The 115,343-nt window shown below is 54.9% G+C and carries 111 protein-coding genes, 4 tRNA genes and 1 pseudogene (1 of these 116 only partly in view); 44 read left to right on the top strand and 72 right to left on the bottom strand.

What is annotated here, in order from left to right:
• Positions 1-336: 336 nt before the first annotated feature.
• A tRNA-Gln gene (locus IE102_RS14755) sits at positions 337-410 on the bottom strand.
• 202 nt (positions 411-612) lie between these two features.
• On the opposite strand from IE102_RS14755, the gene trhO reads away from it, so the two are divergent.
• Positions 613-1,485 carry an oxygen-dependent tRNA uridine(34) hydroxylase TrhO gene (gene trhO, locus IE102_RS14750; protein ID WP_189488006.1) on the top strand — a complete coding sequence of 291 codons (873 nt, stop codon included), beginning with the start codon at positions 613-615 and terminating at the stop codon, positions 1,483-1,485.
• A 119-nt stretch (positions 1,486-1,604) separates the two neighbouring features.
• Positions 1,605-3,383: a signal peptide peptidase SppA gene (sppA, locus tag IE102_RS14745; RefSeq protein ID WP_189488004.1), complete on the top strand. Its 1,779-nt coding sequence runs from the start codon at positions 1,605-1,607 to the stop codon at positions 3,381-3,383.
• Between the two features lie 349 nt (positions 3,384-3,732).
• Here sppA and IE102_RS14740 read toward each other — a convergent pair whose 3' ends face one another.
• The 4 genes from IE102_RS14740 to IE102_RS14725 form a co-directional block, all read right to left on the bottom strand.
• Complete coding sequence (locus IE102_RS14740; protein WP_189488002.1) at positions 3,733-6,618, bottom strand: TonB-dependent receptor plug domain-containing protein; 2,886 nt, start codon at positions 6,616-6,618, stop codon at positions 3,733-3,735.
• A gap of 446 nt (positions 6,619-7,064) precedes the next feature.
• Positions 7,065-7,214, bottom strand: coding sequence for a hypothetical protein (locus IE102_RS14735; RefSeq protein ID WP_189488000.1), 150 nt, complete (start codon positions 7,212-7,214; stop codon positions 7,065-7,067).
• Positions 7,215-7,271: 57 nt separating this feature from the next.
• Positions 7,272-8,045 (bottom strand): DUF1499 domain-containing protein, encoded by a 774-nt coding sequence (locus IE102_RS14730; protein ID WP_189487998.1) that lies wholly within the window; start codon positions 8,043-8,045, stop codon positions 7,272-7,274.
• 200 nt (positions 8,046-8,245) lie between these two features.
• The gene (locus IE102_RS14725; RefSeq protein ID WP_189487995.1) at positions 8,246-9,670 is read right to left on the bottom strand and encodes a bifunctional aminoglycoside phosphotransferase/ATP-binding protein; all 1,425 of its coding nucleotides are present in this window, start codon (positions 9,668-9,670) and stop codon (positions 8,246-8,248) included.
• Positions 9,671-9,726: 56 nt separating this feature from the next.
• On the opposite strand from IE102_RS14725, the gene IE102_RS14720 reads away from it, so the two are divergent.
• Entirely contained in the window at positions 9,727-10,341 is a 615-nt protein-coding gene (locus tag IE102_RS14720; protein WP_189487993.1) for an HAD family hydrolase, read from the top strand.
• Here IE102_RS14720 and pdxH read toward each other — a convergent pair whose 3' ends face one another.
• On the bottom strand, positions 10,342-11,010 hold the full coding sequence (pdxH, locus tag IE102_RS14715) for a pyridoxamine 5'-phosphate oxidase (RefSeq protein ID WP_189487991.1): 669 nt from the start codon (positions 11,008-11,010) through the stop codon (positions 10,342-10,344).
• Between the two features lie 114 nt (positions 11,011-11,124).
• Here pdxH and IE102_RS14710 point away from each other — a divergent pair, with 114 nt between their 5' ends.
• The 5 genes from IE102_RS14710 (at position 11,125) to IE102_RS14690 (ending at position 14,570) form a co-directional block, all read left to right on the top strand.
• Entirely contained in the window at positions 11,125-11,868 is a 744-nt protein-coding gene (locus IE102_RS14710; protein ID WP_189487989.1) for a DnaJ C-terminal domain-containing protein, read from the top strand.
• An 89-nt stretch (positions 11,869-11,957) separates the two neighbouring features.
• Positions 11,958-13,058 carry a chorismate synthase gene (gene aroC / locus IE102_RS14705; RefSeq protein ID WP_189487986.1) on the top strand — a complete coding sequence of 367 codons (1,101 nt, stop codon included), beginning with the start codon at positions 11,958-11,960 and terminating at the stop codon, positions 13,056-13,058.
• Between the two features lie 118 nt (positions 13,059-13,176).
• Complete coding sequence (locus IE102_RS14700) at positions 13,177-13,875, top strand: pirin family protein (protein ID WP_189487978.1); 699 nt, start codon at positions 13,177-13,179, stop codon at positions 13,873-13,875.
• Positions 13,872-14,108 (top strand): NF038104 family lipoprotein, encoded by a 237-nt coding sequence (locus IE102_RS14695; RefSeq protein ID WP_189487976.1) that lies wholly within the window; start codon positions 13,872-13,874, stop codon positions 14,106-14,108. Before IE102_RS14700 ends, IE102_RS14695 begins: the two co-directional genes overlap by 4 nt.
• Positions 14,109-14,111: 3 nt before the next feature.
• Positions 14,112-14,570, top strand: a complete 459-nt coding sequence (locus tag IE102_RS14690; protein ID WP_189487974.1) for a COG3650 family protein — start codon at positions 14,112-14,114, stop codon at positions 14,568-14,570.
• A 3-nt stretch (positions 14,571-14,573) separates the two neighbouring features.
• Here the strand turns inward: IE102_RS14690 and queE are convergent, their stop codons facing one another.
• Together queE and queC are read right to left on the bottom strand one after the other, a co-directional pair.
• Positions 14,574-15,221, bottom strand: a complete 648-nt coding sequence (queE, locus tag IE102_RS14685; RefSeq protein WP_189488064.1) for a 7-carboxy-7-deazaguanine synthase — start codon at positions 15,219-15,221, stop codon at positions 14,574-14,576.
• Positions 15,214-15,942, bottom strand: coding sequence for a 7-cyano-7-deazaguanine synthase QueC (gene queC / locus IE102_RS14680; RefSeq protein WP_189487972.1), 729 nt, complete (start codon positions 15,940-15,942; stop codon positions 15,214-15,216). The genes queE and queC overlap by 8 nt, the downstream gene beginning before the upstream one ends.
• Positions 15,943-16,107: 165 nt before the next feature.
• On the opposite strand from queC, the gene IE102_RS14675 reads away from it, so the two are divergent.
• From IE102_RS14675 to IE102_RS14660, 4 genes are all read left to right on the top strand, one after another.
• Complete coding sequence (locus IE102_RS14675) at positions 16,108-16,569, top strand: PaaI family thioesterase (protein ID WP_189487957.1); 462 nt, start codon at positions 16,108-16,110, stop codon at positions 16,567-16,569.
• Positions 16,566-16,973 carry a PaaI family thioesterase gene (locus IE102_RS14670; protein ID WP_189487954.1) on the top strand — a complete coding sequence of 136 codons (408 nt, stop codon included), beginning with the start codon at positions 16,566-16,568 and terminating at the stop codon, positions 16,971-16,973. The genes IE102_RS14675 and IE102_RS14670 overlap by 4 nt, the downstream gene beginning before the upstream one ends.
• Positions 16,974-17,041: 68 nt before the next feature.
• Positions 17,042-17,494: a hypothetical protein gene (locus IE102_RS14665; protein ID WP_189487952.1), complete on the top strand. Its 453-nt coding sequence runs from the start codon at positions 17,042-17,044 to the stop codon at positions 17,492-17,494.
• Positions 17,495-17,542: 48 nt separating this feature from the next.
• On the top strand, positions 17,543-18,178 hold the full coding sequence (locus tag IE102_RS14660) for a S24 family peptidase (RefSeq protein ID WP_189487950.1): 636 nt from the start codon (positions 17,543-17,545) through the stop codon (positions 18,176-18,178).
• Between the two features lie 91 nt (positions 18,179-18,269).
• Here the strand turns inward: IE102_RS14660 and IE102_RS14655 are convergent, their stop codons facing one another.
• Positions 18,270-19,937: a lysine--tRNA ligase gene (locus IE102_RS14655; RefSeq protein ID WP_189487949.1), complete on the bottom strand. Its 1,668-nt coding sequence runs from the start codon at positions 19,935-19,937 to the stop codon at positions 18,270-18,272.
• A gap of 147 nt (positions 19,938-20,084) precedes the next feature.
• Here IE102_RS14655 and IE102_RS14650 point away from each other — a divergent pair, with 147 nt between their 5' ends.
• From IE102_RS14650 to IE102_RS14640, 3 genes are all read left to right on the top strand, one after another.
• Positions 20,085-20,546, top strand: a complete 462-nt coding sequence (locus tag IE102_RS14650; protein ID WP_308429935.1) for a MerR family transcriptional regulator — start codon at positions 20,085-20,087, stop codon at positions 20,544-20,546.
• 44 nt (positions 20,547-20,590) lie between these two features.
• Positions 20,591-22,387 (top strand): acyl-CoA dehydrogenase C-terminal domain-containing protein, encoded by a 1,797-nt coding sequence (locus IE102_RS14645; RefSeq protein ID WP_189487948.1) that lies wholly within the window; start codon positions 20,591-20,593, stop codon positions 22,385-22,387.
• Positions 22,388-22,540: 153 nt separating this feature from the next.
• The gene (locus tag IE102_RS14640) at positions 22,541-23,389 is read left to right on the top strand and encodes a hypothetical protein (RefSeq protein ID WP_189487947.1); all 849 of its coding nucleotides are present in this window, start codon (positions 22,541-22,543) and stop codon (positions 23,387-23,389) included.
• Between the two features lie 51 nt (positions 23,390-23,440).
• On the opposite strand, the gene IE102_RS14635 is transcribed toward IE102_RS14640, so the two are convergent.
• From IE102_RS14635 to IE102_RS14605, 7 genes are all read right to left on the bottom strand, one after another.
• Positions 23,441-23,517: transfer RNA gene (locus IE102_RS14635), tRNA-Pro, on the bottom strand.
• Between the two features lie 71 nt (positions 23,518-23,588).
• Positions 23,589-24,050, bottom strand: coding sequence for a MerR family transcriptional regulator (locus IE102_RS14630; protein WP_189487945.1), 462 nt, complete (start codon positions 24,048-24,050; stop codon positions 23,589-23,591).
• Between the two features lie 6 nt (positions 24,051-24,056).
• Entirely contained in the window at positions 24,057-24,374 is a 318-nt protein-coding gene (locus IE102_RS14625) for an integration host factor subunit alpha (protein WP_189487943.1), read from the bottom strand.
• Positions 24,375-24,533: 159 nt separating this feature from the next.
• Positions 24,534-25,514: a beta-ketoacyl-ACP synthase III gene (locus tag IE102_RS14620; protein WP_189487942.1), complete on the bottom strand. Its 981-nt coding sequence runs from the start codon at positions 25,512-25,514 to the stop codon at positions 24,534-24,536.
• Positions 25,515-25,516: 2 nt separating this feature from the next.
• Positions 25,517-26,671: a phosphate acyltransferase PlsX gene (gene plsX / locus IE102_RS14615; protein WP_373295610.1), complete on the bottom strand. Its 1,155-nt coding sequence runs from the start codon at positions 26,669-26,671 to the stop codon at positions 25,517-25,519.
• Between the two features lie 113 nt (positions 26,672-26,784).
• Complete coding sequence (locus tag IE102_RS14610) at positions 26,785-27,336, bottom strand: YceD family protein (RefSeq protein WP_189487940.1); 552 nt, start codon at positions 27,334-27,336, stop codon at positions 26,785-26,787.
• Positions 27,337-27,418: 82 nt separating this feature from the next.
• Entirely contained in the window at positions 27,419-27,994 is a 576-nt protein-coding gene (locus IE102_RS14605; RefSeq protein WP_189487938.1) for a ubiquinol-cytochrome C chaperone family protein, read from the bottom strand.
• Positions 27,995-28,091: 97 nt separating this feature from the next.
• Here IE102_RS14605 and IE102_RS14600 point away from each other — a divergent pair, with 97 nt between their 5' ends.
• Positions 28,092-28,586 (top strand): outer membrane protein assembly factor BamE, encoded by a 495-nt coding sequence (locus IE102_RS14600; RefSeq protein WP_189487936.1) that lies wholly within the window; start codon positions 28,092-28,094, stop codon positions 28,584-28,586.
• 141 nt (positions 28,587-28,727) lie between these two features.
• Complete coding sequence (locus IE102_RS14595) at positions 28,728-29,117, top strand: winged helix-turn-helix transcriptional regulator (RefSeq protein ID WP_189487934.1); 390 nt, start codon at positions 28,728-28,730, stop codon at positions 29,115-29,117.
• Between the two features lie 33 nt (positions 29,118-29,150).
• Here IE102_RS14595 and IE102_RS14590 read toward each other — a convergent pair whose 3' ends face one another.
• From IE102_RS14590 to hemA, 12 genes and pseudogenes are all read right to left on the bottom strand, one after another.
• Positions 29,151-31,337: a sodium-translocating pyrophosphatase gene (locus tag IE102_RS14590; RefSeq protein ID WP_229807785.1), complete on the bottom strand. Its 2,187-nt coding sequence runs from the start codon at positions 31,335-31,337 to the stop codon at positions 29,151-29,153.
• Positions 31,338-31,616: 279 nt separating this feature from the next.
• The gene (locus IE102_RS14585; RefSeq protein WP_189487932.1) at positions 31,617-32,048 is read right to left on the bottom strand and encodes a hypothetical protein; all 432 of its coding nucleotides are present in this window, start codon (positions 32,046-32,048) and stop codon (positions 31,617-31,619) included.
• 37 nt (positions 32,049-32,085) lie between these two features.
• Positions 32,086-33,051 carry a thiamine-phosphate kinase gene (gene thiL / locus IE102_RS14580; RefSeq protein ID WP_189487930.1) on the bottom strand — a complete coding sequence of 322 codons (966 nt, stop codon included), beginning with the start codon at positions 33,049-33,051 and terminating at the stop codon, positions 32,086-32,088.
• Positions 33,048-33,572, bottom strand: coding sequence for a transcription antitermination factor NusB (gene nusB, locus IE102_RS14575; protein ID WP_189487928.1), 525 nt, complete (start codon positions 33,570-33,572; stop codon positions 33,048-33,050). The genes thiL and nusB overlap by 4 nt, the downstream gene beginning before the upstream one ends.
• Complete coding sequence (locus tag IE102_RS14570; RefSeq protein ID WP_189487926.1) at positions 33,565-34,038, bottom strand: 6,7-dimethyl-8-ribityllumazine synthase; 474 nt, start codon at positions 34,036-34,038, stop codon at positions 33,565-33,567. Before IE102_RS14570 ends, nusB begins: the two co-directional genes overlap by 8 nt.
• A gap of 44 nt (positions 34,039-34,082) precedes the next feature.
• Positions 34,083-35,228 carry a 3,4-dihydroxy-2-butanone-4-phosphate synthase gene (gene ribB, locus IE102_RS14565; RefSeq protein ID WP_189487923.1) on the bottom strand — a complete coding sequence of 382 codons (1,146 nt, stop codon included), beginning with the start codon at positions 35,226-35,228 and terminating at the stop codon, positions 34,083-34,085.
• Positions 35,229-35,256: 28 nt separating this feature from the next.
• A complete protein-coding gene (locus tag IE102_RS14560) occupies positions 35,257-35,847 on the bottom strand; it encodes a riboflavin synthase (protein ID WP_189487922.1) in 591 nt (196 codons plus the stop codon).
• Between the two features lie 11 nt (positions 35,848-35,858).
• Entirely contained in the window at positions 35,859-36,509 is a 651-nt protein-coding gene (gene ribD / locus IE102_RS14555; RefSeq protein ID WP_189487919.1) for a bifunctional diaminohydroxyphosphoribosylaminopyrimidine deaminase/5-amino-6-(5-phosphoribosylamino)uracil reductase RibD, read from the bottom strand.
• A 107-nt stretch (positions 36,510-36,616) separates the two neighbouring features.
• Positions 36,617-37,081 (bottom strand): annotated as a pseudogene (gene nrdR, locus IE102_RS14550) (transcriptional regulator NrdR); the annotation flags it as partial.
• Between the two features lie 9 nt (positions 37,082-37,090).
• Entirely contained in the window at positions 37,091-38,395 is a 1,305-nt protein-coding gene (gene glyA, locus IE102_RS14545) for a serine hydroxymethyltransferase (RefSeq protein WP_308429934.1), read from the bottom strand.
• Between the two features lie 200 nt (positions 38,396-38,595).
• Complete coding sequence (locus tag IE102_RS14540; protein WP_189487913.1) at positions 38,596-38,799, bottom strand: DUF6898 family protein; 204 nt, start codon at positions 38,797-38,799, stop codon at positions 38,596-38,598.
• Positions 38,800-38,863: 64 nt separating this feature from the next.
• The gene (gene hemA, locus IE102_RS14535) at positions 38,864-40,087 is read right to left on the bottom strand and encodes a 5-aminolevulinate synthase (RefSeq protein ID WP_189487911.1); all 1,224 of its coding nucleotides are present in this window, start codon (positions 40,085-40,087) and stop codon (positions 38,864-38,866) included.
• A gap of 218 nt (positions 40,088-40,305) precedes the next feature.
• Here hemA and IE102_RS14530 point away from each other — a divergent pair, with 218 nt between their 5' ends.
• The 3 genes from IE102_RS14530 (at position 40,306) to hemB (ending at position 42,555) form a co-directional block, all read left to right on the top strand.
• Positions 40,306-40,839 (top strand): DUF1697 domain-containing protein, encoded by a 534-nt coding sequence (locus IE102_RS14530; protein ID WP_189487909.1) that lies wholly within the window; start codon positions 40,306-40,308, stop codon positions 40,837-40,839.
• Positions 40,840-40,925: 86 nt separating this feature from the next.
• Positions 40,926-41,531 carry a hypothetical protein gene (locus tag IE102_RS14525; RefSeq protein WP_189487907.1) on the top strand — a complete coding sequence of 202 codons (606 nt, stop codon included), beginning with the start codon at positions 40,926-40,928 and terminating at the stop codon, positions 41,529-41,531.
• Between the two features lie 22 nt (positions 41,532-41,553).
• Entirely contained in the window at positions 41,554-42,555 is a 1,002-nt protein-coding gene (gene hemB / locus IE102_RS14520; protein ID WP_189487905.1) for a porphobilinogen synthase, read from the top strand.
• Positions 42,556-42,600: 45 nt separating this feature from the next.
• Here the strand turns inward: hemB and IE102_RS14515 are convergent, their stop codons facing one another.
• On the bottom strand, positions 42,601-43,470 hold the full coding sequence (locus tag IE102_RS14515; protein WP_189487903.1) for an NAD(P)-dependent oxidoreductase: 870 nt from the start codon (positions 43,468-43,470) through the stop codon (positions 42,601-42,603).
• Positions 43,471-43,479: 9 nt separating this feature from the next.
• Positions 43,480-43,953, bottom strand: coding sequence for a flavin reductase family protein (locus IE102_RS14510; RefSeq protein WP_308429933.1), 474 nt, complete (start codon positions 43,951-43,953; stop codon positions 43,480-43,482).
• A 155-nt stretch (positions 43,954-44,108) separates the two neighbouring features.
• Here IE102_RS14510 and IE102_RS14505 point away from each other — a divergent pair, with 155 nt between their 5' ends.
• Together IE102_RS14505 and IE102_RS14500 are read left to right on the top strand one after the other, a co-directional pair.
• Positions 44,109-45,008 (top strand): flagellar motor protein MotB, encoded by a 900-nt coding sequence (locus IE102_RS14505; protein ID WP_189487901.1) that lies wholly within the window; start codon positions 44,109-44,111, stop codon positions 45,006-45,008.
• Between the two features lie 60 nt (positions 45,009-45,068).
• Positions 45,069-45,788, top strand: coding sequence for an arginyltransferase (locus tag IE102_RS14500; RefSeq protein WP_189487899.1), 720 nt, complete (start codon positions 45,069-45,071; stop codon positions 45,786-45,788).
• Here the strand turns inward: IE102_RS14500 and IE102_RS14495 are convergent.
• From IE102_RS14495 to rpoZ, 13 genes are all read right to left on the bottom strand, one after another.
• Entirely contained in the window at positions 45,778-46,992 is a 1,215-nt protein-coding gene (locus IE102_RS14495) for an MFS transporter (RefSeq protein WP_229807784.1), read from the bottom strand. The two genes, IE102_RS14500 and IE102_RS14495, sit on opposite strands and share 11 nt — an antisense overlap.
• A 41-nt stretch (positions 46,993-47,033) precedes the next feature.
• Positions 47,034-47,675, bottom strand: a complete 642-nt coding sequence (locus IE102_RS14490) for an exopolysaccharide biosynthesis protein (RefSeq protein ID WP_189487891.1) — start codon at positions 47,673-47,675, stop codon at positions 47,034-47,036.
• Positions 47,676-47,783: 108 nt separating this feature from the next.
• Positions 47,784-50,006 carry a DNA topoisomerase IV subunit A gene (gene parC / locus IE102_RS14485; protein ID WP_189487889.1) on the bottom strand — a complete coding sequence of 741 codons (2,223 nt, stop codon included), beginning with the start codon at positions 50,004-50,006 and terminating at the stop codon, positions 47,784-47,786.
• Between the two features lie 69 nt (positions 50,007-50,075).
• Positions 50,076-50,537 (bottom strand): hypothetical protein, encoded by a 462-nt coding sequence (locus IE102_RS14480; RefSeq protein ID WP_229807783.1) that lies wholly within the window; start codon positions 50,535-50,537, stop codon positions 50,076-50,078.
• A 109-nt stretch (positions 50,538-50,646) separates the two neighbouring features.
• Complete coding sequence (recO, locus tag IE102_RS14475) at positions 50,647-51,378, bottom strand: DNA repair protein RecO (RefSeq protein WP_189487885.1); 732 nt, start codon at positions 51,376-51,378, stop codon at positions 50,647-50,649.
• Between the two features lie 11 nt (positions 51,379-51,389).
• On the bottom strand, positions 51,390-52,355 hold the full coding sequence (gene era / locus IE102_RS14470) for a GTPase Era (protein ID WP_189487883.1): 966 nt from the start codon (positions 52,353-52,355) through the stop codon (positions 51,390-51,392).
• Positions 52,352-53,047, bottom strand: coding sequence for a ribonuclease III (gene rnc / locus IE102_RS14465; protein ID WP_189487881.1), 696 nt, complete (start codon positions 53,045-53,047; stop codon positions 52,352-52,354). Before rnc ends, era begins: the two co-directional genes overlap by 4 nt.
• Before the next feature lie 49 nt (positions 53,048-53,096).
• Positions 53,097-53,906, bottom strand: coding sequence for a signal peptidase I (lepB, locus tag IE102_RS14460; protein WP_189487879.1), 810 nt, complete (start codon positions 53,904-53,906; stop codon positions 53,097-53,099).
• A 39-nt stretch (positions 53,907-53,945) separates the two neighbouring features.
• Positions 53,946-54,344, bottom strand: a complete 399-nt coding sequence (acpS, locus tag IE102_RS14455; protein ID WP_189487877.1) for a holo-ACP synthase — start codon at positions 54,342-54,344, stop codon at positions 53,946-53,948.
• Positions 54,341-55,105, bottom strand: a complete 765-nt coding sequence (locus IE102_RS14450; RefSeq protein ID WP_189487875.1) for a pyridoxine 5'-phosphate synthase — start codon at positions 55,103-55,105, stop codon at positions 54,341-54,343. The genes acpS and IE102_RS14450 overlap by 4 nt, the downstream gene beginning before the upstream one ends.
• A gap of 3 nt (positions 55,106-55,108) precedes the next feature.
• Complete coding sequence (gene pyrE / locus IE102_RS14445) at positions 55,109-55,696, bottom strand: orotate phosphoribosyltransferase (protein ID WP_189487874.1); 588 nt, start codon at positions 55,694-55,696, stop codon at positions 55,109-55,111.
• A 24-nt stretch (positions 55,697-55,720) separates the two neighbouring features.
• On the bottom strand, positions 55,721-57,916 hold the full coding sequence (locus IE102_RS14440; protein WP_373295613.1) for a RelA/SpoT family protein: 2,196 nt from the start codon (positions 57,914-57,916) through the stop codon (positions 55,721-55,723).
• A 396-nt stretch (positions 57,917-58,312) separates the two neighbouring features.
• Positions 58,313-58,672 carry a DNA-directed RNA polymerase subunit omega gene (rpoZ, locus tag IE102_RS14435; RefSeq protein ID WP_189487870.1) on the bottom strand — a complete coding sequence of 120 codons (360 nt, stop codon included), beginning with the start codon at positions 58,670-58,672 and terminating at the stop codon, positions 58,313-58,315.
• A gap of 417 nt (positions 58,673-59,089) precedes the next feature.
• Between rpoZ and IE102_RS14430 the strand changes: the two genes are divergently transcribed.
• Entirely contained in the window at positions 59,090-60,046 is a 957-nt protein-coding gene (locus IE102_RS14430) for a DMT family transporter (RefSeq protein WP_229807782.1), read from the top strand.
• On the opposite strand, the gene folK is transcribed toward IE102_RS14430, so the two are convergent.
• On the bottom strand, positions 60,028-60,549 hold the full coding sequence (gene folK, locus IE102_RS14425; protein ID WP_189487868.1) for a 2-amino-4-hydroxy-6-hydroxymethyldihydropteridine diphosphokinase: 522 nt from the start codon (positions 60,547-60,549) through the stop codon (positions 60,028-60,030). The two genes, IE102_RS14430 and folK, sit on opposite strands and share 19 nt — an antisense overlap.
• Before the next feature lie 33 nt (positions 60,550-60,582).
• Here folK and IE102_RS14420 point away from each other — a divergent pair, with 33 nt between their 5' ends.
• A complete protein-coding gene (locus IE102_RS14420; protein WP_189487866.1) occupies positions 60,583-61,167 on the top strand; it encodes a LabA-like NYN domain-containing protein in 585 nt (194 codons plus the stop codon).
• 10 nt (positions 61,168-61,177) lie between these two features.
• On the opposite strand, the gene smpB is transcribed toward IE102_RS14420, so the two are convergent.
• Together smpB and dapA are read right to left on the bottom strand one after the other, a co-directional pair.
• On the bottom strand, positions 61,178-61,645 hold the full coding sequence (gene smpB, locus IE102_RS14415; protein ID WP_189487864.1) for an SsrA-binding protein SmpB: 468 nt from the start codon (positions 61,643-61,645) through the stop codon (positions 61,178-61,180).
• A 1-nt stretch (position 61,646) separates the two neighbouring features.
• The gene (gene dapA, locus IE102_RS14410) at positions 61,647-62,543 is read right to left on the bottom strand and encodes a 4-hydroxy-tetrahydrodipicolinate synthase (protein WP_373295609.1); all 897 of its coding nucleotides are present in this window, start codon (positions 62,541-62,543) and stop codon (positions 61,647-61,649) included.
• Between the two features lie 174 nt (positions 62,544-62,717).
• Here dapA and IE102_RS14405 point away from each other — a divergent pair, with 174 nt between their 5' ends.
• Positions 62,718-64,886, top strand: coding sequence for a lytic transglycosylase domain-containing protein (locus IE102_RS14405; protein ID WP_189487854.1), 2,169 nt, complete (start codon positions 62,718-62,720; stop codon positions 64,884-64,886).
• Here IE102_RS14405 and IE102_RS14400 read toward each other — a convergent pair.
• From IE102_RS14400 to IE102_RS14390, 3 genes are read right to left on the bottom strand one after another with little or no spacing between them, the layout of a single operon-like run.
• Entirely contained in the window at positions 64,883-65,641 is a 759-nt protein-coding gene (locus IE102_RS14400; protein WP_189487852.1) for an ABC transporter ATP-binding protein, read from the bottom strand. The two genes, IE102_RS14405 and IE102_RS14400, sit on opposite strands and share 4 nt — an antisense overlap.
• Before the next feature lie 4 nt (positions 65,642-65,645).
• On the bottom strand, positions 65,646-66,599 hold the full coding sequence (locus IE102_RS14395) for a FecCD family ABC transporter permease (RefSeq protein WP_308429932.1): 954 nt from the start codon (positions 66,597-66,599) through the stop codon (positions 65,646-65,648).
• Positions 66,600-66,631: 32 nt separating this feature from the next.
• A complete protein-coding gene (locus tag IE102_RS14390; protein ID WP_189487849.1) occupies positions 66,632-67,459 on the bottom strand; it encodes an ABC transporter substrate-binding protein in 828 nt (275 codons plus the stop codon).
• A 64-nt stretch (positions 67,460-67,523) separates the two neighbouring features.
• Between IE102_RS14390 and IE102_RS14385 the strand changes: the two genes are divergently transcribed.
• Genes IE102_RS14385 through IE102_RS14375 form a run of 3 tightly spaced genes read left to right on the top strand, consistent with a single transcriptional unit; the run spans position 67,524 to position 70,762 of the window.
• Positions 67,524-68,984: a glycosyltransferase family 2 protein gene (locus IE102_RS14385; RefSeq protein WP_189487847.1), complete on the top strand. Its 1,461-nt coding sequence runs from the start codon at positions 67,524-67,526 to the stop codon at positions 68,982-68,984.
• Positions 68,985-69,027: 43 nt separating this feature from the next.
• Positions 69,028-69,966 carry a class I SAM-dependent methyltransferase gene (locus tag IE102_RS14380; RefSeq protein WP_189487845.1) on the top strand — a complete coding sequence of 313 codons (939 nt, stop codon included), beginning with the start codon at positions 69,028-69,030 and terminating at the stop codon, positions 69,964-69,966.
• Between the two features lie 4 nt (positions 69,967-69,970).
• Positions 69,971-70,762: a TrmH family RNA methyltransferase gene (locus IE102_RS14375; RefSeq protein WP_189487843.1), complete on the top strand. Its 792-nt coding sequence runs from the start codon at positions 69,971-69,973 to the stop codon at positions 70,760-70,762.
• On the opposite strand, the gene hrpB is transcribed toward IE102_RS14375, so the two are convergent.
• Entirely contained in the window at positions 70,759-73,227 is a 2,469-nt protein-coding gene (gene hrpB, locus IE102_RS14370; RefSeq protein WP_189487841.1) for an ATP-dependent helicase HrpB, read from the bottom strand. The genes IE102_RS14375 and hrpB overlap by 4 nt on opposite strands.
• 186 nt (positions 73,228-73,413) lie before the next feature.
• On the opposite strand from hrpB, the gene IE102_RS14365 reads away from it, so the two are divergent.
• Together IE102_RS14365 and IE102_RS14360 are read left to right on the top strand one after the other, a co-directional pair.
• Positions 73,414-75,051 carry an amino acid permease gene (locus tag IE102_RS14365; RefSeq protein WP_189487838.1) on the top strand — a complete coding sequence of 546 codons (1,638 nt, stop codon included), beginning with the start codon at positions 73,414-73,416 and terminating at the stop codon, positions 75,049-75,051.
• Between the two features lie 72 nt (positions 75,052-75,123).
• Positions 75,124-75,810 (top strand): MBL fold metallo-hydrolase, encoded by a 687-nt coding sequence (locus tag IE102_RS14360; RefSeq protein ID WP_189487836.1) that lies wholly within the window; start codon positions 75,124-75,126, stop codon positions 75,808-75,810.
• A gap of 52 nt (positions 75,811-75,862) precedes the next feature.
• On the opposite strand, the gene IE102_RS14355 is transcribed toward IE102_RS14360, so the two are convergent.
• Positions 75,863-76,168 (bottom strand): SCP2 sterol-binding domain-containing protein, encoded by a 306-nt coding sequence (locus tag IE102_RS14355; protein WP_189487834.1) that lies wholly within the window; start codon positions 76,166-76,168, stop codon positions 75,863-75,865.
• A 104-nt stretch (positions 76,169-76,272) separates the two neighbouring features.
• Here IE102_RS14355 and IE102_RS14350 point away from each other — a divergent pair, with 104 nt between their 5' ends.
• Positions 76,273-77,466, top strand: a complete 1,194-nt coding sequence (locus IE102_RS14350; protein ID WP_189487831.1) for a BaiN/RdsA family NAD(P)/FAD-dependent oxidoreductase — start codon at positions 76,273-76,275, stop codon at positions 77,464-77,466.
• Positions 77,463-78,170, top strand: coding sequence for a ubiquinone/menaquinone biosynthesis methyltransferase (locus IE102_RS14345; protein ID WP_189487829.1), 708 nt, complete (start codon positions 77,463-77,465; stop codon positions 78,168-78,170). Before IE102_RS14350 ends, IE102_RS14345 begins: the two co-directional genes overlap by 4 nt.
• Before the next feature lie 129 nt (positions 78,171-78,299).
• On the opposite strand, the gene rpoC is transcribed toward IE102_RS14345, so the two are convergent.
• From rpoC to IE102_RS17900, 9 genes are all read right to left on the bottom strand, one after another.
• Positions 78,300-82,484 (bottom strand): DNA-directed RNA polymerase subunit beta', encoded by a 4,185-nt coding sequence (gene rpoC, locus IE102_RS14340; RefSeq protein ID WP_189487827.1) that lies wholly within the window; start codon positions 82,482-82,484, stop codon positions 78,300-78,302.
• A gap of 105 nt (positions 82,485-82,589) precedes the next feature.
• Positions 82,590-86,666 carry a DNA-directed RNA polymerase subunit beta gene (rpoB, locus tag IE102_RS14335; protein ID WP_189487825.1) on the bottom strand — a complete coding sequence of 1,359 codons (4,077 nt, stop codon included), beginning with the start codon at positions 86,664-86,666 and terminating at the stop codon, positions 82,590-82,592.
• Between the two features lie 352 nt (positions 86,667-87,018).
• Positions 87,019-87,648, bottom strand: a complete 630-nt coding sequence (locus IE102_RS14330) for a hypothetical protein (protein WP_189487823.1) — start codon at positions 87,646-87,648, stop codon at positions 87,019-87,021.
• A 116-nt stretch (positions 87,649-87,764) separates the two neighbouring features.
• Positions 87,765-88,229 carry a nucleotidyltransferase family protein gene (locus IE102_RS14325; protein WP_189487821.1) on the bottom strand — a complete coding sequence of 155 codons (465 nt, stop codon included), beginning with the start codon at positions 88,227-88,229 and terminating at the stop codon, positions 87,765-87,767.
• An 83-nt stretch (positions 88,230-88,312) separates the two neighbouring features.
• Positions 88,313-88,696, bottom strand: coding sequence for a 50S ribosomal protein L7/L12 (gene rplL / locus IE102_RS14320; protein WP_189487820.1), 384 nt, complete (start codon positions 88,694-88,696; stop codon positions 88,313-88,315).
• 45 nt (positions 88,697-88,741) lie between these two features.
• A complete protein-coding gene (gene rplJ / locus IE102_RS14315) occupies positions 88,742-89,257 on the bottom strand; it encodes a 50S ribosomal protein L10 (RefSeq protein WP_189487818.1) in 516 nt (171 codons plus the stop codon).
• Positions 89,258-89,600: 343 nt separating this feature from the next.
• The gene (locus IE102_RS14310) at positions 89,601-90,437 is read right to left on the bottom strand and encodes a flagellin (RefSeq protein ID WP_308429931.1); all 837 of its coding nucleotides are present in this window, start codon (positions 90,435-90,437) and stop codon (positions 89,601-89,603) included.
• A gap of 105 nt (positions 90,438-90,542) precedes the next feature.
• Entirely contained in the window at positions 90,543-91,391 is an 849-nt protein-coding gene (locus IE102_RS14305) for a flagellin (protein ID WP_189487814.1), read from the bottom strand.
• 170 nt (positions 91,392-91,561) lie between these two features.
• Complete coding sequence (locus IE102_RS17900) at positions 91,562-91,954, bottom strand: Lrp/AsnC family transcriptional regulator (RefSeq protein WP_229807780.1); 393 nt, start codon at positions 91,952-91,954, stop codon at positions 91,562-91,564.
• 14 nt (positions 91,955-91,968) lie between these two features.
• Between IE102_RS17900 and IE102_RS14295 the strand changes: the two genes are divergently transcribed.
• Positions 91,969-92,568, top strand: coding sequence for a MiaE family protein (locus IE102_RS14295; protein WP_189487812.1), 600 nt, complete (start codon positions 91,969-91,971; stop codon positions 92,566-92,568).
• Between the two features lie 115 nt (positions 92,569-92,683).
• Here the strand turns inward: IE102_RS14295 and IE102_RS14290 are convergent.
• The 3 genes from IE102_RS14290 to lon all read right to left on the bottom strand — a co-directional run bounded on the left by IE102_RS14290 (position 92,684) and on the right by lon (position 95,888).
• A tRNA-Val gene (locus IE102_RS14290) sits at positions 92,684-92,759 on the bottom strand.
• Between the two features lie 154 nt (positions 92,760-92,913).
• Positions 92,914-93,192: an HU family DNA-binding protein gene (locus tag IE102_RS14285; protein WP_189487810.1), complete on the bottom strand. Its 279-nt coding sequence runs from the start codon at positions 93,190-93,192 to the stop codon at positions 92,914-92,916.
• A 299-nt stretch (positions 93,193-93,491) separates the two neighbouring features.
• Positions 93,492-95,888 (bottom strand): endopeptidase La, encoded by a 2,397-nt coding sequence (lon, locus tag IE102_RS14280; protein WP_189487808.1) that lies wholly within the window; start codon positions 95,886-95,888, stop codon positions 93,492-93,494.
• Between the two features lie 248 nt (positions 95,889-96,136).
• Here lon and IE102_RS14275 point away from each other — a divergent pair, with 248 nt between their 5' ends.
• Together IE102_RS14275 and IE102_RS14270 are read left to right on the top strand one after the other, a co-directional pair.
• Positions 96,137-96,595, top strand: a complete 459-nt coding sequence (locus IE102_RS14275; protein ID WP_189487806.1) for a YaiI/YqxD family protein — start codon at positions 96,137-96,139, stop codon at positions 96,593-96,595.
• Between the two features lie 73 nt (positions 96,596-96,668).
• On the top strand, positions 96,669-97,829 hold the full coding sequence (locus tag IE102_RS14270; protein ID WP_189487804.1) for a Gfo/Idh/MocA family protein: 1,161 nt from the start codon (positions 96,669-96,671) through the stop codon (positions 97,827-97,829).
• On the opposite strand, the gene IE102_RS14265 is transcribed toward IE102_RS14270, so the two are convergent.
• Together IE102_RS14265 and clpX are read right to left on the bottom strand one after the other, a co-directional pair.
• Positions 97,826-98,938 (bottom strand): PA0069 family radical SAM protein, encoded by a 1,113-nt coding sequence (locus IE102_RS14265; RefSeq protein WP_268247486.1) that lies wholly within the window; start codon positions 98,936-98,938, stop codon positions 97,826-97,828. The genes IE102_RS14270 and IE102_RS14265 overlap by 4 nt on opposite strands.
• Before the next feature lie 130 nt (positions 98,939-99,068).
• A complete protein-coding gene (gene clpX, locus IE102_RS14260; protein ID WP_189487802.1) occupies positions 99,069-100,328 on the bottom strand; it encodes an ATP-dependent Clp protease ATP-binding subunit ClpX in 1,260 nt (419 codons plus the stop codon).
• A 275-nt stretch (positions 100,329-100,603) separates the two neighbouring features.
• On the opposite strand from clpX, the gene IE102_RS14255 reads away from it, so the two are divergent.
• Positions 100,604-101,230, top strand: a complete 627-nt coding sequence (locus IE102_RS14255; protein ID WP_189487800.1) for an HAD-IB family phosphatase — start codon at positions 100,604-100,606, stop codon at positions 101,228-101,230.
• Here the strand turns inward: IE102_RS14255 and IE102_RS14250 are convergent.
• Together IE102_RS14250 and tig are read right to left on the bottom strand one after the other, a co-directional pair.
• Positions 101,223-101,855: an ATP-dependent Clp protease proteolytic subunit gene (locus tag IE102_RS14250; RefSeq protein ID WP_189487798.1), complete on the bottom strand. Its 633-nt coding sequence runs from the start codon at positions 101,853-101,855 to the stop codon at positions 101,223-101,225. The genes IE102_RS14255 and IE102_RS14250 overlap by 8 nt on opposite strands.
• Positions 101,856-102,042: 187 nt before the next feature.
• Complete coding sequence (tig, locus tag IE102_RS14245) at positions 102,043-103,383, bottom strand: trigger factor (protein WP_189487796.1); 1,341 nt, start codon at positions 103,381-103,383, stop codon at positions 102,043-102,045.
• Between the two features lie 276 nt (positions 103,384-103,659).
• Between tig and IE102_RS14240 the strand changes: the two genes are divergently transcribed.
• Complete coding sequence (locus IE102_RS14240) at positions 103,660-105,018, top strand: dicarboxylate/amino acid:cation symporter (RefSeq protein WP_189487794.1); 1,359 nt, start codon at positions 103,660-103,662, stop codon at positions 105,016-105,018.
• Here IE102_RS14240 and IE102_RS14235 read toward each other — a convergent pair.
• Genes IE102_RS14235 through IE102_RS14225 form a run of 3 tightly spaced genes read right to left on the bottom strand, consistent with a single transcriptional unit; the run spans position 105,015 to position 107,150 of the window.
• Positions 105,015-106,133, bottom strand: a complete 1,119-nt coding sequence (locus tag IE102_RS14235; protein WP_229807778.1) for a saccharopine dehydrogenase family protein — start codon at positions 106,131-106,133, stop codon at positions 105,015-105,017. The two genes, IE102_RS14240 and IE102_RS14235, sit on opposite strands and share 4 nt — an antisense overlap.
• Entirely contained in the window at positions 106,133-106,744 is a 612-nt protein-coding gene (locus IE102_RS14230; RefSeq protein WP_229807777.1) for a DUF4166 domain-containing protein, read from the bottom strand. Before IE102_RS14230 ends, IE102_RS14235 begins: the two co-directional genes overlap by 1 nt.
• Positions 106,734-107,150, bottom strand: coding sequence for a DCC1-like thiol-disulfide oxidoreductase family protein (locus IE102_RS14225; RefSeq protein ID WP_189487792.1), 417 nt, complete (start codon positions 107,148-107,150; stop codon positions 106,734-106,736). The genes IE102_RS14230 and IE102_RS14225 overlap by 11 nt, the downstream gene beginning before the upstream one ends.
• A gap of 85 nt (positions 107,151-107,235) precedes the next feature.
• On the opposite strand from IE102_RS14225, the gene IE102_RS14220 reads away from it, so the two are divergent.
• On the top strand, positions 107,236-107,700 hold the full coding sequence (locus IE102_RS14220) for a DUF2269 family protein (protein ID WP_189487790.1): 465 nt from the start codon (positions 107,236-107,238) through the stop codon (positions 107,698-107,700).
• Positions 107,701-107,729: 29 nt separating this feature from the next.
• Here IE102_RS14220 and IE102_RS14215 read toward each other — a convergent pair.
• Positions 107,730-107,814, bottom strand: a tRNA-Leu gene (locus IE102_RS14215).
• Positions 107,815-108,238: 424 nt separating this feature from the next.
• Here IE102_RS14215 and IE102_RS14210 point away from each other — a divergent pair.
• Positions 108,239-108,577, top strand: a complete 339-nt coding sequence (locus IE102_RS14210; protein ID WP_107872337.1) for a P-II family nitrogen regulator — start codon at positions 108,239-108,241, stop codon at positions 108,575-108,577.
• A gap of 42 nt (positions 108,578-108,619) precedes the next feature.
• Positions 108,620-110,026, top strand: coding sequence for a type I glutamate--ammonia ligase (glnA, locus tag IE102_RS14205; protein ID WP_189487788.1), 1,407 nt, complete (start codon positions 108,620-108,622; stop codon positions 110,024-110,026).
• Between the two features lie 200 nt (positions 110,027-110,226).
• On the opposite strand, the gene IE102_RS14200 is transcribed toward glnA, so the two are convergent.
• Entirely contained in the window at positions 110,227-110,454 is a 228-nt protein-coding gene (locus tag IE102_RS14200) for a hypothetical protein (protein ID WP_189488066.1), read from the bottom strand.
• Here IE102_RS14200 and IE102_RS14195 point away from each other — a divergent pair.
• From IE102_RS14195 to parE, 4 genes are all read left to right on the top strand, one after another.
• Positions 110,453-111,784 (top strand): ammonium transporter, encoded by a 1,332-nt coding sequence (locus IE102_RS14195; RefSeq protein ID WP_229807776.1) that lies wholly within the window; start codon positions 110,453-110,455, stop codon positions 111,782-111,784. The two genes, IE102_RS14200 and IE102_RS14195, sit on opposite strands and share 2 nt — an antisense overlap.
• Before the next feature lie 301 nt (positions 111,785-112,085).
• Positions 112,086-112,721, top strand: coding sequence for a TorF family putative porin (locus IE102_RS14190; RefSeq protein WP_189487786.1), 636 nt, complete (start codon positions 112,086-112,088; stop codon positions 112,719-112,721).
• A 403-nt stretch (positions 112,722-113,124) separates the two neighbouring features.
• Positions 113,125-113,802 (top strand): TorF family putative porin, encoded by a 678-nt coding sequence (locus IE102_RS14185; protein WP_189487784.1) that lies wholly within the window; start codon positions 113,125-113,127, stop codon positions 113,800-113,802.
• Positions 113,803-113,897: 95 nt separating this feature from the next.
• On the top strand, positions 113,898-115,343 hold the 5' portion of the coding sequence (gene parE / locus IE102_RS14180; RefSeq protein WP_189487782.1) for a DNA topoisomerase IV subunit B. It continues 663 nt past the right edge of the window; only the first 1,446 of its 2,109 coding nucleotides appear in the window; its start codon is at positions 113,898-113,900; its stop codon lies off the right edge, out of view.

The following is a 115,343-nucleotide window of genomic DNA, read 5'->3' as shown; positions in this document are numbered from 1 at the left end:
AACTTGGGGAAAGTGCCTTGGCACCCAATCTATTTTATGGTGCGGGTACGCGCCTCTATAGCCTCGATCTCCGACAGGAACCGTCTTTTGGCGGGCTTCTCATCCTTGCCAAGGGAAACGACCTTGATACGCGCCTTCCCCTTGAGTTGGGAAACTCAGTCCAAGCGTATTCGGGTATCGGGCGCTTTATCTTATAAGCTGATCCGACCTCGACCATATATTCAGGAAGATTTGGATTTGCCTTGGGCCTGCCATATGTATCACCGTATGTATCGACCACGGTCTACAATACCTATTTTTCTTAATGTTTTTGAAAAATATAGAGAAAAAAGAAAGTGGCTGGGGAACTAGGACTCGAACCTAGAACGACGGTACCAAAAACCGCTGTGTTACCATTACACCATTCCCCAACACGGCTGCGGTTTGTTGCAAAACCGGCTGGTCTTCGTATATTGCCCGAAGAGGGGCTGGAGATAGCGCAAGCCCTTGCGACTTGCAATCCCTAGGCTGAATTTTTCTTGAACGTTCTGGACAGTTTTCCCCAAGCTTGTCAAACAACGGCTCTTTTGCCTGCCCCCTTTTCGCCTAAAGCCGCCTGTGCTATGGGGCGCCATGTCCTACGTTATCGTCGCTTTTTATCATTTTTTTGATTTTCCAAACTTTGAGGCCATGCAGGCACCCCTGCTGGAGCGGCTGCATAGCCTTGGCATCAAAGGCTCTGTCCTCATAACGCGCGAAGGCGTGAACTCCACGATGTCCGGTACGCGTGAGTCGATTAACAGCTTTTTGGACTACCTCCAAAACGACCTGATTGGCGCAAAGATCACCTATAAAGAATCTTATGCGGAGTTTCAGCCCTTTGGCAAAACGCGGGTGCGTTTGAAAAAGGAGACCATATCTCTGGGCGAGCCCGTATCGATGAAACGGTTCGGGCAATATGTCGAACCAAAGGACTGGAATAATCTCATTCGCGGCAATGACGTTGTCATCTTAGATACCCGGAATGATTATGAGGTCAATCTGGGCACCTTCAAGGGGGCTGTCGATCCGTCCATCCCGACTTTTAAATACCTGCCGCAATGGGTGCGCGACAACGCCGATAGCCTCAAAGACAAGAAAATCGCGACCTTCTGTACTGGCGGCATCCGTTGTGAGAAGTTTACTTCATGGATGATCGATAACGGTTTCGATGATGTCTACCACCTTAAAGGCGGTATATTGCAGTATTTCGAGGATGTTCCGGCTGAGGAGACCCTATGGGACGGCGAATGTTTTGTATTTGATGAGCGTATTGCCGTCGATCATAACCTGCAACCGTCGCAGTCAGCAGCGCTTTGTCTTTACTGTGATCATGCCCTGACCGTCGAAGATCAGGCGCATCCTCATTATGTCAAAGGCGTCTCCTGCCCCCACTGTCACGGTGACCCGGCCTATCAGTACGACCGCCCATCCACTAACCCCAGACGCGGCCGCACCAAGTTCTGATTTTTCACGGATTCAATTATTACGCTGTCTTCATTTGACCTGTTACCATAACCGTCTATGTTTGGCGGGATTTGCGCGTGTGGGGCGGGCATGAATATGAGCAGGACAACGATCTTCGCATGAAACAGTTTTTGATTACGGTCGCCGCCGTTGTAACCGCCTTTGTGCTGTTCTTTATCGGTCTGCCGTTCCTGCTTTTGGTCACTCTGGCGGCGTCAACCAAGCCGCAGACACCTTCAGAAGTTGCGCTGAGCATCGACCTACGTGAAGGCCTGACGGATCAGTCCCTGGATGACCCGCTGGCATTTATCACCGGCGAAGGCTTATCGACACTGGAGATCGTTACCACGCTTCACAATGCCGCCAGCGATCCCAAGGTAAAGTCCCTGCTCATTCGCCTGCCTGAAGGCGGCATGTCACCGGCGGCGGCTGAGGAAATCCGCAACGCTCTCAGAGAATTCCGCGCAGCCAACAAAACCGTCATTGCCCATTCTCAGGGCCTCTACCCCGATACGCTGGTCGCCGCCTCCTACATGGTCGGCAGCGCGGCCTCGGAATTGTGGATGCAGCCCAATGCCTCACTTCAGGTAACGGGGATTGCGTCAGAGAGTATGTTCTTCAAGCGGGCTTTTGAGAAATACGGCATCACGCCTCAGTTCGAGCAACGCTACGAATTCAAGAACGCTGTGAACCCTTACCTCTACAGCGATTACACACCGGCACACCGCGAAGCGACCCTGTCGTGGATGGGCAGCATCTATAACTCAGTGCTTACCAATATCGCCAGCGACCGCAAGATTGAGGTCGGCAAACTTAGAGGTCTGTTGGAAAGCGGCGTTTATAGCGCCGGCGCAGCCCAGAAAGCCGGCCTGATCGATAAGCAGGGGCAGGTTCATGATGCCGAAGAGGCCGTGCTCAAAAAAGGTGGCAACCAGATTGAACTGGTCGATATTCGCGATTACGCCAAGACCATGCCGCGCTCTTCCGGAAAATCCACCATCGCGGTGATCGGTGGCGAAGGTGCCATCATGACCGGCACCAATGGCTCCAGCTTCAACAGCGACCCGATGATGATGTCTGATGATGTCGCAAATGCATTCTTCGACGCCATCAATGACAAGGACGTCAAGGCCATTGTGTTTCGCGTGTCGTCACCTGGCGGATCGGATACGGCATCGGAGCAGATTTTGTCGGCGCTACAGGCCGCTAAAAAGGCCAATAAACCGGTCGTCGTATCCATGGGCGAATATGCAGCGTCCGGCGGTTACTGGGTGTCATCAGACGCGTCGGCAATCATTGCCAACCCGACCACCCTCACCGGCTCGATTGGTGTATATGGCGGTAAGTTTGCCATCGGCGACGGCCTCGGGCGTTTTGGGGTTGACCTGAAAAGCGTCCACGTCGGCAGCGATCTCAGCCAGATGTATAATGTGGGCACGGAGTTTACCCCTGAGCAGCGCGCCAGCTTCTCAAAGCAGATTGATGAGACTTATAATGAATTCGTCGCGCGTGTCTCAAAAGGCCGCAAACTGCCCGAAGACAAGGTGCGTGAAATCGCCAAGGGTCACGTCTGGACGGGTGAACAGGCTAAGAAGCTGGGGCTGGTCGACGATTTAGGCGGGTTTTATGTCGCACTAGCCAAGGCAAAATCCTTGGCGAAAATTCCGTCGGATGAGCATGTAAAACTGATCAAGTACCCCAACAATCGCTCCCCCTTCTCGATGTTCAACAAGAGCGTAGAGAGCGCCAATAGCGGTCTGAAAGCTTTGTCGTTAATCAATTGGGCTATGAGCGATCCACAGGCCAAGGCGGCCTTAAGGGAAATGTCTCAAGCCCGCCTGCGTGCCCAAGGCGCTAATGTTCTGGCCAATGAGCCTCTGCAATCCAGCAGCAGATAAGCTCAGATCGTTTTACAGTAGATGGCGACACGCCCCGACCAGAAATGATCGGGGCGTTTTGTTGTGTGTGATAGGGCGCGGAGCTCCACATGCCCACGCTGACTCTTCATACTGCGCCTACGCTACCCAAAACTTACGCACAGAGGCCAGCAACTGCGAACATGTTCTTGTTGTCGATGATCTGGGCTGTGGTCCAACACAACACCTGCTCGGAGATGGACAGAAGACTTTCGTTCCTCCTGCCGATTCGTCTCTGTGGGCATCCACATGCGATTCACCTGCCCTTTGCAGGACAACAAAAAAGGCGGAAGGTTTCCCTTCCGCCTTAATTCATATGAAATTCGGTGCCTTACAGCTTGAACTTCATACCAACATAGTAATAACGACCGATAACATCGAAGGCGTTAGGGTCGGTATTGCCGTCTGGTGAGTTATCAAACACGGGCGGATCTTCATCCGTCAGGTTCTTGATACCCGCCGTCAGATCAACATTGCTATTGACGCCCCAACGCGCCTGGACATCGTGCACCCAGTAGTTTGGAACTGTGCTGTAGCCACCATCTTCAAAGATCGCCAGGTTACCTTGGTTTTCCATTTCGCTGTAGAAGGTGCTGCTCCAGTTAATCAAGACCGGGCCAATGTTATAAGCCAGACGGATATTAGACTTCCACTCCGGCAGAGTAGCCGAAATATTGTAAGCGCCTGCGGTACCGGCATATTCGATATCATCCAGCTTCCAGCTTTCCAGCTTGGTCACCAAGACATTGATATCAAGCTTGTCGGAGAATAGCGTGCTGTCTTTAACCAACCAGCCCAAAGGTGCCTTATAATCAACGGCCAGATCGATGCCCTTGGTTTCAAGTGCCGACACGTTACCCTGGCTGGTGCGGATCTTGAGTTCGCCAGTGGTGTCACGGTAAATAGCCGATTGACCAATATCGCTGTTAAAGCAAGCGGTTGAGTTCAGGTCGAGCGTTGCGAAACACGCAGCAACCGTGCCAGCCGCACCGCCGTAAAGCGTGTTGATATAATCATCAACCTTGATGTCGTAGTAATCAAGCGTAACACTCAGACCTTCGATATATGATGGGCGCCAAACAGCACCAACCGTAATGGTTTCTGATTGTTCAGCCTTGAGGTTAGCATTACCGAACGAGAAGCTTTCCAACTGAGAGTTCGGCTGAATATAACCAAGCGTTACAGGATCGCCGCCGAGTTGAAGGGCGCAGAAATCACGAACTTCTTGGCTAATTGTGCGATCAGCACCGCTGGTTGGTGACTTGGTAGAGCAAGGATCGGTGAATTGCGGGAAACCCTGGTCACCGGCTTGATAGAGTTCAAACACTGACGGCGCACGGCTTGCTTTTTGATACATGCCGCGGAAGCGGAAATCATCATCAATTTTCCATTCCAGACCAGCTTTGTAAGCTTCGGTTTTGCCTACAGAGGAATAGTCAGAGAAACGAGCACCAAGTTCAAGGCCAAGATACTTAACAAATGGAACTTCGGCAACCAGAGGTACGGTTGCTTCACCGTAAACTTCTTTGACGTTATAGCCGCCAGATACAGGACGTTCAGCGTTGAAGCCATAAATGTCACCCGAACCATGCGCGGCATCCGGTGCAAACGAGAAGGTATCTTCGCGATATTCGAAACCAGCCGCCACACCAACAGCCCCAGCGGGTAGCACAAATGCATCACCCGCGATATTGCCGCCAACGACAAAACGCTCAAATGTCGTCGTGTCACTGAAATCCAAGCGGACGAAATCAAGTGCTTCCTGAGATGCCGAGCCTGCGCCAAAGAGGTTGAAAGGTTTACAAGCTGGCATGATCGCCAGTTGAGCTGCCCCACACGACGTCGTCGTTGCACCGTCTGATGCCCCGCGAGTGGCGGCAATCATGCGTGAACGGGAAACGTCATTGAAGGTTGAGTCTTTAAACTCGGTGCGACCATAGCTGAAGGTCGAGTCCCACTTCCAATCCGAGAAGACAGTACCATCTAAGCCCGTCACAAACTGGAACATCTTGTTGTTGTGGTCTTGCTGGCGCACGCCGACTTCAAGCATCCGCTTTCTGAACACGAAATTGGCCGTAGGATCAGTACGTCCGGCCAGTAGTGAAGCAAAGCTTGCCGAAATGAACGGATTGTCAATCGGAACGCTCAGACCCGTCATTGGCGTCGGTGCCAATTGGCTGGAGGTGCGGTTATCCGTGAAGAAAACTTCCAGTTTACCGCGAAGATTTTCGGTAAAGTCATAATGGCCAAGCAAAGACAAGCTGATACGCTCAGACGGCGACATCAGGTTATTTACCGGAGAGAAATTATATTGATCCGTTACAGGATTAGTCAGATCAAAGTCATTACAAAAACCATGGGCCTCACCGGTCGGGGTGAAGGAAATTTGTCTGTTTGTGACCGTAGGGCATCCTGTTTGCGTTGGCGTTAGCGCATAAGGATTCAAAGCCACATTGTCTGCACGACCTGATAGACCCGTCGCCGAACCACCTGCGTTTGAGTAAAATGCCCAGTCGCGTTCGGCACCCAGAACCTGATCACGATCGTAATAGGATACGAATGCTGTCAGGTTCCCCTTACCGCCATCGAAGTTGGTGCCCATGATCAAAGATGTGTCGAATTGCTCAGCATCACCCTCGGCGCTCAGACCGTACTGGCTGGACAGTTCAATGCCTTCAAAATCGTCTTTTAGGACAAAGTTCACAACACCGGCCAAAGCGTCCGAACCGTAGGTCGCCGAAGCACCACCGGTCATGACTTCAACGCGCTTAATCAGTCGCGCTGGGATGGTGTTAAGATCGGTTGCCGATGATGCCTTAGTGGCAGGCGTCATGCGGTGACCATTGACGAGCACCAAGGTACGCGAAGCACCAAGCCCTCTCAGGTCAACCGTTGCCGTACCATCGGACGGGTTGTTGGAAGCGGCCGAGAAGCCAGGAACCACTTGGGGGAGCGTATTCAAAATTTGCTCAACCGCGAGGCTACCCGATGCTTCGATCTGAGCCGACGACACGGTCGTGATCGGGCTGGGCGATACAAAGTCCTTACGCGCAATACGGGAGCCGGTAACGACAACTTCCGTAACGGGTGCGTCTTCGCTGGACGTTGCGGCATCCTGTGCAATCGCAACTGATGGCAGTGTGACTATAGAAGCCAGTACCGCCGAGCAGATGGTCGTGGTAACCATCAGGCCCGATTTGATAGATTTGTTTTTCACTCTTAGTCTCCGGATTATTTTTATAGGGTATTTTTATACCCACCGCAGTTTCCAACATTAACTGTTGTTAATTCCAGTAAGACACTCGCGTCACAAATCCGTCAATCGCCTGACACGACTTTGCCAATTTCAAATGAAACCTGTTTCAATAAAGTCACACCAGAAACAGTTGCGCTGTAGTGATCACAAAAACACCCCTAAATCCTTATGACCATCATCAATGTCATATTATTTTTATAATAATTTTCAGATAGATAATAATCTTTGGCAAAATTAGATATTACTGAATAATCAGATTAAGGCTGCTCAAATCCGACTAAAGCCGCCCCATCTCAAATAGTTTCAGTGAAAATAAATTGTGGATAATGCCACACATGCGAGGCTGATATGGCCGCAAGGTACAGGCTCTAACCGCCTGGACATAGATTCATCAGTGTCAATAACGGCTATCGGTCAATGATAGCATGAACCGCATAGGGCATAACGGGTTCTGGCGTGCAACTGGCCACAGCGATCTGCGTCACTGAAAGCACCAGAAAAGCCGCCACAATGCGCTGGGCTCGTTTTGAGACAAATATTGCAATATTAACAGCCATAGCGACACCCTTAAGATTTCCTTAAGGATGAAAAGCAATTTTCAGACCAGAAATCAGCTACATGGCTTTCAGAATTTCAACCACACGCATTACCCGCGTACAATTTCCACCTAGGTCGGATAACTCATGCCGGCTGACCGAACGCACATCGGTTTTATCCGGATCAATACGAACCACTATATCAGACTTAAAACCATAGATGGGATCGCGGTAAACCGCCTCAATCCGCCAGGGTGAGCGGCCAAAAATCATGTAACCTTCGTGCATCAGGCTAGCGGCTACCTTATCGGCAGTGATGTTCGCATTTCTCACGGGTTGCGCGCCAGAACAGGTCGCAGCATTCACATCGGCAACCGGTTTCAGATCCCATTCAAACGAACTGCCTTTTGCGACACGCGGATTATCTTCGATCGGATGAGCATCAGGCCCGCGATCCTTAATCAGCTTTTCGGAAAAAGTCAGCGGACGCTGCCAGTCAGTTGCGACATCGTATATGGGTGGGGCCGATTTCAGCTTGCGTTCATAGACATAAAATCCGCCCAGAACACTGCCTGATATGATGACCGCAGCCAAAGCAAAAGGCCCGGTTCGCTTCGGGGCCATAAACAATGATACCAGCAAGGCAATCAGAGCAAAAACCAGACTTATCGTCGCCAGCTTAGGCGCCCAGTTTAAGGTCAGGAGGGTAAAGCTTGTGTCGTAATCAAGATATTCGACCTTACTTCCAAATATGGCCGCACCCAGAACAAGCGGCGCAGACAAGCTCACCAGCAAAGCCACAAAGGCCAGACTGAGGCCACGCTTGCGCTTTTGCGAATTGGTTTCCAACACGATTACGCACCCTACCCTTTTAAATTGCCGCGCTTCAAAGGCACAGCCTTGACCTTATTGGGACGCGCTGTGACGTCATTGCCATACATCGTGACGGCGAATCCAACAGGGCGCGAATAGATATAATTTCACCAGAACAGTACTTTAACGCTTTGAACCAAAATAGAAATTGAACTTTTTGTGTCTAAGCTCCCACCAAGTCAAATCGCCTCAATACGCGTCCATTTCGATGACAAATCCTTCACCTCAGCTTGGGAATCAGCCACCGCTTCTGTGGCGTCAGACGCATCATTTGATCGAACCGCGACCCGCCGCACCCGTTCTTCGCGCGACAAATCCAACCATATGCCTTCAAAGTGAACACTCGTTGTCTCGGCCAGTGCCTCCATAGCCTCCCGCGGCGACAGATCTCTGAACGTTGCATCTAAGATTACAGATTGCCCGGACGCCAGTACAATACCGGCAAGGCGCTTTATGTGACTATAAACCTTGTCAGTTTCCTCATGCGTGTAAGCCTCAGCAGGCAAGCGTTCAAAGGACGGCCAGTCCCACAAACGCTTGCGAATCTCGTCGCTGCGTAGAATGACGGCACCGGGTGATCGCCCCTTACTGTCCGCGATACGTCGGGCATAGGTCGTTTTTCCCGAACCCGATAAGCCACCAACGGCCATTAGACCGGCCTTGTCCATTTCCAGGAACGCCATCGCCGCGTCAAGATAGACCGAAGCTTGCTCAAGATCGCCGTAATGCGCATTGACATGACAACGCACCCCCGCCCGTACCGACATATAGAGTGGCAATAACTTTAAGCCGCTATACAGGCGGCCATCATCCGCTTCATTTCGCGCGGCCTTATCCATGTAAGCATTCATGACGCGGTTCGCGGCCTGTTTATGGCCCCTCACCCACAGATCCATCAACAAAAACGCCAGATCGTACAGCACATCAATCTGGCTCAACCGCTCATTAAATTCGATGCAGTCAAACAGAACCGGCCGATCCATCTCAACGAATATGTTGCCCAGATGCAGATCACCGTGGCAGCGACGCACAAAACCCTCATCGAAACGGTCCTGAACAACCGATTTTACCTGCTCATAGGCTTGCGATATGCGCTGATCGTAATCCTCAACCCGCGCCGCGCCTAAATGCTGGCGAAATACGTCAATATTGCTGCGGTTTGAGTCGATCACATATTTGATGTTGGCCGCGTGGGACGGGTCACGGCAGACCTCGGAGCCCGCATGAAAGTCGGCAATCACCTCACCAAGCGTCTGCATCAGATCGATATTCGGCGACCAGTCAGGATCGCTCAGGCTTTGCTCAGCCAGCACCATAGACTGATCAAAGCGGCGCATGACCAGAACCGCTTCGCCATCCACCTCAATCACCTCACGATAAACATCCGCGGCCGTGCGCTGATTAAACTTAAGCTCTCGCTCCAAAGCCTCACGCCGTCGGGGTTGTGAAGTGAAATTCAAAAAACCATAGTCTACGGATTTTTTGATTTTAAACGCCTGATCGTCCTTTAAAACCACCACAGCACAGGATGTCGCTATAACCTTGTCAGCTCCGGCAGACAGCTTGGCGATCACGGCGTCCGGTGAAGAATTGGCATCTGTCATATCTTTTTACCCACAGCCGAATTGACCCAGAGCAGGCCTGAATTCATATAGAACACATGCATAAAGCGCTTCAGTTTCACCCCGACGCCGGGATCAAAGCCCTGATTTTTGATTGTGACGGTACTTTGGCCGACACCTTCCCCGCTCATTACCGCGCTTTTAAAGAGGCGCTTGAGATTTACAATATAAATTTTGAAACCGGTTTTTACGGCGCCAGACTGGGCTTGTCGCGGTATCAACTCGTGACTGAATTAGAAGCTCATTACAAAATGCGTCTGGATGATGCTTATATCGCCAAACGCACCGCCGAATTGTTCCTGACGCACATTGACTCTGTTCGGCCGATTACAGTTACAACCGAACTCGTCCACCGCTTTCATGGCACATATCCGCTGGGCGTCGCATCCGGTGGCCAGAGGTCTATGGTGACAGCCTCCCTTAAGGCCATAGGACTGTTAGACCGGTTCGAAACCGTCGTCACCATAGAGGATACGGGCAAGGGCAAACCCCATCCCGACCTATACCTGGCCGCTGCCGAAAACCTCAAAATCCGCCCGGAACATATTCAGGCCTTCGAAGATACTGACGAAGGCATAGAGGCCGCCCGAAGCGCCACAATGAAGGTCATCGATATCAGACCCTATTACCAGCCAGACCCCACAACCTGGTGATCAGGGGAAAAGCCGCGCCTTATCCCAGCTATCCGAGACTGTCTGACGATTAAACTGAACACGTTCATGCAGACGAAAGGGCTTATCGCGCCAGAACTCCATGGTCAAAGGCGCCACGCGGTAGCCGGTCCAGTGCGGTGGCCGTGGAATGGGCCCGACACCAAACTTCAGCGTCAGTTCCGCAACTCGTTTTTCGAGCGCAAACCGATCCGCCATAGGGCGGGATTGGTCCGACGCCCAGGCACCAATCTGAGACGCCCGCGCCCGACTGTGGAAATAGGCGTCAGCTTCGGCATCCGATACGCGGCTAACCAGCCCGCGAATCCGCACCTGTCGGCGTAGGGATTTCCAGTGAAACAGCAAGGCTGCCTTGCCCGCCTGATCAAGCTGCTGCCCCTTGGCGCTATGGGTGTTGGTGTAGAAAACAAAACCTTGGGCGTCAAAATCTTTGAGCAGCACCATGCGCACGTCCGGCAAGCCATCTTCATCAACGGTTGCGACCGCTACGGCGTTGGGATCGTTCGGTTCCTTTTTACCCGCTTCTTTGAGCCACTCGGCAAACAGATCAAAGGGCTCGGCCACATTGAGATCGATCTCAACCGCATTGGCTTCGTGGGCGGCTTTATATTCGTCTTCCGTAGGACTATGTGGAATCAGCTCAGATGCCATGACCATCTCCATTACATATAGCTAACGGTGCATTAACCGCATTTTGACGCTTTTGGTGTGTCTTAGACCCGTTGCCTAAAACTGGCTAATCCAAATTTAGTGGCTCTTTTCAGAATGAACAGAACCGATGCGCTCAAAATTCTGGGGCTTTGCGATCCCATCGATGAGGCCCGCATCAAAGCGGCGTTTCGCGGTCGTGTAAAAGATGTTCACCCGGATATCAATCCGACATCGGATGCTCTGCTGCGCCTGATGATCATGGCGCGCGACATATTGCTTCAGCAGTCTGCGCCCGCATCAGTCGCCCACCATAGCCCCGCTATAACAGATTTAGTTATCACACCCCATCAAGCTATCCATGGTGGTGAGATCGTTTGCGAAATTCCGGTTACCCTTGACATCATCGAACAGGATCAGACCGTTCAGTCCCTAAGCCACCTGCGGCACGTATCCTTATGCCTGCCCAAAGGCCTGCGACACGATGAGGTTTTAGAACTTAAGGATGGCCAATTGTGTCCGGCTCAGAGTCAGCCCGCCCATACACATAACTTTCAAATTAAAATCATTCTGGATGAGCGCATTACTATCGCCGGTAATGACATATGGATGACGGTTGATGTCACGCCTGATATTTTGAAAAATGGCGGTCAAACTATGGTTGAAACGCCGGACGGCACGCGGTCCATAACCCTTCAAGGCCCGGTTAAGAGCGGCTCCAGTCTAAAACTGGCAGGTGCGGGACTTCCCGCCAGAGCGGATTTCAAAGCCGGAGACCTGCATTTACGGCTCACCGAAAAAGAGGTTCCGGGCTTTAATGCGGCCAACCTTTTGACCCGTTTCAACGCGCAGTGGGGTTAACCCTCACGATTAAAATTTGCACGTCAAATCAATCTGGTTTAAGCGAAAGCCACCTTATCGTGCCACCTTTATCGTGAGCCCCGGATACCATGTCGCACAATAGCTTTGGCCACCTTTACCGTGTCACTACCTGGGGCGAAAGCCATGGTCCGGCCTTGGGCTGTGTCATCGACGGATGCCCTCCCGGCGTCTCACTCACCGAGGCTGACCTGCAATGGGCACTGGATCGACGCAAACCCGGCGGGTCGCGCTTTGTGACCCAGCGTCGCGAAGCTGACGAAGCCAAAATCCTGTCAGGCGTGTTTGAAGGCAAGACTACAGGCACACCGATTTCGATCATGATCGAAAACACTGATCAGCGCTCAAAAGATTATGGCGACATCGCTAAGCAGTTCCGGCCCGGTCATGCTGATTATACCTATTTTGCCAAATACGGCATCCGCGACTACCGTGGCGGCGGCCGGTCGTCAGCCCGCGAAACCGCCGCCCGCGTTGCCGCTGGTGCGGTTGCCCTTAAGGTCTTGCAAACTCAATTTGCTGACATAAAAATCCGCGCCGCTCTGGTGCAGTTGGGCGTCCATAAGATCAACCGCGACCAGTGGGACTGGGCTCAGGTCGATCAAAACCCGTTCTTTTCCCCCGATCCCTCAACGGTCAAAGCGTTCGAGGATTACCTCGATGACATCCGTAAAGCTGGCTCCAGCATCGGCGCGGTGGTCGAAGTTCAGGCCGAGGGCGTACCCGCCGGCTGGGGCGCACCTATTTACGGCAAACTCGACTCCGATCTGGCGGCCAATCTGATGTCAATCAACGCCGTCAAAGGGGTGGAAATCGGCGAAGGCTTTAACGCAGCCACGCTTTCGGGCGAAGACAATGCTGATGAGATGCGTATCCATGACGGGCAGCCGGAGTTTCTATCCAACCACGCGGGCGGCATACTGGGCGGCATATCTTCGGGTCAGACCATCATTGCCCGCATAGCCCTTAAGCCGACCTCCTCGATCCTGACCGAACGCAAATCAATCGACATAGACGGGCATGAGGTCGATATCCGCACCAAGGGCCGCCACGACCCCTGCGTCGGCATCCGCGCCGTGCCGGTGGCCGAGGCCATGATGGCCTGTACACTGCTGGATGCCTGGCTTCGGCACCGCGGGCAAACCGGCGGTGGTGTTTTTAGCGTTGGCTAGAGTTGCATATTTTGCAACACGGCATACGAAATTGCATGTCTTTTAGGGACGAACGATATCGCTATATTGGTGACAACTTCAATCGATGAAGGGCTCCAAAGCCCTTAAGGAGATTACCATGATACAGCACCGCCCCTTTGAAAAACTCTTTCAAGAAAACCACGGCTGGCTCGATACGCGCCATCACTTTTCATTCGCAAGCTATCATGATCCGAATAATATGGGTTGGGGGTCAATCCGTGTCTGGAATGATGATGTCATTGATTCCAAATCAGGTTTCCCGCCTCATCCCCATAGTGATATGGAAATCATCACCTATGTCCGAAAGGGCGCTATTACCCATCAGGACAATCTTGGCAACACCGGCCGCACCGAAGCTGGCGATGTGCAAGTAATGTCGGCCGGCACGGGTATTCGTCATGCGGAGTACAATCTGGAGCCGGAAACCACTGAGATTTTCCAGATCTGGGTCATGCCGGATAAACGCGGCATTGCCCCGCGCTGGGGTGCCAAGCCGTTCCCCAAAGGCGACCGGTCGGGTAAGTTCGTAACTCTGGCGTCTGGTTTTGACACTGATACCGATACGTTGAAAATTCAAACCCCAGCCCGCTTGCTGGGGGCCACCCTGCTCAAAGGTCAAACCGAAACCTACGCGACCGAAGCCGGGCGACATATCTATCTGGTATTGGCACACGGACGTGTTAAGTTAAACGGACTTGAACTTGGCCCGCGTGATGGCGCTGCAATCAAGGATGAAGCCATTCTTACGATTGAAGCTCTGGAGGATGCGGAAATCCTTTTGATGGACGCTCAATGATAGAACTTGGGATTAAACCAGTCCTGAAACCTGCGGGTTTCATTCTCTTAGTTGGCACAGCCCTGTCGCTTCAGGGCTGTGTCGCCGTTGCGGTAACGGGCGCTGTGGTCGGCACGGCGGTAGGGGTTACGGGCGCTGCCGTCAAAACCACCGGCGCGGTCGTTGGTGCCGCTATCCCTGATGGCGACGACGAGAAAAAAGACAAAAAGAAAAAAGACAAAGACGAGGATTAGGCCATGCAGCATATGGGTTACTTAGCCATCGCACTCATATGTTTGACCGCCTGCTCGCCCGCCAGTACCGACACCGCGCCTGCGGAAGACAATTCCGAACCGGCCTCAGCACCCGCTAAGGTCAGCGCGCTGCCGGCCCATAGCCTTAATGGCGTCGACCTTGATCAGCCATTGACCCTTCTCGGTACCGAACCGTTTTGGAGCGTCACAGCCTCCCCTTCGGGTATTGTTTTTAAACGTCCCGATGAAGCCGACATCACTCTATCCGCCGCCCCCTTCACGGCCATGGCGGACACGGCCGAACTGCGCCATGATGAACTGACGATGACCTTGACCGCAACAACCTGCTCGGATGGCATGAGCGACCGCGCCTACCCTTTGACCGCTCAGGTCACCTATAAGGGCAAGATCATGCAGGGTTGTGCGGCACCAACGTCTGACCTGCAAGCAGATCGGCCTTAAAAACTACCTGATACCCGTCATTTTATGGGTTTGAAGGCTAAGCCGCCACTGGGGATGTTTCAGACAGTACTCGATCACAGCCTGCGTATTGGCCATTTGCTCAGTCTTATCGGCCCCAAGATTATCCTTGGGTTGCAGGTAAAAGCGCTCAAAATCTAACCCCGAAAAATCTTCCGGATCGACGCCCGCCTGCGGGTAAACCAGTTTCAGTTCCTGCCCTGACGTTTGCTTCAGGGCATTTTGCGCCTTGGGACTTATGCACAGCCAGTCGATGCCAGTTGGTGCGGCGATCGTACCGTTAGATTCCACCGCAATAAAATATCCTGCGGATTTTACAGCCGAAATCAAGGCCGCATCCATTTGCAGCAGCGGCTCCCCGCCCGTGAAAACCACGGACTTCTCCAACCGTGGCAAATCCCCCCAAAACCGGTCCAGCGCCTCGACAACATCAGCCGCGGTTGTAAATTTACCGCCGCCCTCGCCATCAGTACCTATGAAATCGGTATCGCAAAAATTGCACAACGCCTTATGGCGATCCTCTTCACGGCCGCTCCACAGGTTGCAGCCAGCAAAGCGCGCAAACACCGCCACCCGCCCAGCCTGACCGCCCTCGCCCTGTAGCGTCAGGAATATTTCCTTGAAACTATACATGTTCGCCGGATCGCCATTGCTCAAAGCCCGTCGCCCGCAATTCACACGCTGGACAGGTGCCGCAACCATAGCCCCAAGCGTGACGCTCACCACGCTCCCCCAGATAGCAGGTATGAGTTTCTTCCAGCACCAGATCGACAAGAACATCCCCGCCCAGATCATGCGTCATGGCCCAGGTCTGCGCCTTGGTGAGGTACATCAGCGGCGTATCAATCCGGTAAGGCCGCTCAATCCCAAGGTTGAGCACATTTTCCATAGCCTCCAGCGTATCCTTGCGGCAATCCGGATAACCTGAAAAATCCGTCTCACACATGCCCCCGACCAGATGGTCAATCCCGCGTCGGTCCGCCACAGCGGCGGCATAGACAAAGAACACCAGATTGCGTCCCGGTACGAATGAATTGGGCAAGCCGCGCGCAGACATCTTGATTTCCTGTACCCGCGTCAGCGATGATTCCGCCACGGCTCCGAAGCCTTTCAGGTCGACCACATGGTCTTCCCCCAAACGACTGGCCGCCGGGAAAACATCACGGATTTTATTAAGAACATTCAGCCGGGTCGTCATTTCGATGTCGTGACGCTGCCCGTAATCGAAACCGATCGTCTCAACCCGCTCGAAATGAGTGAGCGCCCACGCCAGACAGGCCGTTGAGTCCTGACCGCCGGAAAACAGGACTAAGGCCGATTGATCAGCGGCAATGCTTTCCAGTTCCTGAGACATACCCTTTTTACCTTCATGGATACATATGACACGATCGGCCTTTAACAGCCGCCAGATCGGGTTTGGCAAGTCTTTTTATCAAATCAAGCGCGCTTATGTTTGACCTTAACGTCAACATCGCTCAGAATTCATATAAACGCCTATTGGCTCATTCCAGGTCAGCCCATGCCCCCACAGGAAGATCAACCCTCATCATTTTCAGATATGTTCGCCAGCATAGTGGATAGCACGCCCTATATGCGGGCTTTGGGCGCTTATTATGCTGGTAAATCGTCCGATGGGGTCAGTATGGGCCTGCCCTATCGTGCTGATCTCATCGGTGATCCCGAATCGGGCGTTCTGGCCGGTGGTGCCTTAACGGCCATACTGGATCATGGCTGCGGCATGGCCGTCTGGGACAGCCTCAATGAATTTAAACCCATAGCCACGCTGGACCTGCGCATCGACTACATGCGTTCAGCCAAACCGGGTAAGGATATGATCGTAACCGCTAAGTGCTACAAACTGACGCGCACCATGGGGTTCGTGCGCGCCTTTGCCTATGATGAGACCATAGATGATCCGGTGGCCGCCGCTCAGGCTGCCTTTGTCATCACGTCTAACTCCCCTAATGGGCAGAGATCATGAGCCATCGCGAACTGCCTGAAAACATACTGGAACAGATACCTTTCGCCCGATTTTTAGGCGTTAAGATGGAACTGGCCGGAAACGAGCTGACGCTAAAACTGCCCTATGAAGATCGGCTGATTGGCAATCCTGTTTTACCCGCCCTGCACGGCGGTGTGATTGGTGCCTTCATGGAAATTACGGCAATGGCGCAACTGGCGTTCAGCGAAAACTTCACGCACATGCCAAAGCCCATCAATGTCAGCGTGCAGTATCTGCGCAGCGGCAAGGCTATGGATACGTTTGCCCGTGCGCGACTGAACCGGGTGGGCCGCACCATTGCCAATGTCGACGTCATTGCCTGGCAAGACAATAAGGAGATGCCTATCGCCACTCTGCAAAGTCATTTTTTATTAAAGGGGTAAATCACGCCTGAATATGGCGCTTATGCCCAGAATCGGGATGAACTTAGCCATTCGTGAAGGGGGACACGATGCCGGAAACTTTTTCAGCACGTTTAGGAACGATTATCATCTTGGCGGTATGCTGTCTGGCGATTGGTTTTGGCTCAAACAAAGAGCGAACCGGAGGCGCCATATATCTTCCGGCTTGCGGTCTGGTTCTGGTCACACAGCAGTTTTTTCCTGCGGGATTAAGTTACACGCTCATCACACTGGACGTTATATGTCTGATAGCCTTTATAATGTTGTCCTGGAAATCTGCGCACCCCTGGCCCGTCTGGGCCTGCTTTTGCCAGGCCATCATCGTGACCCTGCATATCGCCTACGCCAACCCATCGGCACCAGCCAATTCCGCGGCCAGTCAATGGGCTTATTACACCGTCAGGGCCGCTTCGGGGTACGGTGTGCTTACGGCCTTACTGATAGGAACTTTGTCCGCCATTCGCATCAAAATCGCGATTAAGAGACAAAATTCCCATATTTAGGTTGACATTCCTAACCTCAAAACTAAAATCGGCATATTGAGGTTACCGATGTCATTGTCACACGCACATATCTGGGCGGCCATTGACGCCCTCGCCGAAAGGATGATGACAACACCCTCTGGCCTTGCGCGCATGGCCGGTCTTGACCCAACCAGCTTCAATAAATCCAAACGCCTGTCGACCGAGCAACCGCCGCGACCGCGCTGGCCATCTACCGAGAGCCTGTCGAAGCTCCTGAGCGCCACAGGTATTAAGTTCTCGGAATTTGCGCTATTGGCCGAAGGGCGCTCCAAAGGTCAGGGCATCCCGCTCATTGGCATGGCACAGGCCGGAAGCGACGGCCTGTTTGATGATCTGGGCTACCCCTTGGGTCAGGGCTGGGATGAAATCAATTTTCCAGAAGACCACACCGGCCTTTATGCGCTCGAAATCTCAGGCGATTCCATGCTGCCGCTATATCGTGACGGGGATCGTATTCTGGTCGACCCTCATGCCGGTTCATCCTTGCGGCGCGGCGACCGGGTCGTCGTGAAAACCATTGAGGGCGAAGTTATGGCCAAGGAACTGGTCAGAGAAACCAGCCTGTCCGTAGAACTCCGCTCCCTGAACCCAAGCTTCCCCAACCGGACGATCGAGCGATCCCAAATCATCTGGATCGCCCGCATCGTCTGGGCCAGCCAGTAAGGGGGGAGCGCTCAAATAGCAAGGCGGTAGCGCAAAAATATGCCTTAACCCTGAACCTGGGGCCCGCGGACACGACGCAAACACCCTGCCTCTATACCAACTCGCCGTTAATGCCCTGATCCAGCAAGGCGATGGTGCGCTCTAACCCGAAAATAGCGACAAACGACCCAAAGCGCGGCCCTTGGGATTGCCCCAAAAGTACTTCATACAACGCCTGAAACCATGCCCGCAAAGGCTCGAATTCGTGCGCTTTTCCGACTTCGAAGACGAGGCCTTGAATGATCTCCGCGTCGCGAGTTTCAGGATCAAGGGCCGCAAACCGCGCCCGCAAATCCTTCAAGGCCGCCAGCTCTTTTTCATCCGGCAAACGGAAAGTTTTGGCTGGCTTTACGAAGTCCTCAAAATAGTTGAGCGCATAGCCCGCCAGACGATCCAGCAACGGCTCAGATTCCGGTGTCGCACCGGGGATATAGGCCCGCAGGAACCCCCACAGCGTTTCCTTGTCTGACGCATTGGCCGCCGACACCAGATTGAGCATCAGCCCAAAGGTCACCGGCATGGCCTTTTGCGGCACTTCACGGCGATGAACAAACCAGACCGGATTTTCAATCTGCTTTTCGGCCTCTTGCTTTGGGTAGGCTTCTAGCTGCTGCAAATACTCGTCCGTCGCGCGTGGAATGACGTCAAAATAAAGCTTCTTGGCCGACTTGGGCGACTGGAACATGTAATAGGCCAGAGATTCCGGCGCGCCATAACGCAACCAGTCTTCCATGGTCAGACCGTTGCCTTTGGACTTGGAAATCTTCTGGCCGGCCTCATCCAAAAACAGTTCGTAATTGAACCCTTCGGGCGGCACACCGTCCAGAACCTTGCATATCTGCGATGAGACCTTAACCGAGTCGATCAGGTCTTTACCGGCCATTTCGTAGTCGACCCCAAGAGCAGCCCAGCGCATGGCCCAGTCGGGCTTCCACTGCATTTTGACATGGCCGCCGGTGACCGGAATTTCAAACCGCTCACCATCTTCTTCAAACACAATCGTACCCTTGGACACATTGCGCTCTAAGGTTGGCACTTGCAGCACATTGCCGGTCTTAGGCGACACAGGCAGGAAACAGCTATAGGTCGCCCGACGATCAGGGCCAAGCGTCGGCAGCATGACCGCCTGAATCCGGTCAAAACGCTCCAGCGCCAGCAGCAGCTTTTCGTCGAACATCCCGCCTTTATAGCAGTCGGTTGAGGACATAAACTCGTACTCAAAACCGAAGCCGTCAAGGAAGGCGCGCAAACGGGCATTGTTATGCGCCCCAAAGCTGGGGTGAGTGCCGAACGGATCACGCACCACGGTCAGGGGCTTATTGAGGTCTTCGCGCAAAATCTCAGGGTTCGGGATACCGTCCGGCACCTTACGCAGGCCATCCATATCGTCTGAGAATGCAATCAGCCGCGTGTGCCATGCGCCATCGGTCAGGGCTTCAAAGGCCTGACGCACCATGGTCGTGCGCGCCACTTCGCCAAAGGTGCCAATATGCGGCAACCCCGATGGCCCGTAACCCGTTTCAAATATGACCGCACGCCCCAAGCCCTCATAGGCTTTGAGGGCTTCATCGGTTTTACCCGCCTGAATGAGTTCCAGCGCCCGTTTCTGATCCCCGGCATCCTTCAGACGCATCTTAAGAACACGCATCAGGGTGGCCCTGGCTTGTTCAAAGGGCCATGCGCGGCCCGCGTGTGCGAGGATCGATAACGGTTGGGACATAATCTTAAGTTTATTCCATAAACAAAAACGGGTCTTGGCTTTAAGCCGCCCGCACACAGGCGTCAAATACTAATGACGCAATCCCGTTTGCCCCGCCATTGACCCGGCGGCAACAAAGCTTTGTGATCATCTTGACGGCTCTGAAAAATGGGCATACATCTTGACGTTAACGTCAATGTAAACAAAAGACCGATGGAAACGCCGCATACCCTTGATACCGGTGAAAAGCCCCGCACCTATTCCATTCGCCAGTTGTCGAAGGAATTTGATGTCACCGCCCGCGCCCTTAGATTTTATGAGGACAAAGGCCTGATCTCGCCTGAGCGCAAAGGCCAGACCCGCATATATTCCGCGCGTGACCGGGCCCGCCTTCAGCTCATCCTGCGCGGCAAGAGACTGGGCTTTTCCCTTGTTGAAATTCATGAAATTCTCGATCTCTACACGCCCAAGGATCGCGGCGCCCAGCAGATCAGAGCGACCCTTTCCAAATATCGCACCCAGATCGAAAACCTCAAGCGCCAGCGCGAAGATCTGGAAGGCGCCATTCACGATATGCAAAACGGCTGTGCGTGGATGGAAGATGAATTGAAAAAACTCGAAAACAAATAACTCCGCGGCCGACACAAGGTCCGCGCTACGACAGGCAGGCGATCATGGCTTACACAGCACCCGTACGCGACTATCAGTTTCTGTTCGATAAGGTCTTCAAAATTGATGGCCTCACTAATCTGGCGGGATTTGGGGACGCCAGCCTTGATACCGTTATGCAAATCCTCGATGAGGCGGCCAAGTTCGCGCAGGATGTGATTGCCCCGCTCAATGGCCCCGGCGATAAACAAGGCTGCGTCCTCAATGCCGATCACAGCGTCACTGCCCCTGATGGCTATAAGGAAGCTTATCAGGCCCTGATCGAAGCCGGCTGGACATCGCTTTCCGGATCGCCCGACTATGGCGGTCAAGGCTTGCCCCATTTCGTCAACATGGCTTTTTCGGAGTTTCTTACGGGCGCCAGTTCGGCCTTTGCCATGTATCCCGGCCTGACCGAAGGTGCTATTGCCGCCCTTACCGCCGGTGGCACGGACGCGCAGAAAGCCCTTTACCTGCCCAAGTTGATCTCCGGCGAATGGTCAGGCACCATGAACCTGACCGAACCCCATTGCGGCACGGATCTGGGCCTTTTGCGCACGAAGGCCAAGGACAAGGGCGATGGCTCCTACGCCATCACCGGCCAGAAAATCTGGATCAGCGCCGGTGAACATGATTTCACGGGTAATATTTGCCATCTGGTATTGGCCCGCGCCGAAGGCGCCCCCGAAGGCGTCAAGGGTATCTCGCTGTTTCTGGTGCCCAAGTTTATCCCCGATGCGGACGGCAATCCGGGTGAACGCAATAGCCTGCACTGCGCCGGGTTAGAGCATAAGATGGGCATTCACGGTAACTCGACCTGCGTGATGGTCTATGAAGAGGCGACGGGCTGGTTGCTTGGCAACCTGCATGAGGGCCTGAAAATCATGTTCTACATGATGAACAACGCCCGTTTAGGCGTGGGCCTGCAGGGGCTGGCTATCGGTCATGCATCTTACGTCGCCGCCGCTGAATTCGCCAAGGATCGTCTGCAAGGCCGCGCCCTGACCGGGCCGAAATCGCCGGACAAACCGGCTGACAGCATATTGGTTCACCCGGATGTGCGGCGGATGCTGCTGGAAAGCCGCAGTATTCTTGAATCGGGTCGCGCCTTTATCGCCTGGGTGGCTTTGCAGGCTGATCTGGCTCACGCCGCCGAGGATGAAAAAACCCGTGAAAAAGCCAGCGACTACATGGCACTACTCACACCGGTGGTTAAGGGCTATCTGACCGAAAAAGGCCTGAAGGTTACGCAAGATTCCATGCAGGTACACGGCGGGTCCGGCTTTACGGAGCACTTCCCGGCCTCACAATATATGCGCGATGTCCGCATCACCCTGATCTACGAAGGCACCAACGGTATTCAGGCGCTTGATCTGGTCGGACGCAAACTGCCGTCCAAAGGCGGACGCTCTATAATGAGTTTCTTTGCCGAAATCGACGCCTATGTCGCCGAGCATGAAAACGGCCCAAAAACCGGCAAAGCCCCCGAATTTGTCACCGCCCTGAAAACCACCAAGGCTAAGCTACAGGACGCCACCATGTGGCTGATGCAAAACGGCATGACCAATCCTGATAAAGCCGCGGCCGCCTCAATGGATTATCTGTGCCTGTTCGGCCTGACCTGCCTCAACTACATGTGGGCCATGATGGCTGAGGCCGCCCAAATAGAGATCGATGCGGGCTCTGATGATCCCTATTATGACACCAAACTCAAGGTCGGACGTGTCTTCCTTGAGCGCGTCTTGCCCGAAGCCGATTCGCATCTGTTGAAACTGAAAAGCGGTTCAGAGGCCCTGATGGCCTTGGCTGATGATCAGTTTTAGCCGATTTAGGGACATTTACGCATCACAAACCCGTAAACCGGGTATCACCACCTGAAAAAAGGGTTAACAAACCCGAACACCCTGCGTTAACTATTGCAACGCACGAAATAGTCCCGCCTTAAGCGGCTATAGGGTGTTTTTCAGGAGGGCATTATGAAGTTACCGGTTAAAACCGGCGTTGGTGTATGTGTGGCTTTATGTCTTGGGGCATCAACGCACGCGCTGGCTCAGACCGCAGCGGATGCTCGTCAGTTTCTGGCGTCGCCTGAATACCGGTTGCATAATAACCCTTCGATTACCTACGACGATGTTCTGGTCAAAAAAGCGCGCACCCTGATCAGTCAGCGCCAGTATAAGGCTGCGCTGAAGATCGTTGATGAACTCGATACTTTTGATGGCTTTGATACGGCCCGTATCAACTATGTGCCTGATATCGCGATCCTGGCCTTAGCGTCTGACAATGTTGATCAGTATAATTTTTTCCGCATTCTGGCATTGGATGCCGCCCGCGTCTCCACCAGCAAAACGGTGTGTAAGCAGGACCCGTACTACCATCTGCAATCGGAAACTGACGTCGCGTTTGAACGTCCCGAAGACATCACGACGCGCATCTGCTCCAGCAGCCTGACCGCCAATAAGATTGTCTCTCTGACGCCTGAGTTTGAAGCCAAGATGGCCTTTATAACGCAAACGCCGTCAGGTCCGCGCCCCTATATCGCCGAAGCCTCACCGGCACCTACGGAAGCCACCGGCCCGCAAATCATGGTGATGTCCGTCACCGCTCTGGAGCCCGCGCCACAGCCAACTCAGAAAGCCACGGCTGAGGCGTCCACCAGCCCTGAAGTAGTCGCCCTGCCTGCGGCACCACAACCCTACACCGTGCTTTATACAGCGCCAGCCATGGATACGCCCCCGACTAACGAAGCCAACCCTAAGCGGAAAACGCAGTGGGTTATTCCAGCTAAAGACGGTGAAGCCGAAAAGCCCTATCGGCCACGATAATATTACCCATAAACAGTAAAAGGCCGCTCTTGATAGAGCGGCCTTTTAAAATGGTCGGAGCGACAGGATTCGAACCTGCGACCCCTTGACCCCCAGTCAAGTGCGCTACCAGGCTGCGCCACGCTCCGAAGACTGCGGCTTATAGAGAGACAAACCCGATACCGCAATCCCTTTAATAACAATTTCTGTGGGTGCGGAATTATTTCCCCAGCACAGCCGCAAGACCCGCCTTCGCCGCCTCAAGCCCTGCTAAAACCCGGCTTAGCTCGGCGCGCGACGCCTCGGTCAGCAGGCCTTGCGCATGCATTTCGTGCCCGACAGGGCCTGCCGACGAAACAGCACCTGATTCAGTTTCGGAGTGATCCACCGGATAATCGGCGAAATCGTCGCCAGCCGCGGCCAGAATCGCTTTTTGCCCTTGATCCTTATAGAGCTTTTGCACCCCACGAATGGTGTAACCCCGATCATGCAGCAGCGCCTTAATACCTTGAAGCAGCACTATATCCTGTGGACGATAGAACCGACGGCCACCGGCACGTTTGGTCGGGCGCACAAAGGTAAACTTCGTCTCCCAAAACCGCAGAACATGCTGCTGCACCCCAAGGGCGTCAGCCGTCTCAGAGATGGTGCGAAATGCGTGAGGGCCTTTAGTCGTCGACACTGTGGCTTATTTCCCCGACAGGGCTTTCGCGGCCCCGGCGTCCACACGCGCCTTCATGATTTGCGATGCCCGAAAGCTGATCACCCGGCGCGGATCGATAGGTGCCGATTTGCCAGTCTTTGGGTTACGCCCAACGCGCGCATTTTTGTCGCGAACCTGAAACACGCCAAAGCCGGACAATTTGACGGTTTCGCCCTTTTCAAGAGACTCAATCACCAGATCGAGTGTGCGTTCAACTATCGAAGCACATTCCTGACGCGGAAGGCCAAGTTCGTTATGTACGTCTTCAAAAAGTTCTGCGCGTGTCAGAGTTTGATTTTTCATGCGTTTAAATCCCGCCAGAGGGTGAGCATAGAGCGAACCCGAATGTCAGTCGATAACCATAAAGGCTCAAGACCTTACATTACGCAAATTCTGCATGCCGTCAAAGGCTTATAAAGGACGGATGATCAAAAACATGAGAGAAGCACGATTTTACCGGTCTCAGAGCCGGATCGCCGCCGCCGCCCACGTCAATCCACCGCCCAAGGCCTCGATCAGCACCAGATCACCGGGCTTCACGCGGCCATCGCGTACACCTTCCCACCACGCCAGCGGAATAGACGCGGCTGAGGTATTGGCATGGGTGGCCACCGTCGAAATCACCTTATGCTCATCAAGACCAAGCCGATCCGCCACGCCCTTGAGGATGCGCTGATTGGCCTGATGGGGGATGAACCAGTCAATTTCGGCTATGGAGATATTCGATTTTTGAACCGCAGATTCTACGGCCTGAGAGATTTTATGGACCGCGTGCTTAAAGACCTGATTGCCCTGCATACGGATCTTGCCCGCCCGGAAGTCAGAATCGAAAACCCCGCCATCGACATATAGCAAATCCGTTTTCGTACCGTCGCATTGCAAATCGAAGCCCAAAATTCCGCGATCCTGCGGCGTCCCCTCGCCTTCGACCGGCTCCAGTATCACCGCGCCAGCACCATCTCCAAACAGAATACAGGTGCCACGATCGGTATAGTCAATAATACGGCTCATGACTTCGGCACCGATGACCAGCGCACACTTAGACAGGCCACGCGCCACAAAACCATCGGCGACACTTAAGGCGTAGACAAATCCAGAACATACGGCCTGCACGTCAAATGCCGCCCCTGCAGGCACGCCTAGTTTACGCTGAACCACCGATGCCGTTGATGGAAATGTCATGTCGGGTGTCGTGGTCGCAACGATGATCAGGTCAATCTGATCCGCAGACCTACCCGCAGCTTCTAACGCGACCTTCGCCGCTTCGACGGCCAGATCGCTGGTGACCTGATTCTCGGCAGCCTTATGGCGCTGGGTAATGCCGGTACGCTCACGTATCCACGCATCGGACGTATCAACCATGCGGGCGAAATCGTTATTGGTCAGGATATGTTCCGGCAGATAGCCGCCAACGCCAGTGACGGCCGTTCTCAAAATACGCATATTCACGAAACTTTTGTCCCTTCAACCGCCAGACCGGCTTCCGGTGCGACGACCTTGTGTTTGCCCGTTGCCGACGCTGGGTCGGGTACAGGTGGCATGGCCTCAGACAGATGAGCCAGAGCCGTCTTGATATCATCTTCATAGGATGAGGCCGCCAAAGACACAGCAACGCTTACCGCATTTGAAAATGCCCAGGCCTCCGCCCCGCCATGGCTTTTGATCACGATCCCTTTCAGGCCCAGCAACGGCCCGCCGTTGGATGCGCCCGGATCGACCCGCTTGGCCATGACCTTAAGTGCGGATGATGCCAGCAGCGCCCCAAACATGGCAAAAGGTGATGACTTAAACGCATCCCGTAACAGGCTTTTGATAAACCGCGCCGCACCTTCGGCGGTTTTCAGAGCAATATTGCCGGTAAAGCCGTCAGTTACGACCACATCAACCTTACCGCTAAACAGGTCATCGCCTTCGACAAAGCCATAATAGTTCAGACCAAAACCGCCTTCACGCAAAAGGCGGTGGGCTTCGCGTACCTCTTCGTGGCCCTTCACGTCTTCTGAGCCGACGTTGAGAATGCCAATTTTCGGGTTTTGCACGCCTCGAACCGCCCGGTGAAAGGCCGCACCCATGATGGCAAACTCAATAAGCTGGTGCGCGTCAGAGGTGACATTGGCCCCGACATCCAGAACCGTGCCCATGCCGCCGCTGTTGGGCCACCCGCAGGCAATGGCGGGACGCTCCAAATCTTCGGCCACCATCTTTAGAATCATGCGCGACATGGCCATCAGGGCACCGGTATTACCGGCCGAGACTATGGCGCGCGCCTCTTTGGTTTTAACCGAGGTGATGGCGTTAAACAGGCTCGTGCCTTTGCGACGGATAGCCTGAGCGGGCTTTTCATCCATGGCAATGGATTGGTCCGTGTGAACGATGGTGGCCACGGCCTTAAGCTCAGGGTGACGCTCCAACTCAGGTCGGATTTGCGCTTCATCGCCGTGCAGCAGAAAGTGGAGATTATGCGTTCCAGCTTCGCGTTTCAGGGCTTGTGCCACCCCCGGAACCGTGACACGCGGGCCATGATCCCCCCCCATCGCGTCAATGGCAATGACCAGTTTCTCGTTTGAGGTGGTCGCTATTGTGTCAGACTTGCTTGTCAAAGGACCAGAGACCCCATCAGTATGGTGCGAACACGCATATGCGCGTTCAAAAATCGGTGCAAACTAGCGTGCATACAAAACTATGCAAGCGCAACTTCACTCATCAGATTCGCTTAATCGAACTTGAGGCGCGACAAGGCGGCAAAAGGCGAGGGTTCGGCCTCGACTTCAGGCTCTTCAAATACCGCGCCCGGCTTGCGGGCAAACGGATCATAAGCTTCACCCAGCGCCTCAATGATATAAAGTCCGAGGTCTATACGGCCATTTCCGATAAGATCAGGCTCATCCAGATCATCGGCGGACAATTCCTGCTCGCCGGTTGCCTGCGCAGACTTGGAATAGGTTTCAGCCTTGACACAATCGACCTCAAGTCTGGACGAAATCGCATGAGTAAAGGGCTCAAGCGTCGCCCCGCACTCCTGCGTCACCTCACCGGACAGCTCGACACGGATGTGCACAGTTTCGGTCTGGTCATGTGATGGCTTACCATGCGTGTGCGCATTGACCGTAAGGCTGATCAGCTCAATCATACCGAAAGCCGCCTGTATGCGGGCCCGCCGCGCTTCATCAGCCTCAAGACTAAGATCTAACCCTGCGAATGCCTTGTCAAAGGCAACCGGGTGGCTCCATAAAAGATCATCATTTTCAGGGTGGACATCCGCCATATTCATACTCCACGCACCTGGCTTATTGGAAATCATCCCCAGGGTTTATACAGGTTCGTTATTCGTCTCAGCTTAAGTATGGTCAGCTTAAGGCTGGCCACACACTTTTACCATGCAACAGGTCTGATAACGACAGGGTTTTTCGAGCCCTATCGACATATTCGGCCAAATCTTCAGCCTTTGCAGCAGGAGCCGTGCCCGCGACCGCCTCATCATCCGCATAGACTGTACGTAAAATATAATCAGTCATGTGCTCCAAAGAAGCCCCCGACTCTAGCAGATCATCCCACCCCTTGATGCGGGCATAAACAACCTTGCCCAATGCCTTCATCTTTTTAGCCACGCTAAGGTCACCGACGCCCTGCTCGCGCATGGTATCATCAAGTCCGCGCAGCAGAGAATCAAACAGCGCCTGAGCGGTTTCTTTAGCCTGTTCATGGTGGGGATCGGATACAGGCAGCTTCAGTGTTTGCAAAGCTAGAATCACATGCAGGCACAACAGCTCAAACCGGGCGCTGATTTCGTCCTTAACGCCGTATTCAACATAAAAAGGCACCTGCCTTGATTGCGACACACATTGCCCATACAGAATCTGACCGACGACGACGGCAGGCCGGGGCTTGAAATTTGCGAACACTGCCAAAAGTTTTTGCAACATGAGTATGGTTTGCCGTAAGATTTCGATATAAGGACTGGTGGTCGAAAGACCTAAACTTTAAGCGCCGCAAGGTCAAACAGGTTCAACACGGGTATCCATGATTACGTTCAAACGCCTCATTCCTTTTGTTGCCCTTGCCGGAATTATGGCCGGTACATTGACGGCCTGCGCGCCTACGATATCCCGTCAGGGGTATCTGGTGTCCGATGTTGACCCCTCTAAGGACATCAAGGTCGGCGAAGATACCCAAACCTCAGTGCGCACTAAACTGGGGTCGCCATCTCTGACAGCATCGTTTGAACCCGGCATCTGGTACTATATCGACCAGACCTCGCGCAAAATGACCTACAAAAAGTCGGAAGTGACCAACCGTAAGGTAACGGTTATTGAATTCGACAAATCCTCGCAGGTCGTCAAGGAAGTCAAAACCCTGACGCTGGCTGATGGACGCGCCGTCGATTTCAATCAGGCCAAGACCCCTACCCGTGGCCGCGAACTGACGGCGCTTGAGCAAATCCTCGGCAACGTCGGTCGTCAGACCATTACGAACGAGGAAGATTCCAATCCCGGCGGTCAGCGTCGTCGCGAATAGGTCGCGTTTCCGCCTGAAACGGGTCTGCTTCCGACGAATAGGCAATAAAAACAACTTACAAGCAATCCAGCTTTACGTCCTCAACGTATGAGAACATAGCTGTGCGCCTTATTGTTGCGTACCGAGTAGGAGGCCGCATAGATGGCGCGATTGACTGAGATGCCGGAAACCCACGATTGTGTGGCATTGCGAGACCTGCTTGACCGACTGGGCGATCGCTGGAGCCTCCATATAATCCTGACACTCAAAGATCGTCCCAAACGCTTCAGCGAGCTTAAGCGCGAAGTCGAGGGGATATCTCAACGTATGCTGTCACTAGTGCTGCGCGCCCTGGAACGCGATGGCTTTATCGTCCACAACAGTCACCGCCATGGCTTTGCCGATTACGAACTTACGCCATTAGGCCTGTCGCTGATCCAGCCCGTGAATACGTTATGGGCCTGGGCTATCAATACGCGCAACGAAGTCCTGAACGCGCGCAAGCGTTTCGATAATGTTGCCGAGGACCAGCCGACTGAATCAGCCAAGTAAAAAAGGCCCCGCCAAAGCGGAGCCTTTTCAATTTCAGCCTGCGTGCGCCAAAACCGCCAGCATGAGCAAGGCCACAATATTGGTGATCTTGATCATCGGGTTAATGGCCGGGCCGGACGTATCCTTATAAGGGTCACCGACCGTATCGCCGGTTACCGATGCCTTATGGGCCTCGGAGCCCTTGAAATGCTTCACACCGTCCTTATCTGTAAAGCCATCTTCAAACGATTTCTTAGCATTGTCCCAGGCACCGCCGCCCGACGTCATCGAAATGGCCACAAATATGCCCGTAACGATAACCCCAAGCAGCATGGCACCTAACGCTTCGAAAGCCGGAACCGCTCCACCGATGTGATAAACCACGAAGAACAGGACGATCGGCGACAACACCGGCAGAAGCGACGGGATCACCATTTCCCGAATCGCGGCCTTGGTCAGCATATCCACGGCCCGGCCGTAGTCGGGCTTAACCGTGCCCTGCATGATGCCCGGATTTTCCCTGAACTGACGCCGCACCTCTTCTACGACGCTTTGCGCCGCACGACCGACCGCCGTCATGCCCATACCAGCAAACAGGTACGGCAAAAGCCCACCGATCAGCAAACCGATCACCACCCAGGGACTGGACAGAGAGAATGTCAGTTCACCAAGCCCTTCAAAGAATGATCCCGGCGCCGCATTGGCGCTGAAATATTGCAGATCGGACGTGTAAGCCGCAAAGAGAACCAGCGCCCCCAACCCGGCTGAGCCGATAGCATAGCCCTTGGTGACAGCCTTGGTCGTATTGCCAACCGCATCCAGAGCATCGGTCGTGTGGCGCACATCCTTATCAAGCCCTGCCATCTCCGCGATTCCGCCCGCATTATCCGTGACCGGCCCAAAGGCATCGAGCGCCACGATCATGCCCGCTAAGGCCAGCATAGTGGTCGTGGCAATGGCAATGCCGAACAGTCCGGCCAGCAGATAACAACTGATAATCCCAAAGACGATGATGAGCGCCGGTATCGCCGTTGATTCCATCGACACCGCCAGCCCCTGAATGACATTGGTGCCATGCCCGGTGACCGAAGCCTGAGCAATGGACACCACAGGCCGCTTACCGGTGCCGGTATAATACTCTGTCACCACAATGAAACCCGCCGTAACCGCAAGCCCAACAAGCCCGCAATAAAATAGCGTCATTCCGGTAAAGGCTTGAGGGGCGCCTGCATAATTAATGGGCGTATCAAAGCCGATAAAATAATGCACAACCGCGGCCAGTGCCGCTACCGACAGCACGCCGGTCACGATCAAGCCCTTATAAAGGGCATTCATAATATTGTTGTCTTTGCCTAATTTCACAAAGAAGGTTCCGGCAATCGACGTCAGTATACAGGCCCCGCAGATGACCAGCGGAAGCACCATCATGCGATCAACCCACGGCGTACCCGCAAAGAATATGGCCGCCAGCACCATCGTTGCCACGACGGTAACGGCATAGGTTTCAAACAGATCCGCCGCCATACCCGCGCAGTCGCCGACATTATCGCCAACATTATCCGCAATGGTGGCCGGATTTCTGGGGTCATCTTCGGGAATACCGGCCTCGACCTTACCGACCATATCACCGCCGACATCCGCGCCCTTGGTGAAGATGCCACCGCCCAGCCGCGCAAAGATCGAAATCAGCGACGCCCCAAATCCAAGGGCGACCAGAGCATCGATGACATCGCGACTGGTGCCGTCAAGCCCGATACCAAGGGTCAACACGGCATAGTATCCGGTCACCGCCAAAAGGGCACCGCCCGCCACGAACAGTCCCGTAATAGCCCCGGCACTAAAGGCCAGATCGAGCCCCTTTTGCAGGCTTTGCGACGCAGCCTGAGCGGTGCGGACATTGGCGCGCACCGATATTAACATGCCAGCAAAGCCTGCCGCACCGGACAGAACCGCACCAACCAGAAACCCTATGGCCGCCAGATCGCTTAAAAACACCCACGCCAAAACAAAAATGACCACGCCGACTAAGGCAATGGTCGTATATTGACGCTTGAGATAGGCCTGAGCCCCTTCCTGAATGGCGGCCGCGATAGCCCTCATCGCGGGCGATCCCTGATCGGCTTTCATCAGCCCAAAGGTCTGCACCACACCGAACAGCAACGCCACAACACCTGTTGCCAGCACCAGACCAATAGTGGCGCCTATGTCTGGCCCAGCCACGCTTACCAACTCTGTTGTCATTGATAACCCCTGTATTGCACTTGTTTTAATTATGAGCGGCAAACGGATCGGGATTCGCTTGCCTTTATTGGCATTTGATAGTGTTCAGATAACGTGAAACGCCCCCAACACCTTTCAAAGTGTGCCAAAACTTAACAATACATGCAAGATCAAGGGATTAATTATGCCATTTAAGTGATATGACACCTGATCACTTAGACGAATATTGTGCGACGCACACACAACAACCGAGGCACAAGACATAGATAAAATATTCAGACAACTGGCGTCTTATAGCTTTCAGCGACGACGGCGTTTTGGGTTTTGATCCAAGATTTCAATACTCTGGATCATGCCCGGCCCTGATACACGACTGAATTCCCCAATCATGACCTTTTTGAAGCGCGCCTCATCCAGAGTATCGCTTTTATCTGGCAGTGCAAAAGAGGTCTTATAGGCCGCCTGCATGAGTTGATTACGGAAATAGGGCTCTTTTTCGCGCAGCTTGTTGACATCAGCCTTGGCAGTCAGATTCAACCTTACCGTCAGAAAAATGTAGTTCACCACTGACTGATTTTCAAAAACCGGTATGGCTACCGAAGATAGACGTACATATGGCGGCCCGGCCTCGGCTTCTTCCTTTTTAGGCGCACCCGATGCATGGGCCACCGAGAGCGGCAGAAAAATGGAGACCAAAAACGAAATCAGCAGAGTTATAAATGAAATGCGCATACCACTATTCAACCCGAAATAGGTTGAAATTTGGTGATCAGCTATGCACCCAGCCGGTATTTTCTATCTCAACGGGCTTACCATCTGACAGTACAATGACCTGTCCCTGACTTTTGGCCGGGAAACACTCACCAATATCGACAAAACCCGCTTCACACAGGGCTTTGGCGCGCTCCCCTGACGCTGTGCACAAAATCTGATAGTCATCGCCGCCACTGATCAGATCCAGCACGCTGGCACCTAATGCCATGGCCGCCCGCGCCGCCCGTGACGTCGGCACCCGGTTAAGGTCAATATCTATATCCACCCGCGATGCCTGAGCGATATGGCCAGTATCAGCCACCAAACCATCTGAAATATCCATTGAAGCGTGTGCATTGGCCCTTACCACGTCCGCCATATCAAGACGCGGCTGAGGCAATTGATAAGTATCAACCAATTCAGCTTTAAATTCAGCCGCAAGCTCCGGATATTCCCCCTGCAAGACTTTCAGACCGAGATAGCCCTGACCGATAGGGCCACTAACCAGCACCCGATCACCGGCTTTCGCGCCTGCGCGCGCCACAGTCTGCCCCTTCGCTACGCGACCGAACAGCGTTACACTGACCATCAACGGCCCCGGCGTCGACACCGTATCCCCGCCGAAAAGTGCTACATTGAACCGCGCCTGATCAGCCTTAAGCCCTTTGGCAAAGGTTTGTTTGGCTTCAAACGGCAATCCGTGCGGCCAGGCTGTCAATAATTGATAACCATAAGGCACCGCGCCCTTGGCGGCCAGATCAGACAGGTTTACCCGCAGCAGTTTTTGCGCGACCTTATCGAGCGGGTCCGTGCTTAAAAAATGCACACCTTCGACCATAGCATCGGTCGTAACCACCAGATCGTGTGTATTGTCGGAGGGTAAAACCGCCACGTCATCCCGTAATCCGCGTGCCTCAGACGTCAGGCCCGCAAGGGGCCTGAACAATCTATCGATCACGCTGAATTCGGAATTATCCGTCATCTTACATCGCGCGCAATGCCATCAAGCGCGCCATTGACGAATTTCGCTTCGGTTTCCCCGAAAAATGCCTTGGCGATTTCCACATATTCGTTGATCACGACTTCCTTGCCTATATCCTTGCGGAAACCAAGTTCCCACGCCCCGGAGCGCAGAATGGCCCGCAGAGTCGTGTCGATACGATCCAGCCGCCACCCCGCCGCCAGACGCTCCGCGATATTACGATCAATAGTTGATTGCTCTTTGACGACCGTGCGTAGACCATCGGAGAAAAAATCGATATCGCCTTCCCCCAGAGGTTCACCTTCCAGATCGCCGTCAAAGCGGAAATCAGAGAACTCACGAACTATGGTCTCAACACCCTGCCCGGTCAGCTCCATCTGGTAGAGCGCCTGCACCAGAACCAGTCGCGCTACGGTACGCGCCTGCTTGTCGCGGGCACTTAGGGTTTTGCCCTTAACTTCGGGTGTATTGAGGTGCTCCATGACCTCCTTAAGGCTTTGTGGCTTAGGGGACTCAGTCATGAACGCCACCACCCAGCAAGGATTTGCGCAGCGAAATCATATCAAGACAAACCTTGGCCACCGTGCCGCCCTTGTCGCCTTCGGAGCGTCGTGCCCGCACCCAGGCCTGATCTTCGTCTTCGACCGTCAGAATACCGTAACCGATCGCCAGACGCTGGTTCATCGACAGATCCATCAGGCCGCGGGCCGATTCCGTACAGACATAATCATAGTGGGTGGTATCCCCGCGAATGACGCAGCCTAGAGCCACATAACCATCGTAATAACGGCCCGTTGGACGATGCGCCGCATCTTCGGCCATGGCGATCGCCGCCGGCACCTCAAACGCCCCCGGCACCGTCACCACGTCGTACTCAGCCCCGTAGGCTTCGAGCGCAGATTTGGCTCCGGCCAGAAGCTCGTCAGAAATATCATCATAAAACCGGCTTTCGACGATCAGGATGCGCAAGGGTTGTTCTTGTGACAATAGATATTCCTCAAACTAAATTTCAAAGGCGGCCGGTTAGACAATCAAGCCAGATTTTGCCAGTCAACGATTGATAAGCCGTAACCTTCCAGAGCTGCCGGTTTGGGTTTTGACGACGACAAGGCAATCATATCACGAACGCCAAGATCTAAAAGAATTTGCGCACCCACGCCGTAATCACGAAGACCGCGCGCACCGAGCCCTACCGGGTCCTCAGAGGCAAACCGGGATGACAGAACCTTGGGGTCCGGATCGCGAAGCATGACCATTACGGACGGGCCATCAAACTCCGACAACGCCTTCATGGCCGCTTCGATCAGGTTTGCCCGGGAGGCACCACCGATCCCTCCCAATACATCTGAGGCGACATCAAGCTGATGCATACGCACCAGGGCTGCCTGATGCGGCACAGGCTGGTGCTTGACCAAGGCAATATGTTCGGACTGATCAATCCGATTGCGATAGACAAAAAGACGGAAATTACCGCCCCACTGACTCTGGAATGGTTTTTCGAGCACACGCTCAACGAAACGCTCAGTCCGGCGACGATACGCGATCAGATCGGCAATCGTACCAATTTTCAGGCCATGAAGCTGGGCAAACTTCACCAGATCCGGCAAGCGTGCCATCGTGCCGTCATCGTTCATGACTTCGCAAATGACACCGGCCGGGTTAAGTCCGGCCATGCGTGAAATATCGACCGCCGCTTCGGTATGACCCGCGCGCACCAAAACCCCGCCATCACGCGCGACCAGCGGAAACACATGGCCGGGACTGACGATATCTTGGGAATCCTTTGTGGGATCAACGGCCACCGCGATGGTACGGGCGCGATCATGGGCCGATATACCGGTTGTGACCCCCTCTTTGGCCTCGATAGCCACGGTAAAGGCTGTGCCGTTGCGCGCGCCGTTATCATGGGCCATCGGCGGCAGGCGCAATTGTCTGGCCCGCTCAGGCGTAATCGCCAGGCAAATAAGACCGCGCGCGTGCCGAGCCATGAAGTTGACCATATCAGGGGTCGCCATCTGGGCCGGTATGATCACATCGCCTTCATTTTCACGATCTTCGGCATCGACCAGAATATAGGGCCTGCCGTTACGCGCATCCTCAAGGATATCCTCGATCGGCGAGATGGGGCTTTCGTGATCTATGTTCGTCAGATCCGTTTGCGCACTGTGCAGGGTCATAATGTCAAAGTCCTTCTACGCAAAACCGTTACACAGTCTCACGCCATCTGGCGGCATAACGCGCCATGAGATCAATCTCAAGGTTTAGTTTACCCCCCTCACCGATTTGCGACAATGTCGTATGGGTCCAGGTATGGGGAATGATATTGACACCAAAGACATCATCTTCGACTTCGTTGACTGTCAGCGATATGCCGTCCAGCGCAATTGAGCCTTTCGGGGCTATATAGCGATGCAAGGGGCGCGGCACACGAATTTTCAGCCGATAGCTGTCACCGTCTGATTTGACGCTAACTAACTCACCCACGCCGTCGACATGACCGGCGACAATGTGGCCGCCCAGTTCATCACCGACCTTAAGTGCGCGCTCAAGATTGATTTTTTGCCCCAGTTCCCATTGCTTCAAGGTCGTCAAAGATAGGGTTTCATTGGAGACATCAACTGTAAAACGGTCATCCGTTTTACTCACCACGGTCAGGCAGCATCCGGAATGGGCAATCGACGCCCCCAGATCAACACCGCCTAGATCATAGGCCGTTCTGATTTCAAAGCGTGCGCCGCCGTCATGGCGATCCACGCCGACGACTTCGCCCATATCGGTGATAATACCCGTAAACATAAACTCTTGCCTTAGCTTAACTCGTAACTTTCCCAGAGATCATCGCCAACGGCCTGAACCCCAAGACGATTAAACCGGATCATGCCATTGATATCATCAATGTTGAGAAAACCGATCACGGATCTCGCATCCCCGCCTAAGATGGTGGCGGAGCGAAACCATTCAAGCCGATCAACCAGTCCCGCCTTAATGAAAGCGGTGGCAATCAATCCACCGCCTTCGATAAACAACCGCTCAATACCCGCGCGCGATAGAGCCTCCATGGCCAGAAGAATATCGACACGCTGATGAAAGGAAGCGACCTTGATGGCCTTGACCCCGGCCGCCTGAATTTCAGGATTTAGGTCGTGTGTAGTAACCACCCACGTCGGGATCACACGCGCCGTCTGCACCAGTTTGGAATGTAGCGGGATGCGGCCTTTGGAATCAAACACGATGCGCGTCGGCTGAAAGCCTTCATAGCCTTGCAGACGCACTGTAAGTTCCGGGTCATCCTTGATAACGGTTTCTATACCCACCAGTACGGCATCATGCCCCGCTCTCAGTTCATGGACACACCGGCGCGCCTCTTCACCCGTAATCCAGCGGCTCTGGCCAGATGCCGTCGCAATGCGGCCATCCAGAGTCGTCGCCAGCTTAAGGGTGATAAAGGGGCGATCCATCAGGCATCATCGGTCGGCGACAGATCCTGCTCGCCTAAGCCCCGCTTAATCTCAACCGGGTCTTTCAGAGTCGGATTTCCCGGCGGGCTGGTGGTCGGCACACTGACCTCAAACCCATCGTGATCAAGGCCTTCGTCCCCAAGGAATCGCGCAAAATCAGAGGTTTCCTTGAAGTCGCGATAGACCGACGCATAACGGACATAGGCTACGACATCGAGCGAGCGTAAGGCCTTCATCACCAACTCACCCACCACATCGGAGTTGATGTCAGTTTCGCCCATGCTTTCCAACTGACGCACAATGCCGGACACCATACGGTCCAGACGCTCCTGATCCACAGGTCGCTTGCGAAGCGCCAGTGAAATTGAGCGCTCCAGCTTAGCCCGGTCAAACGGTGTGCGCCGACCGGAACGCTTGACGATCATCAGGTCGCGCAGTTGCACCCGCTCAAAGGTCGTGAATCGACCGCCACATTCATTACATGACCGGCGGCGGCGGATGGCTGCCCCATCCTCACTGGGACGGGAATCTTTGACCTGGGTTTCGGGATTACCGCAGAAGGGGCAGCGCATGACTAGCCTTTATTCATAAATAGGAAAGCGAGCCGTCAGGGCCTTAACTTTTTCGAGCACGACCGACTGAACTGCCGGATCGGGCTGGCCATCGTTTGCAGCCATACCGTCAACCACATCCGCAATCAGGTGACCGATTTCACGGAACTCAGCTTCACGGAAGCCACGCGTTGTCCCGGCCGGCGTCCCCAAACGCACACCTGATGTAATGGTGAACGGCTGCGGATCGAACGGAATACCGTTCTTGTTGCAGGTAATGCCCGCGGCTTCGAGTGCAGCCTCGGTCGCCTTACCCGTCTGGCCCTTGGGGCGCAGATCGACGGACATGACATGGCTGTCGGTGCCGCCGGACACAATGGCCAGACCACGCTCGACCAAAACTTCGGCCAGCACACGGGCATTGGCCACGACCTGAGCGGCATAGGCTTTAAATTCCGGCTGCAATGCTTCACCGAAGGCGACCGCCTTACCGGCAATAACGTGCATCAGAGGCCCGCCTTGCAGACCGGGGAATACCGCCGAATTGATCTTTTTGCCCAGAGCTTCGTCATTAGACAAAATCATACCGCCGCGCGGTCCGCGCAGGGTTTTGTGCGTCGTCGTCGTTACCACATGGGCATGAGGTAATGGATCGGGGTATTGGCCACCCGCCACCAAACCGGCATAGTGCGCCATATCCACAAACAGATAGGCCCCAATGCTGTCGGCGATCTCACGGAAACGCTTAAAGTCGATGTGGCGGCTGTAGTTCGACGCCCCGGCGATAATCAGCTTGGGCTTGTGTTCCTTGGCCAGCGCTTCGACCTGATCCATATCAATCAGGTGATTATCCTCACGCACCCCGTATGGGATAACCTTAAACCACTTCCCCGACTGGTTGGCCGGAGAACCGTGGGTCAGGTGCCCACCGCAGGCCAGATCCATGCCCATGTAGGTGTCGCCCGGCTGAAGCAGGGTAAAGAACACCGCCTGGTTGGCCTGAGCCCCGGAGTGCGGTTGCACATTGGCATAGGCGCAGTTGAACAGTGTCTTGGCGCGCTCAATGGCCAGCTTTTCGACTTCATCGACATACTCGCAGCCACCATAATATCTGCGGCCGGGGTAGCCTTCGGCATATTTGTTGGTCAGAACCGAGCCCTGCGCCTCTAGTACCGCCTTTGAGACGATATTTTCCGACGCGATCAGTTCAATCTCATGCTGCTGGCGGTGAAGCTCACCCTTGATCGCCTCAAGAACCGCCGTATCCGACTGTTCGAGCGAATGGTTAAAGTATCCTTGCGGGATAAACGATGCGGCCTGGGCGGGAGCGTTCACGGGCATGATCCTGTCATCTGAAGCAGCCGTATGTCAGTTGTGCGACATGCGGCCTGAAACCCGGAGCAATATGCCGAAAAGTGTAAGGCGGTTTTCGGCTATAATATTGCGACCAGGCAAAAACTTAGAGCGTCTGTTAAACCTTTAACACCGCGATTCCAAGACAAAAAACCACCTATGCGGCGTTGCAGCACAAAGCTTTAAATGAATTTTCCGGGCTTGGCGGGCGGGGTTTGGCGAAGGGCGGCCAGTTTGTTCTGCAATTTCGTAATCGCCAGACTTTTGACAGCCGTTGGATTACTGGCAGGCCCCATGGCGCTGACTTCCTCACCCGTCGCCGGATCGACAGCCGTGACCTTGAGATAGGCGCCGTTGCGATGATATTCCAGCAGCACTTCGGACATGGGCGAACTCTGATTCAGCGTACGCGTTTATTTAAAAGCGAATCAGGCCCAAGTTCAAGCCGCCTTACGCCACGGCGGGCATACGCGCCACATTGCAGTGGCTCCACAGCTTATCCATGGCTGATACCAGTTCATCCATCATCTTATCGTCATGATCCGGAGACGGCGTAAAGCGTAGGCGCTCCGTCCCCTTGGGCACGGTCGGGTAGTTGATAGGCTGCACATAGATCGAAAAGTCATTGAGCAGCATATCCGAAATCATCTTGCAGTGATGGGCATGGCCGACCAGAACCGGCACGATATGACTGACTGACGGCAAAACCGGAATCCCGGCTTCACGGAAGCGGCACATCAGGGTTTGTGCCCGCTCCTGATGCGCGTCGCGGCGCTCATTGTGTTCTTTAAGCCAACGCACCGAAGCCGTGGCGCCGGCCATAACGGCGGGCGGCAAAGAGGTCGTGAAGATAAAGCCCGACGCCCACAGGCGGATGGCGTCCACCATAGCCGCAGATCCGGCGATATAGCCGCCCATCATGCCAAAGGCCTTACCCAGCGTACCTTCGATGATATCGATCTGATCCATGATGCCGTCGCGCTCGGCCACACCGGCCCCGCGCTGACCATAAAGACCGACCGCGTGCACTTCATCAATATAGGTGAGCGCCCCGTATTTTTTGGCCAGAGCGACCGTGCCGTGGATATCGGCAATATCACCATCCATCGAATAGACCGACTCAAAGGCGATGAGTTTCGGCGCATTGACAGGGGCCGCCTTCAGCAGCGCTTCCAGATGCTCAAGATCATTATGACGGAAGACATGCCGCTCACCGCCGCCGTTACGGATACCGGCGATCATCGACGCATGATTAAGCGCATCGGAAAAGATGATCAGGCCTGGCAAAATTTTATAAAGCGTCGTCAGCGTGGCTTCGTTAGCGACATAGCCGGACGTAAACACCAGCGCCGCCTGCTTTTGATGCAGATCAGCCAACTCGGCTTCAAGTGCATTATGATACCAGGTCGTGCCGGAAATATTGCGTGTGCCGCCCGAACCCGAACCTGCTTCATCTATGGCCTTATGCATGGCCTCAAGCACAACCGGATTTTGGCCCATGCCGAGATAATCGTTGGAACACCAGACCGTTACGTCCTGATGCGTGCCATCAGGTCGCTCCCAGGTCGCGCGCGGAAACTGACCATTATGACGCTTGAGATTGGCGAACACGCGGTAGCGACCTTCCGAACGGACGGTTTCGACAGCGGCCTCAAAAGCGGCATTATAGTCCATTATATCAATCTCCGGCGCTGCACACAGCGCTTACGCCTTGCATTTGTGGCGCGCATATAAGGGTATAATCCGCGCCTGACCAGCCCCAGCACTAAGAGACTGGGCTGAAACATTTCTCTTTGACCATAATATTAGGTTAAATTCCACGATTTATGTAGGGCTAAATGCCGCACCCTTAAAATAAACCCCTCATTTTATTGAACTTGAGAACCATTATCATGCAGACGTTCGTCATTCTTTTTCGAGGCATTAATGTCGGCGGCCACAAAAAAATGCCAATGAAAACGCTAAAAACAGCACTCGAATCCCTTGGCTACACAGACGTCGAAACCTACATCCAAAGTGGCAATGTGGTTCTCAAAAGTTCCGACCGCCTCGCTAAAATTGAAACTGATGTTACGGATGTAGTGAAAGAAACTTTTGGATTTGAATGTGGCATCCACGTTTTAAGTCGTGATGATTTTAGCGCGATCATAACCGCCAATCCGTTCAAAGAGGCTACGCAGATACCGAAATCACTCCACGTTTATTGCCTGAAAAGCCCTGCGATTAACCCTGATCACGAAGTTTTGGGCGCGTTTAAAAAAGAGGACGAAGCCTATGCGCTTACGGATTTGGCCTTTTATTTACACACGCCATCGGGCTTGGGCACGTCAAAACTTGCTGAAAAGATTGAGAAAGCTCTAAAAGTCACAGCGACCGCGCGCAATTGGAACACCGTTATGGCCCTATCACGATTAAGCTTAAAATAAGGGTGCGATGCATCACGGTTTGCATTTTCATCAATTATTTGCCATGATGCCCGCTTATTCCTGCGTGTCGTGGAAGGAAATCAAGAATGATAACCGATCACCATCGTCCAGAAGCCTCCGGCATTTTGACGCATCTCGGTATTCAGTCCACGTTGGGGGGCCGCATCAGCGCGTCGCCAAAGGCGACATCTGAGGCCGATGAACGCAATCTGGCATTTCTGGTATACGGGCTATTATTCGTTAGTCCGTTTTCGCTTGGCCTCACCGCGTTGATCGCCGCCGTTATAGCCTATATGCGAAAATCGCAGATCAAGAATTATATTACCAGCCACTACGCCTATCAAATTCGCAACTTCTGGGTCGTCTTCGTTCTCTGGTCCATGGCCACCTTCATCGCTCTGATTTGCACGGTGTTTCTGACCTACACCATCATCCAGATTTTCATGACCCAATATGATGTGACGGACTGGCGAACCTTAGATATAAATCTCAACGACCTTGATACCTCCAAAATTCCCGTTGTTTCCATTATTACCGCCGCTTCCGGATTTATTGTTTCTGCCTTTTTTACCTTGATTGCGACCCTGTGGATTTTGACCACCTCGACGGTCGGCTTTCTTCGCCTCATCAAGCACAAATGTATTGGCAAGGACATTTTTCAGGCCTATGCCGACTGCAAAACCGGCAACTGATTTTCCAATTTTGAGTTTTTAAATGACCTTCGTTCCTGTTACGGGAGCCTACCCGTTTGTACGCCCCCGTCGCCTGCGTCAAAATGGCTGGATCAGGGACCTGGTTCAGGAACACACGCTCTTAGCCTCTGATCTTATCTGGCCCATATTCGTCCACGACCGCGACATTGCCCGCGATCCGATCGGATCACTTAAGGGCATTGATCGCCTCAGCATTGATGAGGCCGTACGTGAGGCCAAAGCCGCCCGCGATCTTGGCATAAAGGCACTGGCGCTATTTCCTCACATTGATGAACGTAAGCGCTTCAGCGATGGACGGGCCGCACTTGACCCCCAAGGCATAATTCCACTGGCCTGCCGCGCCATTAAGTCCGCAGTACCGGATATCGGTCTGATCGTCGATGTCGCGCTTGATCCCTATACCGATCATGGTCACGACGGGCTTCTGATCAACGATAGGATCGACAATGATGCGACCATTGACGCCCTCATTGAACAGGCCGTCATCCAATATGAAGCAGGCGCCGATATTGTTGCGCCCTCGGATATGATGGATGGCCGTATCGGCGCGATCCGTCAGGCTCTGGAGGCGCGCGGGCATAAGGACGCGCTGATCATGTCCTATGCCGCCAAATATGCCTCAGCCTTTTACGGCCCTTATCGCGATGCCATCGGCGTTAAGGCTTTGAAAGGCGATAAGAAAACCTATCAGATGAATTCGGCAAATACCGACGAAGCCCTGCGCGAAGTCGCCCTTGATATTCAGGAAGGCGCTGACATGGTTATGGTCAAACCGGGCCTGCCTTATCTCGATATCGTCTGGCGCGTGGCCGATACATTTAAGGTGCCGACCTTCGCCTATCAGGTGTCCGGCGAATATGCGATGATCAAGGCCGCATCCGATCAGGGCTTACTCGATCACGACCGCGCCGTGCTGGAAAGCCTTACGGCCTTTAAGCGGGCGGGCGCATCGGGCATTTTGACTTACTTTGCTAAAGAAGTGGCTGAGAAACTTAATAAGTGAAGACTTGGGGACGCAATACATTTCCAGGGCCCCAAACCCCGGAAATCAAAGCTTTTTGCGACGATCTTCTAACCGCGCATGAAGCGATGAGGTATCCCAGCGCTTGCCGCCCATAGTTTGCACTTCCGAATAGAACTGATCGACCAGAGCCGCGACCGACAGATGCGCCCCGTTCGAGCGCGCTTCATCCAGCGCGATACCCAAATCTTTGCGCATCCAATCAACGGCAAACCCGAAATCATATGTATCCGCCGCCATGGTCGCCCAGCGGTTTTCCATCTGCCATGATCCGGCAGCCCCCTTGGAAATCGCGTCAAACACCAACGCCGGATCAAGACCGGCCGATTTGGTAAAATGCAGGGCCTCAGCCACCCCTTGAACCGCCCCGGTAATAGCGATTTGGTTGGCCATCTTGGCCAGTTGTCCGGCACCAGCTTCACCAATATGGGTGACACTTTTGGCATAGGGGGCTAAAATAGTCTGCGCGCGTTCTACGGCGTTAGCACTCCCGCCCACCATAATCGATAGCTGGCCATTGACGGCCCCCGCTTGCCCACCCGACACAGGCGCATCAACAAATTCTATGCCTTTTGATGCACATACATCAAAAAGTTCCCGCGCCAGTTTAGCCGATGTGGTCGTGTGGTCGATGATCAGGCTGCCTGACCGCATGGCGTTCATTGCGCGCGATACCAGTCCGCGCACATCAGTGTCATTACCTACGCACAAAACCAGAATATCCGCAGTGCTGACTGCACGCTCAAAGTCCGCCTCGACCGGCGCACCGTGCGTTTCAGCCCAAACCTGCGCCTTATCATGGCTGCGGTTATAGCCCGTGACCGACAGCCCAGCCTTAACCAAATGCCCGGCCATTGGCGCGCCCATTACCCCCAGACCTGCGAATACTATTTTCATAATTCTACCTTAACCGAACATATGGGTTTGGCCGTAACGGCCACGAAAAAACGTCAACCCCTCGCCCGCCCCGTAATCGTAGGCCTCGACCCTGCCCACAATAAGGAGGTGATCACCAACGACCCGTGTGTCATGCGTAACGCACGATAGCCAGCCGATGACCTTCTTAAGTCGCAAAGGATGATCAAGCGTCAACAAGCCCTCATGATCCCCGATCACCGCATCACCGCGCGCAAACCGGTCAGACAAAGGACTTTGTTCACTGCTGAGGATATTGATGTCAAAAGCCTCGGCTCCGGCGAAAACACCATACCGCTCACAGCGGTTATCCAGACACCAAAGCACCAGCGGCGGGTCAAGGGATACCGACGTAAACGAATTGGCCGTTAGTCCAATAATTTGCCCATTAGCCTGAGCCGTAATAACGCACACCCCGGTGGCAAATGCACCAAGCACATGGCGCAACGGCGGTTTTTGAGTCACGGGAATCTCCGGTTCACGGTCTAAATCATACACACCCTCTATGGACTGAGACAGGGCATAAGGTCAAACCAAAGCTTGAAGGCCTCGCCCTTCAACCACCTGTTAACTATAAAAGCGTTAAACATCATGAAACCCTTTGCCTACAAGGATTCTTCATGGCCAGCCGCGACGCCCCCGTCGTTATCAAAAAAGTCAAAAAAGTGGTCGGTGGCGGCCACCACGGTGGCGCGTGGAAAGTCGCCTATGCGGACTTCGTGACCGCCATGATGGCCTTCTTTCTATTGATGTGGCTGATCAATACCACCAGTCCGGAACAGAAACGCGGCGTTGCCGACTATTTCGCGCCCGCCAGCGTGTCTTCGTCGTCCAGTGGCTCCGGCGGGATTCTGGGTGGAACGGCCGTCGGCGATGAAGGTGCGCAAAGTGCCGGCGCCATGGCATTTATTGAGCAACTGGCCCCCGAAGCGCCCAATATGCAGGACCGTGATGGCCAGTCGACCACCTCCGGCGACTTGTCGAAATCCAGCGAGGACGAACTGCGCGAGGAACTTCTGAAGCGCGAAGAAGAATCGTTCCGAAGTGCGGCCGAATCCTTGCGTCAGGCCTTACAGGACATGCCCGAACTGGCGGAATTATCTAAAAACATTCTGATCGACCAGACCCCGGAAGGCCTGCGCGTTCAGTTGATCGATCAGGAAGGCCGCTCGATGTTTGATGCCGGTTCTGCCCGTCCGAATGAGCGGGCGCGTACGCTGCTTAGGGCTATCGCCAAGATTATCAATCAATTACCGAACCGTATTTCAATCACCGGCCATACGTCAGCCAGCGCTGCGGGCGGTGCCGAAAAGGATTGGGCGCTGTCGGCGCAACGGGCAGATGCATCACGATCGATTTTACAAGGCGCAGGCGTTGATCAGGATCGAATCGCTCAGGTCTCCGGCAAGGCCGCTAAGGAGCCACTGTATCCGGATGATCCCACCCTTGCCGGAAATCGTCGCATCGCTATAATTTTACTGCGTGAAGCCCCTGTTTTACCAGATAGCCCTTCACTTTAAGGCATTTTTGGGGTCTGATAAGGCTCCAGCTATTTTAAATCAGGCCGTCAGTAACGCGCTATGAGCGAGCATTTTCCGGGACGAAAACTAAGGTACTATCTGACCATCCCCGGTCCCTGCCCCTACTTGCCCAATCTGGAAGAGCGTAAGGTGTTCGTACACCTGCCGCCGCTGGAGGCCATTAGCGTCAACGATCAACTCTCGGCCATAGGCTTCCGGCGCTCTCAGAACATCGCCTACCGTCCCGCCTGCCATAACTGTAATGCCTGCCAGTCGGTGCGCATCCCGGTCAATGAATACGTCCTGTCCAAAAGTGATCGGCGGATACTTAAGCGTAATATCGACCTTACGAAATCGTTTGTCGAAGCCGAAGCCAGCCGGGAACAATACGAACTACTGCAACGCTATCTTCGGTCACGTCACCCTGATGGCGGCATGATGGACATGACCTGGCCTGACCTTGTGGCCATGATCGAAGACACGCTGGTGCGCACACATATCATTGAATATCGGCTGGACGGGCGTTTAATTGGTTGCGTTCTGGTCGATGCGCTCAACGACGGATTGTCACTGGTCTACAGCTTTTATGATCCGGATCTGATGAGCCGATCGCTGGGCCGATACGTTATTCTTGACCACATCGCTCAGGCTCAAAAAGTCGGCTACCCTTATGTCTATCTGGGCTATTGGGTGAAGGGGAGCCCCAAGATGGACTACAAGTCCCGCTATCGCCCCCTCGAAGGCTTAACCGACGGCGGCTGGCAGCGCATCAAGCCTTAAGCTTTATATGGCTATGACATTTGCGCGCCAGATAAACGGCCACAAGCAAGCATAAGACTGAGAGCGCTCCAATAAAGCTCAACAGAGCATTCATGCCCGCTTGTGTCAGGAGCCAGGCACCTATGGCCGGGGCAATCGCCTGCATGACCAGACTGATCCGGCGCAGGCGTCCCATAAGCAGCGGATAGCGCATCGGCCCAAAAACCGCCAAAGGCACGGTGCCTGTCGTAATTGAAACTACGCCAAGCCCCGCCCCATAAATAATCAGCGCCGGCGTATTCAAATCGGTGCCAAAGATAATCAGCCCAAGGGCTGCCGCCACACCGGCAACCCCAAGCGCCATAGAGACATAAGGCGGCCATTTCTTACCGATAGTTAACTCCATCAGGCGTGACGCCACCTGCGATGGTCCAATTAACGCACTCAGCGCTACCGCAGCGGTCGCAGACAAACCACGGCTTTGCAAAATGGTATGCATATGCACCGACATCATCGCGACAATCGCCATTTCACAGGTAATCACTAAACCCAGCGTCCAATATATGACCTGTTCATCTGGCTCAGGCCTGATCTTGCTGAGGTCTTTTATCTGCTTAGGTGCCGTTGCATCCGTAGGCCTTGGCACCAACCACACATATATCGGCAGACATATGACCAGATGTATCCCGGCAAATACTAGGCAGGTTATTCGCCATCCATAGGCGGTCTGTAAATACTCGCTCATCGGCCAGAAAACCGTCGACGCAAAGCCTCCCCACAGAGCGATCTGTATTATCAAAGACCGTGCCGATTGCCCGAAAATGCGACCTACCGTCCCAAAGGCGGCATCATACAAACCGCACCCCATGGCCGCGCCCACAACGATCCAGGCTACGCAATAAACAAGCAGGCTACCGGATTGTGACACGCCGACCAATCCAGCCGCAAACAACACCGCACTTGCGGCAAGAACAAAATGGCCGTACCCGGCACTGATGTATCGCCCCGCCAAAGGTGAGATCGCCGCAGAAGTCAAAACGCCGATTGAGTACCCACCAACAACCCATGCCAGCGGCCAGCCCGTATCTGCGGCAATCGGGACAGCCAGCGTCGTCAATAAATAAAGCGAGGTTCCAAAAGCTATGAGCTGGCAAAGGCCAACGCCCGATACAGTGATCAGTCGACTAAGGCCGTCAGGATCGGAAAAGGGGAGCGGCACACGCATCGCGTGGACATAGGCAAATGATCAGAGCCTGTAAATGCCCCTTACGAAATTAGCGATGACAAACCTTGTCCAGCACTCAGCGCGGCATAGGCCAGAACGCCAAAGTAAACCAAAGTAGCTATCACAAAGCTGTAGCCCGCAACCACCAAAGCGCCATCACGCTGAACCATGCCTATCGACATCAATAAAATGGCGACGCCGGGCAGGGTATTGGAGAAGGGAATGAAGCCCAAAGGCAGCATCAGCAGCAGTGCCGAAAACATCAGCACGGCCCCGTTGAACCTGTTGATGACAGTGCCCGTGGAAAACATCAGAAGGCGCGGCTGCACATAGGGATCAATGCGGGAGACAATCTTCACGCCTCTTTCCAGAACCGGAATCAGCTTGTCCGCCTCAAGTTCGCGGTCAAGAATCTGGCTGGGTAGCCAAGGCAAACGATTGAGCGTAATCGCCAGACTGATTAGCAATATGGCCACCCCAAACACGGTACTGACGCCGGGAATGGATACCGGCAGCAGAAACGGCAGGGTCAGAAGCGCACACAACAGCAGGAACCCCTGCTCCCCGATGCGCCCGATAAGATCGCGCAGGGTGACCGACTTACCGTCGATCAGAGTAATCGTGTGCGTCAGCATATCGCTGATTTTTTCAGACGTGTCGTTAATACCGGCTAAGTCGCGCATAAAGCACCCCATATTGATGATGCACTGCAACATAAAAGCGCAGCGCCATCAATATGAAATTACCTTATCGTTTGGAAGGGACTCATTAAGAGTGATTTAAGCCACACCCTATCCGTTTGGTCGCAGCTTTCTCAGGCCACGCGGCGCAATGCGTCCGACCGATGCCCGCCTACCGACATAGTCCTTAAAGTCCTTGAAATCACGCGCCTTACCGGAACCGTCATACCACACGACCGGGCTTGCGGAATCGAAAAGCGTAATGTCCCTGACGCCACCGTCCTTATACCCCTGAAGTTTGACGCCCTTGCCACGCGCCATTTCGGGCAGTTCTGACACAGGATAAATCAGGAGCTTATTATTTTCACCCAGGATCATGATCTGGTCACCCGTCACAGGCAGGGTCGCAAACGCTTCAGTCCCATCGACGTTCAGCACTTGCTTACCGGCCTTTTTGTTGGCCAGAGCATCTTCTTCATTCATGACAAAGCCATAGCCATTCTTTGACACCATCAGACGCTTTTGGCCCGGAGTGAAGGTGAAGATGGTCATGATCTTGGCCGACTCTTCGATATCCAGCATTAACCGAAGTGGCTCACCATGCCCACGGGCAGAAGGTAGCTTATCGCAGCCCAGGGTGAGGAACCGTCCGTCTGACGTCATGATCAGCAGCTTATCGGTCGTATAGGCCGGGATCAGGAAGGCGTGCTGATCACCTTCTTTGAACTTCAGTTCGGATGGATCTTCGACACGGCCCTTGGCCGCCCGAATCCAGCCGCGCTCTGACAGGATGACGGTAATCGGCTCTTTTGGCAGGTAAGATTCGATTGAGGCGACTTCAATGCCCTGCGGCGCCTCAGCATAGGTCGTGCGGCGCGGCGACAAAAGCTGTTTGCGGACTTCGCTTAACTGCTCATCAATCCGCTTCCACTGCTTCTTTTCGGAACCCAGCAGAGCCAGCAGACCATCGCGCTCTTTGGCCAATTTGTCATGCTCGCTCTGGATCGCCATTTCCTCAAGCCGCGCCAACTGACGCAGACGCGTATCAAGGATGTAATCGACCTGGGGTTCACTCAGAGAAAAGCGCGCCATCAAAGTATCACGCGGCTTTTCATCCTCACGGATTATACGAATGACCTCATCCAGATTGAGGAAAGCGATCATCAAACCATCAAGGACGTGCAGGCGCTTTACGATGCGCTCCAGACGCCAGTTTGACTGGCGCACCAAAACTATCCGCCGGTGATCAAGGAAAGCCACCAAACATGGCTTAAGTCCCATAACCCGCGGCGCACCGGATGCATCCAGCACATTGATATTGATGGCAAAGCGCGTTTCCAGATCGGAAACCTTGAACAGGCTTTCCATCAGGACTTCGGGTTCGATATTGCGCGTCTTAGGCTCAAGAATCAGGCGAATTTCTTCGTCTGATTCGTCACGGACATCGCCCAACAGCGGTGCCTTCTTGGCTTCGATCAGATCGGCCAATTGTTCGATCAGGCGCGACTTTTGCACCATGTAAGGTATTTCAGTGACCTTGATACGCCAGTTGCCGCGCCCCAGATCCTCAACCTCATAGCGTGCCCGCGTCCGCAGGGAACCACGTCCCGTTTCATAAGCTTCCTGAATAGTCTCCGGGCGTTCAACACATATCCCGCCGGTGGGGAAGTCCGGGCCCTGCACGAATTGCATCAGGGCCGCCGTATCCGAATGAGGACTCTCAATCAGCAACTTACAGGCGTCAATCAGTTCAGACACATTGTGCGGCGGGATCGAGGTCGCCATACCCACTGCGATACCGGTCGCGCCATTGGCCAGAAGGTTCGGAAACCCTGCCGGCAGGATAATCGGTTCTTCGTCCTGATTGTCATAGGTCGGGCGAAAATCGACGGCGTTTTCATCAATGCCGTCCAGCAACAGCATGGCCGCCGCCGTCATCTTGCACTCAGTGTAACGCATGGCGGCGGCTGAATCGCCGTCGATATTGCCGAAATTACCCTGACCATCGACCATCGGATAACGCTGGGCAAACCACTGCGCCATCCGCACCAGCGCGTCATAGATCGACTGATCGCCATGCGGGTGGAAGTTACCCATGACTTCCCCGACCACCTTGGCGCACTTACGCGCCGCCGATTGCGGGTTCAGGCGCATGTTGTGCATGGCATAGAGCACACGCCGGTGCACAGGCTTCAGACCATCGCGCACGTCCGGTAAGGCCCGGTGCATGATGGTAGATAAGGCATAGGCCAGATAACGGCGCGACAGGGCTTCGCCCAGATCTTCGTTAAGTATTCGCCCACCGGCGTTTTCGGGAATCACTACATCACTCATAACCACACAGATTAATGCGCTGCGCCCTTATAAGCAAAGGTATCCTGTTAAATTATGGGGATTGTGGACCTAAAACAGTGCGTCAACCGCACTCTGGGCGTCGGTTTCAGAAGGCTTGACCCGGCCATGGATATGCGAATCCATCTCGGTGACCAGTTCCTTCATCTCCGCCAGACGGGTTTCAAGCTCTTCATGGGCCACAGGCGTTTCAAGCGACGACAGCAATATCTGGATAGACGACTCAAACGTATCCAATGCCTTGTCACAGCAGTCATCGAAGGCCGCACGAACCTCATCCGGTGCCGTTTGATAGGCCCGCACTACCACGTCTTTTTGCTCAAAGCCTGATTTTTCAAAGTGACTGACATAGTCCCGGCGCTGCCAGTCCATTAGCTCCTCAGCCATGTCAGGCATATCCATGCCCATTTCAAACAGCATAATGGCCTCGTTGAACAGGTTGAGGTAATCCGTAGCCAAACCCGTCGCCGGATTGACATTTGCCTCACGCAATTGCTGTTCGCTGTAAGTCATCAAGATTTAGACATTCCGCCGTCAGATTATAATTAACGGGACTATGACATGTGAGTGGTTACCAAAGGGTGGATTTCACAAAGCAACCAACTTTGTGCCGCCCGAATGCTCACATATAGCCTGAATCACTCAGGGTTTGCATAAGGCGCACACGGATTTCCGGCAAGGGTTTATTGAGCGGATGAAACACGTTCCGCTCCAGAAAGTGCCCGGTAAGCTCAAGCCCAAGACCTATATCACCAGCCTGCACACCGCCTTGCGACGACAACATAAACATAGGTAATTTCAATAATTTGTCTTTATAGGCTTCACCGGCACTTCGGCTCACCGCCCGGCCGGAACGGGGACTGACATAGATAAGATCATCCCGGTCCCCCGTGACCGCGCAGGCTGATAAATCAAGGCCAAACCCTAACGCCTCAAGCAGACCCGCCTCGAATCGCACATAGACCGCAGGCCATATCTCAGGGTGCGGCAGAATCATCATCAATGCCGACAAGGCATGATAGGCGCCGACATGCACCTCACGCTCAGGCAAACAATATTGCGTCATAAGGCAGGCGGTTTGAAGCCCTGTAAGCGCTAGGGGATCATCCAGCAAATCAGACGCCCCCTCGCCCACAGGCTCAATCGTAGCACTGCCTAACTGGTCGGAACTGCGCGCCCGATAGCTGAATTCAACATGCGCCCCCGCCTGAAGATACGGCTTCATGCGGCGCGACGCGCCCCCCGCGATATGGGCAGCGATATGACCATGTTCATGGGTCAGCACATGGATAATGGCGCCAGTCTCACCGTGACCGCGCGCGCTTAACACAATGGCTTCATCCACAAATTGCACAGACACGGTTCTTAGGACTCAAACTCCAGACCGAACTGGGTGTAAAGCGCGCGGTCATCGGTCCAGCGCTCATTGACCTTAACATGCAGGAACAGATGCACCGGACGATCGAGCAGTTTCGACAGTTCTTCACGCGATTTCTGGCCGATCCATTTCAGGGTCTGACCATTTTTACCCAGCACAATGGCGCGCTGACCGTCGCGTTCAACAAAAATGACTTGTTCGATCCGCGCCGAACCATCAGGCAGGTCCTTAAACTCGGTCGTCGATACCGCGGCTGAATAAGGCAGTTCTTCATGAACCCGCAGGAACAGTTTTTCGCGGGTAATTTCCGCCGCCAGAATACGGGCGGGTGCATCGGCGGCTTGGTCTTCGGGGTACAGCCAATGCCCTAGCGGCATCTTATTGGCCAGCGACTCTTTCAGATCCGCAACACCTAAGCCCTTTTCGGCGGAAATCATAAAGACCTCATCGAAAATGTCGGCCTTATAAAGTGTGTCGACCAGCGCCAGCAGATTATCGCGCTTGAGCATATCGATCTTATTGACCACCAGCGTGGCGCGGGTGTTCGATTGTTTAAGGCCTTCAATAATCGCCGCCACATCTTCGACGGCGCGGTGATCAGCGGCGGTGGCTTTGGGCGTATCAGCGGACGGATGCTCGACCGCGATCTGAGCCGGTGCATCGATCAACAACACGACATGATCGGCGTCTTCCGCCCCGCCCCAGGCCGATTTAACCATGGCACGGTCCAGCCTGCGGCGCGGTTTAAAGATACCCGGTGTGTCAACGAGTACGATCTGAGCATCCCCGTGCATGGCAATGCCGCGCACTGGAAAGCGCGTCGTCTGCACCTTTTGGGTGACGATCGATACTTTTGAGCCCACCAGTTGATTGACCAGTGTTGATTTGCCGGCATTAGGTGCGCCGATAATGGCCACAAAACCGGCACGATGAGAGGAGTTATGTTCGGTCACGCTAAGCCTTCACGTTCGATAAAGCCAAGGGCGGCCGCTTTTTCAGCATCTTGCCGCGATCGCCCGGTGGCGGATTGAGAGGGGTGCCCGTCGACAGTCACTTCGATGGTAAAGACCGGAGCGTGGTCGGGGCCGGATCGGTTAATGATAGAATATTTCGGCAGGGCCTTTTGCTTTGAGGCGGCCCATTCCTGTAGATAAGATTTCGGGTTGATGCGCACGCTGTTGCCGGACGCCTGCATCCGCTCAGTCCATAACGGCTTGAACAAACGCACCACGCCCTCGAACCCGGCCTCGATATAGATGGCGGCAATCAGGGCTTCGCACGCATCGCCAAGAATAGTCAGGTTCTCGCGCCCGCCGCTTTTGGTTTCCCCCGCCGCCAACCGCAGCGCTGGGCCGACACCCAAATTTTTGGCGACATCGGCGCAGGTTTCGCGACTGACCAGACTGTGGAATCGCCGCGACAACTCCCCTTCGCTGGCGTCAGGAAAGGCCTCCATCAGGGCTTCGGACACCATCAGCGCCAGAACCCGATCGCCCAAAAACTCAAGGCGTTCATTGTCAGCGATCTTACGCGCGCCCTCGGCTACGCTGGCGTGGGTAAGCGCCAGATCGAGCAAGGCCTTGTCCTTAAATTCGTAACCCAGTTGCGCCTCAAGGGCGCTGAGGGCGGATCGTCTCAGGTTCATAGGGCGTCAGATACACCAATCCCGCGCCAAAGAAAACAAAACCCGCAATTTACTTAAGGGATTTAAACAGGCGGTCCCAACGCAGGTTCAACCATGTCCACGGTTTCCAGATCGAGGAACCTTCGTTCCATGACACCAGTACCATGGTCGCGCGCCCTTCGAGGTTTTCGGCCGGCACAAAATCAACACCCGGCTGGATCGGATCGTCCATAGCGTAGCGGCTGTCGATCGAATTGTCGCGATTGTCGCCCATCATGAAATAATGATCGGCAGGCACGATATATTCAGGCGTGTCATCCGCCGGGCCATCGGTACGCAGATCCTGCATAAAGTGGGTAGACCCGTCCGGCAAGCTTTCCTCATACTTGGTGGCGTACTGGCTGTCGTAGCTAATTTGCGGCGTCACCGCCCCAAGGTTTTTGGCAGCCACCGGGATATCATTGATATATAGCTGATTGTGGCGCATCTGTATCCGGTCACCCGGCACACCGACGACACGCTTAATGTAATCAACCTTGGGATTACGCGGCAGCTTGAAGACGACAATATCGCCACGCTTGGCCGCTTTTTCCATGATCCGGCCCTTAATGAACGGCAACGGCCACTGGAACGAATATTTGGAATAGCCGTAATCCCACTTGGAGACCACGATGTAGTCACCTTCGTAAAGGTTAGGCTCCATCGACGCTGACGGGATCGTAAACGGTTGGAAAAACAGAGTGCGGAACACGAGCGTGATCAGCAACGCATAGATGACCGTCTTGATGATCTCACTGGTTTCTTCTTTGGCGCCGCCGGTGGCACTGCTCCCCTTGCTCGTTGCCATATCGTCCTCGACCACCTTGTCTTCCGCGCTCATAGTATTGCCCCGTTACCTTGCGCCTCACCTAACCACAGATTATGGCAAGGGCAAGGCTTCAATCACCGCATAGGCGCTGGCATAGGGCCATTCGTCGCTCAATGACAGGTGGATGTGATAATTATGATCGGGCTTGACCAGCGCCTTCATGCGCTCCAGCGCCCCCCGATGCAAAATGATTTCGGGCTTTCCCGCGGCATTGTTAAACACCTCGATATCGATAAATCGAAACCCGCTGATGCCGGTGCCGAGCGCCTTAGCCACGGCCTCCTTGGCCGCAAAGCGCTTGGCGTAAGATAAGACCGGTTTAACATGCGCCTGCGCGCGAGCCTGTTCGTCAGCCGTGAATATTCGGTTGAGGAATTTCTCCCCGAAGTTTTCAATTGAACTTTCGATCCGGCGCGCATCAACCAGGTCATTGCCGATGCCGACGATCATCTGGAAGTCAGGCCTCTGGCCGCATCCATCAGCAAGCGCATCTTGTGGATCGAAGTCTCAAGGCCGGTAAAGATCGCCTCACCAATCAGGAAGTGGCCGATGTTCAGTTCCTTTACCTGCGGAATTTGCGCGATAGCCGTCACCGTATCATAATCAATGCCGTGGCCCGCATGAACCTCGATACCGGCCTTATGCGCCATCTCAGCCGCCAGCCTTAAGGCTTTCAATTCCTTTTCATAAAGCGCCATATCGCCTTCACGGAACGCGTCGCACAAGGCACCTGTGTGGAACTCGACTACTGGCGCTTTGACGACTTCGGCGGCTGAAACCTGAGCCGGATCGGTGGCGATAAACAGTGACGACCTGACCCCCGCCTTGGTCAAGCGCGCTACGGCCGCACCGATCTCATCGACCCGCCCGGCGACATCCAGACCGCCTTCGGTCGTGCGCTCCTGCCGGCGCTCCGGCACCAGACAGGCCGCATGGGGTCGCAGATTTTCGGCCAGAGACAGCATCTCTTCGGTCACCGCCATTTCAAAATTGAGCGGTTTATTCAGTTCGTCACACAAATTAGCTAAGGCCGTAATATCACCGTCACGGACATGTCGGCGATCCTCACGCAAATGGGCCGTGATCCCGTCTACGCCTGCCGCAATCGCCAGACGTGCGCCCCGAACCGGATCAGGACTATGGCCACCACGGGCATTCCGCACCGTCGCGATATGGTCGATATTTAACCCTAAGCGAATACGCTGCGACATGGCTCAGGCTTTCGCCAGACGACGGCTGCCGGGGTCTTCGACGGGGATAGCGGCAAGGTCCGCGGGCAATTGATCGGCCGGATATGCCGGAACCTTAAGGCTGGCCAGCGAGATCAGCGGCACGCCGACATCGGCTTCCCCGCCGGAACGATCAACAATGCAGGCTGCCGCCACCACCTCACCGCCCAGATCCTGAATGGCCTTGATGCACTCGCGCGATGACAGGCCCGTCGTGACAATATCTTCGACCATAACGATCTTAGCGCCCGGCTCAAAATAAAAGCCGCGGCGCAGTTTAAACGCCCCACCTTCGCGTTCAACATACATCGAGTTGACCTTCAGATGGCGCGCCGTCTCATAGCCCGGAATGATACCCCCAACTGCGGGGGAAATCGCCAGATCGACCGGCCCGACCGTGGCGATGATTTTTTCAGCCAGCGCCTTACACAGCCGCTCACAACGGGCCGCATCCATGAACACCAGATTTTTTTGCAAAAACATCGGGCTGTGTAGGCCAGACGACAGCACAAAGTGGCCTTCGCGCAAGGCATTCGCGGCGCGGAATTCATTGATAACGTCTTCGGAAGTCATAAACAGGCCCGTACTCTTGAAAAGTTAGGCGTTGCCCCGGATTCGCTCCACACTCTCGACCGAGGGGCAAGTGCGCAGGGCCGCGCTGATATTGGTCAGGTGTTTAGCATCAATGACTTCGATTTCAAATTCTACGTCAAGGAAATCGACCTGATTATTCGTCAAATGCATATTGATAATGTTGCCCTTGGCTTCACCGATTAATGTGCAGGTGATACCCAGCACGCCCGGCTTATTTTCCATATTGGCGCGAATACGCGCGACACTGATGGTGTTTTTCTCGGCATTCAGTGTCCATTGCAGGTCAACCCAGACATCCTTATTGTCTTCAAATTGCTCCAGAGTATCGCATTCAATCGAATGGACATGGACATCGACATCCTCAACAATGCCGACGATTCGCTCCCCCGGCACCGGACAGCAGCAGCGCGAAAAGCGGATACGGTGATGCTCACGCAAAGCCGAACCCCGAACAAACGCCCGTGCGCCTTCACCGTCTTTGATTCGCGTCAGGCCATCAGTCGCCATCAACGCGGGTATGGTAAGACCTGGGAAGACCGCCTCTAGAATCTTGACCGGTGTGATTTTGCCGCGTCCGCACAGTTCGTAAAGTTCGTCCTGATTGGGCACCTGAAAGCGCTCAAACGCCGTGCGCCAGCTTATGTCATTGAGTGATTTATCAACCTGAGCTGCCGCCCGCTCAATCGCCGCCCGCCCCAGTTTGATGAAGTCTTCGCGCTCGGTCTGGCGGATGTTACGCCTGATCGCTGAGCGTGCGCGTCCCGTAATCGTCAAAGACTGCCAGTCGGGATTAATGCGCGATTCGACCCCGGTCAGAATATCAACCTGATCACCGTTTTGCAGAACCGTACGCAGAGGACGGTGTTCGCCGTTAATGAGCGCACCGATGGCGGTTTCGCCAACTTCGGTATGCACAGCAAAGGCGAAATCAAGCGGCATGGCGCCGCGTGGCAAGGTGATCAGGCGGCCCTTGGGGGTAAAACAGAACACCTGATCGAGGAACATTTCCATCTTGGCATGTTCAACCCAGTCTTCGGAATCTCCCCCATTTTCAACAATCTGGACGATATTCCTAAGACTATTGATTGGGTTGCGGCCACCGCGTTTGGTCGCCGCTTCTTCGTCAAAACCGTAGGCGTGGTTTTTATAGTTCCAGTGCGCCGCCACACCTTCTTCGGCAACGCGGTCCATTTCTTCCGTGCGAATCTGAAGCTCAATCCGCGTGCCCTTATGCCCCACCACCGTCGTGTGGAGGGACTGGTAGTTGTTGCTTTTAGGGGTTGAGATAAAATCCTTGAAGCGGTCGCCCACACAACTCCATGTGCGGTGGATCAATCCCAAAGCGCGGTAGCAGTCATCTTCTGAGTCCACAATAACGCGGAAGGCAAAGATATCCGACAATTGCGAAAAGCCGATCGATTTGCGCTGAAGCTTGCGCCAGATCGAATAAGGCGATTTCTCACGACCATAGACTTCGGCCTTGATGCCGTATTTGTAGAGCCGTTCCTTAACGTCCTTGGCGATCTGGGAAACCACAGCACCTTTCTTGGCGCGCATGTCCTCAAGCCGGCGACCAATGGCGGCCTTGGCGGTCGGATTGATGTAGGTGAAGGCCAGATCCTCCAACTCCGTCGCAAACCGGTTGCAGCCGATGGAGCGCGCCAAAGGCGCATAGACCTCAAGCGTTTCGCGCGAAATACGTTCCCGTTTGGATTCAGGCACATATTGCAGGGTGCGCATGTTGTGGGTGCGATCCGCCAGCTTGATCAGCAGCACCCGGATATCGCGCGAAATCGCCAGAATGAACTTGCGCAGGTTTTCCGACTGCTTGGTATATTCCGATTGAAGCTCAAGGCGGGTGAGCTTGGTCACACCTTCGACCAGTTGCGCCACATCTTCTGAAAACTTAGCGGCGATTTCTTCACGAGTCGCGGGCGTATCCTCGATCGTATCGTGCAGCAAGGCAGCCGCAATCGCTGAGCCATCAAGCTTGTAATCGGTCAGAATCCCCGCCACTTCGATCGGGTGAGCGAAATAGGGATCGCCTGACGCCCGAAGCTGCGCCCCATGCATCCGCATGGCGTAGACATAGGCGCGGTTGAGCATGGCTTCATCCACCGTCGGATCATAGGCGGCTACGCGCTCAATCAGCTCGACCTGACGCAGAAATTTGGGCCGCACTTGAACGGGCGGCGGCAGTTCAGTAGGCGGCGATACCGGCGGCGTTTCAACCGGCGGATCAAGAGGTGGTGTCTCTGGCGGTGGATCGAGCGGTGGCGTTTCCGGTGGCCGGTCAGCCGGAAATCCCGGCGGGACATTAGGTTCAGGCACATCCGAAGCCACGGAAGATTTTCCCGCTGCGCTCCGCTCAAAAACCTGATGACCTTCTGCCGACATAGTCGTTATCAAACCCTTGTGGTACATAAGAAATCCTTAATGTTTAAGGACCTCAACCCCCATATAATAACCATACGCCCGCTTTTTCAGCATATCCAGAAAAAATATAGTCAAAACAGAGACACACACGAAACGCGCGCACGAAAAAGCCGCCCCCTTTCGGGTGCGGCTATGTTGGTCTGAAAAGGACGCAAATAGTTAGTAGCGCTCTTCCTGACCACCATCGCGATCAGATTGAAGGGCGCGGATCAGTTCGCTTTCCGACATTTGCATGTGCTGCGGATCAGCCAGCAGAGCCAGGGTTTCGGCCTCTTCCTCAGCCTCAGTGCGCTCATCGACGCGTTGCAGGCTGGCGATCAGGCTTTCGGTCAGGGTTTCCGGCTGCAGAACCTCTTCGGCGATTTCGCGCAGAGCCACGACCGGGTTCTTGTCATTGTCGCGATCCAGCAGGATTGCCGAACCCGACGAAATGGCACGGGCACGATGAGCGGCCAGAAGAACCAGATTGAAGCGGTTATCGACCTTTTCGATGCAATCTTCGACAGTGACGCGAGCCATGAAATCCTCAAATTCTATATGCGCATTAAAGGGCAGCCCTGCCACAATAGCGTATATGTACCGGTTGAACCGCGCTGTTTAGCGCTGTTGGTTCAAAAACACAACCGGGTGCGTATAAATTCTTTGGGGGCCGCAACCCATGTTGCATTAGAAACCATACCCCTGTATAGCCGCCGCCATGATTACGCACCTTGCCAATCGCCTGAACACCCTTGCGCCCGCGGCGCCCCGCCCGGTCGCTGTTGATGCACGCCGGGACCGCAAGAGCGTCGAGAAAACTGAAAAACCGCTCTGGGCGCTTAAGCTTGCGCGCCGCGCGCGTCGCTTTAAAACAGGTGCCTGAGTTACCGGCACCTTACGTCATCAGGGTGCTGCCTATTTACATGATATCATGGCCCGCAGTATCAGGCCCTCACCATGTCAGAGACAATATCCACCGACAGTTCAGAAAAACCAAATCCGCTCATGACATGGGGCGGCTACGGACTGGCGCTGCTGGGCTCATTTCTGTTTGCCACCAAAGGCATCTATATCAAGCTGGCCTATGACTATGATGTTGATGCCACGACCCTGTTAGCCCTGCGCCTGCTGATGGCCACACCCTTTTTCCTGCTGGTGGGACTAATCACCTGGTGGAAGCATCGGGCCACTATCGATATTTCGCGCAAAACCTATTTGCAGGCAATCGCTGTTGGCGTACTGGGCTACTGGTTTGCCAGCTATACGGATTTTGAGGGGTTGGTTCATCTGACGCCACAGTTTGAGCGGTTGATCCTGTTCACCTACCCTTTGTTTGTCATTTTACTGGGCGCATTGTTTTTCGGCCACAAGATTAAACCGTGGGCGTTATCTGCCTTCGCCATTTCCTATGCCGGTCTGGGGCTGGTGTTCATAACCGATATGCATACCAAAGGCGGTAATATTACCGCCGGCGCCTTATGGGTTACCGCCTCATCGGTGGCGTTTGCGCTTTATCTATTGCTGGCCAAACCGGTGATCAAAAAGATGGGCCCTTCTCTGTTCACCTCATGGGCGATGACCGGAGCGGCGACGGCCTCCTTCATCCACTTCGGAGTGACCCATAAGGTATCGGACATCCCGGTATCCGCGCCTTTGTTGTGGCTGTGCCTGGGTCTGGCCATCGGGGCCACAGTCCTGCCCAGCTATCTGATCAATTTCGCCCTGTCGCGCATCTCGGCTCAGGCCAATGCGGTGATTGGCTTCATCAACCCCGTTATCACGCTTATCTTAAGCGGGCTAATCCTGCGCGAGGTCATAACCCCGTCTGACATTGCCGGTACGATTTTAGTATTGATCGGGGTGGCGCTCTATAGCTGGCTGGACCAGCGCAAACCTCAGCCCGCCAAAGGGTAAGCATCAGCCCCGACCGTAACCTTTGCGGCCAATGCGCGCGCGGTCTGCTTAAGAACCGGATGCATCCACTCAGGATCAATCTCGGCCAGCGGCCCCATAACAAATCCCCGCTCATGAGCCCGCGGATGCGGCAACTGCATGCCGCCGTCTTCGCTAACGACCTCATCACCATAGGCGATAAGATCAAGATCAAGTACACGCGGTGTGTTTTTCATGCCACTAAGATTAAGATTACGAATACGTCCGGCCTCAACTTCCAACTGATGCAAAATTTGCAATAAATCATAGGGTAAGTGGCCGGTGGATACTCGAAAAACAGCGTTATGAAATGGCGGGTCATCAGGATTGGGCCACGCTTTTGATCGCCAAAGCTTAGATGCGTGCTCAACATTGACGCTTAATGCGCGCAATCTCTTGACAACATAGGCTAAATCCTGCGAAGGATTCCCGTGACGGCCGGGTAGATTAGCCCCATATGCAATATAGATTTTACCGTCCTCCATTACCGACTGCCCTATTTTTAGAAAGCCATTGCCATGAGTTTTTATCCCACTGACAAAATCGCTCTGTTTATCGACGGCGCCAACCTTTATTCGGCGGCCAAGGCTTTAAACTTCGACATCGATTACCGCAAGCTGCTGGATGAATTCCGTAAGCGCGGCATCCTGATCCGCGCCTATTATTATACCGCTCTGGTCGAAGGCGATGACTATTCCCCCATCCGTCCGCTGGTGGACTGGCTCGATTACAACGGCTTTGCGCTGATTACCAAAACGGCCAAGGAATATACCGACTCGCAGGGGCGTAAGCGCTGGCGCGGGGATATGGATATTGAAATCGCCTGTGACATGATGGAAATGGCTGAACATGCCGACCATCTGGTGCTGTTTTCGGGTGATGGCGACTTCCGCCGCCTGATCGAAAGCGTTCAGCGCAAAGGCTGCCGCGTGACCGTGGTGTCAACCGTAAAGTCGCAGCCGCCGATGACCTCGGATGAACTGCGCCGTCAGGCGGATACGTTTGTCGATCTGGCCGATCTGGCCAGCGTTGTGGGCCGTCCGCGTCAGGCTCAACAAAATGCGCCGAAATTCGCCGATCAGTTCGATGACGAAGACCTGTAATCTGGTCTAATCAGCCTCGATCACGCATCAGACGCGCCTTATCGCGCTGCCAGTCGCGTTCGGCCACAGCTTCGCGCTTATCGTGATTTTTCTTACCCTTGGCGAGCGCGATCTGGAGCTTGGCAAAGCCCTTTTCGTTGAAATAGAGCTTCACCGGCACGATGGTCAGGCCTTCACGCTGCACAGCCCCCATCAGCCGATCGATCTGCTTACGGTGCAGCAGCAGCTTACGGATACGGCGCGGCTCGTGGTTGAAGCGATTGGCCTGCGCATAGGGGGGGATATCAGCATTGATCAGGGCGATATCCGCCCCTTCGACACCGGCGTAAGATTCCGTGATATTGGCCCGGCCATTGCGCAGTGATTTGACTTCTGTGCCGGTCAGCACGATGCCGGCCTCAAAGGTTTCTTCAAGGAAATAATCAAACCGGGCGCGGCGATTTTCAGCAATGACTTTGTAGTTGGTGGGTTCGGCCATATTACAGCCCCGCCAGCCTCATGGCCTCATCGACCTTCGGACGCACATCAGCCGCACATGGCGCGATCGGCAGACGCACCTCGTCAGTGCATTGCCCCAAACAGCTTAAGGCATATTTGGTCGGCGATGGCGAGGCATCATAAAACAAAGCCTTATGCAGGTTGATCAACTTATCCTGCATGGCGCGGGCGGTCGCAAAATCACCGGCGGCGGCTGCGTTATAAAGCGCAACCATTTGGGCGGGCGCGACATTGGACGTCACTGAAATCACACCATGACCGCCGTGGGCCATGTAACCCAAAAGCGTGGGATCATCACCGGAAATCAGGGCGAAATCTTCGGGCACTTCAAGGCGCATCATACTGGCGCGCGCCAGATCGCCGGTCGCGTCCTTAATGCCGACAATGTTGGGCAACTGGGCCAAGCGCGCCACCGTGGCGTTAGATAAATCAACCACCGTACGGCCGGGGACATTATACATCATCACCGGAATCTGCACATTGTCGTTCAGGTGCTTATAGTGCTGGTACATGCCTTCCTGAGACGGCTTGTTGTAATAGGGTGCGACCACAAGGGCGGCATCCGCCCCCACCGCCTTGGCATGCTGAGTTAGCTCCAGCGCTTCAGCTGTCGAGTTTGAACCCGCACCTGCGATCACTTTCACGCGACCAGCTGCGGTTTTGACACAAAGTTCGACGATAGCTTTATGCTCGGCCATGCTCAGCGTTGAGGTTTCCCCCGTTGTACCCACCGGCACCAAGCCATGAACGCCAGACTTTATCTGATGCTCCACCAGAGCCTCGAAGGCCGCATAATCCACCTCACCGTCTTTGAACGTCGTAATCAGGGCTGTAATCACACCATGAAAAAGCGGAACGGAACTGCGGGTCATCGACATAAAATCCTGAGTAAAACACTTGCGCAATTCCTTAAGACCACAAAGCGCAGGCCGCAATGATTAGTTGGGAATTTGTTTAAAGAATTCCATGTTTCCATATGGAAAAATATGGGCCATGATGGCGCTCAGCGCTTCGATAGCCACCCTGTTAACAGACTTTGAGAGCGAAACACCATGACGATACGCCCCCTGAAAACTGTCCTTAAAACCGGCATGTCCAGGTGGGTAGCCGGTGTCGCCGGGGTACTGGCTGTAGGGGCCGGGGCTGCGTTTGCGATCGAAGCCACCCAGAACACACCCGCGCCAACCGAATCAACCTCAACCGCCCGCCCCTATCAGGCCGCCGCCTTGCCGCAGGCTGAAATGGAGACGCTGCAATCGGCACTAAGGGCGGCAAAATCCGGTAATTTTTCTCTGGCCGAATCCCTGCGAAGCGGCCTGAACGATCCAGTGGCGCGTAAGATCGTGTTGTGGAACATCCTCGATAACGAAGGGGCGTCAATTTATGGTTTTGCCACGTTAGATGCAGCCCGTCGTGATCTTATCGGCTGGCCGCGCGAATCACGCCGGGTTTTGGCCGCCGAAAAACTAATTTCCACATCCGGCATCAGCCCTCAGCAGGTTGTCGACTGGTTTAACGGTGCCCCCCCGATGAGCGTCGATGGCGCCATCGCCCTCATTACTGCCTATGACCAACTCGGCAAGACCGAGGACGCCCGCGCCACGGCCCGTTTCTGGTGGCGGGACCAAAGTTTCGAGGCTTTGGATCAGCAGCGGTTCTATAGTCTGTTTGGCAAATATCTGTCGCAGGAAGATCATGTCGCCCGTCTGAACAGCCTTCTGCTGGGGCCGCAGGGTCCGGCTTCGCGCGCCATGCTGGATTATGTCGGCGACCGCGACCGGGTGGTGGCGCAGGCCGCCTTTGCCCTGCGTGCGGGCACGGCCGATGCCACCCAGAAATGGGAGGCCGCTTTAGCCGCTTCGCCCAACAATAGTGTTCTGGCCTATGAGCGTGCGCGATTCCTGCGCAAAAAAGATCTGGAGCCACTCGGTTTTCCGCTACTGACGCAATTTCCAGCCGCCCCGCAAAATGACACCGCCATCAACAATCTGTGGGTTGAGCGCCTGAGCTATTTCCGGGAAGCCCTTAAAGCTAAGGATTATCGGGCCGCCTATAATGCCATGAATAATGGCGGTTTTCCCAATGGCGAGAAAAAGGCCGAGGCCGAGTTTTTTGCCGGCTGGATGGCCCTCACTAAGCTTAACGACCCCGCCCGCGCCATTACCCACTTCACGTCGCTGGAAGGGGCTGGCACCTCGCCCATCACTCAGGGACGCGCCCACTACTGGCTGGGCCGCGCCTATGAGGCAGCGGGTGATGCGGCCAATGCACAACTGAATTATCAGGAAGGTGGCCAGTATATCTTCAGCTTTTACGGACAGTTAGCGGCTGAAAAAGCAGGGCTTGCCCAGATCGTCCTCACCAAAGATCCGGTGCCAGCACCGGCCGACACAGAACGCTTCAATGGTCGAGACATGGTCAAGGCAGCCAAAATTCTGGGTTCAATGGGTGAACGCGACCTGTTCCGGGGTATGGTGCTGGCGCTGGATGACGTATTGCCCAATGCCGAAGAACAGGCCCTGCTGGTCGATCTGGCCAGCACCTATGACACTCAGGACACGGCCATGCGCATTGCGCGGGTGTCCATGCAGCGCGGATTTTATCTGCCGGAACGGGCCTATCCGTTACGAGCCGTGCCCAATGTCAAGGCCCCCGAAAATGCCTTTGTGCTGGCCATCACCCGTCAGGAGAGCGGCTTTGATCCGATGGTGCGCTCCCACGCCAATGCCCGCGGGATGATGCAGCTTATTCCACCGACCGCCCGCGCCGTTGCCCGACGTATGTCGCTCAGCTATTCTGACGCTAAGCTTTATGAGCCGGAATTTAATATGACACTCGGCGCCTATCATCTGGGCGAACTGGTGGATCGTTTTGGCGGGTCATACGTCATGGCTGCCGCCGGTTATAATGCCGGTCCAAACCGCCCGCCGCGCTGGATCATGGAATGTGCTGATCCTCGCGGCGATGGCGGCGATCCGATCATGTTTATCGAGTGCGCTCAGTTCACCGAAACCCGCAACTACATGATGCGAGTCATGGAAAACATGCAGGTTTATCGCGCCCGCCTCAATGGCGGTCAGGCGGTTTTGCGTCCAATGACTGATCTGAAACGCGGCATGATTATCGCCTATACTCCCTCGCTTGAGGACGATAGCGGCAGCGGTGAAACCCCTACAGGGCCGATCAACTATCTCGACCTGAAAAAACAAGGTGGTAGTTAGGCGCCGTGCTCCGGCAGGGCCTGCGGATCAATCCGCAAGTTTCGCCCTTCCGCAAAGGTGCCGGTAATATTGAAAACCTGCCGCAGCACCTCATCCGACAGGGCCGCTTCAGGTTCGCCGTTTGCCACTAACCGCCCGTGATCGAGCACCCACAGGTCATCGGCAAATTGCGCCGCCAATCCGATGTCATGTAAGCTCACAATGATAGTGCGTCCTTGCGCCGCGCGAGATTTAAACACCTCCAGCACCCGCCTTTGCCAGGCCGGATCAAGCGCCGTCAGAGGCTCATCAAGGCAATAGATTTTGGCCTCCGTGGCCAGCAACCGCGCCAGAAGCACCCGCGCCCGTTGCCCGCCAGACAGGCTAAAGACGCTGGTTTCGGCCTTATCCGACAACCCCATGACCTCAAGCTGCTGCTGCGCATGCTTAAGGCTATCTTCTCCCGACAAGTCCGCACAGCCGAGCGCCACGACCTCTATGGCCTTGAGATCCCAGGCAATGGCACGCTCCTGCGGCAGATAGGCCATAAGCCGTGCCCGCTCGCGCAAACTAAGTGCAGTCAGGTCATGCCCATCAAGCCTGATGGCGCCAGTCGCACTGGGCAGAAGGCCACAAACGGCTTTCAGCAGACTGGTTTTACCCGCACCATTAGGACCAATGATCGCATGTAATCGGCCGGTCTCAAAGCGGGCTGTCAAATTACTGACGACCCGTGCGCGGCCCATATCGATGTCAAGATTATGTATATCGATCATATTGTTATGCCCATGACTTCGCACTTTTGTACGCTATGAGCGCAAACAAGGGTGCCCCGATCAGTGATGTCAGAACCCCTAAGCGAATATCGCCGCTGGCGGGCATAACCCTGATAAGACCATCCGCCATCAGCACCATCACCCCACCCGCCAGCCCCGACGGCCAGATCACACCATAAGGATCACGCAACCCCAAGGCCCTGACAAAATGCGGGGCAGCCAATCCGACGAACCCAATAATACCGGCCACTGCGACCGAAAGACCAGCCAGCACAGACGCGGTGATAACCCCAATCAAAGTGACATGCCGGATATTCACCCCCATGCTCTGGGCCGTTTCCTCACCCAATGTCAGCAGCCTTAAGCCCGCACGCAATCGCGGCACAAGCCCCACCGCAACGGCCAGGCCGGCCACGCACAAAGCCGCATCCTGCCAGCTACGGTTCTCGACCGACCCCATCAGCCAGCCCAGAATTTCAGTGGTCGTCACCGGTGACGGCGACAGGTTAAACACCAGCGCCATCAACGCCCCGCACAGGCTAGATATGCCAACCCCTAACAAGATAAGCGCCTGCCGATCCGGAAACCGGGCCACAAACGCCATCAACACCGCCGACATCATCAGGGACACCAGCAAAGCACTGGCTTCAACCGCAAACGGGACCAGCCCCACCCCCAGCACTATAGCCACAGATGCCCCCAATCCGGCACCGGAAGACACCCCCAATATACCGGGTTCGGCCAGCGGATTACGCAGCAGCCCCTGCATCACCGCCCCCGCTACGCCCAGCATAGCCCCCACACCCCAGGCGCACAGATTGCGCGGCAATCTTATGCCCCACACAATCTCCCCGTTTAGCGACTGAGGATGGGTGATAGCCTCGATGTAATCGGCACCACTTAAGGGGACATCCCCCACAATCAGCAGCGCGCCCATCAACACCAGGCCGCTGATCAAAAGCCCCCCTGCAAGGGATAAAGACTTAACTCTCATAACCCCACCCCCTCCTGCATGGCCTGAGCGCTATACCACGCATTACAGGCAATGGCCGGACTTGGCAGCACGATCGTTTCTTGCCCGGCTATTTTTTTGCGCACCAGCGGATGGCGACCCGCAACCCGCCGCATGGCGTATTTATCCTCATAAAAACCAAGCGCATAGACATCCGGCGTCAGGGTCAGAAAAGCTTCGGGCGACAGATAGGCATAGTAATCCTGCCCCGCCTGCACCTTATAATTCATAGTTTTCAGCAATTCCCCTACCCAGGTTTTCGGCCCCGCCGTATAACCGGAAGGTGTGTAATAGAGCACATCTCGACCACGTCCCTGCTTTGAAATCGCCTTAAGCGCCTCATCCATACGGCGCGCTTCGTGCAACGCCCGTTGAGGCTGCCTCAGCAGAGTCCCCACACGCAAAAGCTCTGCGCGTGCCGCCGGAATGTCAGCCGGATCGCTGATTTGAATGACCTCAATCCCATGTGCCTTGAGGCCAGATAATAAGCGCGCATCGCCGCCCCAGGTTCTGAGCACCGCCCGCGGCCGCAGTGCCAGCACAGTCTCAAGGCTGGCGCGGCGGCGGGGAAACGCCACAGCCCGCAGACGGTAAAACGAGTCCGGATGCTGCGCCCGCAAGGACAAACCGGCGATCTCATCCTGTGGCAGCAAGGCCAAAGCATACTGATCGGCACACATATCCAGAGACACAATACCCTGACGCGTTCCGGCATTAGCCAAAGGCGCAAAAACCAGAATCGGCCCCAATAGCAACCATAAATTGAATCCCTTAAGACGCGATACCACCTTCGATAAGTTGCCCATAGGTTGAATTTACCGTTTATTAATCATGTTGCGCAGCGCAAAATGCCAGCGTCGGGGGTATAACATGGTGGGGGCGGAAGCTTTCAAGCAAAAATGGCTCAAAGGCTACATGCCTGTGCGCGAAACCTTGCCGGTCATACGGCGCATACTCAGGCGCAGGCCGGAAGCAACACCCCTGGCGGCACTACCAGAGGCTTTTTCGGCCCGCAGTGGTCCGTCGCCGGTGCAAATCTTTCTGATACTGCTGGCGGTCATCAGCCTCGTCTGGGTCGCAACCCATGCCATGTCAGGGCTAATGGCCGGTATATACTGGTTTTTCTGGCTGAGCTTTTCAACCGGCGCGGGCTTGCGCTTTCTGGCCACACTGACGCCAAAACGCGAAGCCGTGCCCGATACATTTCTGGAAGCGTCCAACGAAAACCTGCCGCGCTACAGCGTTATTGTGGCGCTCTATCGCGAAGCCGCCATTACATCGCAGTTGGTTAAGGCTCTGAGCCAACTCGATTACCCGCGTGAAAACCTTGAAGTTCTTTATGCCCTCGAAGCCGATGATTTTGAGACCATCGCGGCCTTCAAGGCGCAGGACTTACCCGATTATATGCACATCGTTCTGGTCCCGCCGGGCACACCCCGCACCAAACCCAGAGCGCTAAATTATGCCTTGGCGCGGGCTCAAGGCGATCTGGTGGTTATCTATGATGCCGAAGACAGGCCCGCGCCAGACCAACTGATCGAAGCCGCCCGCACCTTTGCCAGGGCGCAACAGACCGGCGATATGTCGTTGGCTTGCCTTCAGGCGCCTTTGCGCCCCCTTGGTGGCGATGGATTTATTGCGCGGCAGTTCGCCGCCGAATATGCGGTGCAGTTTGATGTCCTGCTACCCGCGTTCTGTCGCCTCAAACTGCCGTTTCCGCTGGGGGGCACCAGCAATCATTTCCGCACCAAAGTGCTAAAATCGATTGGTGCGTGGGATGCTTATAATGTCACCGAAGATGCCGATCTGGGTTTAAGGCTGGCGCAATATGGCTATACCAGCACTATGCTCAAAGCACCGACCATCGAGACGCCGCCATCGAATATCTACACCTGGATACCGCAACGAACTCGCTGGATCAAAGGCTATATGCAAACCCTGATCGTCCATAGTCGCCTAAACACGGCTCTGCGTCTTAAGGTCTGGATCAGCATGATTTTAGGGGTGGGTTTGAGTACACTGGCGGCCCTTTGTTACGCGCCGTTTACCTGCTTTGTGCTGTCAGGTCTGATGCTGCAAGCCCTATCGGGTCAATTCACCCCCATGGCCTACAGGGACGCCGGATTACTGCTGTTTGGCACCTTGAGCGGGATGCTGGCGCTATATCAGGGCGCGCGCAGAGCCGGTGTGCCTTTTGGCCTCAAGGATGTGCTCTCAGCCCCCGCTTACTGGAGCCTGCAATCGATCAGCGCCGCCCATGCGATTTATCAACTTATCGTCAAGCCTTTTCACTGGGACAAAACCGATCATAAACCTGCGGCCATCAGTTAGCTAACCTCTGGTGCAACGGCGCCTGATGCGCTAATCAGCGGCCATGATGATAGCTGATCACCCCATTCAACTGCGCACGCTGGCCTGGTCCGACTACGCCCTTATCGACTCAGGTAATGGTAAAAAGCTGGAACGCTACGGCGACTACATGGTTATCCGCCCGGAGCCTCAGTGCTGGTGGACGCCTAAATATCCGGCATTGTGGGACAAGGCTGACGCCATTTTCGACCCTACGGACGAGGATGATGACGGTCGCTGGCAATTCAGCCGCAAACCCGCCGATCAATGGGCGCTGGGTTGGAATCAGGTCAAGCTTTATGGCCGCTTCACCTCGTTCCGCCATCTGGCGTTTTTCCCTGAGCAGGCCGCCAACTGGACGTGGCAAACCAAGTGCATTGAACAGCGCGTCGCAGCGGGAAGAACACCGCATATATTGAACCTGTTCGGTTACACCGGCGTCGCCTCGCTGGCCTGTGCTGCGGCGGGTGCTAAAGTCACCCACGTCGATGCGTCAAAAAAATCCGTAGGTTGGGCACGGGAGAACGCGACCCTGTCAGGCATGGAACAGGCCCCCATTCGCTGGATCTGCGAAGACGCCCGCAAATATGTGCAGCGCGAAGTCAAGCGTGGCTCAAAATACGAAGGCATCATTCTCGATCCCCCCAAATACGGCCGCGGCCCGACGGGCGAAGTCTGGCGGTTGTTTGAAGACCTGCCGGAACTGATTGATCTGTGCGCGCAGCTTTTGTCGGATGACGCAGCCTTTCTGCTGCTCAATGCCTATGCTGCGCGAGTCTCTGGCCCGGCGCTGGCCCACCTTCTGGCCGAAGCGGTCGGCCCTGATAAGGGTGGACGGATCGACTACGGCGAACTCACCCTGGTTGAGCAGGATAAAGCCCCCAAAGGTATGGCTTTAAGCCTTGTGCCCCCACGCGAAATCGGACTTTCCTTCTTTGCACGCTGGATGAAGGATAAGGCGTAAGGCCATGATAAAAGAGATTACTTCGCTTACCAACCAAACCATAAAAGATATCCGCGCCCTGCATATGCGCAAAACGCGTGAGGAAACGCAGCAGTTCCTGGCCGAAGGTTTGAAGATAATTATTGATGCGCTCGATCAGGGTTTCTCACCGCAAATTCTGGTCTATGGCAAAGACGCTGACCGCCATCCGCTTCTGACCCGTGCCATTGACCAGACGCTTAAAGCGCGTGGTCAGGTTCTTGAAGTCACCCGCGAAATATTAGAAAAAATATCCCGCAAGGATAACCCGCAAATGGTTATTGCGGTCTTCGCACAACAGATCAAAACTCTTAGTGATATCAACCCCAAGGACAACGACGTTTGGGTGGCGCTTGAGCAGGTTCGCGACCCCGGCAATCTCGGCACCATTATCCGCACGGCTGATGCCGCAGGTATTGGCGGGGTGATTCTCATAGGTGATTGTGTTGACCCGTTTTCAGTCGAAACGGTGCGCGCCACTATGGGCTCAATCTTTGCCTTGCCAATTGTCAAATGTACTCAAGCCGAATTTATAGCTGATCGTGCGCGCTGGACGGGATCGATCGTGGGCACCCTGCTGACCGCCACCCACGATCATCGTTCCGCCCCCTATCAGCGGCCGACCCTGATCCTCATGGGCACTGAACAGTCCGGTCTCAGCCCAGAAGTTGCCGCCATCTGCGACACCCATGTCAAGATCCCGATGCGTGGCCGCGCCGACAGCCTTAATTTATCAGTGGCGACCGGCATTATGATCTATGCGGCCACCGAAGTTTAAGTACCACGCGGTTTAGCCCGTGCGGTCGCCTGTGCCGATTTTGGGTCTTCGGGCCAGACGTGACGGGGGTAGCGTCCTTTCATTTCAGTGCGCACCTCCGGCCAGGAGCCGTCCCAGAAACCAACGATATCCTTGGTAATCTGGATGGGGCGATGGGCTGGCGACAACAGGGCAAGGGTCAGGGGCGTTTTGTTGACGCCAACCGTCGGATGACGGGCCGTGCCATAAAACTCCGTCACCCGCGCTTCAACCCGCGGGCCGCCTTCGGCACCATAATCGATGCGCGCCCCGTTGCCTGTCGGCAGGCGCAGGCTTTCGGGTGCCAGCGCATCGAGAGTTCGTTGCTGTTCGTAGCTGAGCAAACTGGTTAGCGCTTGCATGACATCATGCGCCGTAAGATTAAGCAGCGGTCGCCCGCCGGCATAGGGCCCAAGCCAGTCCTCAAGGGTTTGCAGCAAGGCCGCATCCGACATATCCGGCCACGCAGGATCATCACTTCGCAAAAACTGCACGCGCTGACGCAAACTCTCCGCATGATCCGAAAATTTCAGCGCTTTCAGTCCTTTAGATTTTATCTCCTCAGCTTGAACTTTCACTAATAATTCTGTGGGGACGCGTTCCATAGGTTTGGAGGACAGCACGACCTGCCCCAACCGCACCTGCTCAAAAGCCCGGAAATTACCGCCAGCGCTTTTCTCAATAACCGCGGCCGTTTCCAGCCGGTCTGCGAACAGACGCATAATCTCATCGGCGGTCAGTGGCGCCCCCAGCAATATCCGATCACGCGCACTGCCGCCGCCCAGATCACCGACGGCCAGATAAGACGATCTGGCTAAGGGATCGGTTTCATCGACATAGACACCACGGCCATTAGCCATGACGAATTCGCCCGCCTTACCTCGCGCCTTGGCGATGCGTTCGGGAAAGGCTTCAGCTAACAGATAGGCTGAGTTTTTACGGACATCCGTTTGTTTAATTTCTTTTTTAATCAAACTATCTGCCAGACGTGTCCAGTTCTGCGCCAGACTACGCGCCTGAACCGCTTTGGGTGTCTTGTCACGGCTTAAGCCCTCAAGCCGGGTTTCCAGATCGGTCGATTTCCCGCCTAAGCCATTCTCCGACAGCAGAGCGGCCAGGGCCGCACCTCTGCTCGCATGCCCTTCCTTAGCCGCATGCAGCAGCATATTGGCCAGACGTGGCGACATCGGTAGCTGCGACATCAAACGCCCATGTGTCGTCAGATCGCCCTTGTCATCCAGCGCGCCCAAGGCCTGCAGCAACCGTGTCGCCTCAGCCATGGCGCCTTCAGGGGGATGATCGAGCAGGCTCAAACCCTCGGTCGAGCGTGCGCCCCACATGCGCAGATCCAGCACCAGCCGTGACAGATCAGTTTCCAGAATTTCCGGTCGCGCAAACGGTATTAACGACAAATCCTGCTCTTTATCCCACAACCGGTAACAGTCCCCGGCCTGTGTCCGGCCCGCACGACCGCGACGCTGATCGGCAGACGCCTTGGTCACCCGTTCGGTCACGAACCGCATCGTCCCACGCGCCGGATCATAACGCCCCAGTCGCGATACACCACTATCGATCACCATAGTCACCCGGTCCAGCGTCAGGGATGTTTCAGCAATGGCGGTCGCCAATACGATCTTCGGCCGCCCCGGTGTGTTTTTGCGTAAAACGGCAGACTGATCGCGGATATCCATCGCGCCATAGAGTTTGCAAAGCTCGATATGACTATGCAGCCCGCCTTCTTCCAACCGGCTGGCGACGCGGTGAATCTCACCCTGACCTGGCAGAAAAACCAGCAAAGTTTCAGCCTGTTCGGGCGTAAGCTTAGATTGTAACCTTAAGATATGGCGGGCGATATCATCTTCCAGTCTCTGGCCTTGATCCCGGCCCAGATAGTGGGTCGTGACCGGATAGGCGCGACCTTCGGAATGAAAGGTTTGGGCATCAGACAGTACCTCAGCTACCCGCTGCCCATCCAGTGTTGCCGACATGACAAGAAGCCTTAGATCATCCCGTAAAAGCGTCTGGCTATCGCGCGCAAAGGCCAGCCCCAGATCGGCATCCAGACTGCGCTCATGAAACTCATCGAAGATGACGCCGCCCACCCCCTCAAGCGCCGGATCATCGACGATGCGGCGTGAAAATATGCCTTCGGTGACGACTTCAATGCGGGTCTTAGGGCCAATCCGGCTTTCACCGCGCACCCGAAACCCCACGGTTTCCCCGACAGATTCGCCCAGGGTTTCTGCCATTCGCGCCGCCGCTGCCCGCGCCGCCAGCCGCCGCGGCTCCAGCAGAATCAGGGTCTGGCCCTTAAGCCACTCTTCATCCAGCAAGGCCAGAGGTATCCCCGTCGTCTTACCTGCCCCCGGCGGCGCGATAATCAGGGCCGTGGTCCGGGTTTGCAGATACGCCTTAAGCGGCGAATATATCTCTTCGACAGGCAACATAATTCGCCTCCCTAGCAGAATTTTCCGCCAAATGTCACGCGCAGGCTAATTTCTCATTAAACTTGGCTGTTAGCTGGTGAAATCTTCCCGCAAATAGCTGTTGCTTAGTTGAAAATGTGACATTAACGTCATGCCTTTAGCGTTTTATGCCGCGAGTGAAAATGGCGGCACCATGCGAGGGGTCTCATGTCCAACAACCTTGGTCGGCTGTTCCAGAAAAAGTCGATTGCCAATATCCAAAAAGAAGCGGCCAAAAGTCCGCTCAAGCGCACGCTTGGGCCGATTAATCTGATGTCGCTCGGTGTCGGCGCCATTATTGGCGCCGGCATTTTCGTTCTTACCGGTCAGGTGGCGTCGGCCAATGCCGGTCCGGCGATCATGTTATCCTTCGTTGTGGCAGGGATTGCCTGCGCGCTGGCCGGCCTTTGTTATGCCGAACTGGCGTCAACCATGCCGGTATCGGGTTCGGCCTACACCTACGCCTACGGAACCCTGGGCGAAGTCTTCGCCTGGATCATGGGCTGGCTGCTGGTGTTGGAATACGGGATTGCCGCCTCTACCGTGGCGGTCGGCTGGTCAGGCTATGTGGTCAGTTTGCTTGGCGATTTCGGGGTGCATCTGCCGGTGCTCGCGGGGGGGACTGACCACCCGGCGACCATGTGGGCAACCCCGTTGGTGCGCGCCGTAACCGATGATGGTGGTCACACAACCATGATGCTGTCGGGCACATTCAACCTGATCGCCGCCATCGGCATTGCCGCCGTGACCTGCCTGCTGGTTCTGGGCGTCAGCGAATCGGCCAACGTCAACAACTTCATTGTGGTATTGAAGATCATCGTGCTGCTGACCTTTATCGCGGTCGGCGTAACCTATATCAACCCCGACAACTGGCATCCTTTCATTCCGCCCGCCACCGGCAATCCGGGTGAGTTTGGCGTAGGTGGTATTTTCCGCGGTGCCGCTATCATCTTCTTCGCCTATGTCGGTTTCGAAGCCGTCTCAACGGCTGCGGCCGAAGCCAAGAACCCAAGCCGTGACGTACCCGTCGGTATTCTGGGCGCACTGGTCATCTGTACGGTCATCTATATGGCGGTGGCGGCCGTCATGACCGGCGTTGTCCCCTATCTGGAACTGGCCAGCCCCGCCCCCATCGCGGTGGCTATCGACCGCATGGCGCTGACCTGGGCCAACTTCCCGTGGCCGTTCGTCGAAAGCGGCCAGATGAACGCCATCAGCCTGCTGATCAAGGTCGGTGCGGTTGCAGGTCTCTCATCCGTTATGTTGGTGCTGTGCTTTGGCCAGACCCGCATCTTTTACACCATGTCGCGTGACGGCCTGTTGCCCGCCGTATTCTCGAAAATCCACGATAAGTTCCGCACCCCCTGGCTCGGCACCATACTGCTGGGGATCATGGTTGCGGTGGCCGCCTCGTTCCTGCCGATCAGCCTTCTGGGTGATCTAGTCTCGCTGGGGACTGCGGTTGCCTTCTCGATCGTGTGTTTGTCGGTGATCTATCTGCGCATCAAGCACCCCGAAATGGAGCGTCCCTTCCGCGTACCTGGCGGGATTTTTACGGCGGTCTTAGGCATCCTGTCCTGTCTGTTCCTGGCTTGGCAGAACTTCTCGCCCATGATTGACCATGCCATGAAGGGCAACACTCTGCCGCTGACCATTCTGGTGTGCTACGCCATTGTCGGCGCGATCATCTATGCCGCTTACGGCTTCTGGCACTCGAAGCTGTCTAAGGGCATCGACATCACCGAAGACACCGATCTGTCGTCTCCGGCCGATGCGTTCCGCGGCAATATCGACGATAAGAAATAGGATGTAATCTCCTGTAGAGTTTAAGGCCTCTGTGTTTTAGAACACAGAGGCCTTTTCTTTAGGAGTCCGCCTGTGTCCGATGCCCCTATCCGCCTGTTTGTCGCGCCCGTCACCCCGCTACAGCAAAACTGCACAGTCGTCTGGTGTACGAAGACCAACAAATGCGCGGTGATCGATCCGGGCGGTGACCTTGAGGCTGTGCTGGGGGAAATCAACCGGCGCGGGTTGAGCGTCGATAAGATATGGATCACCCACGGCCATGCCGATCATGCTGGCGGCGCTTCGGAGCTTAAAGAACGCACGGGGGCGACGATCGAAGGCCCTCACCGTGACGATCAGTTCTGGATTGATCGTATCCCCGAAGCCGGTCAGCGCTACGGCGTAGAAGGTATGCGGGTGTTTGAAACCGACCGCTGGCTGGAAAACGGCGATACGGTCACACTGGGCGAAACTGAATGGGAAGTTTATCACTGCCCCGGCCACACACCCGGCCATGTCGTTTTCTTCCACCGGCCGTCGAATTTCGCACAGGTCGGTGATGTCCTGTTTAAGGGCTCAATTGGCCGCACGGATTTTCCGCGCGGCAATCACGCTGATCTAATCAACGCTATTACCACGCGGTTGTGGCCGCTGGGGGATGTGCAATTCGTACCTGGACACGGCCCAATGTCGAGCTTTCATGCGGAGCGTCAGTCAAACCCATATGTGGCGGATCGGGTGATTGCTCATTCTAAAGCCAATACGTCGGGGCCGGGTTAGTTTTTCAGACGCGCATTTGATCCAAAAACCGCTAACACTTTTTGGAATGCGCTTAGCCCTTCAGCAACGGCGCCAGTTTCTGCGCGACACTCATGTCGCCAAGGATCTTCATCTTGCCCTGCATGAAGGCCATCATCGGGTCAAGCTGGCCCTTGGCCATAGCGATCAGATCATCCAGTCCGATGATGACCGTGGTATCAGCCGCGCCATCGTCGTTGCTGACCACATTGGGCACCTGAGCGGCGTTAATCAGGATTTTACCGGCATCACCGAAGTCTAGCTTGACGATTTTCCCCAAACCGGAGTCCTCTCCGACCGAAGATTTGATTTTTTCTGTGATGGTGGCCAAATCGGACATGGTATCCTCCTGAACAGGCTTATATAGGTGGCTGCGACCTTACGCCGGATTTTCGGCAGAACAAGTATGACGCCGCGTAAGGCGTCGCAATTTTTTGAGATTTCATGTCCTCTTCCCCAAAATACTATGATGCTGCCATTATTGGTGCCGGTGCCGCAGGCCTCATGTGCGCCATCGAAGCCGCGAAACGTGGAAAAAAAGTCGTCGTGCTGGAGCAGGCTGACGCCCCGGCCGAAAAGATTCGCATCTCCGGCGGTGGGCGCTGTAACTTCACCCACCTGCGCGCCCATTCGCACAACTACCTGTCGCAAAACCCGCGTTTTTGCATTTCGGCTTTAAAGCGCTACACACCGCGCGATTTCGTAAGCATGGTCGAGCGCCACAAAATTGCCTATCATGAAAAGACCGAGGGGCAGTTGTTCTGTGATGAGTCCGCGATGGACATCATCGACATGCTGCTTAATGAACTGCGCGATAATGGCGGCGAACTGTGGCTGCAAACGGCCATCACCGCGATTACTAAAAACGACGCCGGTTTTGAAATCACCACGACCAATGAAACCGTCAACGCTAAAAAGGTGGTCATCGCCACCGGCGGTCTGTCGATCCCGAAACTGGGGTCGCCCTTTGCCTATGAGACCGCCAAGCAGTTCGGCCACACTATCACCCCGATGCGGGCAGGACTGGTGCCCCTGACCCTGAGCCCAGATAAGCTTCAGGCTCTGGGTCTGGCCGGTGTGTCGATGCAGGCGCGCGTTAAAGTCGGCAAGACCAAGTTTGAAGACGGCTTTTTGTTCACCCACCGCGGCCTGTCCGGCCCGGCTATACTGCAAATTTCCAACTACTGGCAGATGGGCCAAACGCTTGAGATCGACCTTCGCCCTGATATGGATCTGATGGAGTGGTTCCGGGCTAAGCGCAAAACCCGCCAATCTCTGCACACGGCCCTGTTTGAAATCCTGCCGCGTCGTCTGGCAGAGAAAATCATGGCCGCTCAGGGTCTTAGTGCTGAAACGAACGAGACCAAGATCGCGGATATGTCCGATGTGAAGATCAAGGGTATATTGTCCCACATTCAGCCATGGAGCCTGATCCCAGACGGCACCGAAGGCTACCGCACGGCCGAAGTCACGCTCGGCGGCATCGACACCAAGGATATCTCTTCGCAGACCTTTGAAAGCCAATTGTGTGCGGGACTATACTTCGTGGGCGAAGCGCTCGATGTCACCGGCTGGCTGGGTGGCTATAACTTCCAATGGGCGTGGTCATCGGGCTGGGCGGCCGGTCAGGCTATATGACGGACAACCCCGCGCGCTTTGAACCCGCTGATGACAACGTCTTCGCCCGTATTGCCGAGGATTATGACCGTTATTGCGACTATTTTAGCGTTTACATTCAACGGCTATGGAAGCGGGCCTTTGCGGCGGAAGTCGCCTCAGTCAGCGGTGACTGGCTCGATCTCGCCTCCGGCACAGGTGATATTCCGGCGCGAGTTCTAAAATCAGGGGTTCGCTCAGGTCGTGTTGATGTGACGGATATTTGTGCGCCCATGCTGGACGTGGCGCGCACAAAACTGACCCAATACAATGCGGCATTCTCAATTGTCGATGCCTGCGATATGCGCGATATTCCTGACAACCGCTATGATGTGATCAGCATGGCGTTCGGTATGAAAATTATCGACCGTGATCGGGCGTTAAGCGAATTATTTCGCTGCCTTAAACCCGGCGGTATTTTTCTCAATATTGAGGCGTCGCGCATAGGCTGGCCCCCGCTTCAGGCAATGTATCTGGCCTATATGAACATGTGCCTGCCGGTTATGGGTCGCATCATCGCTAAGGGTGATCCATCGGCCTATAGTTATTTATTGCGTGGCATCCATGACTTTCCGGATGGCCCGGAGTTCGCAGACCAATTGCGCAACAAGGGGTTTGAAGCTGTTAGCTTTCGCCCTCTGACATTGGGCATAGTCGCCATTCATAAGGCACAGAAGCCATACTAATGGCGGCAGCCAGACCTTGTAAACATTAGAGACGAAAAACCCCTGAGTGCAGACACTCAGGGGTTTTTTATGACTTACCCAATGGCGTTCAATACGCCAGTTCCCGGGTCCAGGGTGTTAACACCTTGGTTATTCGCCAGCCGGGGCTTCGAGCAGGATTTCCGCCGGTAGCGGTTCCATTGTCTCTTCGCGGGTCTGAGCCAGTTGCTCATCACGCTTAAGCGCAATGCGCTGGAGCGAGCGCAGGTAAGCGCCCGTACCGGCCGGGATCAGACGACCGACGATGACGTTTTCTTTCAAGCCGTCCAGAGTATCGACCTTGCCGTTGACCGAAGCTTCGGTCAGGACGCGGGTCGTTTCCTGGAACGAAGCGGCCGAAATGAACGACTTCGTTTGCAGAGACGCCTTGGTGATACCGAGCAGGATCGGCTGGGTTACCGCCAGACGGCCACCGCGCTTTTCCGTCTTGGCATTATCAAGGTCAACCTCGGTCTTATCCAGGTGATCGCCCTTGATCAGGCCGGTATCGCCCGGCTCAAGGATTTCCACCTTTTGCAGCATCTGACGCACGATGACTTCGATGTGCTTGTCGTTGATCGGCACGCCTTGCAGACGGTAAACGTCCTGAACTTCGTTGACCAGATACTCAGCCAAGGATTCAACGCCCTGAATACGCAGCAGATCATGCGGATCAGGGTTACCGTCGATGATGTAGTCACCCTTCTGGATGAAGTCACCATCGTGAACCGAGATGTGCTTGCCTTTCGGGATCAGGAATTCGACGGCTTCTGAACCATCTTCCGGCGTGATCTTGATACGGCGCTTGTTCTTGTAGTCACGACCAAACTCTACGCGGCCATCCATTTCGGCGATGACAGCACAGTCTTTCGGACGGCGAGCTTCGAACAGTTCGGCGACGCGCGGCAGACCACCGGTGATGTCGCGGGTCTTGGCACCTTCGGTTGGGATACGCGCCAGGATTTCACCCGGACGCACCTCATCACCGTTACCGACCGAAAGAATAGCCCCGACCGGCAGGAGGTAACGCGACTCAGTGCCGTTGGCCAGACGCTTATAGGCGCCCGCATCATCGACAATGCCCATGCCCGGACGCAGGTCAGACCCACGCGGAGAGGCACGCCAGTCAGCGACCACGCGGTTGGTGATGCCGGTAGCTTCGTCGGTTTCTTCACGCACCGACATGCCGTCAGTGAGGTCTTCAAACCGGATTTTACCGCCGACTTCGGTGATGATCGGGGTGGTATAGGGGTCCCACTCCGCCAGACGCTGGCCTTTTTTGACCTCGGAACCGTCCACGATACGCAGACGCGCGCCATAAGGCACCTTATAGGTTTCACGATCTTTACCATCATGGTGAACCGTGATCATGACGTTACGGCTCATGGCGATCAGGTCACCATGGGTGCCCTTAACCGTGTTGCCGCCGGTCAGCTTGATCACACCGTCTGCTGTCGTTTCATAGAACGACTGCTCGGCCACCTGAGCGGTACCGCCGATGTGGAAGGTCCGCATGGTAAGCTGCGTGCCGGGTTCACCGATCGATTGCGCCGCAATGACGCCGACCGCTTCGCCCATATTGACGCGTGTCCCGCGGGCCAGATCGCGACCGTAGCAGGCCGCACAGGCACCGAGTTCCGCTTCACAGGTCAGGACCGAGCGCACCTTAACCGACTGAACGCCCGAAGCTTCGATAAGCTCGACCACTTCTTCGTCGACATAGGTATCGGCTTCGACCACAACTTCCTGCGTCGCCACGTCCTTGATGTCCTCAGCCGTGGTGCGGCCCAGAACGCGTGCGCCCAGCGATACCAGCACGTCACCGCCTTCGACCACGGCGCGGAGCGTAATGCCCTTCGTCGTGCCGCAATCCGGCTCCATGATGATACAGTCCTGAGCGACGTCAACCAGACGACGGGTCAAATAACCGGAGTTCGCCGTCTTCAGCGCGGTATCGGCCAGACCTTTACGGGCGCCGTGGGTGGAGTTGAAGTACTCCATAACCGACAGGCCTTCTTTAAAGTTCGAAATGATCGGCGTTTCGATGATTTCGCCCGATGGCTTGGCCATAAGGCCGCGCATACCACCAAGCTGCTTCATCTGGGCCTGCGAGCCACGAGCACCAGAGTTGGCCATCATGTAGATCGAGTTGATCTCTTTTTCAGTACCATCAGCATTGAGGTGCTTACGGCTGATTTCCTTCATCATTTCGTCAGACACGCGGTCGGTCGCTTTTGACCAGGCGTCAACGACCTTGTTGTACTTCTCACCCTTGGTGATCAGACCGTCAGCATATTGCTGCTCGTACTCTTCGACCAAATTACGGGTCTCTTCGACGATCCCCTTCTTGGAATCCGGAATAACGATGTCGTCCTTACCAAACGAGATACCAGCGCGCGCCGCTTCTTTGAAGCCCAGCGCCATCATCTGGTCAGCGAAAATCACGGTCGCCTTCTGGCCGCAGTGGCGATACACCACGTCGATCAGATTGCCGATTTCCTTTTTCGTAAGGTTCTTTTCCAGAACCCGGATACCGATCGAGGCGTGACGCGGTAGCAGAGCGGCAATCTTCATGCGGCCCGGCGTCGTGTCGATGACACGGGTGCGGGTTTCGCCGTCAGGATCGACTTCGGTGAAGCGGCACTTGACCTTGGCGTGCATGGAGACAACACCGGCATCGAGGGCGGCCTGAATTTCGTTCAGGTCGGCAAAGATCATGCCTTCGCCCTGCTCTTTTTCTTTCACGAGCGAAAGATAATAGAGACCCAGCACGATATCCTGCGACGGCACGATGATCGGCTTACCGTTGGCCGGCGACAGGATGTTGTTGGTCGACATCATCAGGACGCGGGCTTCGAGCTGAGCTTCCAGCGACAGCGGGACGTGGACAGCCATCTGGTCACCGTCGAAGTCGGCGTTAAAGGCCGAACAGACGAGCGGATGCAGACGGATCGCCTTGCCTTCGATCAGCTTGGGCTCAAACGCCTGAATCCCAAGGCGGTGAAGCGTCGGGGCGCGGTTCAGCATGACGGGATGTTCGCGGATAACCTCTTCGAGGATGTCCCAAACCTGCGGCTGCTCACGCTCGACCATACGCTTGGATTGCTTGACGGTGCCGGACAGGCCCTTGGCATCCAAACGCGCATAGATGAACGGCTTGAACAGTTCCAGCGCCATTTTCTTGGGCAGACCACACTCGTGCAGCTTCAGTTCCGGGCCCACGGTGATAACCGAACGACCCGAATAGTCGACGCGCTTACCGAGCAGGTTCTGACGGAAGCGACCTTGCTTACCCTTCAGCATGTCGGCCAGGGATTTCAGCGGACGCTTGTTGGCGCCGGTGATGACACGGCCACGACGGCCGTTGTCGAACAGGGCATCAACCGATTCCTGCAACATACGCTTTTCGTTGCGGATGATGATGTCCGGCGCACGCAGCTCCATCAGGCGCTTCAAACGGTTGTTCCGGTTGATGACGCGGCGATAAAGATCGTTCAGGTCGGAGGTCGCAAAACGGCCACCATCCAGCGGCACCAGCGGGCGCAGCTCAGGCGGAATGACCGGCACAACCGTCAGGATCATCCATTCAGGCTTGTTGCCCGATTCCATGAACGCTTCGATCAGCTTAAGACGCTTGGACGCCTTCTTGGCCTTCATTTCCGAAGGATTATCGGCCAGATCCGAACGCAGCTTATCGGCAATCTCGCTGAGGTTCATCGACATCAGCATATTGCGGATAGCTTCGGCACCGATCTCAGCCGTAAAGCTGTCGTCGCCGAATTCTTCCTGACAGCGATAATATTCGTCTTCGGTCAAAAGCTGGTTGAGCTTAAGCGCGGTCAGGCCCGGTTCTGTGACGATATAGTTTTCAAAGTACAGAACCCGCTCAACGTCCTTAAGCGCCATGTCGAGGAACATGGAAATACGCGACGGAAGTGATTTCAGGAACCAGATGTGCGCCACCGGAGAGGCCAGTTCGATGTGGCCCATACGCTCACGGCGAACGCGCGACAGGGTGACTTCCACGCCGCACTTTTCGCAGATAATGCCCTTGTACTTCATGCGCTTATACTTACCGCACAAGCACTCATAGTCCTTGGTCGGGCCAAAGATACGCGCACAGAACAGACCATCACGCTCAGGCTTGAACGTGCGGTAGTTGATGGTTTCCGGCTTCTTGATCTCACCGAACGACCACGACAGGATCTTTTCGGGCGACGCCAGAGTGATGCGGATCTGGTCGAAGGTCGGGGCGACCTGTACCGGATTGAAAATATTGAGGACTTCCTGGTTCATCCAGTTGCTCCATGTGGGTGCCTCGGGCACCCCTAAAATTAAAGGTCGATCAGGTGATGGCGGGGCAGGTTCCCCTGCCCCTTTTAAGGATTACCCTTTTGAGGGTTAGCCCTGACCATTCTCCAACTCGACATTTAGACCTAAAGATCGCATTTCCTTGATCAGGACGTTGAAGCTTTCCGGGATACCGGCCTCGAAGCTGTCATCGCCACGGACGATGGCTTCATAAACCTTAGTACGACCGGCGACATCATCCGACTTGACGGTCAGCATTTCCTGCAGGGTATAGGCGGCACCATAAGCTTCCAGAGCCCAGACCTCCATTTCCCCGAAGCGCTGACCGCCGAACTGCGCCTTACCGCCCAGCGGCTGCTGGGTGACGAGCGAGTATGGCCCGATAGAACGGGCGTGGATCTTGTCGTCGACCAGGTGGTGCAGCTTCAGCATGTAGATGATGCCAACCGTGACTGGACGCTTGAACTGCTCACCCGTCAAACCGTCGAACAGGATCGACTGACCGGAACGATCAAGACCGGCAAACTCCAGCATATCTTCAATGTCGTCAATGTGAGCGCCATCAAAGACCGGGGTTGCAATCGGCACACCGCGCGACAGGTTCTTAGCCAGTTCAATCAGGCCTTCTTCCGTATCCGGAAGCTCCTGTTCCTGACCATAGACACCACGCAGGTGATCGATCAACGCCTGCTTCTGACCGCCATTCTGCCAGTCTTCGAGCAGGTTGGCGATTTGCTTGCCGACGTTAGCACAGGCCCAACCGAGGTGGGTTTCAAAGATCTGACCGACGTTCATGCGCGACGGCACGCCCAGCGGGTTCAGCACGATATCAACGTGCTCACCATCGGCGAGGAACGGCATGTCTTCGACAGGAAGAATCTTGGAGATAACCCCCTTGTTGCCGTGACGGCCGGCCATCTTGTCGCCCGGTTGCAGCTTGCGCTTCACGGCCACGAAGACCTTGACCATCTTCATGACGCCCGGCGGCAGTTCGTCACCGCGTTGCAGCTTTTCAACCTTGTCCTCAAAGCGACGGTCCAGACGCTTGCGCGCCTCGGTGAACTGACGGTTCATGGCCTCGAGCTCGCCCATGATCTTTTCGTCTTCGAGGGCGATCTGCCACCACAGGCCTTTGGAGACCTCAGCCAGCTTCTCTTCGGTGATTTCACCACGCCCCATGCCCTTCGGCCCGGAAATGGCGACCTTACCGAGGACGATGTCCTTCAGACGGCCATAGATGTTGCGCTCAAGGATCGACAGTTCGTCATCGCGGTCCTTGCCCAGACGCTCAATCTCGTGACGTTCAATCGCCAGCGCGCGCTCGTCTTTTTCAACGCCGTGACGGTTGAACACACGCACTTCAACGATCGTACCGGCAACACCCGGCGGCAGACGAAGCGAGGTATCGCGCACGTCAGACGCCTTTTCACCAAAGATAGCGCGCAGAAGCTTTTCTTCCGGCGTCATCGGGCTTTCGCCCTTTGGCGTGACCTTACCGACCAGAATGTCGCCTGGCTGAACTTCGGCGCCAATGGCCACAATACCGGCCTCGTCGAGGTTACGCAGGGCTTCTTCACCGACGTTTGGAATGTCGCGGGTGATTTCTTCTGGCCCAAGCTTGGTATCGCGGGCCATGACTTCAAACTCTTCCAGGTGGATAGAAGTGAAGATGTCATCACGCACGATGCGCTCGGAAATCAGGATCGAGTCTTCGAAGTTGTAACCGTTCCACGGCATGAAGGCCACGAGCACGTTACGGCCCAGAGCCAGATCACCGAGGTCGGTCGATGGACCGTCAGCAATGATGTCATGAGCGACCACTTTGTCGCCGACCTTTACGATCGGGCGCTGGTTGATACAGGTGTTCTGGTTCGAGCGCTGGAACTTCGACAGGCGATAGATGTCAACGCCCGGCTTGGTCGGATCGGTTTCTTCGGTAGCGCGAACCACGATACGGGTCGCATCCACCTGCTCAACCACACCGGTGCGGCGGGCAGCAATGGTAGCACCGGAATCGCGGGCCACAACTTCTTCCATGCCGGTGCCGACGAACGGAGCGTCCGCCTTGACCAGAGGCACGGCCTGACGCTGCATGTTCGAGCCCATGAGGGCGCGGTTGGCGTCATCGTTTTCAAGGAAGGGGATCAGGGCCGCAGCGACCGATACCACCTGCTTAGGCGACACGTCCATATAGTCGATTTGGTCTTTACCTGACAGGGTGACATCGCCGTTGATACGGACGGTCATCAGATCGTCGCCCAGATGGCCTTTGATGATCGGCACGTTCGCCTGAGCGATGGTGTGCTTGGATTCTTCCATGGCCGACATGTAGACGACCTCTTCCTGCACCGCGCCGTCAATGACCTTACGGTACGGCGATTCAATAAAGCCGTACTTATTGACACGGGCATGGGTAGCCAGCGAGTTGATCAGGCCGATGTTCGGGCCTTCCGGTGTTTCAATCGGGCAGATACGGCCATAGTGGGTCGGGTGAACGTCGCGGACTTCAAAGCCCGCGCGCTCACGGGTCAGACCGCCAGGGCCCAAGGCCGACAGACGGCGCTTATGGGTGATTTCCGACAGCGGGTTGGTTTGGTCCATGAACTGCGACAACTGCGATGAGCCGAAGAATTCACGCACGGCGGCAGCCGCTGGCTTTGCGTTAATCAGATCATGCGGCATGACGGTGTCGATATCGACCGACGACATACGCTCCTTAATGGCGCGCTCCATACGCAGCAGACCGACGCGGTACTGGTTTTCCAGCAATTCACCGACCGAACGGACACGACGGTTACCGAGGTTGTCGATATCGTCGATTTCACCGCGGCCATCGCGCAGACCGACAAGGATCTTAAGGATGCTCAGGATATCATCTTTGCGCAGGACGCGGACATCATCGGCCACCGACTGCTCAAGACGCATGTTCATCTTGACGCGACCGACGCTGGACAGATCGTAACGCTCCATATCGAAGAACAGGCTATTGAACATAGCCTCAGCCGCTTCGATGGTGGGCGGCTCACCCGGACGCATGACGCGGTAAACGTCAAACAGAGCGTCTTCGCGCGACGAGTTCTTATCGACGCGCAGGGTTGAGCGCATGTAAGGCCCAACCGTGACATGGTCGATATCAAGCACGTCCACGGTCGAGAAACCGTTTTCTTCGAGCGTCTTGATGGCAACCGCATCAAGCTCATCACCGGCTTCGGCGTAGATTTCACCGGTCTGGAAGTTGACGGCGTCACGCGCCAGATAACGACCGTTCAGGGCATTTTCAGACAGCAGCAACGATTTCACACCACCGTCAGCCAGCTTCTTAGCCGTACGGGCCGAAATCTTGGTGCCCGCCTGAGCGATCACTTCGCCGGTATCAGCATCAACCAGGTCAAACTCCGGCTTCACACCGCGCCAGCGCTCAGCCTTATAAGGCGTGACAAAACCGGTATCTTTTTTCTCATAGGGCACGACATCGTAAAAGGTCGTGAGGATTTCTTCGCCATCAAGGCCAAGCGCCTGCAGGAAGGTGGTCGCCGGCAGCTTACGGCGACGATCGATACGGACATAGACCACGTCCTTGGCATCGAATTCAAAGTCGAGCCACGAACCGCGGTAAGGGATGATACGTGCACCGAACAACAGCTTACCCGAAGAGTGGGTCTTGCCCTTATCGTGATCGAAGAACACGCCGGGAGAGCGGTGCATCTGGGAGACGATAACGCGCTCAGTGCCGTTGACGACAAAGGTGCCCTTATCGGTCATGAGCGGGATATCGCCCATGTAAACGTCCTGCTCCTTAATGTCCTTAACGGAGCGGGCGCCGGTATCTTCGTCGGTTTCAAACACGATCAGACGCAGCTTGACCTTCAGCGGTGCAGCATAGGTGATATCGCGCTGGATACACTCTTCAACGTCGTACTTGGGCTCTTCGAACTCATAGGACACATATTCCAGCGTCGCGCGTTCGTTAAAATCCTTGACCGGGAACACACTCTTGAAAACAGCCTCCAGGCCGTCATCAATGCGCTCGACCGGGCGGACGAAGCGTTGCAGAAATTGTTCATAAGATGAGCGCTGAACCTCGATCAGGTTCGGCATACGAATAGCTTCAGGGATACGGCCGAAAGATTTCCGAATCCGCTTCTTTTCAGTAAAAGACTGCGCCATTTTTGTCCTTGCGTGGAAACGCTGTATTTCGGATGCAGAACATCCGGGGGTTCAAGGTGTCGTCACATCCCAAAGGATGTAAAAGTTGCCTTGCGTCCGCTCTTTATGAAGCGATAAATCACCTCAGACGCTTTGTTTTTATGGCTTTGCGATCTAAGCCAAACCCTTCGCCGACGAAAAGAGCATAATGTCAGCCATCAGGTAAATTCGCAGGATGCGCGAAACGCAAAACGAGTCGCAATCCAAGAGAGCACGCCATAGCGCACTTATCCCCGCCTGTGAAGAGGGCATCTTCAATATTTTTTGAAAATGTCAAGAATTAAAATTTCAGGTCGCGAAAGCCGCACTGAAATCATGTGCAGTCCTCATGAACCTCGACAAAGCGGGTCTGAACCTGACAGACCGCGACGCCTTCAAATCCACAAACCACGCCCCGCCCGCGCGCCGAGCAGCTCCAGTGCTCAGGCCGGACATCTGACTTTCTGAGCCGGTACTGACCGGCCTCGTAGTTCCGGCACATGACCGCCGCATCGGTTTTCCCCGACGCTATGGCAATATCCTTGGCCGCCACTTGCGAAACTGAAGGCACCAGAGCCGTCATGACCATCAGGGGCAGGGTTTTTTCCTCACCGTCCCAGTTCTCACGCTCGACACGGCGGCAGGTTTGCAGGCGCAGGGCGGCTTCACGGGCAAACTCACCGTCCGGGTAAATCCGCAGATACTGGCGCAAACCCTCCCCGTCCACGCGTGATGAAGCCGCCACCCAGAACCGTTCTTCGGTAGGTGACGCCACACCGGCCAACCCGCCATAGGCGCAAACCGGACGGAACCACCCCTGCCCGCAAAAAACCGTCGCCGCCCCCAAAGCGTTACTGGATAAGGCAATCCATGCCCCAAACATAAAGATAAGCACCCCAAGGAAATAGGGTGTGGCCACAAACCGCTTAATCGCTGACTTAACTTGCTTTTTAAAAGTTATCACGGCCCGCCTCCCACATGGCGATCCCGACAGCCCTATCAACCCCTCACAGGTCGTTGCCGCCACCCGAATTATCCACAGAGTAGCGGATGAAAACGCCCTGTCAATATGGTTAAAAATCATCCAAAGGACGAGTCACTCAAGAAAACCTGAACCGTCTCAATCCGTTGTAAATCCTTCGGTCGGCCAAACCGACGCATAATAGTAACCTGCTCATGCAGGTCAGGCACGAAAATTTCGCCGATCGAAACGCAACTTTCAAAATGCAAGCAACTCCATTCACCGCTGAAAACTTCCAGATCGCCCATGAAATCAATCACAACCCCGCCATCAGGCTTGTATTGAAAAAACGGATGAGAGCGAAAGCGCTCATCAGGTCTGGATGCGACCGGCAATGACACCTGTAGAGCTTTGCGCACGCCCTCAATCACCTCAAACGGTGCCACTACATCGACATCTGCGGGCAGAGGTACAACCGGGACACCGCTCAGCCACAGGGCCGCAGACCCTATGACCCGCCATGCCGGCTCACGCGGCATGACCTCACTGAGGAAATCGAACGTACGCAAAAGCGCCTGTGTCATATCTCACTCCGCCCATAACGAAAACAGGCCCGAAGGTTTCCCTTCGAGCCTGAATGCTTAAAGCAATATGGCCAAAGCCTAAATTACTTAACTTCAACCTTAGCGCCAGCAGCTTCAAGCTTTGCCTTGATTTCGGCCGCTTCTTGCTTGGAGATGTTTTCTTTAACGTTCTGAGGCGCGCCTTCGACCAGATCCTTGGCTTCTTTCAGACCGAGGTCCGAACGGATGCCACGGATTTCCTTGATCACGTTGATCTTCTTGTCGCCGCCGTCAACGATGACAACGGTGAACTCGGTTTGCTCTTCAGCAGCTTCGGCCGGAGCGGCAGCGCCACCACCAGCAGCAGCAACGGCAACCGGAGCAGCGGCAGAAACGCCCCATGCTTCTTCAAGAGCCTTCGACAGTTCAGCAGCTTCGAGAACGGTCAGGGTGGACAGGTCGGCGACCAATTGTTCAATCTTAGACATTGTATTTCCTTTAAAGGGTATAGGTTTGTGAGTGGTATGAGCTGATTAAGCGGCGTCTTTGGTCGCATACGCGTTGAAAACGCGCGCCAATTGACCCGCCGGTGCTTGCAGAACGCCAGCGATACGGGTCGCAGGCGCCTGAATAAGACCGATAAGCTTGCCGCGAAGTTCGTCGAGCGACGGCAGTGTGGCCAGGGCCTTCACGCCGGATTCGTTCAGAACATCGTTGCCCATGATGGCGCCAATGAGCTTGAGCTTGTCATTCTCTTTGGCGTATTGAGCGGCAATTTTAGCGGCAGTCACAGGGTCGGGACCATAGGCCAGAGCGACAGGGCCTTTGAAAAGGGCTTCAGCCTTTTCACCAGCGCCATCGGCCAGAGCTTTTTGAGCCAGACGGTTCTTAAACACCTTAAGCACAGCGCCTTCTTTACGAAGACGGTTGCGCAGTTCAGCCATTTCCACAAAGGTCAGACCCGAATACTGGGTCACAACCACGACGCCTGAGTCAGCGAAGATGCCTTTAAGCTCTTCGATCGAACTGGCTTTTTGTGCGCGGTCCATTTGCGGCCTCCAATTGAGGTGATGCTTTTCAGGGGAATTCCCGAAAAACGTAACAAACGACAAATTCGCGCTGAGTTGCCTCAATGCGGTTTGTCACTGTCCATGATGAGAAGCTAATCACCCAAGGGCCGCACGCGCTTCCTTTAATACAGGAAATCGTGCAATCTTGATGGCGTGTCGCGTCCCGTCTATTTTCGGTCTCCGGGGGCTCCCGGAAGTTTATGGAACAGGTGGCCCCTGCTCCCCGAAGGTCTCGGACAGAACGGAGTGGAAATGAATTTCCACGCCGGAGCGCTGCCTTTACAAGCAACTCACTGAAAATGCAAGCCTGTATCCGGTCTTTTTAACGCCGAAACAGTTCAAGGATAAGTTGGGAGCTTCGGTTCGCCATCGACAACGCCATGATCCCCAACTGCATTTTGGTCTGGAGCGCCTGTAACTTGACGCTTTCCTTGGCCATATCAGCATCGACCAGGTTACCGACCCCGGCTTCCATGGCATCCTGAATTTTATAGAGCATGGTCGATTGGCGATCCAGCATCTTTGAATCCGTGCCCATTTTTGCCAGACTAAGGCTGGTGGTCTTAATCGCAAAATTGGTGGCGTCTATGAACTTTTGCGCATCGGCCGCCGATGTGATCGGCCCAAGCGTTACCGCCCCATGCCCCGGAACACTGCCCCATAATCCCGCCAGAGACATATCCTGCGCCCTAATGGTCATGGTGTCCCCGCCAAGCCCCGCAAGCACGCTGATGTTCTGATTACCGGCACCGATCAGACTAGTACCATTAAACGAAGACGTTTTGGATATGCGATCCACCTGTTTGGCCAGGGTCATGAACTCTTCTGACAGGGCCGCCCGCGCGGTCGTATCAATCGACGTATCCGATGCCGCCAGTGCTTTCTCTTTCATCAGGGTGAAAATGTCTGAGATCGACTCGCCCGCGGCCATCGCCACATCGATGACCGACTTGCCGCGATTGAGCGAGGTTTGCAGAACATCAATCGATGAAATCTGGGAGCGCTGATAATTGGCTATGGCCCAGACCGCACCATTATCCTTGGCGCTGGAAACCTTAAGTCCGGTCGATATACGGTTTTGGGTCGCCGCAAGCTGGGCCGCCGTCGCATTTAAATTTTGCAACGCCGTCATGGCGGCTCTATTGGTCCGGATCGACATGCCTGCCACAGGATGCGCTCCTTTCCATTTTAAATTAAGGCGTGCGGCCTCGCGCGTTGCTGGTAGTTTATGACATCGCCATGAACAGCCGGTTAAGGTCTATGCTTAAGCGGCCTGAAACAGGGCCAGCACCATGTTCGGTGCCCGGTTAGCGATTGACAGAGACTGCTGACCCAGGGATTGCCGCGTCTGCAAGGACACCATACGCGCACTTTCTTTGGCCATATCGGCATCCACCAGATTACCAACGCCCTCCGTCATGGCGTCCTGCAGCTTATAGAGAAACTGCGACTGACCTTCTATGGCCTTAGCCGCCGTCCCCAGAGCCGACAATCGCAATCCTATGCGCTCAATGGCGATGTCCATGGCCGGTATGAAAGCGGCGGCTTCGGTCGCGGTTGTAAACGGCAGGGTCGCGGACGCAATCGGCATGTTCCACCACAACCCATCCACACCCAGCGACAGGTTTTGCGCCTGAACCGTAATCGTATCCAGACTAAGGCTGGCCGGCACGACCATGTCATCAGCGCCTTCGTCGATCAGATTGGTGCCATCGAATTCCGCGTTTTTGACGGCATGCCAGATCTGGCGGATCAGATCCAGAAAGTCGTCCGACATAGCGGTGCGCGACGTCGTATCCAGCGAGGTGTCGGCTGCCGATATTACCCGCGTTTTCATTTCATTGAGTACGTCGGCGACCGTCTCACCGGCGCCCATGGCGACATCTATAACCGAGGTCGCCCGCTCAAGTGAGCGCTGCAAAACATCAAGTGATGATATTTCCGAGCGCTGCATAACGGCGATGGCATAGACGGCGCCATTATCCTTAGCGCTCGATACCTTAAGGCCGGTGGTTATGCGGTCTTCGACTTCCCGGAACTGGCGCGAAGTCCGGTTCAGCGACTGCAAAGCCGCCATAGCCCCGACATTAGTGTTGACGGTCACGTTCGACACGATGTGCCCCTACCATTCTGGTTCAGGATTAACGGGCATTTTGCCCATACGCCGTAATTGACATTACGGATACACTTACGCGGTCACTTAAATTGCGGCACTAAACCTTTGGCGTTTGCGCCTTATAATACCACTTATCATGAAGTTTGGTTAATTTAGTCTTACCGCACTTACGTCGATTTGACCCTTGATAAATCAACGCCCAGCCCGACCTTGACCAGATCCAGCGCGACCAGAGATCGGAACACTTTGACGTTGGTATTCTCGTAAAACAGCTTGCGCGACAGCGCCTCATATTCGTCCATGGTCGCCACCGTCACCACCAGAACGAAATCAACGTCGCCGGTCACATAGTAACACTGCTGCACCTCCGGCACCGACAGCCGTTTGCGCATCGCATCCAGCTCACTGATGTGAGTGCGCTCCAGAGTGACCTCGCCAATGATGGTGATGGATGGTTTGGATCGATCACCACTATACTTTTTGGCAGTAACACCTCCGTCTTCCAACCGCGCTTCAGGCTTGTGTTTTGCTGCGGCCTTTGGCACATCAGCATCGTTCAAAAGAGAGTCCGCGCATGCTGCCCGCCATCCATGATTTCCTGCAAAGCGAAACACCAGCCGCCTGGATCGACGCGGCACTTGCCAATCAGGACATCCTGCTGCTCGACCACAAGAACTGTGAGTATAAGGCGGCTACCAACGCGCTGAACCTGATGGCCAAGTATTGCACGCGTGAGGTGCTGATGAACGCCATGTCACGGCTGGCCCGCGAAGAACTGGTGCATCACGAGCAGGTCATGAAGCTGATGAAAAAGCGCGGCGTGGCTTTGCGTACGCTTTCGGCGTCGCGCTACGCCGCTGGCCTGCGGCAGATGGTCCGCCGGACTGAACCCGGCATGTTGACTGATATACTGGTGATCTCAGCCTTTATTGAAGCGCGGTCGTGCGAACGCTTTCACGCGCTCTATCCACATCTGGATGAGGAACTGAGCAAATTCTACAAAGGCCTGCTGGAAAGCGAAGGCCGTCATTTCACCGGCTATTTGAAACTAGCCCATCTTTATGGCGACTCTGATGACATCGCCGAGCGCATCAACGCCATCCGTCCGGTTGAACAGGCCTTGATTTTAAACCCAGACACAGAGTTCCGCTTCCACAGCGGCCCGCCCTTATAAACTTAAAATAAAAAGCAAAAAATCAGCGAAGACCCGCTTCGAACTGATTTTTCCGTTCAGCCCCATGACAAAGTACACTGAGCGTAGCGAAGGACTTTTGTCATGAGTAAGATTTTGGTGGGCGATGACGGGATCGAACCGCCGACCTACTCGGTGTAAACGAGCCGCTCTGCCAGCTGAGCTAATCGCCCCCTTAAGGCCGCATGACATCGTATATCGGTGCGGTCTCTGAAGTGGAGGTGAGCCTTTGCCCGCCCCCGCTTCAGAAGTCAAGTCATTGAAGCGGTCTGGTGCGCATTTATCCCCATCCGAGGCGCGCGCAGCCAAAACCGTCTCACATAAGTCTTAGCTGTTAAGCGCAGACTTCAGGCCTTCACCAACGCGGAAACGCGCGGTCGTGCTGGCCGGACGGGCAACGGTTTCACCGGTGCGCGGATTGCGGGCCGTGCCAGCTTCGCGCTTGACAGCCAGGAAGGTGCCAAAGCCCACGAGACGGACTTCTTCGCCTTTTTTGAGAGCATCCGAAACGCTGTCGGTAAATGCGTCGAGTGCCTTTTTGGCTTGCTCTTTGGTCAGGCCGGCCTGTTCGGCAATCGATGCCACGAGTTCAGCTTTCGTCGTCATATATCTTCTCCCTACCATCAGTATAGGTTTGCTAAAACTAACCCTTGATCACCGCGACTCATATTCAAAGGGTCGCTCAAAGGTGAACCCGATAGAGACTACAAAAAAACCGTCAGGTCAAAACCCAAATTGCAGTTTGTGCACCGCAAACCGTGTTTTTTTAAGGGTTTCAGGCGATTTTATCGTCTTTTTATACCTCACGGCCATTTTCTTATCGTTACACTTCCGTGATGCAGCGCACAAAAAAGCCGGTCTGTTTCTCACGAATCAGACCGGCCTGTCTTTAAGGGGACGCGCTTTTAATGTGCGGTGAGTGCATCCGGATCATCAATGGCGGCAACCGCAGCGCCTGCGACCACCACCGGCTCCACCCACTCAATAGATTCGAGCGGCTTGGTCAGGGCATGTTTCAGGACATCCTCAACCAGAGATACCGGGATGATCTCCAGCCCGGACCTCACATTGGCCGGCAGATCAATCAGGTCTTTCTCATTCTCTTTTGGAATAAGCACCGTCTTGATGCCAGAGCGCAATGCCGCCAGCAGCTTTTCTTTCAGGCCGCCGATCGCCAGCACCCGGCCACGCAGGGTAATTTCACCTGTCATCGCCAGATCTTTGCGCACCGGAATACCCGTCAGCACGGACACCATAGCGGTGACCATAGCTACACCGGCCGAAGGGCCATCCTTTGGTGTAGCCCCTTCCGGGACGTGGACGTGAACGTCGGTCTTATCAAACACCGGCGGCAGGATACCGAACTTCGGCGCCAGAGCTTTCACATAGGAATTGGCCGCAGAGACCGATTCCTTCATGACTTCTTTCAGGTTGCCGGTAACCTTCATGCCGCCCTTACCGGGCATTTTGATGGCTTCGATAGTGAGGATATCACCACCGAATTCCGTCCAGGCCAGACCCGTGACCATGCCGATGAGGTCTTCTTCATCGGTGGCACCGTAATGATATTTACGCACGCCAGCATATTTGGCCACACGTTCATCATCGACCGTGATCGATGTGACCTTCTCCTTGGCCAGATCACGGATGGTCTTACGCGCCAGATTGCTGAGTTCACGCTCTAATGAGCGCACGCCCGCTTCACGGGTGTAATAGCGGATCAGGTCACGGATAGCCTGTTCCGGCACGATCCATTCCTCAGCCGACAAGCCGTGGTCTTTGGCCAGTACCGGCAGGATGTGACGCTTGGCGATCTCAACCTTTTCATCCTCAGTATAGCCGGGGATGCGGATGATCTCCATCCGGTCGAGCAAGGGCTGTGGCATGTTGAGCGAGTTGGCCGTCGTCACGAACATGATCTTGGACAGGTCATAATCGACCTCAAGATAGTGGTCGTTGAAGGTCGAGTTCTGCGCCGGATCAAGCACCTCAAGCAGGGCTGACGCCGGATCACCGCGCCAGTCAGCGCCCATCTTGTCGATCTCATCCAGCAAGAAGAAGGCGTTGGTGGTCTTGGCCTTCTTCATAGACTGAATGATCTTGCCGGGCATGGAGCCGATATAGGTGCGGCGGTGACCGCGGATTTCGGATTCGTCACGCACCCCACCTAATGAGATGCGCACAAATTCGCGCCCGGTCGCCTTGGCGATCGACTTGCCGAGAGAGGTTTTACCTACACCCGGAGGGCCAACTAGGCACAGGATCGGCCCCTTGAGCGTGCCCATACGTGCCTGCACGGCCAGATGCTCAAGGATGCGCTCCTTGACCTTTTCCAAACCATAGTGATCGGCATCGAGGATTTCCTCAGCCTTATCAAGCTTGATCGGCTTGGTCTTGGCAGCCCCCCACGGAATGGCCAACAGCCAGTCGAGGTAGTTGCGTACGACGGTCGATTCTGCCGACATAGGCGACATATGACGCAGCTTATTCAGCTCAGCCATCGCCTTGTCGCGGGCCTCTTTGGACAGTTTGGTCGCCTTGATCTTCTTCTCAAGCTCGACCAGTTCGTCCTTGCCCTCGTCCTGCTCACCTAGTTCGCGCTGAATGGCCTTCATCTGCTCATTCAGGTAATATTCGCGCTGGGTCTTCTCCATCTGGCGCTTGACGCGCGAGCGGATTTTCTTCTCGACCTGAAGGACGGAGATTTCGCCTTCCATCAGGGCGTAGATCTTCTCAAGGCGCTTGGTGACCGAAAGCTGCTCAAGCAGGTTCTGCTTATCGGCAATCTTGATCACCAGATGGGCGGCGATAGAATCAGCCAGCACATCGGGCTCGGAAATTTCAGCCAGAGTCGCCACAGCTTCGGCAGGGATTTTCTTGTTCAGCTTGATATAGTTTTCAAACTGCTCAGATACCGCCCGCACCAACGCTTCAAGATCAGGGCCTTCAGACAGGCTGGGCTCCAGCGCATAGGATTCAGCCTCATAATAGCTGTCGGTCTTGGTAAAGCGCTTGATCTTCACGCGCGACTTACCCTCGACCAGCACTTTTACCGTGCCGTCCGGCAGTTTCAGCAATTGCAGCACGTTGGCCAGAACGCCGATATCGTAGATGGCGTCGGCTTCAGGATCATCATCGGAGGAATTTTTTTGCGTCGCCAGCAGGATCTGCTTATCGCCCTTCATGACCTCATCAAGGGCACGCACTGACTTATCCCGGCCGACAAACAGCGGCACAACCATGTGCGGAAAAACCACAATGTCGCGCAGCGGCAGAACCGGAATTGTCAAAACATCAAACATTACATACTCCTAATCAGGAAACCTGAGCCGGAAAATTACTTCTGATCTGCGCTCAAGAAGCACTGCGTTAGCGCAAACTTATATAGACAGTAAAGCCCGATATCCCTAGCCCTGCAAGGTTAGAGTGATTCAGCACCCATCCGATAGACATTTGTCCGAACACGCTGTGGATGAGCCTGAACTTCTATGTGGGATAGATCGGATAATAATCAAGGGACGCCCAAAGCCTGGTCTGGTATGAGGTCTTCATGACCCTGACGATCTACATAGATGCCGATGCCTGCCCGGTAAAAGATGAAACCTACAAAGTCGCCGCGCGGTACACCCTGCCGACCTTTGTGGTGTCCAACAGCTTTATCCAGATCCCGCAATCAGCGCTCATCAAGCGGATGATCGTCGATGCGGGCCCTGACATTGCCGATGACTGGATCGCCGATCAGGCTGTGGCCGGAGATATAATCATCACCAACGACATCCCTTTGGCGGCCAGAGTTCTGGCCAAAGACGCCTATGCCATTGCCCCCAATGGCCGCGCCTTTACTAAGGATTCAATAGGCGCCGCCCTGGCCCAACGCTCTATCATGGAACATATCCGCTCGACCGGTGAGATTACCGGCGGTCCGCCGCCGTTCTCAAACGTTAACCGGTCGCAGTTTTTGCAAACTCTGGATCAGACCATAAACCGCTCTCAAAAATTGCGGCGCTAAATACCGTCTGATTTGACCTTTTCTGAAACAATGGTAACGCTAACGTCCAACGAAAATAATCAGGGATAAAGTCATGAGCGGATTTGAAATCGATCGTCGCCGTTTATTGCTGGGTGCCAGCGTAGCCCCCCTCGCCGCCTCCGTAGCGGGTGCCGCTCAGGCGGAGGTAGTCGCCAAGGGCCAGCCCCTGCGTGGCAATCCCCAGATGCCGGAACCACCCGCCAAACGCATGGGTTACGCGGTCGTGGGACTTGGGTCTTTTGCCATAGGGCAGGTGCTGCCCGGCCTGCAAGCCGCGTCTCAGTCCGCCGTGACGGCACTCGTCTCCGGCAACCCTGAAAAAGCCCGCGATATCGGGGCGCGCTACGGCGTTAACAAGCTCTACGACTACAAAAACTTCGACAAGATCGCCGATGATAAAGACATCGATTGCGTTTACATCGCCTTGCCGGTCGGCCTGCATGCTGAATACACCATCCGCGCTCTCAAGGCCGGCAAGCATGTACTGTGCGAAAAGCCGATGGCCTCAACCATTGCGGAATGTGAAGCGATGGTCGCCGCCGCCAAGGCCGCCAACCGGCAACTGGGCGTGGCCTACCGCGTGCACTTCGAACCGAACAACGTCGAGGCCCTACGCCGTCTGCGCGCCGGTGAGATTGGGGATATCCGCTATTTCTCCGGCGAAACCGGCTTTCCGGCCAATCCGGCCTACCCGCCGGTCAAATGGCGGTTGGAAAAGGCGCTGGGCGGCGGCGGGTCGATGTATGACATTGGCATCTATGCGCTTAACGGCTGTCTGATGTATGTCGATGAACCGCCGATTGCCGTCTCGGCCGTCTATACAACACCGGCAGGCGATCCGCGCTTTACCGAAGTCGAAGGCGGCGTAGACTGGCGGCTGATGTTTGCATCGGGCATCACCGCGCAAGGGTCATCGTCCTATACCTTTGCCTACACCAGCCAGCAGCGCATACTCGGTACCAAGGGCTATATCGCGCTTAATCCCGCCACCGATTACAGCAGCGTTGGCGGCGTGATCCATACCGACGCCACCCGCCCGATCCGTGCCGGTGATTCTCTGGTACAGTTTGCCGCTCAGCTCGATGGCTTCTCGACCGCCGCCCGCACCGGCCAGCCGCATCGTACCCCCGGCGAAATGGGCCTACGCGACATGCGCATCATTCAGGCCATGTACAAAAGCGCCGATAACGGCGGCGCGACGGTCAAGCTTTAAAACAGCGCCATTTGCGAATCACCGCCACGGAACTGACTGTAGTCGAGATTACTCGGCCTCCAGTTCAGTCCGTGGCGCTTAATCGCCAGCGCAAACCTTTGGGCGATCAGATCAGCATAAGGCCCCTGCCCCGTCATGCGGCTGCCGAATTGCGGGTCATTCAGTTTGCCATCCCGGCATTGGCGGATATGGTTCAATACCTTATTGGCCCGATCCGGAAAATTAAGCCTCAGCCATTCCTCAAACAGGATTTTGATTTCATAAGGCAGACGCACCAGATTATAGCCCGCCTTTATAGCCCCCGCGTCCGCCGCCGCCTTCACAAGATTTTCAATCTCATGGCAAGTCAGGCCGGGAATGATGGGCGCCACCATAACCCCCACAGGTACGCCTGCTTCATGTAAAGCGCGCACAGTCTCCAGCCGCCTGTGTGGCGTCGCCGCCCTTGGTTCCATGACCCGCGCCAGATGCCGGTCCAGGGTCGTGATCGACAACATAACCGTCACCAACCGCAGGGTCGCCATAGGCCCCAGAATATCAATATCCCGCAGAACCAGAGCGGATTTGGTAATCAGATGCACCGGATGACGAAACTCAAACAGAACCTCCAGAAGACTTCGCGTAATGCGTTCTGTGAGCTCGGTCGGCTGGTAGGCATCGGTATTGATCCCCAGCATCAACGGCGCGGGTTTGTAACGCGGATCAGACAATTCCTGCCGCAACAGTCTGGCGGCATCAGGTTTACGGAAAATCCGTGTCTCGAAATCTATCCCCGGTGACAGATCAAGATAGGCATGACTAGGCCGCGCAAAACAATAGATGCAGCCATGCTCACAGCCCTTATATGGATTTATCGAGCGATCAAAACCGATATCCGTCGACGTATTGCGTGTGATAATCTTGCGGGCCGTATCAACCCCCAGAATGGTTTTAAGCTGCTCAAGTCCTGCCCGCTCCTCATGCGTCCAGCCATCGTCAATTTCATAAAGATCGGGCGCATTAAACCGCCCGCTTGGTCGATTAGACACAGAGCCCCGCCCTTTACGCAACCGATTAGGCAGTGCGTTTTCGTCATCAATGGGATCGGTCCTGAGTTTTGGGATGGGCATGCATCATGCTAACACCCTCCTAGAACAAATCAAGAACATTTAATGCAAAAAAACGACCCCATTTCCGGGGCCGCTTTTATTCAATATCAATTCTCTATGAGGCAGCTATTCGCAGCCTCTCACAGTAGAATTAAGCCGCGCCGCCGCCGCGCTTTTCGGCGTAGATGAGCAGTGGCTGTGAGCGCTCTTCGACGACTTCGCCATTGATGACCACCTCTTCGACGCCCTGCATGTTCGGCAGTTCGTACATGGTATCAAGCAGAATGGCCTCAAGGATCGAGCGCAAACCGCGCGCGCCGGTCTTACGCACAATAGCCTTTTTGGCGACAGCAAACAGCGCCTCTTCCGTAAAGGTCAGGGTCACGTTCTCCATCTCGAACAGCCGCGCATATTGCTTGATCAGCGCGTTTTTGGGCTCGGTCAGAATCTTGACCAGGGTTGCCTCATCAAGATCCTCAAGCGTCGCCAAAACCGGCAGACGGCCGATAAATTCCGGGATCAAACCGAACTTCATCAGATCGTCGGGCTCAACCTGGTGCAGGACTTCGCCCAGACGACGCTCTTCCGGGTCTTTGACCGTAGCGCCAAAGCCGATCGAGGTGCCCTTACCACGGCTGGAAATGATCTTTTCCAGACCCGCAAACGCGCCACCACAGATGAACAGTATATTCGTCGTATCGACTTGCAGGAACTCCTGCTGCGGATGCTTGCGGCCACCTTGCGGCGGAACGCTGGCGACCGTACCCTCCATGATCTTTAGAAGCGCTTGCTGCACGCCTTCGCCCGACACGTCGCGGGTGATCGACGGATTGTCAGATTTACGCGAAATCTTATCAACTTCGTCGATATAGACGATGCCGCGTTGCGCACGTTCGACATTATAATCCGCCGATTGCAGCAGCTTCAGGATAATGTTTTCAACGTCTTCACCGACATAACCGGCTTCGGTCAAGGTCGTTGCATCCGCCATAGTGAACGGCACATCGATGATGCGCGCCAAGGTTTGCGCCAGCAGGGTCTTACCCGAACCGGTCGGCCCGATCAGCATGATGTTGGACTTGGCCAGTTCAACATCATTGCCTTTAGCGGCATGATTCAGGCGCTTATAGTGGTTGTGAACCGCGACCGACAGAACCTTCTTGGCCTGAGACTGGCCAATCACATAGTCGTCGAGAACTTCACGAATCTCTTTGGGGGTCGGCACGCCGTCCTTGGACTTCACGAAAGCAATCTTGTGCTCTTCACGAATGATGTCCATGCACAGCTCAACGCATTCATCACAGATGAAGACGGTCGGCCCCGCTATTAGTTTACGCACCTCATGCTGGCTCTTTCCGCAGAAGGAGCAGTAAAGGGTACTTTTGCTATCGCCACTGGCGGCTTTCGTCATAAGCGCTTTCTCACCTCATGCGCGGCCCGTGGGTCCAAGTACGACACACGTTCCCGCTTCAAACCGACACTATGCCTTCTTAGGGATTAAAAAAAGGCTATTTTCGCTACATATCCGCGTAACATACGGGTCTAATGGCGATCTATGCACAGTTTAGACCACGCCTCAACCGCATCCTTTGGGGTTTTAGTGTCCCCGACCACAATTAGCGGGATGAATTTCTATATAGGATGGAATATGAGGAATAAAAGCCACACTCATAAACGGCCCTGTTAATGCCTTCCGCAAATAAAGTCCCCGCCCCCCAAATCGCCGCGTTCGATTTTGATGGCACTCTGACCTATAAGGACAGTTTCACGGCCTTTCTGGTCTGGCATTGCGGTTATCCTAAACTAGCGTGGGCGTTTATCTCCACACCGTCGCTTATCGGCCACTATATAAAGACCAAAGATCGCGGGGCATTAAAGTCCCGGCTCATCCATAAATTACTGGGCAGCATAAGGCGCTCAGAGCTTGACGCCCTGATCACGGCGTTCGCGGATAGCCATAAGGATAAGTTACTCCGCCCGGACGCTCTGATCGCATGGGCAGAACAGAATCAGCCGGATCGTCTGCGGGTGATCGTCACGGCCTCGCCAGACATTCTGGTCGGTGCGTTCGGGGCTTATCTGGGGGCGGACCTTGTGATCGGCACTAAACTTGGATTTTCTGCTGATGACCGTTTATTGCCGGATCTCGACGGCCTGAACTGCCGGGGGCCAGAAAAGGTTGAGCGCCTCAAAGCGGTTTACGGCGAATCAATACAACTCGCGGCAGCCTTCGGAGACACAAGCGGCGACTTTGAGATGATCAAAGCCGCCGACAAGGGGTATTACAGAGTGTTTACGGGCAAGCCTACTTAACGACTTCTACCGTATCGGTGCGCTTTTCGTAAACGTGGTCGACCAGACCAAAGTCCTTGGCTTCCAAGGCGGTCATATAGCGGTCACGATCCAGCGTGCGCTCGATCGTTTCATAGCTTTGACCGGTGTGCTTGACGTAGATTTCGTTGAGCAGCTTCTTGGTTTTGCGGATATCTTCGGCCTGAATTTCGATGTCCGACGCCATACCGCGCGCGCCACCCGAAGGCTGGTGGACCATGATCTTGGAATTGGGCAGGGAGAAGCGCTGACCGGCTTCACCGGCTTGCAGGATCAGCGAACCGGCCGACGCAGCCATACCGATGCAGACCGTTGATACCGGCGATTTGATGTACTGCATGACGTCATAGATCGCCAGGGCCGAGGTCACCTGACCGCCGGGCGAATTGATGTACATCGCGATTTCCTTCTTCGGATTTTCCGACTCAAGGAAAAGAAGCTGCGCGCAGATCAGGCTGGCCATACCGTCTTCAAACGGGCCGGTCAGGAAGATGATGCGTTCTTTCAGCATACGCGAGAAGATATCGTAGGCGCGCTCACCGCGGCTGGATTGCTCCACCACCATAGGCACCAGATTCATAGTCAGATTGTCGATAGGATCGCGCATAATTGCCCCTGATCAAAATTGGCTTGTGGATTCGTATATAGGGTTAAAACTCTTAAACGAAAGTGGACACCCCGCGAACCCCTTTTACAAACTGGCAATTTACCCACAGCTTTTCAAGCGCAAAAAAAGAAGCAGAGGAAAGTCCCCTGCTTCTTTCACTTTTAATCAAGCTATGAATTAACGGCGCTTAAGCGTCATCTTCGGCCAGAAGTTCTTCCTTGGTGATCGGCGCTTCCGATACCTTGGCCAATTCAAAGATCGCATCAACGACCTTCTCTTCATAAAGCGGCGCACGCAGTTGTGCCGAGGCCGCCGGGTTCGAGCGGAAATATTCAAACACCTGACGCTCCTGGCCCGGATAGTTGCGAGCTTCCTGAGCGATGGCCTGAGCCAGTTCCTGATCCGATACGGTCACGTTCTGACGGGTGCCGATTTCAGCCAGAACGAGGCCAAGACGCACGCGGCGCTCAGCGATCTTGCGGTATTCGGCCTTCAGATCGTCCTCAGACTTGCCGACATCTTCTTCGGACAGTTGACCGGCGGCTTTGTCCTGCTCAACCTGTTGCCAGATACCGGCAAACTCAGCGTCCAGCATCTTTTGCGGCAGATCGAACGAGTGCTTTTCATCAAGGATGTCGAGCAAAGCGCGCTTCATTTTAAAACGGGCGGCGGTCTTGTACTGCTGCTCGATCTGGGTCTTCAGGAGGCCCTTGAGCGCGTCCAGACCTTCTAGGCCGAGGCCCTTGGCGAAGTCATCGTCCGCTACGGCATCTTTCGGTGCGGAGATTTCATTGACCTTGGTCTCGAACGTCGCTTCTTTGCCGGCCAGGTTGGCCGCACCATAATCAGCCGGGAAGGTCACGTTCAATACGCGCTCTTCGCCTTTTTTGGCGCCGATCAGTTGCTCTTCAAAGCCCGGAATGAACTGGCCGGAACCGATGACCAGATCAGCCCCTTCCATTGAGCCGCCGTCAAATACTTCGCCGTCAACCTTACCGACAAAGTCGATATTCAGCTTGTCGCCGTCGGCAGCCTTCGGGGCTTTGCCGCCCTTGGGCTCATACTGCTTTTGCTGCGATACGATGCCGTTCAGGGCTTCGTTGATTTCGTCTTCGGTCGGCTCATAGACCGGGCGGGTCAACTCAAGGCCCGTCACATCAACCGGCTCGAAATCCGGCATTTGCTCAACCGCGATCTGGTAAGCAAAATCAGATTCGCCCTTGATGACCGCATCGATATCGCCGAGCGGGGTCAGTTCAGGCTGGCTGGCCGGGCGCACTTTATTTTGATCCAGCGCCGACTGGGTCGTTTCAGTGAGCGTTTCCTGAAGGATTTCGCTCATCAATTCCTTGCCGTAAAGCTTTCTGACGTGGGCCGGCGGCACCTTGCCGGGACGGAAGCCCTTCACGTTCATTTTGGGGGCGACTTCGGCGATTTTGGCGTTCAGCTTTTGCGTCAGTAGATCTTTAGCGATCGTGACTTCGTAGACGCGCGACAGGCCTTCATTCAGTTTTTCAACGACTTGCATCGATTTTCAGTACCTTTTAGAACCGCGCCCTTTCCAGCCCTTGCCGGACGCACAATTCAGACAAAACACGACCGACCGGCAAAGTCGCCGGTGCGGAAATTCAAAAGAAGCGCATCTATGGCATGATACGCCTCAAGGTCAACGGTATATAGCCAGTTTTCTCGCTTTTTCGGGCCAATTTCATGACAACCCAAAGGCCGCCCCAAAGCGCTGGGCACGGTTGCCGCATCTTTACGCCTGTGCCACAGTCAGCCCTCATATGATCGGGAGCACAGCATGTTCAGATGGTGGTTTAGCATACCTTTGTGGGGGCGGGTCATGCTGGCGCTCGTCCTTGGCGTCATCACAGGCTATGGCCTGCAACATGCGCTGATCTATTGGGGGCTGCATATAGGCATAGCTCCGGGTGAGGCCAAAAGCGTTGCCGCCCATTGGATCAAGACCTATCTCGGCCCCTTCGGTGATATCTTCATGCGGCTGTTGCGGATGCTGATCGTGCCGCTGATTTTCACCACGCTGGTGGCCGGGGTTGTTGCCCTTGGCGATCCGAAAAAGCTGGGGACGGTCGGGCTGAAAACCATCGGGCTTTATCTGCTGATGACCGTGTGCGCCAACATAGTCGGGCTGATATTCGGCAATATTTTTCAGCCCGGTCAGGGTATCAGCTTTGATGCGACAGAGGCCGCACCGCTGGCTTCCGACGCACCCTCCTTACGGGAACGTCTGCTGGAGGTCATACCGCAAAATCCGGTTGTGGCGCTGGTTGAAGGCGATGTTCTGGCGATCATATTCTTCGCCGTTATATTTGGCATCGGCATCATTCTGGCTGGGCCGTCCGCCAAGCTGGCCGGCGATGTCTTTACCGCCGCATCTGAGGCCATGCTTAAGGTTACTCAGATCGTCATGGAATTCGCCCCCATCGGCGTATTCGCCCTGATCGCCTATACGGTCGCCAGTCAGGGATTAGAAGCCTTCAAATCCATATTGCTGCTGGTGGCCTGCGTCTATCTGGCGCTCATTACCTATATGATTATCGTCTATTTTGCGATCATTAAGCTGTGGCTGCGCCTGCCACTTGGCCGGTTTTTCAAGGGTGTTGCCGATGCCGCCGCCGTCGGCTATTCCACGGCCTCAAGCAACGCCACCCTGCCCGTCACCATCGCCTGCACCACCCAAAAGCTGGGGGTCAATCGATCAATTGCCGGTTCAACCCTGCCGCTGGGAGCGACCATCAATATGGATGGCACCGCGCTGTATCTTGGAATACTGGCAGTATTTACCGCGCGTATCTTTGGCTATGAGCTGACCTTAAGCCACTACGCCATGATTGTGGTGACCGCCACCATATCTGCGATCGGTGCCGCCGGAATCCCGTCAGCCTCATTGTTTCTGGCGGCCGTGGTTTTGCAAACCTTTGGCGCCACACCGGCACAGGTCGCCCTGATTGTGGGCTTTATACTGCCGGTAGACCGCATCATGGATATGGCCCGCACTACCATCAACGTCATCAGCGATTCCGTGGTCGCCCTCGCCGTTGCCAAGACCGAGGGCGAACTGGATGAAGACATCTATTATGGCCGTAAATCCTATGAACCCAGCCCCGATGAATTAGACGATTTTTATCGCCAGAACTAATTCTCAAAGTGGTGCATCTTCATGTCAAACCGGCTGAGTTCAGCCAGATAATCGTCAATATTGACCAGGCCGACACAGGCTTTTGCGCCTGCGCCGATATCCACTACGGCTCGGTCATCCTGCGCCAGACGTCGAGCCAATATGATAGCCGGTACGCAGGGGATTTGCGGGCCGTCGCCATTACGGGCAATGATAAACCAGCGCACCTCACGCATTCGCCCCTGAAAATCCGTTCCACGCAATATGACGTGCATACCGCCATCTGCCGTCCCCAGACCATTAAACAGGTCGCTCATGCGCAGCATCAAAGACGCATGGCGTTCAAGCTTAAGCGGCAACCCGATCCGCACCAACCAGCTTAGCCCCCACAGCCCCAGATGCAGCAAAGGATGCTCCAGTCCCGCTGAAAACCGGATAGACTTTATGCCATAAGCCTCCGGCAGCAGATCCAGATCCGGCACATCACAGTTGGCCATCCAGCGCGCCTCAAGCTCAGGGTAGGTTTGCCGGTAAATATCCTGCCAGCCATATCGCGCACCACCCTGCCCCAGTGCGGGTTTTAGCTTTTTACCAACGTAACTCAGTATGCCCTTCGTGGTCGCCAATCCCCGCTCGGCCTTCTGGCCCGGACTGATGCCGTACATCATTGATTCTATCACAGCGAACTGGCTTCGATAGCGCTCAACCACAGCCGACGATAGCCCCGGCACCGTGCTGGCACCGCTGATAATGCAAAGGTTTTCGGCTTTGGCCTGATCATCGAGCGCGGTGATGCCTGTGACAAACTCACGGCCATCGGCCAGATCGATATAGTGCATCCCCGCAGCGATACAGGCGCGGGCGACATGGTAATCCTGCCCTTGAAACGGCCCGACCGTATTGACCACCACCTTTGGCGACAGATTTTTCAGCGCCTCAACCAACCCATCGTCAATATTGACAAACGCTGCCCCCACCTCAGCACCAGGCAGCATAGACTTAAGCCGATCCGCTAACGTCTGCGCCTTAGACAGATTACGGCCAGCGATGATCACGGGCACATTTGAGCGGATCAGCGCCTCGGCAATCCGCTTACCGAAATTACCGTATCCCCCAAGGATCAGAACCTTACCCATCAGCTTAAACGCATGCTCGTCACCGTGAATGTACCGCTATAGGCATAGATGCGGCCAAACCAGGCGTGACGCAAATCCATGTACATCTCAAACTGTGTGTCATCTATGGCCCGTTCTTCGGCATAACCCCGCCCGATCAGCCATTCCAGCGGCACCGGCAATTCCAGCCCCAACATGCGCACTTTGTAACCCCTGTGGTGCATCGTGACCTTTTCACCATCAAAGCCATATCGCGCGTGCCAGCCAATACCCGACGGCATCCATTCAATAATATCACCCTCACCCGCAGCCACCATGCGCGAGCGAAAATGATAGGGTTTACGCTCGGGAAATCTGAATTCCCGATCAAAGCGAAAGCCATCGCCATCAGGTTCGCTGTTGAAAGTCACCGTCACCGGAATATTATCGCCCGACTGCGGCACCAGGGCCTTAGTCAGCCGCATTAACGGCGCCAGTGCTTTCGCCAAGGCCGACAGTTCAACCTTCATCAGCCCATCGACCTGCACCTTGTCGTTAGTGAATGGCCGGTTGGCATAATGGGCTTTGAAAACCGACGGCAAATGCGGCCACGCGCCCCCGAACACAGCTTCAAAAATAGGCTTATCGGTCACGCGGGCTCACCTTCATATCAATCGGACGCACGCCTTTCAGCTTCAGCAATCCATTTCTAAAGGCCCTTAGAAACGGATACAAAACCCGCGAGCGTGTTCTGGACTTAAAGATATGATGAACGATCCAGCCCCAGCCATGCCGGTCATCACTCAAGGCCGCGATCAAGGCTAAGGCTTCATCTCCGATATAGATCTGGGATTGGTAGATAATCGCCATGCCCTGATTCAGATCAAACCCTGCCGCATCGATCTGCTTCACAAAATCATGCGCCCCCTCATCGCGGGCATTGATCAAGTGCAGCCGGAAGTTCCGTCTTAATTTAACGATTTCCGCCGACATAGCGCAGACGGGGCAATCCCCATCATAGATAAACCAGACGCCTTCGGGATCAGGATCATCACGCACGTCCAGACTTCCTCTCTATCGCAATGTGTTTGATATAGCGTATTAAACCTGCCATCTCCAGCGGGCACAAAGGTAAAGAAAAACCATGAGCTACGAACTGATCAAATGGGTGCATGTCTTAAGTTCAACCATACTGTTTGGCACAGGCATAGGCAGCGCCTTTTACATGTTCGTGGCGAATCGAAGCAAAGACACGCGTGATATCTATTTCGCGGTGCGTCATGTGGTCATTGCTGACTGGCTATTCACGACCCCTGCGGTGATCGTGCAGCTTTTATCGGGATTATATATGGTCCATATGGCTGGCTACAGCCTGACGGATCTCTGGATATTGTGGGGGCTTTTGCTCTACGTCTTCGCGGGCGCGTGCTGGGTGCCGGTGGTTTGGATGCAAATCAAGATGCGCGACATGGCCCGGATTGCCATTGATACCGGCACGTCATTACCTGAGCGCTACTGGCGGCTTGATCACTGGTGGATTACCTTGGGCAGCCTCGCCTTTCCGGCGATTGTCATCGTATTCTGGCTGATGGTCTCTAAGCCGGTTTAGGCAAGCCGTAAACATAAGCTGAGAAAAAATGGTGCGGTCGAGAGGACTCGAACCTCCACGCCTCTCGGCGCTGGAACCTAAACCCAGTGCGTCTACCAGTTCCGCCACGACCGCATTGGCACTGGCGATAGACGGATCAGATGCGATTGACAAGATTTTATTGGCGTCCTTCGCAACAAACTCGTGGAAGAACCTGCCAAAGCCACAAAACCTTCGCATACGCCGCGTAAAGACATGTCCGGTTTCACAAACGATATGATGTCATAAAAATTGATTTCAAAAGCAATCACTCCTAACCAAAAAAGCGATTTTTGCAAAGTTTAATGGTGAAATTCAACAATTAAGGCCATAATTCAGCGCCTGAGATATTTTCCTTTTGAAATCCGCAGGCTTCACGTCTAAAGCCTTGCCACACCATTTCACGCAAAGTAATAAATTCTTTCAGTCATGTGAGCCGCGCTTTCGCAAAACTTCCTTGCATTCTTGCGCAATGCAAACAAGTTAAGCCATTGAACGGTCGCTCGTTTCAGGATTGCTCATGAAAAAGATCGAAGCTGTCATTAAGCCCTTTAAACTCGACGAAGTGAAGGAAGCCCTTCAGGAAATCGGCGTTCAAGGTATGACCGTGCTGGAAGCCAAGGGATACGGCCGCCAGAAAGGACATTCCGAACTCTATCGGGGTGCGGAATATGTCGTTGATTTTCTGCCGAAGATCAAAATTGAACTCGTCGTGGCCGACGATCTGGCGCCCGCAGCCCTGGAAGCTATCCAGACCGCTGCTCGCACCGGCAAAATCGGCGATGGCAAAATCTTTGTAAGCGACATCATTGATGTCGTGCGCATTAGAACCGGAGAATCCGGCCCACAGGCCGTCTAGTTTCTCTTTAATTATTAAACTCAAGGTTTCGGGGCGTCTAAAATGACTGCAAATGAAATTCTCAACCTCATCAAGGAAAAGGATGTCAAATATGTTGACGTTCGCTTCACTGATGTTCGCGGCAAAATGCAACACGTCACTTTCGACATTAGTCTGGTTGACGAAGAGTTCCTTGAAGACGGCACCATGTTTGACGGTTCGTCCATCGCCGGCTGGAAGGCGATCAACGAGTCGGACATGAAGTTGCGTCCCGACCTGAAAACGGCCTATATCGATCCGTTCTATCAGCAGACCACCCTCTTCCTGTTCTGCGACGTTGTGAACCCCGACACGAATGAGCCTTACAACCGCGATCCGCGTTCGATGGCGAAAAAGGCTCTGGCCTATCTGGCATCGTCCGGCATTGGCGACATCGCCTTCTTTGGTCCTGAAGCCGAATTCTTTATCTTTGACGACGTGCGCTGGTCGATTTCGCCGGACAACACCGGCTATGCGTTCGATTCGACCGAACTGCCGCACAACTCGGCTAAGGTTTACCCAGAAGGCAATATGGGCCATCGCCCTGGCCCAAAGGGTGGCTATTTCCCGGTCAACCCTATCGACTCCTGCCAGGATCTGCGCGGCGAAATGCTGGCCGTGATGGAAGAACTCGGCATGGAAACCGAGAAGCACCACCACGAAGTGGCGCCCGCTCAGCACGAACTGGGCCTGAAGTTCTCGGACATGCTGACCATGGCCGACCGCCTGCAGCTCTATAAGTACGTCGTTCAAAACGTAGCCCATGCCTACGGTAAATCGGCCACCTTCATGGCAAAGCCGATGTTTGGTGACAACGGTTCGGGCATGCACGTACACATGTCGATCTGGAAGGGTGGCAAGCCATCGTTCGCTGGCGATAAGTATGCCGGTCTGTCCGACATGTGCCTGTGGTACATCGGCGGCATCATCAAGCACGCCAAGGCCATCAACGCTTTCGCCAACTCGACCACCAACTCCTATAAGCGTCTGGTTCCGGGTTACGAAGCTCCGGTTAAGCTGGCCTATTCGGCCCGCAACCGTTCGGCCTCGATCCGTATTCCGTGGGTGTCTTCGCCGAAGGGCAAGCGCCTCGAAGCCCGATTCCCTGATCCGATGGGCAACCCTTACTTGACCTTCGTGGCTCTGCTTATGGCTGGCCTTGACGGCATCGAAAACCGTATCGATCCGGGCGCACCTGCCGATAAGAACCTATACGATCTGCCACCCCAGGAGCAAAAACTGGTGCCGGAAGTTTGTGGCTCCTTGCGCGAAGCCCTCAACTGCCTCGACGCTGACCGCTCCTTCCTCAAAAAAGGCGGCGTGATGGATGACGACTTCATCGACTCCTACATCGAACTCAAGATGGAAGAAGTGATGAACATGGAACTGCGTCCGCACCCGGTCGAGTTTGAAATGTACTATAAGTGCTAATTTCGAACTCGTAATCGTTTGAAATACTTGATTAAGCCGCCCATTTTGGGCGGCTTAATTTTTGCCTAATTCAAGCATAATGTTTAATTTCAAATGTTATTATTTTAATTTCACAAGCAACCATTTTCAAAACATATCTTTAAGCACCAATACGGCTCAAATTGACACATAAATGACGCAATCGCCCACCCCGCACTCCTTTACGTATCTTTAACATGATAAAAAGCCTTTGAGTTGAAGGCATAAGGCGGCACTGTTCGCCTGTGCAACATCCGCTTAACCAAGGGGGATACTTTGAAAACGTGGATTAAATTATCAAAAGCCGCAGCCTGTGCTGCCGCTATAATGCTGGCGGCACCTGTCGCTGGCACGGCTATGGCCGCGGCACCCGTCGCTGCCGAGGTCGCCTCTGAGGCGGCTGAAGCCATGTCTGAAGCCGCTTCAGCGGTCGAAGCTGCTGTCGCTCCCGAAGCTGAGGCCGAAGCCGAAGCTCCTGTTCTGCTCGGCCACCAAGCCGCTTTAGAACTGGACGGCGCAGCCTCTGCTTTCGTCTTCCTGTCAACCGCTCTGGTTCTTATGATGACCCTGCCGGGCCTGGCGCTGTTCTACGGTGGTATGGTTCGTAAGAAAAACGTCATCGCCACCGTAACCCAATCGGTTGCTGTGTCCTGCGTCGCCGGCCTGCTTTGGCTGGTGGTCGGCTACTCGATCGCTTTCGGCAAGGTTAGCGCCCCGCTGTTCGGTCAATCAGCCGATTTCATGAACCAGTTCATCGGTGGTTTTGATGTCGTTATGCTTAAGGGTGTCACCTCCTCCACCGCCTTCAGCGCAGCCCCTTATCTGCCTGAAATGCTGTGGATTGCCTACCAGATGACATTCGCCATCATCACACCAGCCCTGATCACCGGTGCGTTCGCAGAGCGTATCAAGCTGTCTGGCCTGCTGCTGTTTATGGCTCTGTGGTCGGTATTCGTCTACGCGCCGATCTGTCACCAGGTCTGGGGCGGTGGTTACCTCGGCACCATGGGCGTGCTTGACTTCGCCGGTGGCGCAGTCGTTCACGTCAACTCCGGCGTCGCCGGTCTGGTTGCCGCACTCTTCCTCGGCCGCCGTAAAGGCTACGGCACCGAAGAAATGCCGCCCAACAACCTTGTGTTTGTCATGATCGGCGCCTCTCTGCTGTTCGTTGGCTGGATTGGTTTCAACGCCGGTTCCGCCTGGACTCCGGATGGCATTGCGGCCGCAGCTCTGCTCAATACCCTCGTCGCAGCCTTTGCGTCGGGTGTTACGTGGAAAATTGTTGAGTGGATTGTTCGCCGTAAGCCGTCACTGCTCGGCATCCTGTCCGGCATCGTGTCTGGTCTCGTGGCTATTACCCCGGCTGCTGGTTTCGTCAACCCGATGGGCGCTCTGTTTATCGGCCTCATTGCCGGTCCGGTCTGCTACTTCTCGGCTGTCTGGGTTAAGAAGATCTTGGGTTACGACGACTCGCTCGACGCATTCGGCATCCACGGTGCTGGTGGCTTCCTCGGTGCAGTTCTCACGGCTGTATTCGCTGACGCCTCCATCAACAGCCTTGCTGAAGGTGCAACCGTTGGCAAGCAGTTGGCAGGCCTTGGCTTCACTATCGTGTGGTCGGCTGTTGGCACTCTGATCATCTTGGTCATCTGTAAGTTCACGACGGGCCTGCGGGTTTCGGAAGCGGACGAAGAAGCTGGTCTCGACTCGTCACAGCACGACGAAGCCCTTCATCACTAAGCCTATCCACATCTGATTTCAGATGAGCTTATAAGGCGTCCGGTAACGGGCGCCTTATTTGCGTTTGAAAGGCGGCAACAAAGACACATAATAGCTGACACACCGCCTTATATTGTCACAACAGAGACCAATTCGATGCAAATACGCCACACATGTCGTGCTTAAAGATACACACCTCTTGGCAATCCCCATTTAAACTGTATCGTCATATTGCTAAGTCACAAAAACTACATAAATGACGCACTACAGGAAACGCCTTCGGTAAGGGTCACATAAAAACAACCCATCTGAGGATATGGATATGAAAAAGATTTTGTTCGCTGCCGCCGCTTCGGCTGCCCTTCTGGCTTCGGGTTCGGCAATGGCCGAAGGTGAATTCAGCTACAACGTAGCCGCCACCACTGACTACGTGTGGCGCGGCGTGTCGCAAACCGACGAAAACCCAGCCATCTCTGGCGGCATCGACTACAGCAACGGCATATTCTACGCCGGCACCTGGGCTTCTAACGTCGATTTTGGTTCGGATGCTGATTACGAACTGGACCTGTACGCTGGCGTGAAGCCAACCGTTGGTAACTTCGCCTTCGATTTCGGCGTTCTGTACTACGCCTACCCGCAGGAAGATGACCTCAACATGACTGAAGTTAAGGCCGCCGTCAGCTATCCGCTGGGCAAAGGCTCGATCGGTGCCGCCGCTTACGTCAACACCGACGAAGATCTCGAAGACTACTTCGAAATCAATGGCGCTTACCCGCTGACCGATAAGATCAGCGTTTCTGGCGCTTACGGTGACTACGGCAGCTATAACACCTGGAACGTCGGCGGCAGCTACGCCCTGACCGACATCCTGTCGGTTGACCTGCGTTACCACGACACAGATGTCGACTCTCCTTGGTCTGACGAGCGTGTCGCCCTGACGCTTAAGGCTGCGTTTTAATCATAAAACGCTAAAATAAATCGATGCGAAGGCCGCCTTTTATGAGGCGGCCTTTTTGCTGATAATATTGCTCCCGAACCAATTTTATATGCACCGCAAACAGGCGCCATGTTAAAGGCCTTGGTGCACGAAAACTTTCGCAACTCCTGAATACATCTTTTTGAATTTTATACGCATTAATACAAATTTACATTCGTCATGATACGAATATGCGCGTTAACACTGCGTTGTAAAATTGCACCAAAGCGTTGCTAATAGTCTTCCGCATCTTTGCAGGGGCTAGTCGTGTGACGAAAAAATGCTACATTTGCGAAGGCTTTGATAAAGTTAACTGTGTAATCGCGTCTGATGCCGATGACCTCCTCGATCTGGCGCTAAACAACAAAACCTAGGATTTATAAAAATGAAGAAGTCCCTCCTTGCCGCTGCTACGGCTCTTGGTCTGGTATTCGCCGGTGGCGCAATGGCCGAAGGCGCTCTGAGCTACAACATCTCGGTCACCAATGATTACGTATGGCGCGGCGTGTCGCAAACCGGTCGCAGCGAAGCTGTTCAAGGCGGCATCGACTACGCCAACGGCATCTTCTACGCAGGCGCATGGGCTTCGAACGTAGATTTCGGTGACGACGAAACCGACATGGAAGTCGACGTATATGCTGGCGTAAAGCCGACCTATAAAGACTTCTCGTTCGACTTCGGCGGTATCTACTACGGTTATCCGAACCAACCTGAAGACACCAACCTGTCGTTCGGTGAACTGAAAGCTGCTGTCAGCCATCCGATCGGTGCAGGCGCTATCGGTGCTGCCGCTTACTACTCGATGGATTTCGGCGGTGCGGGTGAGTCGCTCTATTCGGAACTGAACGCCTCTTATCCGATCACGGAAAAGCTGTCGGTCTCCGGCGCCATGGGTAAGCAATACATCGAAGATGGTTCGGACTATACCGCTTGGAACCTCGGCGCGGGCTATGCCCTGACCGAAGCTTTCTCGGTTGACGTTCGCTATTGGGACACCGGCGATCACGACCTGGGTTCGAACTACAAGGATCGTGTTGCCGTAACGCTTAAGGCCGCTTTCTAAGCCCACGCCTTTTGTGCTAAGTTTAAAGGCCGCAAGCCCACAGGGTTTGCGGCCTTTTTCTTTCTAATATCCCGAATCACAGCAAGATAGGGTTTATGTCCACATCTGTACCCCAGCCGAATCTATTCGATAACGGAGCTGCACCCGCGTCACAGGATGCTGCCCAGCCTCAACCTGCCGCTAATCCGGCCAAAAGTCCGGCGAATGACACGCCGCCTGAAAAGGCGGCTAAAGCCAAAACCCCAGTTGCGCCACAACCCGACGCCATGACGGCCGAAGGCTATGGCGCCAATGCTATCGAAGTGCTGGAAGGGCTGGAGCCCGTCCGCAAACGGCCCGGCATGTATATCGGCGGGACTGATGAAAAGGCGATGCACCACCTGTTCGCCGAAGTCCTTGATAACTCTATGGACGAAGCCGTGGCGGGTCACGCCAAGGCGATCTGGGTGGAACTGGATGCGGACGGTTATTTAAGTGTGCGCGATGATGGCCGCGGCATCCCCGTCGACCCGCATCCCAAATATCCCGGCAAATCAGCCCTCGAAGTCGTTATGACCGTTCTGCACTCTGGCGGTAAGTTCTCTGGCAAGGCCTATGAAACCTCCGGCGGTCTGCACGGGGTCGGGGTATCGGTGGTGAACGCCCTGTCTGAACGTCTGGAAGTCACCGTCTGGCGCGACGGCTATGAGTGGCAGCAGGTATTTTCCAGAGGCCTGCCGCAAGGGCCAATTGCACAATTGGGCCCCTCGAAAAAACGCGGCACACGCGAACGCTTTATTCCCGATCCTGAAATCTTTGGCGAAAATGCCCACTTCCGTCCTGCACGGTTATACCGCATGGCCAAGGCCAAGGCCTATCTGTTCCGCGGGGTTCAGATTAACTGGAAATGCGCGCCATCTTTGATCCACGACACGACGCCCGCTGAAGACAAATTCTACTTTCCGAACGGTTTGGCCGATTATCTGGCTGAGCGGGTGGTCGATACCGAAACGGTCAGCGATATTTTTTCTGGCCGCGTCGAGCGTAAAGGCGAAGGCGGGGCTGTCGAATGGGCCGTAGTCTGGTCCGCCGCAGGGTTTGGAGAGCATGACGGCTTTGTCCAGTCTTACTGTAACACCATCCCCACGCCCGATGGCGGTACTCACGAAGCGGGCTTACGGGCCGCCCTCACCCGCTCCCTGAAATCCTATGCCGAAATGACCGGTGACAAGCGCGGGGCCATCGTCACCGCCGAAGATGTCGCGGCTCAGGCCGGTATCGTCATCTCTGTGTTTATCAAAAACCCGGAATTTCAAGGCCAAACCAAGGATCGCCTTTCGTCGTCCGAGGCCCAAAAACTGGTGGAAAAAGCGCTGGCCGATCCGTTCGATCACTGGCTGACCTCATCACCGAAACAGGCCGACAAGCTGCTGCAGTTCATCGTCGAACGCGCCGAGGAACGCCTCAAAAAGCGCAAAGACAAGGAAGTTCAGCGGGCCTCCGCGACCCGTAAGCTGCGCCTGCCGGGCAAGCTTGCTGACTGCGCCCGTCAGGATGCCAAG

This window comes from Asticcacaulis endophyticus (assembly GCF_014652575.1).
GTDB lineage: Bacteria > Pseudomonadota > Alphaproteobacteria > Caulobacterales > Caulobacteraceae > Asticcacaulis > Asticcacaulis endophyticus.
The sequence above is the reverse complement of the archived record's forward strand: the minus strand, read 5'-3'. Positions and strand labels throughout refer to the sequence as shown.

Coding starts and splice junctions, on each gene's coding strand:
- tig (WP_189487796.1), bottom strand. CDS start 103,383: ATGCAAGTCGTTGAAAAACTGAATGAAGGCCTGTCGCGCGTCTACGAA.
- IE102_RS14675 (WP_189487957.1), top strand. CDS start 16,108: ATGCCCCCACAGGAAGATCAACCCTCATCATTTTCAGATATGTTCGCC.
- thiL (WP_189487930.1), bottom strand. CDS start 33,051: ATGACGGATAATTCCGAATTCAGCGTGATCGATAGATTGTTCAGGCCC.
- lon (WP_189487808.1), bottom strand. CDS start 95,888: ATGTTTGATGTTTTGACAATTCCGGTTCTGCCGCTGCGCGACATTGTG.
- trhO (WP_189488006.1), top strand. CDS start 613: ATGTCCTACGTTATCGTCGCTTTTTATCATTTTTTTGATTTTCCAAAC.
- IE102_RS14265 (WP_268247486.1), bottom strand. CDS start 98,938: ATGCCCATCCCAAAACTCAGGACCGATCCCATTGATGACGAAAACGCA.
- IE102_RS14500 (WP_189487899.1), top strand. CDS start 45,069: ATGAGCGAGCATTTTCCGGGACGAAAACTAAGGTACTATCTGACCATC.
- IE102_RS14195 (WP_229807776.1), top strand. CDS start 110,453: ATGTCTGAAGCCGCTTCAGCGGTCGAAGCTGCTGTCGCTCCCGAAGCT.
- sppA (WP_189488004.1), top strand. CDS start 1,605: ATGAAACAGTTTTTGATTACGGTCGCCGCCGTTGTAACCGCCTTTGTG.
- rnc (WP_189487881.1), bottom strand. CDS start 53,047: ATGAACCTGAGACGATCCGCCCTCAGCGCCCTTGAGGCGCAACTGGGT.
- IE102_RS14275 (WP_189487806.1), top strand. CDS start 96,137: ATGACCCTGACGATCTACATAGATGCCGATGCCTGCCCGGTAAAAGAT.
- ribB (WP_189487923.1), bottom strand. CDS start 35,228: ATGACCCTGCACAGTGCGCAAACGGATCTGACGAACATAGATCACGAA.
- IE102_RS14295 (WP_189487812.1), top strand. CDS start 91,969: ATGCTGCCCGCCATCCATGATTTCCTGCAAAGCGAAACACCAGCCGCC.
- IE102_RS14640 (WP_189487947.1), top strand. CDS start 22,541: ATGAAGTTACCGGTTAAAACCGGCGTTGGTGTATGTGTGGCTTTATGT.
- IE102_RS14385 (WP_189487847.1), top strand. CDS start 67,524: ATGGTGGGGGCGGAAGCTTTCAAGCAAAAATGGCTCAAAGGCTACATG.
- parC (WP_189487889.1), bottom strand. CDS start 50,006: ATGAGTGATGTAGTGATTCCCGAAAACGCCGGTGGGCGAATACTTAAC.
- IE102_RS14710 (WP_189487989.1), top strand. CDS start 11,125: ATGAACAGAACCGATGCGCTCAAAATTCTGGGGCTTTGCGATCCCATC.
- IE102_RS14600 (WP_189487936.1), top strand. CDS start 28,092: ATGATTACGTTCAAACGCCTCATTCCTTTTGTTGCCCTTGCCGGAATT.
- IE102_RS14560 (WP_189487922.1), bottom strand. CDS start 35,847: ATGTTTACGGGTATTATCACCGATATGGGCGAAGTCGTCGGCGTGGAT.
- IE102_RS14645 (WP_189487948.1), top strand. CDS start 20,591: ATGGCTTACACAGCACCCGTACGCGACTATCAGTTTCTGTTCGATAAG.
- IE102_RS14365 (WP_189487838.1), top strand. CDS start 73,414: ATGTCCAACAACCTTGGTCGGCTGTTCCAGAAAAAGTCGATTGCCAAT.
- IE102_RS14610 (WP_189487940.1), bottom strand. CDS start 27,336: ATGGCGGATGTCCACCCTGAAAATGATGATCTTTTATGGAGCCACCCG.
- rpoB (WP_189487825.1), bottom strand. CDS start 86,666: ATGGCGCAGTCTTTTACTGAAAAGAAGCGGATTCGGAAATCTTTCGGC.
- IE102_RS14270 (WP_189487804.1), top strand. CDS start 96,669: ATGAGCGGATTTGAAATCGATCGTCGCCGTTTATTGCTGGGTGCCAGC.
- aroC (WP_189487986.1), top strand. CDS start 11,958: ATGTCGCACAATAGCTTTGGCCACCTTTACCGTGTCACTACCTGGGGC.
- IE102_RS14620 (WP_189487942.1), bottom strand. CDS start 25,514: ATGCGTATTTTGAGAACGGCCGTCACTGGCGTTGGCGGCTATCTGCCG.
- IE102_RS14285 (WP_189487810.1), bottom strand. CDS start 93,192: ATGACGACGAAAGCTGAACTCGTGGCATCGATTGCCGAACAGGCCGGC.
- IE102_RS14650 (WP_308429935.1), top strand. CDS start 20,085: ATGGGCATACATCTTGACGTTAACGTCAATGTAAACAAAAGACCGATG.
- smpB (WP_189487864.1), bottom strand. CDS start 61,645: ATGGCCGAACCCACCAACTACAAAGTCATTGCTGAAAATCGCCGCGCC.
- IE102_RS14540 (WP_189487913.1), bottom strand. CDS start 38,799: ATGTCCGAAGTGCTGCTGGAATATCATCGCAACGGCGCCTATCTCAAG.
- rplJ (WP_189487818.1), bottom strand. CDS start 89,257: ATGGACCGCGCACAAAAAGCCAGTTCGATCGAAGAGCTTAAAGGCATC.
- IE102_RS14490 (WP_189487891.1), bottom strand. CDS start 47,675: ATGCGCGACTTAGCCGGTATTAACGACACGTCTGAAAAAATCAGCGAT.
- IE102_RS14400 (WP_189487852.1), bottom strand. CDS start 65,641: ATGATCGATATACATAATCTTGACATCGATATGGGCCGCGCACGGGTC.
- IE102_RS14200 (WP_189488066.1), bottom strand. CDS start 110,454: ATGGCTTCAGCCGCCTCAGAGGCGACCTCGGCAGCGACGGGTGCCGCG.
- IE102_RS14665 (WP_189487952.1), top strand. CDS start 17,042: ATGCCGGAAACTTTTTCAGCACGTTTAGGAACGATTATCATCTTGGCG.
- IE102_RS14625 (WP_189487943.1), bottom strand. CDS start 24,374: ATGAAAAATCAAACTCTGACACGCGCAGAACTTTTTGAAGACGTACAT.
- pdxH (WP_189487991.1), bottom strand. CDS start 11,010: ATGGCATCTGAGCTGATTCCACATAGTCCTACGGAAGACGAATATAAA.
- IE102_RS14700 (WP_189487978.1), top strand. CDS start 13,177: ATGATACAGCACCGCCCCTTTGAAAAACTCTTTCAAGAAAACCACGGC.
- IE102_RS14725 (WP_189487995.1), bottom strand. CDS start 9,670: ATGACAGATGCCAATTCTTCACCGGACGCCGTGATCGCCAAGCTGTCT.
- nusB (WP_189487928.1), bottom strand. CDS start 33,572: ATGACTGAGTCCCCTAAGCCACAAAGCCTTAAGGAGGTCATGGAGCAC.
- IE102_RS14525 (WP_189487907.1), top strand. CDS start 40,926: ATGATAACCGATCACCATCGTCCAGAAGCCTCCGGCATTTTGACGCAT.
- IE102_RS14235 (WP_229807778.1), bottom strand. CDS start 106,133: ATGGGTAAGGTTCTGATCCTTGGGGGATACGGTAATTTCGGTAAGCGG.
- IE102_RS14595 (WP_189487934.1), top strand. CDS start 28,728: ATGGCGCGATTGACTGAGATGCCGGAAACCCACGATTGTGTGGCATTG.
- IE102_RS14590 (WP_229807785.1), bottom strand. CDS start 31,337: ATGACAACAGAGTTGGTAAGCGTGGCTGGGCCAGACATAGGCGCCACT.
- rplL (WP_189487820.1), bottom strand. CDS start 88,696: ATGTCTAAGATTGAACAATTGGTCGCCGACCTGTCCACCCTGACCGTT.
- rpoZ (WP_189487870.1), bottom strand. CDS start 58,672: ATGGCTCGCGTCACTGTCGAAGATTGCATCGAAAAGGTCGATAACCGC.
- IE102_RS14670 (WP_189487954.1), top strand. CDS start 16,566: ATGAGCCATCGCGAACTGCCTGAAAACATACTGGAACAGATACCTTTC.
- IE102_RS14250 (WP_189487798.1), bottom strand. CDS start 101,855: ATGCGCGATCCTATCGACAATCTGACTATGAATCTGGTGCCTATGGTG.
- IE102_RS14655 (WP_189487949.1), bottom strand. CDS start 19,937: ATGTCCCAACCGTTATCGATCCTCGCACACGCGGGCCGCGCATGGCCC.
- IE102_RS14240 (WP_189487794.1), top strand. CDS start 103,660: ATGTTCAGATGGTGGTTTAGCATACCTTTGTGGGGGCGGGTCATGCTG.
- IE102_RS14185 (WP_189487784.1), top strand. CDS start 113,125: ATGAAGAAGTCCCTCCTTGCCGCTGCTACGGCTCTTGGTCTGGTATTC.
- IE102_RS14480 (WP_229807783.1), bottom strand. CDS start 50,537: ATGACTTACAGCGAACAGCAATTGCGTGAGGCAAATGTCAATCCGGCG.
- queE (WP_189488064.1), bottom strand. CDS start 15,221: ATGTATAGTTTCAAGGAAATATTCCTGACGCTACAGGGCGAGGGCGGT.
- IE102_RS14530 (WP_189487909.1), top strand. CDS start 40,306: ATGCAGACGTTCGTCATTCTTTTTCGAGGCATTAATGTCGGCGGCCAC.
- IE102_RS14390 (WP_189487849.1), bottom strand. CDS start 67,459: ATGGGCAACTTATCGAAGGTGGTATCGCGTCTTAAGGGATTCAATTTA.
- rpoC (WP_189487827.1), bottom strand. CDS start 82,484: ATGAACCAGGAAGTCCTCAATATTTTCAATCCGGTACAGGTCGCCCCG.
- glnA (WP_189487788.1), top strand. CDS start 108,620: ATGACTGCAAATGAAATTCTCAACCTCATCAAGGAAAAGGATGTCAAA.
- IE102_RS14695 (WP_189487976.1), top strand. CDS start 13,872: ATGATAGAACTTGGGATTAAACCAGTCCTGAAACCTGCGGGTTTCATT.
- IE102_RS14450 (WP_189487875.1), bottom strand. CDS start 55,105: ATGTCGCAGCGTATTCGCTTAGGGTTAAATATCGACCATATCGCGACG.
- ribD (WP_189487919.1), bottom strand. CDS start 36,509: ATGGATCGCCCCTTTATCACCCTTAAGCTGGCGACGACTCTGGATGGC.
- IE102_RS14660 (WP_189487950.1), top strand. CDS start 17,543: ATGTCATTGTCACACGCACATATCTGGGCGGCCATTGACGCCCTCGCC.
- IE102_RS14735 (WP_189488000.1), bottom strand. CDS start 7,214: ATGGCTGTTAATATTGCAATATTTGTCTCAAAACGAGCCCAGCGCATT.
- lepB (WP_189487879.1), bottom strand. CDS start 53,906: ATGAGCGCGGAAGACAAGGTGGTCGAGGACGATATGGCAACGAGCAAG.
- hemA (WP_189487911.1), bottom strand. CDS start 40,087: ATGGACTATAATGCCGCTTTTGAGGCCGCTGTCGAAACCGTCCGTTCG.
- IE102_RS14405 (WP_189487854.1), top strand. CDS start 62,718: ATGACGATACGCCCCCTGAAAACTGTCCTTAAAACCGGCATGTCCAGG.
- dapA (WP_373295609.1), bottom strand. CDS start 62,543: ATGTCGATGACCCGCAGTTCCGTTCCGCTTTTTCATGGTGTGATTACA.
- hemB (WP_189487905.1), top strand. CDS start 41,554: ATGACCTTCGTTCCTGTTACGGGAGCCTACCCGTTTGTACGCCCCCGT.
- clpX (WP_189487802.1), bottom strand. CDS start 100,328: ATGACGAAAGCCGCCAGTGGCGATAGCAAAAGTACCCTTTACTGCTCC.
- queC (WP_189487972.1), bottom strand. CDS start 15,942: ATGTCTCAGGAACTGGAAAGCATTGCCGCTGATCAATCGGCCTTAGTC.
- IE102_RS14375 (WP_189487843.1), top strand. CDS start 69,971: ATGATAAAAGAGATTACTTCGCTTACCAACCAAACCATAAAAGATATC.
- hrpB (WP_189487841.1), bottom strand. CDS start 73,227: ATGTTGCCTGTCGAAGAGATATATTCGCCGCTTAAGGCGTATCTGCAA.
- IE102_RS14325 (WP_189487821.1), bottom strand. CDS start 88,229: ATGACACAGGCGCTTTTGCGTACGTTCGATTTCCTCAGTGAGGTCATG.
- IE102_RS14690 (WP_189487974.1), top strand. CDS start 14,112: ATGCAGCATATGGGTTACTTAGCCATCGCACTCATATGTTTGACCGCC.
- pyrE (WP_189487874.1), bottom strand. CDS start 55,696: ATGACTTCCGAAGACGTTATCAATGAATTCCGCGCCGCGAATGCCTTG.
- IE102_RS14190 (WP_189487786.1), top strand. CDS start 112,086: ATGAAAAAGATTTTGTTCGCTGCCGCCGCTTCGGCTGCCCTTCTGGCT.
- IE102_RS14355 (WP_189487834.1), bottom strand. CDS start 76,168: ATGTCCGATTTGGCCACCATCACAGAAAAAATCAAATCTTCGGTCGGA.
- IE102_RS14585 (WP_189487932.1), bottom strand. CDS start 32,048: ATGCGCATTTCATTTATAACTCTGCTGATTTCGTTTTTGGTCTCCATT.
- IE102_RS14350 (WP_189487831.1), top strand. CDS start 76,273: ATGTCCTCTTCCCCAAAATACTATGATGCTGCCATTATTGGTGCCGGT.
- IE102_RS14380 (WP_189487845.1), top strand. CDS start 69,028: ATGATGATAGCTGATCACCCCATTCAACTGCGCACGCTGGCCTGGTCC.
- acpS (WP_189487877.1), bottom strand. CDS start 54,344: ATGATCGTCGGCATCGGCAATGACCTGGTTGATGCGCGCCGGATCGAA.
- IE102_RS14495 (WP_229807784.1), bottom strand. CDS start 46,992: ATGCGTGTGCCGCTCCCCTTTTCCGATCCTGACGGCCTTAGTCGACTG.
- IE102_RS14345 (WP_189487829.1), top strand. CDS start 77,463: ATGACGGACAACCCCGCGCGCTTTGAACCCGCTGATGACAACGTCTTC.
- IE102_RS14605 (WP_189487938.1), bottom strand. CDS start 27,994: ATGTTGCAAAAACTTTTGGCAGTGTTCGCAAATTTCAAGCCCCGGCCT.
- IE102_RS14720 (WP_189487993.1), top strand. CDS start 9,727: ATGCATAAAGCGCTTCAGTTTCACCCCGACGCCGGGATCAAAGCCCTG.
- IE102_RS14310 (WP_308429931.1), bottom strand. CDS start 90,437: ATGTCGATCCGGACCAATAGAGCCGCCATGACGGCGTTGCAAAATTTA.
- folK (WP_189487868.1), bottom strand. CDS start 60,549: ATGGAGGACGGTAAAATCTATATTGCATATGGGGCTAATCTACCCGGC.
- IE102_RS14255 (WP_189487800.1), top strand. CDS start 100,604: ATGCCTTCCGCAAATAAAGTCCCCGCCCCCCAAATCGCCGCGTTCGAT.
- IE102_RS14505 (WP_189487901.1), top strand. CDS start 44,109: ATGGCCAGCCGCGACGCCCCCGTCGTTATCAAAAAAGTCAAAAAAGTG.
- IE102_RS14420 (WP_189487866.1), top strand. CDS start 60,583: ATGAGTTTTTATCCCACTGACAAAATCGCTCTGTTTATCGACGGCGCC.
- IE102_RS14210 (WP_107872337.1), top strand. CDS start 108,239: ATGAAAAAGATCGAAGCTGTCATTAAGCCCTTTAAACTCGACGAAGTG.
- IE102_RS14220 (WP_189487790.1), top strand. CDS start 107,236: ATGAGCTACGAACTGATCAAATGGGTGCATGTCTTAAGTTCAACCATA.
- IE102_RS14515 (WP_189487903.1), bottom strand. CDS start 43,470: ATGAAAATAGTATTCGCAGGTCTGGGGGTAATGGGCGCGCCAATGGCC.
- IE102_RS14430 (WP_229807782.1), top strand. CDS start 59,090: ATGTCAGAGACAATATCCACCGACAGTTCAGAAAAACCAAATCCGCTC.